This is a genomic window from Aliidiomarina taiwanensis, assembly GCF_003987015.1.
Classification (GTDB): domain Bacteria; phylum Pseudomonadota; class Gammaproteobacteria; order Enterobacterales; family Alteromonadaceae; genus Aliidiomarina; species Aliidiomarina taiwanensis.
Genome location: NZ_PIPQ01000002.1, coordinates 56,423 through 171,765, shown reverse-complemented (window position 1 = coordinate 171,765; position 115,343 = coordinate 56,423). Strand labels below are relative to the sequence as shown.

The window sequence follows — 115,343 nt, the reverse complement described above, 5'->3', positions numbered from 1 at the left end:
GTAACGCTTGTCGTAGTCTGCACGTGTGTCTTCGTATTGCTGTGCAAGTTGCTCAAGGGCCGCTTGGGCTTTCTCGTCCTTCACAGACTGAGAAATCCACTTAGTACGGTCAATGGCAGCAAGCTTCGACTCGTCAAAGCCATTTGCTAATAGCAAGGTACGAACACGGGCAAGAATACCGTCTTCTAAAATCTTAAACTCGTCGGTTAAGTCTTTACGTACTTGAGCAAGTTGCATGGCTTCAATATCTAGCGCACGCTTGTCTTTCTCCAACCCGTCGCGGGTAAATACTTGTACGTCAATAACAGTACCGGTAATACCGTTCGGTACACGCAGTGAGCTGTCTTTCACGTCCGACGCTTTTTCACCAAAAATAGCACGTAGTAGTTTTTCTTCTGGGGTTAACTGGGTTTCACCTTTTGGCGTTACCTTACCCACAAGAATGTCACCACCTTGTACTTCAGCACCAATATAAACAATACCTGACTCGTCAAGCTTGCTTAGTGCAGACTCACCCACGTTCGGGATATCTGCAGTAATTTCTTCAGCGCCTAGTTTGGTGTCACGAGCCGTGCTCGTTAACTCTTGAATGTGAATACTGGTTAAACGGTCTTCTTCAACCACCCGCTCGCTAATAAGAATCGAGTCTTCGAAGTTGTAACCATTCCATGGCATAAAGGCCACGCGCAGGTTCTGACCCAATGCTAGTTCACCTAAGTCCGTTGAAGGACCGTCCGCTAGCACGTCACCACGCATTACCGGTTCGCCAAGGTTTACGCATGGCTTCTGGTTAATACAGGTGTTTTGGTTCGAACGGGTGTACTTGGTTAAGTTATAAATGTCGATACCCGCTTCGCCAGGAAGCATTTCTTCTTCATTTACCTTAACAACAATACGACCAGCGTCTACGTAGTCAACCACACCACCACGGTTAGCAACAACTGTTACGCCCGAGTCAACCGCAACGGTGCGTTCAACACCTGTACCTACTAGAGGCTTGTCTGCGCGCAGGCTTGGAACCGCCTGACGTTGCATGTTCGACCCCATCAATGCACGGTTTGCGTCATCGTGCTCTAGGAATGGGATAAGGCTCGCTGCAATCGACACGATTTGCTGTGGCGCAACGTCCATAAACTGTACTTGGTCGCGCGTGGTTAGAATCGTTTCACCTTCGTGGCGCGACGGTACTAACTCTTCAACAATTTCGTTGTTTTCATTTAGTAAAATGTTCGCCTGGGCGATCATGTACTTGCCTTCTTCAATAGCAGACAAGTACTGCACGTCGTCTGTCACGACACCGTTTTCAACACGGCGGTATGGTGTTTCTAAGAAACCATACTCGTTGGTACGCGAGAACGTCGACAACGAGTTAATTAACCCGATGTTCGGACCTTCTGGCGTTTCAATCGGACATAAACGACCATAGTGCGTTGGGTGTACGTCACGTACTTCGAAACCAGCACGCTCACGGGTTAAACCACCCGGACCAAGCGCTGAAATACGACGCTTGTGCGTTACTTCTGAAAGCGGGTTGTTCTGGTCCATAAACTGAGACAACTGGCTCGAACCAAAGAACTCTTTCACCGCTGCAGAAATAGGCTTCGCGTTAATTAAGTCTTGCGGCATGATGGTGTCTAAGTCGCCTTGGCTTAAACGCTCACGTACAGCACGTTCTACACGGACAAGACCAACACGGAACTGGTTTTCAGCCATTTCACCCACTGAACGAATACGACGGTTACCTAAGTGGTCAATGTCATCCACCACATCAAGGCCGTTTCGAATGTCGATCAGCTTACGCATTGCATCAACAATGTCTTCACGCGTTAGCGTGCCTGGGCCGGTTTCGTCTTCACGACCTAAACGACGGTTAAACTTCATACGACCAACAGTGGACAAGTCGTAGCGCTCAGCCGAGAAGAATAGGTTCTCGAATAGGCCTTCCGCTGCATCTTTTGTTGGTGGCTCGCCTGGACGCATCATGCGGTAAATTTCTACCAGGGCTTCTAATTTATTTTTGCTAGGGTCAATGCGTAGTGTTTCACTAATGTACGCACCGTGGTCTAAGTCATTAATAAATAGTGTTTCAAACTTCTTAAAGCCTGCTGTCGAAAGCTCAGCAAGTACTTCTAAAGTTATAATAGTGTTCGCAGGTGCTATAATTTCACCTGTCTTTTTATTGACGTAGTCTTTCGCAAGCACTTTACCCACTAGGTAGTCGTGCGGCACTTCCATTTCGGTAATGCCTAGCTCACTAATTTGTCTGATATGGCGCGCTGTTACTCGGCGGCCTTTCTCTACAATTAAATCACCCTCTGGTGACTTAATATCAAACAACGCAGTTTCACCACGCAAACGCTCTGGAATTAACGTCATGAAAATTTTGTTACGACGAACTTCAAAGTTTGTTGTTTCAAAGAACAGGTCTAGAATTTCTTCGTCGCTGTATTCAAGGGCACGTAAAATAATGGTCGCAGGTAACTTACGGCGACGGTCAATACGTACGAACACATTGTCTTTCGGGTCTAGCTCAAAGTCGAGCCATGAACCACGGTAAGGAATAACGCGTGCGTTATAAAGTACTTTACCTGACGAATGCGTTTTACCACCATCATGGCTATAAAACACACCTGGAGAACGGTGTAGCTGAGAAACGATGACACGTTCAGTACCGTTAATTACAAAGGTTCCATTGTCAGTCATGAGCGGTACTTCGCCCATGTAAACTTCCTGTTCCTTAATGTCTTTTACTGTGCCGGCCGGAGCGTCTCTGTCGTACACCACTAAACGCAACTTAACGCGTAAAGGTGCAGAGTAAGTAACACCGCGAATTTGACACTCTTTCACGTCAAAAACGGGTTCTCCGAAACGGTAGCTGACGTATTGCAGCTCAGTATTACCGGAATAACTCGCGATCGGGAATACAGAAGCAAATGCAGCTTCTAAACCATATTCACGCTCAGGATCGGGTTCTAAGAACTTTTTAAACGAGTCGAGTTGAATTGAGAGCAAGTAAGGCACTTCTAAAACTTGGGGACGTTTCCCGAAGTCCTTACGGATACGTTTTTTTTCAGAGTAGGAGTACGCCATGGGGTTCCTCAGCTAGCTGATTTCTGACCCAAGCTGGCTATATTCTGCCAGCAGCCAACGGAGTTCGTCACAATCCGTCCGCCTGTGATTCGTTGAAAGGCTAGTAGGGGCACAGGAAACCTACTTTCCTTTTGAGCGCAAAAAGGCTGGTGACTAAAAATCACCAGCCTAAAGCCTTAAACGGCCTTATTGCAAGTCAAGTAACTTACTTAACTTCAACTTCCGCACCGATTTCTTCAAGTTGCTTCTTGATGTCTTCAGCTTCTTCTTTCGATACGCCTTCTTTAACTGCAACTGGTGCAGACTCAACTAGCGCTTTAGCTTCTTTCAAGCCAAGACCAGTGATTCCACGTACAGCTTTGATAGCAGCAACTTTGTTACCGCCAGCGCCAGTTAGCATTACGTCAAATTCAGTTTGCTCTTCTGCAGCAGCGTCGCCACCAGCAGCAGGGCCTGCAGCTACTGCAACAGCAGCAGATGCGTCAACACCAAATTTTTCTTCAGCAGCTTCGATCAGTTCAACCAGATCCATTACTGGCATTTCTGCGATTGCGTTTAAAATATCTTCTTTAGTCAGAGCCATTTCTCTAAACTCCCGGGTTTAAGTTAGTAAAATAAAATTGTTAAGTCGCTTATTTGGCGTCTTTGATTGCTGACAATACGCGAACAAACTTCGTAGGTACTTCGTTGATAGTACGAACAAACTTCGATACAGGCGCTTTGAATGTAGCAAGCAATTTGGCCAAGGCTTCGTCGCGTGTCGGAAGTGATGCAACTGCGTCCAGTTTTTCTGGACCCATTAAACCATTACCGATAGACAGGGCCTTAACTTGTAAGCTTTTGTTTTCCTTTGCAAAGTCCTTAAATAAACGGGCTGCTGCACCAGGGGCTTCAAGAGAGAAACCATAAACAAGAGGGCCTACAAGCGCAGGGTCCATGTCCTCAAACTTCGTGCCTTGTAGTGCGCGTTTTGCCAGTGAGTTCCGAATTACCTTCAGATACACACCTTGCTCACGTGCTTGGCGACGAAGTACGGTCATGTCCGCAACTTCCATACCACGATACTCAGCAACAGCGACGGATAGAGCTGTAGAAGCTACTTCGTTCGTTTCTTTAACGATAAGCTTTTTTGCATCTAAACCTAGTGCCACTAGTATCACCTCTTTTAACTGAGGAACTGGAACATCCAGCCCTCATCGTTACAATTTGGCAGGTTCCCTATAGCTCCCCTACCGCTTTGTCACGGTGAATCTCACCCAGAGAGTCTGAGTCGGATATCACCATCTGCGCAGGCTTTCACGATTAAGTTATTTACTCACGTAAATAACGCCTGCGGTCTTGGATGGGAGCCACCTCAACATAATGTGAGAAGGCGACTCCAACCCTAAAACCTTCCTCTAAAACCCTTAAACGCGGGCATCTAGAGTTGAATCATCAATGTGGACACCTGCACCTTGTGTGGTAGACAGGGTTACACGCTTGATGTAAGAACCTTTTGCTGAAGAAGGCTTGGCTTTCTTCAGAGCAACTAATAGAGCTTCTAAGTTCTCTTTTAGTTTGGCATCTTCAAAGTCTACACGGCCAATGGTGCAGTGGATGATACCATTTTTGTCGTTACGGTAGCGAACCTGACCCGCTTTCGCGTTTTGAACCGCAGTTTCAACGTCAGGAGTAACAGTACCGGTTTTCGGGTTAGGCATTAAACCACGTGGGCCTAATACTTGACCTAGTTGACCAACAACACGCATTGCGTCTGGAGAAGCAACAACAACGTCGAAGTCCATCATGCCGCCTTTTACTTGCTCGGCTAGGTCTTCCATACCAACAAATTCTGCACCAGCAGCTTTTGCTTTTTCAGCGTTGTCGCCAGAAGTAAATACTGCAACACGAACGTCACGGCCTGTGCCGTTAGGTAGTACAGTTGCACCACGAACGTTTTGGTCAGATTTACGAGCGTCGATACCTAGCTTAACAGCTACGTCAACACTTTCAGTGAATTTAGCAGTTGCTAGAGTTTTTAACAAAGCAATGGCTTCGTTAACTTCATAGTCGCGAGTCTTGTCTACTGCTTCGCGAATTGCTTTCATGCGCTTAGTTAAACGTGCCATCTGCTTATCCCTCTACCTTCAAGCCCATTGAACGTGCAGAACCAGCAATTGTGTTTACTGCTGCGTCTAAGTCTGCTGCCGTCAAATCAGGTTCTTTGATGTTTGCAATCTCTTCCAACTGAGCGCGAGTAACTGTACCCACTTTTTCAGTGTTCGGACGGCCAGAACCACTTTTAACGCCTGCGGCTTTCTTCAATAAGTAAGCTGCTGGAGGAGTTTTCGTGATAAAGGTGAAAGAACGGTCTTCAAACACGGTAATTTCAACAGGAATTGGTGAACCCTTTTCCATGCTGTCTGTTTGCGCGTTAAACGCCTTACAGAATTCCATGATGTTAACACCGTGCTGACCTAACGCAGGACCAACGGGTGGTGACGGGTTAGCTGCACCAGCTGCTACTTGCAGCTTAATAATGGCAGTAACTTTTTTAGCCATGATGTATACCTCTTTATTGGGTTAAGCGCCTCGTAGACCTTGAGGAGGACTACTCAAACGGCTACCCGATTATAAAACGGACGCGGATTATAATTCGATCCGCGATCAGAATCAACCTTTTTCGACTTGACTAAAGTCTAAATCGACTGGCGTTGAACGACCAAAAATAGACACGGACACTTTCAAACGGTTCTTTTCGTAGTCTACTTCTTCTACTGTACCGTTGAAGTCTGCGAATGGACCGTCGGTTACGCGGATCATTTCGCCTGGTTCGAACATTGTCTTCGGACGTGGTTTGTCCGCAGTTTCGTCTAAGCGGTTCAGAATGGCTTCTGCTTCTTTCTTCGAAATTGGCGCTGGGCGCTCTGCAGTACCACCAATAAAACCAAGTACTCGAGGTGTGCTTTTCACTAAGTGCCAGGTTTCATCGTCCATGGCCATTTCCACTAACACATAGCCAGGGAAAAATTTACGCTCGGTTTTACGTCGCTGAGTGCCACGCACTTCAATGACTTCTTCCGTAGGTACTAGAATTTCACCGAAGCGGTCTTCCATGTTATGGATTTTAATTTGCTCCGCTAAAATTTTAGCAACACGGCCTTCGTAACCTGAGAAAGCTTGTACTACATACCAACGTTTTTTTATTTCGGTTGTCATTATGCTCTCCCGGTTAATTAAATGTCCATGCCTGCAGCAAAACCTACTACACGCACTAAAATTCCATCAAGGCCCCATAATAGCAGTGCAACAACTAAGGTAACCACAAGCACTATCAGTGTTGTACTGGTTGCTTCTTTACGGGATGGCCACACCACTTTACGAATTTCGAGGCGGCTTTCTTTTGCAAAACCTAAAAACTGTGCGCCGCGAACTGTGGTGGCTAAAGTTCCTGCCGCAGCAAGAACGAGTACAATTACGCCAATAGCACGAAAGGCTACAGCTACATCGCTGAGCATGTTGTTACCGACAACTGCTGCAGCAAGCAAGCCAATTGCGATAATCCACTTTACTGTATCCATTGGATTTGATGTGGTCTCTGTATTTGCACTCATGATTTTTTTATCCTGAATCTTTGCTTTCGCACAGCGTGCCGTATGCACGCAAAAACTGGCAGGGGTGGAGGGACTCGAACCCCCAACCGTCGGTTTTGGAGACCGCCGTTCTACCAATTGGAACTACACCCCTAATATGTCTTCACCCATTTTGTTGCAACACCAACTAATGCAGAAATAGGCATTTAGGAGGAGTTTAAGAATACAACAAGAAGGGACGCGTTATTATACCTATGCCCTGTATAAAGGCAACAACCCACAACAAAAAAGGCGCCCTCAGGCGCCTTTTTAAATCGTTTAAAGATTATTATTGAACAATCTTAGAAACAACACCCGCACCTACTGTACGGCCACCTTCACGGATAGCGAAGCGTAAACCTTCGTCCATCGCGATTGGGGCAATTAGTTCAACAACGAACTTGATGTTGTCACCAGGCATAACCATTTCTACGCCTTCTGGTAATTCTACTGAACCAGTTACGTCCGTTGTACGGAAGTAGAACTGTGGACGGTAGCCTTTAAAGAATGGCGTGTGACGACCACCTTCTTCTTTGCTTAGTACGTATACTTCAGCTTCGAACTTCGAGTGTGGGTTGATTGAACCAGGCTTCGCTAGTACTTGACCACGCTGAATTTCTTCACGCTTGGTACCACGTAGTAGTGCACCGATGTTCTCACCCGCACGACCTTCGTCTAGCATCTTACGGAACATTTCAACACCCGTAACGGTTGTCTTGGTGGTTTCTTTCAAACCAACAATCTCAACTTCGTCACCTGAGTTTACAATACCGCGCTCTACACGACCTGTTACTACTGTACCACGGCCTGAAATAGAGAATACGTCTTCAATTGGTAGCAAGAACGGCTTGTCAATGTCACGCGTAGGCTCTGGAATGTAGCTGTCTAGTGCTTCAGCTAGCTCAATAATCTTCGCTTCCCACTGCTCTTCGCCTTCTAGCGCTTTAAGAGCTGAACCTTGGATAACTGGTAAGTCGTCACCTGGGAATTCGTACTCAGAAAGAAGTTCACGAACTTCCATTTCTACAAGCTCTAGTAGCTCTTCGTCGTCTACCATGTCGCACTTGTTCATGAATACTACGATGTAAGGTACACCTACCTGACGTGAAAGTAGGATGTGCTCACGAGTTTGTGGCATAGGACCATCGGTAGAAGCTACTACTAGAATAGCACCGTCCATTTGCGCAGCACCGGTGATCATGTTCTTAACGTAGTCAGCGTGTCCTGGGCAGTCAACGTGTGCGTAGTGACGCGTTGGTGTGTCGTATTCAACGTGTGACGTTGAAATAGTAATACCACGCTCACGCTCTTCAGGAGCATTGTCGATTGCTGCGTAGTCTTGAGCAGCACCACCGTAGGTTTTTGCCAATACGGTTGCGATTGCCGCAGTCAGGGTAGTTTTACCGTGGTCAACGTGGCCGATAGTACCAACGTTTACGTGCGGCTTAGAACGTTCAAACTTAGCTTTAGCCATGACAGCCTCTCTCTCGAATGCTCGGTGACAGGGTATGCACCAACACTTCTTGAAAATTAATAGGGTTTAATGTTTTAACTTTTACAGGGTAGGAGCTTGAATACTGAAAGGAGACATGGTGCTGATACCCAGAATTGAACTGGGGACCTCACCCTTACCAAGGGTGCGCTCTACCGCCTGAGCTATATCAGCAGTTCTATCTTTCCTTGGAGCGGGTGGCGGGAATCGAACCCGCATCATCAGCTTGGAAGGCTGAGGTAATAGCCATTATACGACACCCGCGTTCAGAATTGGGCTACCTCGGACCTGTAAAAAAAATGGTGGAGGGAGAAGGATTTGAACCTTCGAAGGCTGAGCCGTCAGATTTACAGTCTGATCCCTTTGACCACTCGGGAACCCCTCCACATATTTTTTTCTACTAACTGGTGCCGACACCAAGAGTCGAACTCGGGACCTACTGATTACAAGTCAGTTGCTCTACCAACTGAGCTATGTCGGCACCACCGGTTAGGTGGAGCGCATATTAGGGTATGATTTGCTTTCTTGCAACACCCAAATGCACTTTTTTTTAAGTTTTTTGACTGATCGGTCAAAAATTAGGTGGTTTGTTCAAAAAAGGCGCGAAAACGCGCCTTTTAATTCTTGTTACTATGCATTCTCTGCGAATGGGTGACGCAGTACAATTGTCTCAACACGGTCAGGACCTGTTGAAATAATGTCCATTGGCACACCAAGTAACTCTTCTAGGCGCTTAATATAGGCAATTGCATTGGCTGGCAATTGGTCATATTCAGTCACACCTTCGGTACGATCTGTCCAACCTGGCATGCTTTCATATACAGGCTCAACATTTTCGTAGTCTTCTGCTGCCATAGGCGGCAGGTCTTTTATTGTACCATCGGCTAATTTATAGCCCGTACAAATTTTAATTTCTTCAAGTCCGTCTAACACGTCAAGCTTGGTTAAGCACAAGCCGCTAATCGAGTTCACTTGAATAGCGCGGCGCAAAGCCACTACATCAAACCAACCCGTCCGGCGCTTGCGTCCTGTTGTCGCACCAAACTCATGACCTTTCACACCCAAGTACTGACCAATGTCACAGTCGAGTTCCGTTGGGAATGGGCCCGAGCCTACACGTGTAGTATAGGCTTTTACTATGCCCAGTACATAGTCGAGGTAGCGCGGTCCAAAACCAGCACCTGTGGCTACACCACCCGCTGTCGTGTTCGACGAAGTAACAAACGGGTAAGTACCATGGTCAATATCAAGCAGGGTACCTTGTGCGCCTTCAAACATAATAGCTTTAGCGGCTACACGTGCTTCTTCTAGCAAACCAGGCACGTCACGCACTAATGGACGGAATATTTCAGCCCACTTGTGGCATTCAGCCAGTACGGTTTCAACACATACTTCGTCTTGCTTGTAGTATTCGCGCAACATGAAGTTATGCTCTTTCATTACATCACGGAGCTTTTCTTCTAAACGCTCTGGGTAGAACAAGTCACCCACACGTAACGCACGGCGCGCTACTTTGTCTTCGTAAGCAGGACCAATACCCCGGCCTGTGGTACCAATGGCACGCTCACCTAATGCGGCTTCGCGAGCTTGGTCAATAGCAATGTGATAAGGCAGTATCAATGGGCACGCTTCACTAATATACAAGCGTTCACGTACTGGCACACCACGCGCTTCTAACATGGTTACTTCTTTCATGAGTGCTTCTGGGGAAAGCACAACACCATTACCAATCATGCAGGTTACGTTTTCACGCAAAATACCTGAGGGTACTAAATGCAGAACCGTTTCTTCGCCGTCTATAACAAGCGTGTGTCCAGCATTGTGCCCACCCTGGTAACGTACAACATAGGTTGCCTTGTCAGTTAACAAGTCAACAACCTTACCTTTACCTTCGTCACCCCATTGGGTGCCAAGAATCACTACATTTTTGCCCATGATACTCTTTCAACGTTGAGGAGGAATTTTAGTCCGCAATTCTAACAGAATTCAAAATGATTTTTGCAGACTTTTTGCTCAATCTATACGAATCTGTTGATAATCTTGTGCATTATGGTACAAAGCAAAGCCAAAACGCAGCCTGTCATAACGAAAATCCGTGGCCACGCCCTGCTTTTTAAGCTGCTCTGCTAAAGCCGCAACCTCCGCAGCAGCTTCATCACCCTGCCCCCATCGAAAGGTAAAAAAGTGCCCATGGCGTTCCAAGCCGTTCTCTAACAGAGTCGTTCTATTGAGACGCGCATCGTTCAAGCTGTCTATATGAGCCAGAAATGCGTGCTGCAACGACCGGATATACGCACAAATCCGTTCGGGTGTTAGTCCTTCTTGCTGCCACCAAGCTAACACCGCCGAAAACCGATACAAGGCACTGAGGTCAATAGTTGCACCGGCCATGCACATGCCATTTTGCGCGTAAGCCACTGGGCCTTCCTGGCTTTTTGCTAAGCTGGCAAAGTCAGCAAACCAGCCCGTGTATTCGGGGCGTACCGTGACATCCCTTGGGACAACGGCAAAGCAGCACCCTTCTCCAGCCTGGCCATATTTATAGGCACCAGCTAAATAAAACACCCTGTCAGCATATTCTGACCAGTCCGTGGGAATGGCCGCAAAGCCGTGGTACCCGTCTACCATAATAATGGTGTCGCTCCTTTGCACCCCAGCAAGCCATTCCTTTGGTAAAGGCGCGGCTACACCCGAGTTATAAAACACCTGACTAATAAAGATAAGGTCCCAAGGGCTAGACGCAACAGCTTCAGCCCAACGCACAGCAAAGGTGTCGAATGGCTCTGTTGGAATTCGAACCACTTCCACGTTGCCACGCTCTTCCAGTCGTCGGCTTTGGCGGTTAAAGCTATGGAATTCTGCGTCTGTCGTTAATATGCGTAAGGCTTTGCCGTATGGAAACGCCGAAATGGCACGGTACAAAAGTTCGTGCGTGTTGGGAGCAAACACCACTTGTCCAGGGTCAGGTACATTTAACAAACGGGCAATGCCCTGCTGCACGTAGGGCACTTTTTCCGAAAATAAATAGCCCCACTTTTCGTCAACGTACTGTGCCGAGTCGTCCCAGTACTCCAGTTGTGCTTCCCGCGTTACGTCTGGCCAATAATAATGACTATGCGGCGCACAGTGTAATAAGCCTGGCCGTGCATTTAAAAATCGTGAGTAGTGCTGTTTGTACATGGTTGCTCCTTTCTATGTAACAACGGGCACAAAAAAGGGGCTTAGCAGCCCCTTTTTTTATCGTTTCTGTAGCGTGCTTACTGTGTTCTAGCAGAAGCTTGCAACGAATTAAAGTATTTAAAGAATTCACTGTCTGGGCTAATCACCATCACATTGTCGCCTTGTCCAAAGCTGTTGGTATAGGCTTCAAGGCTACGAATGAACGCAAAGAACTCAGGGTCACGGTTGTAGGTCTGAGCGTAAATCTCAGCTGCTTCCGCGTCACCCTCACCTCGAATTTGGCGCGCTTCACGCTCGGCATCAGCTAGCATGACCGTTACCCGGGCATCAACGTCTGCACGAATAATTTCTGCTTGCTCACGACCTTGCGAACGGTGCTCACGAGCCACCGCTTGACGCTCAGCAATCATACGGTCGAAAATTGCTGTGCTCACTTCGTCTGGTAAGTTAATTTGCTTCACACGTACGTCAATGACCTGAATACCCAAGTCGTTCGAGCCCTCTGAAGCAGTTATTAAGGTTTGCTCCATCAACTCGTCACGGCGCCCCGACACAATGTCGCGAATGGTGCGAGCACCAAATTCAGCACGGAGGCCAGCGTTAATACGGCGAGAAAGTAAGTCTTCTGCTTGACGTTGGTTACCACCACCCGTAGACAGGTAGTAGCGCTCAAAGTCAACGATGCGCCATTTTACAAAGGCGTCAACAATTAAGTCTTTCTTTTCGCTGGTAATATAACGGTCTGCTTGGCCGTCTAAGGTTTTTATCCGTGCGTCTAGTTTTACAATGCGCTCAATGAACGGCAGCTTAAAGTGTAAGCCTGGCTCGTACACAATGGCTTTATTGTTTTCGTCCGTTGCTACCTTACCAAAGCGCACCACAATTCCGCGCTCAGCTTCGTCTACATAGAACAGGGATGAAAAACCCAGCAGTGCAAGTACGACAATAATGACATATACAAAGTTTTTCATGCTTAATTACCTCCTCTGTTGCTGGTTCGTGTAGAACCACGCGAACTCGTTGTTGTGTTCGACGGGCGCTGCGTTGGCGTGCTGTTTTGCCCTTGCTGCTGCGCAGGGGTTACTTGCCGCTGGCGACCTGCCTTTTCCATCAACTTGTCGAGAGGTAAATACATTAAATTATTGCTGCCGTCTGCATCCAAAAATATTTTCGTATTGTTGGCGTAAATACGCTCAAGCGTTTCTAAGAAAATACGTTGACGCGTTACTTCAGGCGCTGCTTTATACTGTGGTAATAGCAAGTCGAAACGAGCCACCTCACCCTGGGCACGTAAAACCACCTGCTCTTTGTACGCTTGTGCTTCTTGTTGCAAGCGACGCACACGTCCACGCGCGGTCGGCTCAATTTCACGAGCATAAGCTTCTGCTTCACGAATAAAGCGCTCTTCGTCTTCCTGAGCTCGAATTGCGTCATCAAATGCATGACGGACTTGCTCTGGCGGACGTGCACCTTGGAAGTTAATGTCGATAACATTTAAGCCCAAGCCGTAACGCTCAATTAAACGGTCGATAATTTCCCAGGTTTGCTGACGTACTTCTTCACGACCTACTGTAAGCACGTTGTCCATGGTGTTGTGACCTACCACGTAACGGAGCGCACTGTCGGTCACTTGCGCCAAGCTCGCTTCTGGGTTTTCCACATTAAACAGATAACCACGCGGCTCTACCACTCGGTACTGTACCGCCATTTCTATGCGCACAACGTTTTCGTCTTCGGTTAACATAAAGCCAGAAGCCTGCAACGAACGAACGTTGTTCACGTCTACATTGGTCACAGTATCAATAAACATAGGGCGCCAGTGTAACCCCGACGACACTTCCGCATGGTAAGCTCCGAAGCGCTGTACTACACCACGCTCCGCTTCTTTCACCGTATAGAAGCCCGAGATAAACCAAATGACCACAAGTAAGATAGCGACAAATCCTAAGCCTTTCGTAGGCATGCTGCCGCCGCCTTTTTTACCGCTGCCACTGCCGCTACCGCCGCCGAGGCCAAGCTTACCCATTAGGTTCTTTAATGCTTCATCTAAATCAGGTGGTCCCTGATCATTTCTCCCCTTGTTATTGCTACCCCAAGGGTCGCGGTCTTTGCCGCCCTTTCCCGGTTCATTCCAGGCCATTGACTACTCCAAGTTTCACTAAGGTCTTAATGGTTACTTGTATATTCAGCATCAAGCACGCTGAACTCGTTTAATTTTTTGCCGTACTGCTTTAAGAGCTTTTGCCATTCTATCATCGGCATACGAACAGATATTAACATATCTCCGCTTTCATGCACGGATTCTGCTTGCACACACTGTAAATTATACAGTTCACCCCGCAGCCTGCCTTCCGACTGGGGCATACGCAGCTGCTTTTCGACCATGCTTGGGGTTAATCGTTCATGCAGCACTTGTTCAAGTAACTCCATTCCCTCGCCCGTTGCTGCCGAAACCCACACCGCTTGCGCCACGCCCTCGTCGTCATAGTCTATGCGCGGCACCACGCCTTTCACTGCATCTACTTTATTCATAACCAGTAGCTGCGGTATTTGGTCTGCGCCAATGTCTGCTAACACACCATTCACTTCCTGCTTGTTTTCCGTATATCGTTCGTCGGCTGCATCTATCACATGCAGCAGCAGGTTCGCGTCTCGGGTTTCTGTCAAGGTTGCTTTAAAGGCAGCCACCAGGTCGTGGGGTAAGTGCCGAATAAAGCCCACCGTGTCGGCAAACACCACAGGCCCAATGTCACCTAGGTCAAACTTACGAATGGTGGGGTCGAGAGTGGCAAATAATTGGTCCGCAGCGTACACATCCGAGCCAGTTAACCGGTTAAATAAAGTGGACTTACCCGCGTTGGTATACCCCACTAAAGACACTGTGGGTATTTCCGCCCGTAAGCGCGAGCGACGGCCTTGCTCGCGTTGCTTCGCCACTCGGTTTAACCGTGTACTTAACTTTTTCATGCGCTCGCGAATTAAGCGGCGGTCCGTTTCCAGTTGCATTTCACCTGGGCCACGCATACCCACACCGCCCTTTTGGCTTTGCAGGTAAGTGCGGCCATGCACCAAGCGCGTCGACTTATGCCGCAGCTGCGCCAACTCCACTTGCAACTTACCTTCGTGGGTTCGGGCTCGCTGGGCAAAAATGTCCAGAATCAAGTCGGTTCTGTCAATGACACGACAGCCAAAAAGGTTTTCTAAATTGCGCTCTTGCGAGGGGGTTAACGCATGGTTAAAAATAACCACTTGCGCTTGGCTCGCTTCCACGGCCATGGCAATTTCTTCAGCCTTGCCAGCACCAACAAATAGGCGTGCGTCCGGTGCGGAGCGCGAACCCGTTATAACGGTAGCCGCTTCTACACCCGCTGATGAAACTAATAGTTTAAGCTCTTCTAAGTCTTCTCTGGCAGACTCTGCAACAAAAGTTACATGCACCAGTACGGCTTGCTCGCCTTCTTCATGCCTGTTTAACAAGCAAGCACTCTCCTTCACCCAATAGGGGGACTATCATGTGTGGTCGTCGGCACCTGTGTCAGACTGTGGTGGGTACTGCGTAGGTATACGCGACGGTACAACGGTTGAAATGGCGTGTTTATACACCATTTGGCTCACTGTGTTTTTCAATAACACAACGAATTGATCGAATGACTCAATTTGACCTTGCAGCTTAATGCCGTTTACTAGGTAAATTGAAACAGGTATGCGCTCCCGTCTAAGTGCATTCAAGAACGGGTCTTGTAATGTTTGTCCCTTCGCCATGTTATTTTTCCTATAGCTCATTATTAGTATTATTGGTACAGCTTATTAAGTATGGGTGCTATGTGCTATTTTTCAACCACTTTTGGTGAAACAAGGGCAAATTATTTTTACTTAGGCTGGCTGCCAAATGTCGGGGCGAGTAGGCGCTTGGCTTAATAAGGTGTGCGCCCGTTCAAGCAAATGGCCTTCCGTTGGGTCTAGCCACGTGAGCTCGGGCCACGAACGCAGCCAGGTAATTTGCCGCTTAGCTAGCTGACGGGTAGCAATAATCCCGCGCTCGCGCATTTCTGCAGCGCTTAGTTCCCCTTCCAGGTGTTGCCACATTTGCCGATAACCCACACAACGCATGGAAGGCATATTCAAATGCAAGTCGCCCCGTGCCCGCAAGGCTTCAACCTCCGCTTGAAAGTTTTGCGCCAACATTTGGTCGAAGCGCAACGCAATACGTTCATGCAACACTTTCCTGTCTGCCGGCGCTACAGCTATTTGCCAAGTGGGCAGGTGTAAGCCCGGTTGGTGTTGTTTAATATGCTCCGTTAAGGTTTGCCCTGACACCCGGTACACTTCCAACGCACGCATCAGGCGCTGTGGATCGTTCGGGTGAATACGTGCGGCACTGTCGGGGTCTATGGCCGCCAACTGTTGGTGCAGAACGTCCCAACCTTGCGTGTCGGCTTCCTCTTGAATGTCTGCACGAATTGCACTGTCGGCACTTGGTAACTTGGCCATGCCAGCCAATAAGGCTTTGTAATACAGCATGGTTCCACCCACCAGCAATGGGGTTTTCCCAGCTGCTATTGTCTCTTGTATTAAACGGGTGGCGTCGGCTGCAAACTGCGCCGCCGAATAACTTTCCGCAGGGTCGCAAATATCAATTAAACGGTGCGGGTACTGCGCTTGTTCTGCTGCCGTTGGCTTTGCGGTGCCAATGTCCATACCACGATAAATCAAGGCCGAATCTACGCTAATAATTTCGCAGGGCATGGTGTCGTATAAAGCCATGGCTAATGCGGTTTTGCCCGCTGCCGTTGGCCCGGAAATACAAATAACCCCGTCACCTGCTTGTATCATGTTAACGCCTGCTGCCAGTCGAGTGGAAAAATAGTGGGTCGTTGTGTCGGCGCCAGCTGCTGCCAATACTGCTGCACTCGCTCTGACTTCATGGGCTCAACGCCTTGTTGCGCCAACCAGTCTACCACATCTGGCCGTTCGTCTATGCTTAAGTTTTCAGGTTGCTGAGCCAAGCAGGCCAACAATGCCGGCACGGTTTCTGCTACCGCTGTGCGGCGTAAAATAGCAGGCACCTGCACAATGGCGCATTGGTCGTTGTTCACCCGCTTTAGTTGCACACCCAACCGACTTAAGTGGCTTTCGTATTTGGCCAACGTTGTGGCCACGTCCGGAATAGCTACTTGTGTTGGCAGCAACAGCGGTTGGCCGCTTAAACCTGTTTGTAGCGCCAGTGCTAATTTGTCTCGCACTACCGCCGCCTGCAACTCTGCTTGTTTCACTAGCCCTAGCTGTTCGCCTTTGGCCAGTAAAACCCAGTCTGTATTTAACACATACACTGGCTGCCAATCGGTGCTGTCGGCGGTAGTGGCCATAGCCCCCGCCCCTTCAGCCGCCGCTGGGGTAGCCAGCATTTTCTGCCAACTGTCTGCTGCAACACGCGACACAGGCCCGGCACCCGAGGAAGGTCGGCCCACAGGGCTCATAGCTCGCTGCCCCTGAGGTGCGACATACTGGCTTGGGTCTGGCGCTCGGTAATGGTGCTGAGGCGACTCATGCGCCATATCCGGCGCCTCGCCCGCATACTGGGCCAAGGCGTCTCGCAGTGTGGTAAAAACAAAGTCGTGCACTTGCCGCGACTGGTGGAAGCGCACTTCATGTTTCGCTGGGTGCACGTTTACGTCCACATCACGAGCGGGCAAGGTGAAATAAAGCACGAACGAAGGCTGCCTGTCTTCCGGTAATTGCTCACCATAAGCTTGACGTACCGCATGGTTTAACAGGCGGTCACGCATCATGCGGTCGTTCACGTAAAAATACTGCACATCGTTTTGGTGACGGCACACGTCCGGTGGAGAAAGCCAGCCATACAGTTTTAAGTCGCCATAACTTTGTTCTAAATAAATGGCTTCTTCAGCAAAGCGCTTGCCCACAATACGGCCAATCCGTGTCAAGGGGTCTGCTTGTTCGCGCAGAGCTGGGTAATGGCGCACCGACTGACCATTGTGGTTTAAACGAAAGCTTACGTTTGGGTAGGCCAAGGCAATGCGCCGCACCACCTCTTCAATATGCCCAAACTCTGTTTTGTCGGTGCGTAAAAACTTGCGCCGAGCCGGCGTATTAAAAAACAAGTCTTCCACATCCACAGAGGTACCAATTGGGTGGGCACTTGGCTCCACCACAACGGCCATGTCTCGACCTTCACAAAAAGCGCTAAAGGCCGATTCTTGTTCGGCAGTGCGAGACACCAAGCGTAACCGCGACACGGAACTAATACTGGCTAAAGCCTCGCCCCGGAAGCCCAAGCTCATAATAGCTTCCAAGTCATCGAGAGAGCTAATTTTACTGGTGGCATGTCGGCTTAATGCCAGTGTTAGTTCTTCCTGTGGAATGCCTTTACCGTTGTCACGAATTAACATACGGCGGCTTCCACCTTTTTCAATGTCGACAACAATGTCCGTGGCACCCGCGTCTAAGCTGTTCTCAACCAGCTCTTTAATAACCGAAGCGGGCCGCTCTACAACTTCACCTGCGGCAATTTGGTTCGCAAGTTGTGTCGGCAATAATTGAATGGGCATAGCAACTCTTAAAACACAGTTAAGTGGTGGGTATCTGCAACTCTTGGCCGATACGAATACGGGTATTATTTAAGTTATTTAAGCGCACAATGGCGTCGACTGTGGTGTTATAACGCTCTGCTAAACGGGAAAGAGACTCACCCCGCTGCACCACATGGCGCTGCTCTTTTAAATTCGCCAAGGCAGTGCCGTCTATAGGGTGGCGAATAAAGTGGGTACGCAAGCCAGAATACAGGGCATTGGCCAGCTTTTCTTGGTGCGCAGCGCTTTTTAAAAGCCGTTCTTTATGGGGGTTCGAAATAAAGCCCAGCTCCACCAGCACCGAGGGTGTACCTATATTGCTTAGCACCGCAAAACTTGCCCCCTGGGGCTTGGGTCGGTGCAACGTAGTCACCCGCCCCAATTCTGCTAGTAAAATCTCGGCAGCTAAGGAGCCATCTTGCATGGAGTCATCGCGCCGCATATCCAGCAGCGCTCGCACCAAATGTGGGTCGTTGCCATTTTGGTGTAGCGTTGGCTCTAGTTCGTAAAGCTCTTCACTTAAACGCTCTTTGTCTTCCAGTGCTCGACCATACTCGGTTTCTGAACGGCGTCGTGACAACACCCAAACCGAAGCACCCCGTGGTTGCGGCGAAGTAAATGCGTCCGCATGAATAGAAATAAAGAAGTCCCCCCGCGCTTTACGAATGGCAGAGGCTCGCTGCCCAAGAGACATACTGTAGTCGCTGCGGCGCGTCAAAACAGCTTCCATATTCGGGTCGGCGTTAATTTTGGCCGCTAGGCGTTTAGCCACAGCGAGGGTGACTATTTTTTCGTAGGTTCCCGCCGGCCCAATCGAGCCCGGATCCTGCCCTCCGTGCCCTGCATCTATCACCACCACCACAGGTCGGTTTTCACTTCGTTCAGCCGTACGTATTATTTGCGGTTCAGCCGCCACTTCGAGCGACTCACCAGGTAGGTCAACCACCACACGGTGGCCATAAGGTCCGTTTGGCGCAAGCGTATAGATCTCTGGCGAAACTCGCTTAGTCACTTCGAGTACAACCCGGTAGTCCCCTGCGGCCTTGGGGCTGCTTGGGCGAATTTTTGTCAGCAACAGTGTATTGGCTTCCACAGTGTTTAAATCCACCGTGTTGCGGGTGTTTTGGAAGTCAATTACAATCCGCTTCGGCCCGTTTTCATACAAGGTGAAGTAGGTAAACTTTGTTTCCGCACTTACGTCAAAAACCACCCGAGTATTGTCCGGCGAAGGCCATACCCGCACCTTATCTATGGTGGCTGCCGAGGCGGCCGTGGCCGTTGCAATACACGCAATGCAAATAAGGGCTACATACTTCAATGTGACAAGGCTTTTTATTTTTATCATGCGCTGCTTTTAAGTAATTGTTCCCCTGCCGGAGTTAAGGCTTCTAAACGCACTTCACGTGCGGGGTTACCTGTGTCCGAACGGGCCGGCGAAAAATGCACTGCTAAGTCAGGGCTTGGTAGTACCCCCATGCCTCGCTCGGGCCATTCAATTAAACACAAACTGTCATTAGCAAAGTAATCACGAATGCCCATAAATTCAAGCTCTTCTGGGTCGCTTAAACGGTAAAGGTCAAAGTGATACACCTGCCATTGCTGAAGCTGGTACGGCTCTACCAAGGTATAGGTTGGGCTTTTCACCGCCCCTTCATGGCCTAAAGCCTGAATAAAACCCCGGGAAAATGTGGTTTTACCCATGCCTAAGTCGCCATGCAATGTAATCACAACGGCTTGTTCACAAGCGTTTGCTAAGGCTGCGCCTAAGGCCAACGTGGCCGCTTCATCAGCTAAATGTATTGCCTTCATTCGGGTTCATCCATCGTACTATATGAGTCATCAAGTCGCTGGCGCATAAGCCACGTGTTACTTTTTCGTCTGTGTGAAAGCTACTCGCCACACATTCACCAGCCAGGCCGTGCACTAACACGCCGATGCAAGCCACTTGCCACTGGCTTAAGCCTAAAGCCTCAGCTTGTGCCCACACCCCTGCTGTTATGCCCGTTAATACGTCGCCTGTACCCGCCGAAGCCAAAGCTGCCGAGCCCGCGGTACATACCGCCACCCGTTCTTTGTCTTGCACCAAGGTGCCAGACCCTTTTAACACCACAGTGCCGCCATAGGTTTCTTGCAGTGACTTGGCACTTTCCCAGCGGTTTGCTTGAATGCTTTTATTGTCGCTATCCAGCAACGTTGCCGCTTCACCTGGGTGCGGCGTTAAAATCCAGTTGTTTCGTTTGAGCTGGGCTTGGGCTAAAAAGTTCAATGCGTCCGCGTCGACCACCATAGGTTTACTCGAAGCTAACACGCTTACCCATAAGCCCTGGGCCCAGTCGCTTTGCCCTAATCCTGGCCCCACAGCCACTACATCTACGCCGGTTAACAAGCGTTCTAGTTCGGCGGCATCTTCTTCGTTGCGCGTGTCCAAGCCCAGCACCATCAGCTCAGGCACACCCACCACCAGCTCTTCTTGGCCCGGTTCACACACCACAGTCACCTTGCCAGCACCACTACGCAGCGCCGCTTCACCTGCTAAACGTACCGCCCCCGCCATTCCTCGCTGGCCACCCACAACCAGCACGTGGCCATAAAGTCCTTTGTGGCTTTGCTCTTTCCGTTTTGGCAACCAAGCACGCAGCTGCTTCGACTCTAACCGCCACGCGGCCGGTACCACCTCTTCTTCAATGGCCGTGGCTAAGCCTAGGTCTGCATACCAAAGTTGGCCACAGTAGTCGCGAGCGTCTGCTGTATATAGCCCTCGCTTCATGCCAATAAAGCTAATGGTGTGCGTTGCCTGTACGGCCACCCCCATTGCTTGCCCTGTGTCACCGTGCAGCCCACTGGGTATGTCCACAGCCAATACGGGCAGCTTGCGCGCATTTATGCTTTCAATGGTGGTTGCATAAATGCCCCGCACACGGCTGTTTAAGCCAGTACCAAATAAGGCGTCGACCACCACGTCGGCTTCTGCTTCTGGCCAAGCACTTAAAGGCTCTATTTCACCGCCGTTCTCTAACCATAAGTTTAGCGCCAACGCCGCCTCCAGGCTTTGCTTTTCAAAAGCGCCTGTTTCAGCAAACAAGCGCACCTGGTAGCCCGCTTGTTGCGCAATCGTGGCCACAACCAAACCGTCGCCACCATTATTGCCTGGGCCACACAGCACCGCCACTGTGGTTGGAATTGAATAATGCTGCCTTAGACATCTGAATACGGCTTGCCCCGCACGCTCCATAAGCTGCCACATGGTCAGGCCTTCGCGCTCAGCTGCAGCACTTTCGTTGCGCTGAATCTGCTCTGGCGAAAAAAGCGGGTGTAAGCTAAATTCTTCAGTCATAGTTCATCCTTTTTTATTGCATTATCCATTTATAAGCTGTTTAAGGCTTAAAGTAACCTATTACTTGTTCGTTCGCAGCTGTTGGCTGAGCTTCATTCTTTTGCGTTGCGTCACGCTCGCTAATTTTATAATTACACGACACACACTCCACGTGCTCTTGCCCACCTTCTTCGTACAGCATTAAGCTGTCGTCGTCTTTACACTCTGGGCATACAGAGCCCGCTATAAAACGTTTACGTGTTCGGGCCATAACGTTCTGTTTCCTTCTCTTGTCTCTAACAATGCGTAGCTAAAACCAGTATCATGCGGACTTACGCTTCCACTTAATAACCATCAGAAATTCTATGATCAAAGCTGAAAACCTAAGTTTGATGCGCGGCAGTAAGCAACTCCTTACCGATGCACAGTTTACCATCTTTCCGGGCCAACGTGTCGGCTTAGTCGGTGCCAATGGCACAGGCAAGTCGTCGCTGTTTGCTTTGCTGCAAGGAAAGCTCAAGCAAGATCACGGTGAACTTGGGTTACCAAAAGCCTGGCGTATTGCCAGTGTGGCTCAGGAAACCCCGGCCCTAGACACGCCCGCGCAGGAGTACGTTATAGCGGGCGACACCGAATATACGCAGGTACAGGCAGCCCTTGCCCAAGCCGAAGCAGACAACGACGGCCATGCCATTGCAAATTTACATGGCCAGCTGGACACCATTGGTGGTTATCAAATTGAAGCGCGCGCAGCTTCTTTGCTTGCAGGCCTTGGCTTTACCACAGAACAACTGACCCACCCGGTTCGGTCTTTCTCGGGCGGGTGGCGAATGCGGCTCAACCTCGCCCAAGCGCTCATAGCCCGAGCCGACCTGCTGCTACTGGACGAACCCACCAACCACCTCGACTTAGACACCATTATTTGGTTGGAAGGTTGGCTCACCCGTTTCCCGGGCACCGTGATGATCATTTCCCACGACCGCGACTTTCTGGATGGTGTGATTACCCACACCATCCACATTGAACAGGGCACCACCCACAGCTACAACGGCAACTACTCCAGCTTTCAGCGCCAGCGTGTTGAACGCCGGGCTCAAGCTCAGCAGCAATTCGACAAGGAGCAGACTCAGCGTGCGCACCTGCAAAGCTTTGTCGACCGCTTCCGGGCAAAAGCCAGTAAAGCCAAGCAAGCTCAAAGCCGCTTAAAGGCTTTAGAAAAGCTTACGGCGACCGCACCTATTGACGAGTCCAACAGTTACGACCTTACGTTCCCCAAGCCCGACAAGCTACCAAACCCGCTCATTAAGCTCGACCAGGTGCAAGCGGGGTATGGCGACACTGTGATACTTTCGGCTATTCAATTAAACCTGGTGCCTGGCAGCCGGATTGGTTTGTTAGGCCGTAATGGCGCGGGGAAGTCCACCTTAACCAAACTGCTGGCGGGTGAATTACAGCCCCTGCAAGGCGAACGCGAGCCCAGTGCCGGCCTTGCCATTGGCTACTTTGCCCAGCATCAGTTAGACACCTTGCACCCAGAAGAAACCGCCATGGCCCATTTGCTGCGCATAGCGCCGAAAGCTTCAGAGCAAAGCCTGCGCGACTACCTTGGCCGATTTGGCTTTAAAGGCGACCGAGCCTTTGAGCCCGTGGCACCTTTCTCTGGGGGTGAAAAAGCCCGGCTGGTATTAGCCCTGCTTATATACCAGCGACCAAACTTATTACTGCTGGATGAGCCCACCAACCACCTCGACCTCGACATGCGTGAAGCCTTGGTTATGGCACTGCAAGAATTTACCGGTGCTATGGTGGTGGTGTCTCACGACCGCCACTTCCTGCGAGCCACTGTCGACGACTATTACTTAGTGGCTGACCGAGCCGTTGAGCCTTTTAAAGGCGACCTCGACGACTACAGCCGCTGGTTAAACGAACAAAACTCTTCAATTGAAGACTCGTGTGACGCGGCCTCTAAAAGCACCACCAACAGCGACAGCCGCGATCAAAAGCGCCAACAACGCCAAGCCGCAGCAGCACAACGCCAACTGTTACAACCTATACGCAATAAAATTAAAAAAACAGAACAAGCCATGGAACGTCTTAGCGAAGCCTTAGACGAAATTAACACCCAGTTAGCAGACCCTGAGATATACCAAAATACACCCGCAGACCAACTACAAGCCTTATTTCAGCAGCAAGGTAAGTTACAAAGTGAGTTGGAGCAGGTGGAAGCCGAATGGCTTGAATTGGAAGCAGAGTACGAGCAGCTCAGCTAGCTGCTCGCCCCTTTTTTACATGGTTTACTGACTCAGCAGGGTCCATCCTGCCGCGTCGGCAAACGCCTCTTCACGAAAGTCGCTGCCGCGGAACTCCACCCGCACACGCACTGCGTCGTCAGCTAGCATACGTGTATACAAGGCCTGTAAGTCTTCTTTTTGCATGGCATCAACCAGCGCCAGTTTTTGCTCTCTGCGGTCGAATTGCGGTTGCTCTTTGAGCCATTCTGCACGCATTCGGGCCGCTTCCTCATTGAGGTTTTGTGCCGGCTGCATCAGGCTGGTACGCACTGCCGCCTGCACCTCAGCAAAGCGCTCGTCGCTCAGTGTTGCTAAAAACTCAGCAAAGTCTGCTTTAAAGGTGTCGAACCGCTCCACTAATGCACCAGGGCCACGCACAGGGCTTTGAATATAAAAGCCTAATCCAGGTTTGTCTTGTAAACCAAGTGTGGTTACACCCACGGCATAGCCTAGTTGCTCTTCCGTACGCAACTGGTTAAAGAAACGCGTATGCATCAGGTCGCGTAACATTTCGGCGGCCAGCTCCAACGCCATACCCGTGTCGTCCAGAATGTAAGCGTCTAAAACCGCACTGTCGCTTAATGCCGTGTCGCTTTGAAAGCCCACCGGAAAGGTGTTTATGTTACGTACTGGCTCATGCTCTCGGAAACGACGCGCGGCGTTCACCTGGGCATAACCAGCAAGGGTTTGCGTTAGGGTTTTGGCGCCCGTTTCCGTGTAATTGCCATACACAAAAGCCCGCACCAACACGTCGCTAAGTAGCACGTCACGGCTGGCCAACACTTGTTCGGCAGTAATGGCCTGCAAGCCGGCTAAACGTGCTTCGTAGCTTTTGTACTCGGGCCGCGTCAGTGCTGAAAAAGTTGGGAACAAGCGACGTAATGGACGTTCACGCTGCATGTTTTCAATGTCTCTGCGGAAGCGATCACGCGACTGTTCTAACTGTTCAGCCGTCGGCTCAAACGCCATAAAGCGCTCCATCACTAAGTTCGCAAGCAAAGGCTGCTTGTCGTTAAAGCCTGACATACGTAACTCTAACCCTGTCCCCAGGTTTAAGCTGTACTGCACACCCGCAATGCCTGCTTCACGGGCTAAACCACGTTGGCTTAGGTTGAAGGCATTCAGCAACATACGCGCTGCGGTGCGCTCTTCCCAGGTTAGCTCGCTCAACTGCTTATAGTAGTTCACACTCACCACGGCCCGCGGCTCTTGAAAGCGTTCACTGCGCTGGTACAACAAAGACACACCCGCTTCATTTATTAGCTCACGCGGCGTTTCACGTACCTCGCCGGCAACCAGGCTTAAGTCTTCCGGTAACAAGCGGTTCACAGCAGGAAGCTTAATGGGTACGGCACTGGCCAGCTGTTTCCATTCAGCAATGGTACTGTCAGCTAACGGTTTGACACTGTACTCAGCATCAAAAAAATGCATGCTTTGGTTGGTTTCAACGTCTGGTGCAATCACAAATATACGCACATTGCTTGGTGTTAATTTGTCTAGCACCCCCTGCGTTTTTTCTTTATCGAAACTGTCTAACCGGTAGTTTGCGTCTACCGCATGCTCGGCAGGCACGGTTAGCATACTGGCTGCTAAGCTTGACACATACTGAAAGGCACCGGCCCGACGCAGGAACTGAAAGTCGTTATTTAAAACAGTGCGCACTTCTTCCACATAGTCTTCATTTACGCCTTGCTCACGCAGCTGCTGGAAGTAACGGAACATCAGCCCTAAAATAACGTCCTTCTGGGCGTATCCCTGTTCTGTCAGACTTATATGCACGCGTAAACGCCCAGCATTGCCGTAATTATTGGTTTCACCCCAGGCATTCACCGACTCAATCAAGCCCGCCTCACGCAGCAACGCCACCGGCGTACCTGGCATTTCAGAAGCAATAAGGTACGCCACAATGGTTGCAGGCTTACTGCGGAACGAACCACTCAAGTCAGGCAGGGTAAAGTCTAGCAACAGCTCACGGGTTTCAATTTGTGGCTTATAAAAAATAACCTGCTGCAATTCATTTGCTGTCGCAGGTGGCGCAGTAATAGGCTCTACTGTGGCGTTGAAGTTAGGAATGTCCGCAAATGCGTCACGCGCCAGCTGTTCAAGCTCGTCTAAACTGCGGTTTCCCGTTACTGCGGCGGTCATAAGGTTGGCCGAGTAATAGCGTTGGTAAAAGTCCACCATGGTGTCTAACAGCTTGCTATTTTCTTTGTCGCCAAGCGACTCGCTGTTACCAATGCGGAAGCGCGAAATAGGGTGCGCCGGGTTTAGTGTGGTATTATTCAATGCAAACAGCACAAAGCCGTCGTTCGCCCGCTGCATCGACCACTCCGAATTCACCGCATTTACTTCCTTCTCCACATATTCCGGCGTAAACAAAGGCGCTTTGAAAAAGTCTGCAAAGCGGTCGAGAGCTTCGGGCAAGGCACTGTTATTTATTTCAAACATATAATTGGTATGGTCGTCCGCTGTGTAGGCGTTATGCATACCATTATGACGCGACATAAATTCACTGTATTCGTCTGGGTCTGGGTATTTCTCTGTCCCTAAAAACAACATATGCTCTAGAAAGTGTGCCAGCCCTAATTGTTCGTCGGGGTTTTGCATACTCCCCACGTGCACTGCTAGCGCCGCTGCCGACTTCTCCGTTTCCGGGTCGCTGACCAACATGACCTGTAACCCGTTTTCTAGGGTCAGGGTGCGGTACTCGCGGGTGTCGTAAGGACTGGTATATACTTGTGTCGTGTCGCTAGGTTTAGGCTGTGTACAACCCACCAACGCGGCACCTAAAAGTGCTACAGTTAGGTACAAGTAGAATGAAATCTTCATAGGTCGTGTCCATTTAGTCGAGTGAAAGTATGATTATGCAAGCTCCACCAACGAGCCACAATGAAACAATTGTTTCGAACCATTTCAAACCACACCCGTGGTTTCGGAACAACCACCTACAAACCCTGTGGTCGCGACTTGCGAAATACCAGTGCATGGCCACGTTACACTGGCATGAATTTCCCTTGCCCGACGGCGACTTTGTCGACTTGGCTTGGTCGGACGACCCTGTCACCGTAGCCGCACGCCCTGCGCCCTTGGTGGTTATTTTTCATGGTTTAGAAGGCAGCGCGCGCTCGTCTTATGCAGACCAACTTATGCTGGCCGCTAGGCAACAAGGTTGGTATGCGGTGGTCATGCACTTTCGCAGCTGTTCCGGCCGGCCCAACCGCTTAGCCCGGGCGTACCATTCTGGCGACACGGGCGACGCCCGCTACTTTTTGCAGCATTTAGCCGAACACTTCCCCAACAACCCTTTGTTTACCGCTGGGTATAGCTTAGGCGGCAACATGCTGGTGAAGTTATTGGCCGAATCACCAGAACTGCCCATTGTCGCTGCCAGCGCTGTTTCACCTCCCTTAGCCTTAGCACCCAGCTCAGTTCGGGTTAACAAAGGCTGGTCGCGCATGTACCGAAACCACCTACTGAACCAGCTAAAGCAAAAAACATGGCTCAAACTTGAAAGGGGCATCATTCGTTCTCAACTCAGTATTTCCGAGCGTACTTTATTAGCCATTCGCGACTTCCCCACGTTCGACAATTTAGTGACAGCCCCTTTGCATGGGTTTGCCGACGCCGACGACTATTACCAACAGTGCAGTGGTTTGCAGTTTTTACCCCAAGTACAGCACCCTTTGTTGGTGGTCCACGCAAAAGACGACCCCTTTACCTGTGCGGCGTCTATCCCCCACCCAAACCAACTCAGCCCGCAAGTACACTACGAACTTCAACAGCGGGGCGGTCATGTGGGCTTTATCGAACAGCGGCAAGGGAAAGCGACCCCTTGGTTGCCGCCGCGGCTCATGCATTGGTTTTCTTTACATACACCACACAACAAATAAGGAGCTTTATGCGCATTCCATGGCAAGACTTAGAGCCGGAAACTCTGAACCGGTTAATTGAACAATTTGTATTAATGGAAGGAACCGAATACGGCGAACAGGACGTGCCCTTAGCAACGAAAGTCGCCCAGGTGCGCGAACAACTAAAAAGTGGCAAAGCGCTTATAGTGTACTCAGAACTGCATGAAAGCGTGAATATAGTGCCGGCGCACCAAGTCACGCCGGACTAAACTAAGGCGACTTCGGAAAAATATCCTGCCAAGGCACCGACGGGTCACCCAACACCAAAAAGTCGGGGTTGGTTAAGTCGTCGGTTTGGTTATAACGAATAGGCTCAAAGTCCACACTCACCAACTGCCCCCCGGCCTCTTCCACCAAAATTTGCGCTGCGGCTGTGTCCCATTCCCCGGTAATGCCTACCCGCAAGAAACAGTCAGCAGCGCCTTCGGCTACCAAGCACGACTTCAGCGCACAACTCCCCGTATGTAACGCATGGGTTTGCCGCTCGCCTACGGCCATTTGCGACAGCACGCGGTCGACGGGTTGGCGGCGGCTTAACGCAATGGTCAAGGGCCCTTGCTCAGGTTTCTGTAACTTATTCACCCGAATGGGCTCAGTCACGCCTGCCCTTTGCCGGGTCGCCCCAAGCCCTTTCCCAGCAGAGTACAAGGCCCCTTTGTCCGGCCAGTAAATAACTCCTAACACCGGCTGGTTATGCTCCATAAGCGCAATGCTTACGGCGAAGTCGCCACTGCCATAAATAAATTCCTGGGTCCCGTCCAGCGGGTCCACCAGCCAGTAGCGTTGCCACGTTTGCCGCTCAGCCCAAGGCTTCAACGCTTCTTCTGTCAGTACGGGAATGTCAGGGGTTAGCTGGCTAAGCCGCGTAACTATCAGTTGGCTGGCCGCAAAGTCGGCGGAAGTAACCGGCGAGTCGTCACCTTTGGCTTTTATTTCAAAAGTCCCTTCTTGCTGCTGTGCCAATAGCAGCTTCCCGGTGTCCATTGCAACAGCGCCCGCCTTTGGCAATAAAGCTGCTAAGTCATAGTTCATGTGGGCCATCCCTCGTGATCAAGCCAGCGGCGTAACAGCAGCACAGCCGCAATGCTGCGCGCTTCGGTAAAGTCGGGCTGCACCAACAGCTCGTCTAATTGCGACAATTTCCATGGCACCACCTCTAAGGGCTCTGGCTCGTCCCCTTCTAGCTTTTCTGGGTATAAATGGCGACCCACAAACAAATGCATATTCGAGTCCATAAACGACGAAGCCACCGTGACTTGCTTCAATTCTTTTAACTCGCCCACGCCGTAGCCAACCTCTTCTTTCAACTCGCGGTTGGCCGCTTGCTCTGGCGTTTCGCCTGGGTCCACCAAGCCTTTGGGGAAACCTAACTGATAATTATGTAAACCTGCCGCATATTCCCGAATTAATAACATGGTGTCGTCGTCCAGCATGGGCACCACTAAAACGGCACCCCGGCCACTGCCTGGCATGCGCTCGTACTGACGCCTCACCCCATTACTAAATTTTAACTCGAGGGCTTCAATGCGAAGCAGCCGACTTTTCGCTACAATCTGGCGTGAGAGAATAGTGGGAACTTGCTTTTCGGCCATAATGTTTTTGCTCTTCGCTCCAATCCGGTATTGAATTCATACCATAACCAAACCACGGGGAAACGTCATGTTAAATTGGTCCGACATAGACACAGTATTACTCGACATGGACGGCACGTTGCTGGACCTCCATTACGACAACCATTTTTGGAATCAGTACATCCTTGAGTGCTACGCCAAAGAGCATAATATTGCCACACCAGAAGCCCAAGCTTTTTTTAACCACGCGTTCAGCCAAGTGGCAGGTACCCTGCACTGGTATTGCATTGACTATTGGGAGCAAACACTCGAGCTGCCTATTCGGGCTCTGAAAAAGCACTACGCCAATAAAATAAAGTATCGGCCCGACGCTCCGGGTTTCTTGGACGCCCTAAAACAAGCAGGCAAAGACATGGCTATTATCACCAACGCGCACCCCGACGTGTTGGCACTCAAAAACCAGTACACGGACTTAAAAACACGCTGCCCAGAGCAATTTTCAACCCATAGCTTCGGTTACTGCAAAGAATTTCAAGAGCTTTGGCAAAACCTGCAAACCCATTACCACTTCGACCCAAAACGCACCCTTTTTGTCGACGACGGTGAACACATACTCGACAGCGCACGTACTTTTGGTATTCGTTACACCCTTGGTATTGAAACACCCGACAGCCAAAAGCCAGCAACACGCTTTAGCCGGCATATGTCGGTGGCATCTTTTGCAGAGTTACATACACTCAATTGATACCCATTCCATGCAGTTTTAAGTTACAATTCCATATATAGCACACAGTTAGCAGCATTTGAGGAGCCTATGCCCAAGCACCACAGCAAGAAAGTAACCGCATCGTACGACTTTGTCGTGATTGGCTCAGGCCCAGCGGGTGAAGGAGCCGCCATGATGCTGGCCAAACGTGGCCAAAAAGTGGCCATTGTTGAAGCCAATCCGCGGCTTGGAGGCAACTGCACTCACAGAGGCACCATCCCTTCGAAAGCTTTGCGCCATTCGGTGAACCGCCTTATCGAATACAACGCCAGCCCCTTGTTTAAGAAAGACCAGGTGCCGCGGCGCTTGTCCTTTAAAGAAATACTGCATCATTCGGAAACCGTCATTCGCAAACAAGTGAACCTGCGTAGTAGCTTTTATGTGCGCAACGACGTCAGTGTCATTCATGGCTCTGCCTCGTTCCTTGACAAAAACCACTTGCAAGTAAAGAAACACGACGGCTCTATTGAATGTATTCAAATGAAGAACGTGGTTATCGCCACCGGCTCGCGGCCTTATCGCCCCGCCGATGTAGACTTTGCCCACCCACGCATTTACGACTCCGACACAGTGCTCACCCTGCAGCACGACCCACGCTCTATTATTATTGTTGGAGCTGGGGTGATTGGTTGTGAGTACGCTAGTATTTTCCGTGGGCTTGGGGTGAAAGTGGACTTGGTGAATAACCGCGAACGCCTGCTGTCGTTCCTCGACTCGGAGTTCTCCGACGCGATTAGCTATCACCTGCGCAATAACGGGGTTATTATTCGTCACGGTGAAGAATACAAAACCATTGAAGGCCGCGACGACGGAGTTATTTTAACCACCACGTCGGGCAAGCGCATGTATGCTGACTGTTTGTTATTCGCCAACGGCCGTTCAGGTAATATTGAACGCTTAAATATAGAAGCCATTGGCCTAGAAGCTAACCACAGAGGCCAACTAGAAGTCGACCCGAACTACCGCACCAACGTAGACAACGTATACGCCGTGGGCGACATTATTGGCTACCCAAGCTTAGCCAGTGCCGCTTACGACCAAGGCCGCATTGCCGCCACAGCCATGCTCGAAGGCACCTGCGAAACCAAGCTTATCTCCGACATACCCACGGGTATTTACACCATTCCAGAAATTAGCTCGGTAGGCGCCACAGAAGAGCAGCTAACTGCCGACAATGTGCCTTACGAAGTGGGTCGCGCCCAATTTAAACACTTGGCTCGGGCACAAATTGCCGACAGCGACGTGGGCAGCTTAAAACTTATTTTCCACCGCGACACGCTGGAAATATTAGGCATTCACTGCTTCGGCGAGCGAGCCTCAGAAATTATTCATATCGGCCAAGCCATTATGGAACAGAAAAACGGTGGAAATAATATTAACTACTTTATTAATACCACCTTTAACTACCCCACCATGGCTGAAGCTTACCGTGTGGCGGCACTCAACGGCATGAACCGGCTAGCACCGAAGAACTAAGCAAGCATTTAATGGCGGCTCTTTAAGGGTAATTCCACCCGTACACAAAAGCCGCCCGGCTCTTGCTGCATACGTAACTGGCCACCGTGTGCGTCGACTATCCGACGCACTATGGCCAGCCCTAAGCCGGTTCCTTCCCCACTTCGCGCAGCATTACCTTGGCTAAAAGGCGCGCACATATGTTCAAAAGCTTCCTGAGCAATACCTTTGCCGCCATCCCGTACCTCAAACCACACTTGGTTGGCACGCTTGTCCACGCCCGAGGCAATAACAATAGGGGGCTCGCCATAGCGACGCGCATTCACCACCAGGTTAGCTAATACCCGCTTTATCGCCGTTTCATTAACCCAAACCGCCGGCAAGTCGTTGCTCAACATGAGCTGAATGGGCTCTAACTCCGTGTACTCATTAGTTAAGGCCACGTCGTGTATGAGCTCGTTTAATTGCACCAAGGCTTGTTCACCCATTTCGGGCGAACGCACAAAGTCCACAAACTGATCCACAATCGCATTCATGTCGTCTATGTCGTGCACAATCCCCGCAAACATAGGATCTTGCTCTGCTGCTTCGCCTGTCGGCGCCAGCATTTCAGCCGCCAACCGTATGCGCGTAAGCGGCGTGCGCAAGTCATGGGAAATACCCGCTAATAATAAAGACCGGTCCGCTTCTAACTTCTCCATACTATGTGCCATATGGTTAAAGGCACGCGTCACACTGCGCACTTCCGAAACTCCCGCTTCCGGCAGCTTTTGGTTGTACACCCCACGGCTCATGTCGAAGGCGGCTTGTTGTAAGCGCCTTAAGGGCCGTGTTAGCCAGCGCGCAAACCAAGCCCCACCGGCAATACTTAGCACCCCAATGAGTAACAGGTATAAAAGCAAGGGCGGCACTTCACCTTCGTTAAAGCCTTCTAATTCGACCCGATACCAGCTTTGTTGCCCGTCAATTTGTACCCACACTTGAATAACATCGGTTTGGCGAAAGCGTACTTCCACAGGCTGTTGCAGCACCTTACTTACTTCATTGGCAATAAAGGAATAAGCTGTAGCCCCTTGCAAGCCGCGCACAGCCGCTTGCTCCAAGGTAAATTCCTCCACCCCAGAAATTTCTTGGTAGCCTTGTTGTAAGTTAGGAAGCAAGCGCTGCTGAGCAATTAACTGGTGGGTTTGAATTTGCTTGGCAACCAAGTAGCTCATTTGCTGCACCCCCGGCTTCACCACATAGAGGGTGATCATCAGGTACGACACCACTTGGTTAATAAGCAATACGCTAACCAATAGTACCAAAGTACGGCTAAAGGCCGTGCGAGGAAGCAGCTTCATAAAAGGTTAGGCCACACCGTCGGGCACAAACACATACCCTAGCCCCCACACGGTTTGTAAGTACCGCGGGCTGGTTGGGTCGGCTTCAATAATGCGCCGTAAGCGCGACACCTGCACATCAATACTGCGCTCCATAGCGCTATAGTCGCGACCACGAGCCAGGTGCATCAGTTTGTCGCGGGACAAGGGCTCCCGCGGGTGGTTTACCAGCGCTTTCAGTACCGCAAACTCGCCACTGGTTAAATTTATTACCTTGTCGCCCGCCAACAGTTCCCGCGTGCCCAAGTTAAACTCAAAACCACCAAAGGCCACCACCTCACTTTCAGCACTAGGCGCTCCCGGTGCCTCACGGGTTTGCCGCCGCAACACAGCCCGCACCCTCGCCAACAGCTCGCGCGGGTTAAACGGCTTGGGCATATAGTCGTCTGCACCCACTTCCAAGCCTAAAATGCGGTCCGCTTCGTCGCCTTTTGCCGTTAGCATAATAATAGGCAAGTTATTTCCTTTCTCGCGCAGCCGTTTACAAATAGACAAGCCATTCTCACCAGGCAACATTAAGTCGAGCACAATTAAGTGAAAAGTTTCTCGCAGTAACAAACGGTCCATGTGCACAGCGTCCGCCACGGCACGCACCTGAAACCCCTGCTCAGTAAAGTAGCGCTCTAATAACGCACGCAGTCTCGCGTCGTCGTCAACAATTAACAGCCGCTCAGCCAGTTCACTCACGTTTTACCCCCAACAAATTAGAACCAATAGTGTAGGGGCTAAGCACGTCATATGCCAAGCAAAAATGCTCGTCCTTGTAACATAGTGTTAACGCAACTGGCGCCGAGACTAGCGGCCTTCTTCGGTTTTTTTAACTGGTGGGTTTACCCAAATAACCCGAGCAGGAGCAGCACCATTACGATTACTTTTTTCAACCATGGAAACATATTCCCAGTCCACTTCGTAATGTTCTGCATTTACAGCACTCATTTTTTCGTTCTTCGACATAGACGAGCAACCCGCCATAGCAACAGAAACCGCCGCTATGAGTAATATATGTTGTTTACGCATACTGCACCTCCAACATGAATGGTTGGCTAACCCGTACAAAAAACAAGCTAGCTTAATAAGTATAGTTGGGGTTGGGCGTTTTGTTTAGGTAAAAGTCGAAAAATTATACCTACCTTAGCTGCAGCGGATGGGTACACCTCATCTTAACTTTCTAAGCTGCCTGTGCGGCAGCGAACCTTCACAACCATCAATTCAAACAGGTGCCAACTTTCTAAGCTGCCTGTGCGGCAGCGAACTCGTGAAGAACTGCACCACATGCGAAATGATGTTTCTAAGCTGCCTGTGCGGCAGCGAACTGACTTTAGGTATTAGACCCCCCTATTAGTAATTTCTAAGCTGCCTGTGCGGCAGCGAACCCTCTTGTAGAGCGAACGGCATATGTTTTTAATTTCTAAGCTGCCTGTGCGGCAGCGAACTGTGGACGACGCGCCCCTGTTCGTTTGTTTCGTTTCTAAGCTGCCTGTGCGGCAGCGAACGGCATTACTTACGACCTCCAGATATAATCATATTTCTAAGCTGCCTGTGCGGCAGCGAACGCCTGCCCAGTTCTCAGCAAGCACAATCGTCTTTTCTAAGCTGCCTGTGCGGCAGCGAACTCAGGGAGACTCCTTCGCTCGCTTCCGTACATTTTCTAAGCTGCCTGTGCGGCAGCGAACGGTCTATTTCTAAAACTTGAGTTGAGTTGAAATTTCTAAGCTGCCTGTGCGGCAGCGAACTTCAGCGAGTTCTCAAAAACTTACGTGCAAGCTTTCTAAGCTGCCTGTGCGGCAGCGAACGCTGGCTGGCACTTGATGAGCATCCACGAATGTTTCTAAGCTGCCTGTGCGGCAGCGAACATTGAGCAAGAGATTTTAGAAGCCGTGGACGATTTCTAAGCTGCCTGTGCGGCAGCGAACTAAAGTGTGGAAACACTAGGAGTTTTTCAGATTTTCTAAGCTGCCTGTGCGGCAGCGAACTTATATGTATTATTTAAAATCTAAAAAAGGTTTTTCTAAGCTGCCTGTGCGGCAGCGAACTTGTGCGGCGTTATGAAGTCGTTGTTGAGTCATTTCTAAGCTGCCTGTGCGGCAGCGAACTAATATAATCATCGCTGTTCGGAACCCTGGCATTTCTAAGCTGCCTGTGCGGCAGCGAACCAGGCGTTGAATTAGATAGTAAAGAAGCGGCATTTCTAAGCTGCCTGTGCGGCAGCGAACATAGTTTTCATGTTGTAGGTATAGATTCGGGTTTTCTAAGCTGCCTGTGCGGCAGCGAACCTGGAAAGCGGTCGGCACGATTACTGCCACTTTTTCTAAGCTGCCTGTGCGGCAGCGAACCATCGGCGGCCATCGGCGTTATGTCAGATGCATTTCTAAGCTGCCTGTGCGGCAGCGAACCGCTATATCTAAGCGAGTGCAGCGGATTTTAATTTCTAAGCTGCCTGTGCGGCAGCGAACCGCTAGCAGCCACATCGCTATTACTTTTCACTGTTTCTAAGCTGCCTGTGCGGCAGCGAACCAGCTTAAACGCTTGTCACTAGCAAATCGATGTTTCTAAGCTGCCTGTGCGGCAGCGAACAATAGCCGCCTATTTTAACTAACTAAAAAGGTTTTCTAAGCTGCCTGTGCGGCAGCGAACCTGTAGCGTAACAGTAAATAGTTTCGCCGTCTTTTCTAAGCTGCCTGTGCGGCAGCGAACTAGGGATAGGCGGGGCAGTCGGATCGGCGTCTTTTCTAAGCTGCCTGTGCGGCAGCGAACATGTTATGAATACATACAAAATTCTTCTTTCTTTTCTAAGCTGCCTGTGCGGCAGCGAACACGCTTGTTACTATCTGCAATGGATTTTAGTGTTTCTAAGCTGCCTGTGCGGCAGCGAACTTATTGTCAAAGCTAACAAGACAGCATTGCAGTTTCTAAGCTGCCTGTGCGGCAGCGAACGAATCAACAGTCACCGTACCTGACTCTGCAATTTTCTAAGCTGCCTGTGCGGCAGCGAACAAGGTTAAATTTTTGGTTGGTTCTGCCGTGACTTTCTAAGCTGCCTGTGCGGCAGCGAACGGTGTGACTTTCCCAGTTACTGTCGAGGGTGTTTTCTAAGCTGCCTGTGCGGCAGCGAACTGATCATTGCCACAAAGCGTGCGATCTTTACTTTTCTAAGCTGCCTGTGCGGCAGCGAACTTACGAACCATAGCAAGGTTTATGTAGTGACTTTTCTAAGCTGCCTGTGCGGCAGCGAACGAATTTATTGTTCGCTCCATCACTATCGGTAATTTCTAAGCTGCCTGTGCGGCAGCGAACCGGAGAGAGAATGATGAGTAATAAAAACGATTTTTCTAAGCTGCCTGTGCGGCAGCGAACTTCTCCCTGCTCAACAAACCGACATCCTGCGATTTCTAAGCTGCCTGTGCGGCAGCGAACTCGTGCCAATAATGTCGATGCGGGTTTCGTCGTTTCTAAGCTGCCTGTGCGGCAGCGAACGTTACCGCTGATTTTCGAGGCTTGGCTGCATGTTTCTAAGCTGCCTGTGCGGCAGCGAACCAAAGCTAAAGCAAACACTGAATGAGCTTGATTTTCTAAGCTGCCTGTGCGGCAGCGAACCGTGCGCCCTGCCGTAGTTAGTGTTGCCCCGTTTTCTAAGCTGCCTGTGCGGCAGCGAACCACGGTTTGCCGATGCCTTTACCTTTTCCTTCTTTCTAAGCTGCCTGTGCGGCAGCGAACATCCAAATCGGTACAAATCAAATCGCCGAAGTTTTCTAAGCTGCCTGTGCGGCAGCGAACTTTACGGGCTTAATTGATGTGGCAGTGGTTGATTTCTAAGCTGCCTGTGCGGCAGCGAACTAGCTGCTCTCGCTGCCACTTTAAAAACAAATTTTCTAAGCTGCCTGTGCGGCAGCGAACCAGCCGATTGTGCTTTTTTGTATCCTTTTTTATTTCTAAGCTGCCTGTGCGGCAGCGAACCAAGTTTTCTTCCATCATGCGATCCGCTTTTATTTCTAAGCTGCCTGTGCGGCAGCGAACGATAATGGGTGGTTACCGCCGGTTGGTGAGGTTTTCTAAGCTGCCTGTGCGGCAGCGAACGTCTATGGTGGTGGTGGCTAGGATTTTAATCTTTTCTAAGCTGCCTGTGCGGCAGCGAACCAGAGGTGGGAGATGAGGTGGTCGATTCATACTTTCTAAGCTGCCTGTGCGGCAGCGAACCGTTCGATAAGATGCGCGAGTTTATCATCACTTTTCTAAGCTGCCTGTGCGGCAGCGAACAGAAAAAAGAGTACGTGTTTAAGCGTATCGAATTTCTAAGCTGCCTGTGCGGCAGCGAACCCGATACTAGCACCGCTCGGACTGGGCGCACATTTCTAAGCTGCCTGTGCGGCAGCGAACCGGTAGAGTGTTTCTTTTGTGAAAGCCCTATTGTTTCTAAGCTGCCTGTGCGGCAGCGAACTTCTTCTTGCGTGTCAGGGTCAACTTTAATCCTTTCTAAGCTGCCTGTGCGGCAGCGAACAACACGTACTCTTTTTTCTTGCCGCGAGTTTCTTTCTAAGCTGCCTGTGCGGCAGCGAACTTCAGATTCAGCAAGATATCAATGCGTTGACGTTTCTAAGCTGCCTGTGCGGCAGCGAACCGTCATATAACGCTATAACATCAACGCCGATTTTTCTAAGCTGCCTGTGCGGCAGCGAACCCATTCGAACCTTTTGCTTTACCACCGCCATTTTTCTAAGCTGCCTGTGCGGCAGCGAACAAACTTCACCGTTGAAGTAGATGGACCAAGAATTTCTAAGCTGCCTGTGCGGCAGCGAACCAGAAATCGCCGAGATGTTCGAGCGTGAGTTTTTTCTAAGCTGCCTGTGCGGCAGCGAACGTTCGTCGAACTTTCCGACAAATCTTTTTTGATTTCTAAGCTGCCTGTGCGGCAGCGAACATCATCATCGAAGAAGTGATTGAGCGCGCGAATTTCTAAGCTGCCTGTGCGGCAGCGAACCCATGACTTTCTGACCTTTTAGCAAGTAGTTATTTCTAAGCTGCCTGTGCGGCAGCGAACACAAGATGCAAAGCTGCTTGATGCTCATGTTATTTCTAAGCTGCCTGTGCGGCAGCGAACCCATGCCTACGCAGTATGTTCAGTTTGTGCGGTTTCTAAGCTGCCTGTGCGGCAGCGAACTTACGATGCGAAACGAAAGCAACAGCCTCTATTTTCTAAGCTGCCTGTGCGGCAGCGAACATAAAGCATTATCGGGAATAGGTTCAGGGTCTTTTCTAAGCTGCCTGTGCGGCAGCGAACGATGTTTGCAACTAAATCACGGATACGCAACTTTTCTAAGCTGCCTGTGCGGCAGCGAACGTCAGGTGGCGGTTTAAAGCTTTGGCTGTCATTTTCTAAGCTGCCTGTGCGGCAGCGAACTCTGCGCTGAAAGAAGATGAAAACTCGGTTGTTTTCTAAGCTGCCTGTGCGGCAGCGAACGCAAGGGAACGATTATTTACTTCATTCCGCAATTTCTAAGCTGCCTGTGCGGCAGCGAACGCAGTTATCAATTCTGTGCTGTAATTTATGAATTTCTAAGCTGCCTGTGCGGCAGCGAACAATAAAAATTGAACAAAAAAACATGCAGTAACAGTGTACTGCATGTTTTTACTCATTATACCCAATATTTAAGGCTGATTTGGAACTTGTTGTTTTGTCTGTCTATTTTTTAAAGAGCTAAAAAAGGGTGTTTACTTTATTTCTCTGCTACCAATATGGAACTGTTGCTCCATTGCTCAAGCCATAAGTATTAAAGTCACCTTTGCATTCTTTAGCCATTGCTCTTTGAACTATATGCAGTGAGTAGTTATTACCGCTGCTTAAACTACTTATTTTGATAAATGGGAACTCCTTAACTACAGGGTTATGGTAGTGCTCCTCTGCTTGTTTTAATGAGTAGCCATTTAGCTCTGCAAAACGTTGGTTCTGTTGTTTTAATGCCTCCTCAAAGCTAATCCCTTGACGTTTTGCAAGTCTACGGGTTGTTCTTTCTAAGTTTTTTACTGGTTGATAACGGCTAACAACTACATGGCTTTTTACTTCAGAAGGGACCGCCTGAACGCTCTTAATATGCAAGTAATCAGTTAGTCGCATTAACCACTTTTGCAAGTCAAGCTGGTCAAGCAACTGTTCTGTATGCGCGAACACCCTTAATTTACGTCCAAGCGTTTTAACAGCTTTTCCCTTGTCGTTAAAGCACTTATACTCTGGAAAGCTAACGCCAAATGGAACTCTATTATTTGGTGCTTTTTGCTCCACAAGTGCCAAATGGACCTGTGTAAAAAGCTTACCCCAGATGAAGTAAGGAGATATATCAGGTGTTTCTATAACTGTGACTTCCTGATAAAAGTTCATAGTTTACTCCTTTCCACTAGCACCAAAGACTCCACCTCGGATTAGTACAGCCATTACATAGTGTTGTTGTTCCGTCTCTGGCTTTTCACCTTTGAGGATCCAGTTATCGAACAAGCTATAAAAGTCTTGTTTTTGTTTAGGCTGTCTAAAAGCTTTACCCATTGTAGTTACAGCACCGTAGGGTTCAATGGCGATAGGAAACTCGGCATCGTTATACCAAGTATCTATCGTACGAATAGCATTTCCGACTTTTTGAGAGTGCATGCCTGCTTTGCCATTCACCTGGTACAGCACCTTACTTTTGGTTTTGCCAGTATCAAGAATAAGCTCTTGCGATGGGAACACTTCTTGTCCAAAGCCGACTACGGCTTTGGCTTCAATATATAAAATAACAAAAGCTTTACCTAGTAATCCCTGCTCAATTAAGTTGCTCAACTTTTGTAGTTCAACGTCATTGCTTTCAAAATTATTCAGTGCAAACTGTTTGGCATCATTAAAATAAATGACTTCATCATCACACTTAATGGTTACTTCTATACTTTCAGCACCAACGCGGTTACGCCAAAGCCAACGGGCATTAACAATGTTTGTTGCATAGCGCTTTGCTAGCTCTGCTAAACCATGCTCATGGATATAACCTTGCACAACAGCCTCTAATGCAAGTTGATAATCTTGGTCGTTACAAACATTAGGTTTCCCGTCAAAGGGCAACACTTTACAGCTCCAGCGTGCAATGAGTGTGTCGTTTTCAACGTCCAGTGCTGCTGCATCGACTTTTTGTAAGTTTGCTTTTTCTGTTTCAGCATCTAGTTTAGCCACATCGTTAGCGATAGCATTTTTTAGCCTATTACTAATAGTGCCACGTACTGATTTTTCAACAATCGTTACAGGCTTTACTGGTTGGTTTTCATCTTGACTGTTGGCCTGCCAGAAAAAAGCGTCTGATATATCCAGGTTACGTTCAAAAGCTAATACAGAAGCAGTTGTTAGTTTAGTCATAATTCATTCCTTTGTTTTTTACTGATTAGGTTGGATAGTTAAATAAAGTTGGCTTTCAGCATCATGGTGGTATTGCCAGAAAGCAGTTGCTAAATCGTTAATTCGGTGAGGGAACACCCATTTCCCTAAGCTATAAATAGATTCAACGTATTGACTTCGGTATTCAGAGTTCCGAGCATGTTGCATTTCACCCGCTTCAAACACATCAGAGATTCCTTGATAACCTACTGGTATAGGCACCAGCCAGCCGCGCCCTTCTTTGGCAGATTCAACCGACCAATGGGTATTACCTTGGCTGTCTGTTTGAGGAATATGATGTAGAACACATACATCAACCAACGCGTCCAGAGCTGTTTGTTCATGGTCTTTCTCTTGTAAGATTCCAGTCAGCTCTGTTAAGTCGTTGTGGGCATCCATCAAAACAAATGCGGGCATAATCAATGGCTTTATTTGATCTATGTCGTCAGGCTCAACAAATGTGACTGGATTAAATTTAGCTAGGCTTTTCACACTACCACCGGCTAAACGCTGTTGTTGTATCCACTGAGTTGTGTTAGCTATTAGTTGCTCTATTTCTGTGCTGTTTAAACTTTCGTCATCGTCTTCGTCTTCGTCAACCAACACCTCAATTGCAAGACTCACGGTTAAATGACATTTGCCTTCTTCAATAATAGAAGCGGTTTTACCATCTCTTTTGATAGGATTTCTGCTTTGATTAAACGTAAAGTCAGAATAACTACTCGCTTGATAAACTTGCGGTTGGCAATCATGGCAAGCAATCAGTACGCCACCTAAGCTCAACTCTGCTAGGTGTGAGTTTTGTAATCTTCGGCTCATTGCATGTGCTGCGCCTAAAAAACCTGTAATCGCTGGAAAACCATAAGTTATAGGACTGGAAATAGCATTCGCATTCTCAACCTGTATTCGATTAAAAACCAAATAACCCACTACGGTTTTATTGTCTGTATTCATTATAAAAATACCCCCTGACCTGAACGCTGGCTTTGGCTGATCATATCGTCCATTTCTCTTTGCCACTCGGTGTGCTCTGCATCGGCAAAATCATGTTTTATGTTTTTTAATTTTCTTCTTAAATGGCTATTCACCCAACTGGCAAAACGCTTACTAATATCGGCTTGCCAGTTGTTACTGTCACGGTCTTGTTTGAATGTCTCTTCACCCTCAATAGAACAGCGTTGCGGGTCTAACCACAGCTTCTCACTATAGTTCAATGCAAAGTTTTGGCTCCAGCCTGGTAAGTACTGTTGTTGTATTGAGCTGGCTATTGAAAAAACTTGAAAAAGCAAGTCATCTAGAATCGCTCGACGAGCTTTACGAATGTTCACGTTGTTATATTGTGTTTCTATTAAACGCACCAAGGCTTTGAAAGTATCTTTGCACCGATAATCTAGGGCTTTATCAAAAATACTATTGGCATAAGTAGGAATTTTGAATTGCTCTGTTTGTTGATACTTTGGCGGTAGCGAAGGTAGCAAGTAATTTCTCCCGCCTTGCTTACTCATTAATGAACTAATATTTTGTGGCTTAGTGCCTCCTAACTGGACAACTGCAGTATTAGATAAACTAACGTATGGTTTTTGCTCAGCGGTTTTCTTAAAGCGGTTATCTCTAGCACTTTTGTTTTCATCTGAATAACGCAAGTCATTAATTTTATTATAAAGATAGTAAGTAAAAACCGAAGGGTAGAGTGGGACAATGACATTATAATCATGCTCAGCTATCGGCCACAGTAATTGCTTATTTCTTTCATGGGTAGCTGGCTTTTTTATCGATCCTGTTAACGCACTATAGAAAGATTTTAAATAAGTGTCTGACAACTCGTTTTTTTCAGAAAAAACACCATTAGTAGCTGCATGTTTTTCAATAATTAAATCACCAATTTTTACACCTTTTTTTACTTGCTGGTTAAAAAAAGCAAACAGCGGTAAAGCTGCAGCATTACCATTAGCATCTAATACATCTATATCTATACTATGCGTGCCAACATACGGGCTTTGGCGCTCGTCAATAAAAGTAACATTATCACCTTTAGCATCAGGGTGAATTCCTTTAGAGATATGAGTACCAAAATGAAGCTGATTTGCCATTCTATTAGCCGCATCAGCCATCCAAGTTTCAAGTTGGTATTTTCGTTTAGCCGCACTTAACTTTTCATTCAGATCGGCTATCTTTTCATAATCACCTTGCTCTTTTGCTTTTAACAATTGCTTTTGTTGCGTTTCGGTTTTCTTGTCATATTGCTCGGTTAAAAAAGTATTTATCGCTTCTTTAACCTGCTGTGTGGTAATCGCTTCCAAAACTTTCTCCTTTATTATTTACGCGGCCAAAACCCGAGAGACTCGTTAAAGCGCCAGCCTCTACTGCTTTCTCTTAAGCTAACGGTGGCATATTTTATAGCCAAGTAATTTAGGCTTTTATCTGGTTGTTGATTTTGTAACTTTTCTAACTCTTCAAACAAACTATTTGTTAACCAAGGACTAACTTGAGAGCTCTTCTGATCTATTGAGCTTATTGTAAAATTTTTATTGTGTAAGCTGGCTTTTGACAAGCGCTCCTTCATAACTTGCTCATGACTATAAAAGTCAAATGCACTCTCACTTTCTGGTATAACGAGCCATGTCTCTTGGAGGCTACCTGCACGAAATGGACTTAACGTTTGTAAATAGGTGTGGCTTCGGTGTGAATTATTTGGCCGCTGCCAGTAAGCATTAACGAAATTAAGGTTTTCATTATTCATAGTGGTTTGCATTACTTGTTGTTCTAAATCAGCCAGCTGCTTCTCAGGTTGTAACGGGTTCGCTTTAATAATTCGTGCGCTGGCATTGATTTTTTCTCGCAACGCTTCTGGCATTAGCTCATGCATATCATGCGTGGCGAGCAAATGATGTTCTGTTTCAAATCCTGGGCGTGTAAAAACTGGCCTGCCTATTTGATGGTTACTTTTCATACTAGCAATGTTGTATTGCATCACGGATATATTCGCTTTATCAGCCACTTTATGTGGTCTATGACGCCAAACCCGACCAGCCAGTTGAATAATAGAGCGCATCGATGATGGCTCTACAATGGCCCAGTCGTAATCGTGATCTCGCCCAACTTCAGCTACTGGCGTAGCAAGCACTATAAAAATATGATGTTTTGCCGAGCTTCGTTTTAATGCCTGATTTATTTCAGCGTGCGCAAATAAAGCTTCAGGGGCTTCTTCATCTCGTTTTAAAACGGTGTCTAATTTTTGTTCTAAACTGTTTCTTAGTAACAAAACTTGGCTAGCGTGGTAACAACACAAGTGCACATGTACGCCTTGATTTATAGCAACCCCACTATAAACAGCTTGGGCAATCTCAATAATATTTTTAATGTTAGCGATGCGAATCAAGCCAATACTGACCGACTTGTCTTCATGTTGTAGGTGGTATTGCTGATGTAATGAAAAGGCTTCTTCAAGTAGGTTGGCACTGAGTTCAAGATAAAACGATTGCTCATCTTCATAGCTGTAAGTCAGCTTTAATGGCAGGATTTTTGCCTTTCGCTGTGCAGGTTGTTTATTTAAAAACTGAGCGCGTTTATCACTAAAGATTTGTTGCTGTTCGTTAAACTTTTCCGTTGCAAAGGTTTGAACCGCTTGGCTTTTATTTTCATCAAACCAAGCACACACCACCTGTGGAGCTGGCTTATTTTGACTTTGATTAAACAGCGTTCTACCCGTTTTATAAGCTTCAAATAAACCGCTAACCAAGTCTGGTGGTAGGGTTGCAGATGAAAGCAATACTTTTGCCCCAAACAAGCCTGCCAAGTGGACTAGGCGTGCCAATGCTGGCAAGTCTTCATGGTTGAAATCATCGGGTTCGTCTAAGATAAGATCCCCTGATAACAGCCTCAACATAGGGGCAATGTACTTCCCACCACGTTTGCTCTCACTGGCCTGTATGATGTGATCCACTGTGCAACTGACGATTGGTGTTGCTAACAAAGCTTGAGCACTTTTACTTTCTACGACTGTCCCTAAGCCTAGCTCATGTAAAATATCGATATTGGCATCGCTATCAACCCATTCGTGCAACAATGACTCTGCCGATTCGCTGCCAAAAAGTTTACTATCGTTTTGTCTGTCTTGTTCTTCTTGCAGGTGAAACAAATCTTTACTAGCACCACCAACCAATACCGCAAGCTGGTCCTCATCTAACTTCAAATCTTTGCGAAAGCTCTGTCCTGTTTGTAACGTTAGAATCCGCAAACCTAAAGCAATGGTGAACCGAGCGCCTTTATCAGGATTAGATAAGGCATACATAATACGTGCATTACCAATGGTTTTACCGCAACCAGTCGAGGCCATGTTCACACCAAAAAAACCGTTTTCATCGCTTGCTTGCTGATATTTCCTGGCAACATCAAACGCTTTATTTTGCCACTTAAACCGCTGAATGCTTGTGTGCTTTTCTAATGGTTGGTGCTTTTCAAGCCTTGGTAACACATTGGCTACAATAGGCAGTTTACGAGCAAATTCTGCTGTAAATTTGGCGACACCTATTAAGTGCTCATCTAATGGTTGCTTAATTACGCCGGTTTTTCTGTCGGTATTGGCAGCAAGGTCTTTAAAGCCTTCGGCTCCTTTCACTCGACGTTTTTCATGGTCTTTTTTTGCTGAATCTAAGCTAGAGTAATTGTGGTCGCCCAACATCAAGCTCAGGCGCGATAAATGCAGAAGTATTGGGTTAGCAATGGTATCTTGCTCATCTGCCAACGTCATTAAGGTGTTATCAGCCAAAGCTTTTTTCGACCAGCGCTTAACACCTGATCGCCATTTAGGGCTATCCATAATAGGACTAGCCAGCTTCCAGAACTTATTATTAGTGGCTTCGGTATTCTCTTCTATCGCTGCTTTATTTTTAACCCAGTACACATGAGCCTTTAATTTCTCATAAAACTTTTTCTGTGAGCGCTTAAGCTTTTTATCTCCCTGTTTAACCCTTAATTTTGCTTTATTCTCAATAAACACTGAATCTAAAGGCGGCAACCTATGGTGGCTGACAATTAACCATGCTAGCCATTGTGCAAGTGGTGGCAAGTGGGATATTTCGGCATGTTCTTTCTCTGCTTGTTCTAAAATATCATCACTAAATCTATTTTTATCAAGATAGTCATCAATTTCGGATAAGCGATCTAACCATTGTTGATCATTTTCACAACCTTTAACCAACCAAGTGAATATTTTCAATGAAATCCATTCATGGCGGTAAGGGTCGCCTACTTTGCTGCGGGAAAGTAATTTATTTTGAAAACCAACAGTGGCCTTACCCAAGTCGTGCATAAGTGCGCCTAGTGTTGCCATAATTTGAATGCTAGAAGCATACTGCCAACTGTTCTCCCAATGGTTCTTTAGAATGTTTCGCTTTGTAAAATTCACCGGCACAATACCTTGTTCATTGAACTTTCTTCTATTACCCACCATCCATAACAAATCACTGCGTGAGCGGGAACGTATCCAATGGCAACTAACCGCTGTGCTTTTGCTGGCTGTTTTTCTTAAAAGCTTTTTAACGGCATGCAAACCCTCATTCGTAATCACTGTTTGCCAGGTGTTATCTCCAATTCGGTTAGCAAACGCGTCGAGTACCCTTCTAGTTCTATTTAGTGCTTTTTTCTCACATTGAGAAACGAATGTGACCATCATAGTTCGTTGCTCTCGTTATTAATTTCAAATGCTAAGGCGGCAGCTTTCACCTCATTAAACATAAACTCCAATGCTTTATGCTTAGTGAAGCTTTGCAAACATTGCTGTCTAAATTCTTGCTCGGTAGCATTTTCCTGTGCGCTTATAAATGCCCAAGGCAATATAATCGTGTCTTTAATTAGATCAGCCACATCAAATACCAATGCACCCCTGCGAGTTTTTCCATGCATAACAGCAAACCCGTGCGGTATTCCAAGCACCCATAATGTAGTGGCTGCTAATCCATAGGCTAAATAGTTTCCATGGTTTAAAAATGCGTTGGTTTTGTCGATTGCTTCTCGTTGCCGGCTAAAACCTTCTTGGCCAGTTGCAGCTGCTGCAAACTTATAAAGTTTTTTTGTTAGTTCAGCCTCTAACTGAAATAACTTAGTCACTTTTTCTGTTTGGTTAATCTTTTTGTTAAACTCACTTAGAAAGGCTTTAACAGCTGTATTTTTACTGTTAAAGCCTTCATTCTGCAGGTCTTTATCGCTTGCCCATACCTTATTCAAAAATTTTAGGCGTGCTTGTTGGAACTGTTTAGCCACTTGCAGGCGCTTTTCTTCTTCAAACCAAAAACCTAACCACCCTTGTAAATATTCTGTCGGCCTGTACTCGCTTTGTGGAGTAAGCCACTCAACTTCATTGGCCATTAATAGAGGGGTTCCACCGCCGCCGCAAAATCCAACCAATACACCTGCTTGAGCTAGCATTCGCATGGCAGCTTGCGTCACGGATGTGCCTGTTCCAAGCAATAAGCAAGTGGTATTAGCAATTGGAATATTCCAATATTGGTTTTGCTTTTCTGCTTCGGTTAAGTAGAGCACGCGTCCATCTTTTTGCATGACGCGACACTTTTCGAGGTAGTAAATATTAGCCCTGTGCGAGTGCAAAATAGCTTTTAAGTCTGTTAACTGTTCCAATTTGTCCTCCCAAACCTTAGCTACATAAGCTAACAAAGAACCCCGTCAAAACCTGTTGTGGATGAAAAGAAAACACCAATAAACATAAAATCAACATTTAATATGTAACATGTCTGCCTACTAAAAGCGAACCATTCACCACCCCCCTTGCCTCTACGTATCCCGCCCGAAATGCTTTACACTAGTATTCACTTTGCATAAGGGGTGTGGCCTCTTTCCTTTCTTAATGCTTAATGAGGAGTTCAGCATGACAATTGGCGTGGGGAATACGCGTATTGAAGACGCTTTAAACAAACTAGAAGACATGACCGCGCATGCAACGCCTATTGGCTTGCCGGAATATGAAGCGCGGGTAGCAAAAGCGCAGCGGCTCATGCAAGAGCAAGGGGTAAGTGCTGTTTATTTGAATGCGGGCACCAACCTTGAGTACTTTACAGGGCTAAAATGGTACGCCAGTGAGCGCTTAGTGGGCGCTATTATTTTGCCTGAAGGCCCGGTGAAATTGATTGCGCCGGCGTTTGAAGAAGGTTCGCTTACCCAGGCCATGGTGTTGCCGTTAGAGCCTTTGCTGTGGGAAGAGCACGAGTCGCCTACCGAGCTAATGGTGGGCTATTTAAACGAACAGTTTGGTAGCGACTATATTCTGGCTATAGACGAAAGTACCTCGTATGCCATGGTGTCTAAAATTCAGCTTGTGAAGCCGGCTTCGCAGCTTATTGACGCGGTAAGCATTACAGCTCAGTGCCGTATGCATAAGTCGGACACCGAGTTACAGCTTATTCAAACCGCCATGAATATGACGTTAGAAGTGCATAAGGCCACAGCGTCTATTTTGCACGAAGGTATTAAGGCGTCGGAAGTAGAAGCTTTTATTAACGAAGCCCATAAGCGTGTTGGCTCGAGTGGTTCGTTCTTTTGCATTGTATTGTTTGGTGAAGCCACCGCTTACCCACACGGGGTAAGTTACGACCCTGTTTTAGAAAAGAACGACTGGGTACTTATCGACACGGGCTGTAAATTGCATGGTTATCTTTCAGACATTACCCGTACCTACGCATTTGGTGAAGCCACTAAGTCGCAACGTCAGTTTTGGGAGTACGAACAGCAACTGCAACAAGCGGCGTTTGACGCTGCCAAACTGGGCGCTACTTGTGCTTCGGTAGACGACGCGGTGCGCGCAAAGCTGAAAGAATTGAAGCTAGAAGCTGACTACCGCTTACCGGGCGTTCCACACCGGACCGGCCATGGTATTGGTATGGACATTCATGAATGGCCTTATTTAGTAGGTGGCGACGAAACCAAACTCGCACCAGGCATGTGCTTTAGTAACGAGCCCATGGTTATTAACCCTGGCCAGTTTGGGGTGCGCCTTGAAGACCACTTTTACATGACAGAAAGCGGGCCGAAGTGGTTTACCGAGCCTTCTGGCTCCCTCGACGACCCGTTTAATTTGACCTAACACACACTTCTCTCTACTGCCTCCAGGCCATGCCATGTGTGGTGTGGCCTGGGTTTAATAAACATTCGGAACGAAGCCAATGAAAACCAAACTTATTACCAGCCGCGGCTATGCCGAGCTGAATAATGAACTTGAACATTTATGGCGCGTGGAGCGACCTGAAACCACCCGGGTGGTTACTTGGGCAGCGAGTTTAGGCGACCGCTCGGAAAACGCGGACTATCAATACAATAAAAAGAAGTTAAGAGAAATTGACCGCCGGGTTCGCTACTTGCGCAAGCGCTTAGAAGAAGTGCAAGTGGTGGAGTATAACCCGCAACAGGAAGGCAAAGTGTTTTTTGGCGCCTATGTGGAGCTGTCCGATGAAGCCGGTGAAACCTTAAGCTTCCAAATTGTAGGGCCGGACGAAATTTATAATAAAAAAGGGGTTATTTCTATTGACTCGCCTATGGCCCGCGCCTGCTTAAAAAAAGAAGTAGACGACGAAGTGTTAGTGCGTACGCCCACGGGTAATAAAACCTGGTTTATCGACGCCATTAGGTACCAAAAATAACGTACAAAAAATAACAGCCAGCCACGAACAAACGAGTTTGAACTGTGGTTCGTCTCAATCTGCTGGATTTTCACCTGCATTAGAGGTTTTATGAAGGTGAAATTAACTCTGGAGTTGTATTACTTATGCTTACTCAATTCGTACGGGGAGTAGCCTTAGCTTTGCTATTGGTTGCTCCTTCCGCATTTATTCAACCAGCCCACGCAGGCCAGGTTGATTTAAACTACCAAGTGCCTAGCCAAGAGCTAGTGAACATTGCCGACGCAGCACCTGCACCGTCTGCCTACGTTGCACCCGGCGGTAAAGTTTTACTAGTTGCTGGCCGCCCTGCGCTGCCCTCAATTGCCGACTTAGCAGCACCTGAATACCGCTTGGCGGGTCGCCGTATTAACCCAGCCAACAACACCACCAGCCAGTCGCGTTATGTAAATGAATTTTCCTTTATAAACATTGCCGACGGTAGCAACATTGACGTACGTGGCTTACCGCGCGATTTGAAAGCCTTGTACCCAACTTGGTCGAGCGACGGCCGCTACCTTGCATTTGTGCAATTAGAAGAAAATGAAGCGCAAGTGTGGCGTGTCGACGTTGAACGTGGCCGCGCGAAACGTTTTGGCCGTAAAGTAAAAGCCAATACGGTGTGGGGCAACCCATTGCAGTGGGCCAACGACAACCAAACCTTGTATGTATTAGCGGTGCCAAAAAACCGGGGTGCAGAGCCGAAGCAGTCGGCGGTACCTGCAGGCCCTGTTATTACGGAAAGCCGTGGTCGGGTTGCACCAGCGCGCACCTACCAAGACTTATTAAGCAATGAGCACGACGAAGCTTTGTTTGACCACTACTTTAGTGGTGAAGTCACGCGCATTAATGCCCGTGGCCGTGCGAAAGCTATTGGAAAGCCTGCCGTGTACAGTGGTTTTTCTTTGTCACCAAACAGTGAATTGCTGCTTGTTACTACCATTCAGAAGCCTTATTCCTACGCTGTCCCGCGTTCGCGCTTTGCCCGCAAAACAGAAGTGTGGAACCTAGCAGGTGACGTGCAGTACTTAGTGGCCGACCAACCCCTTGCTGACAACTTACCCATTGCCTTTGATGCAGCCGTTACCTCGCCTCGCCTTATTTCTTGGCGGGCCGACGCCGACGCCACCTTAATTTGGGCGGTGGCTCAAGACGGTGGTAACCCACGCACACCCGCTGATATTCGCGACAGTGTGTATCAGTTAAGTGCACCCTTTACGGCTGAGCCGAAAAAATTGATTGACCTGGGTTCTCGCTACCGTGGTTTCCTTGCTCACAGCGGTGAACTCGCGTTAGTAACCGAACGTTTCTGGTCTGATCGCAGTGAAAAAGTATGGCGTATTAGCCCTGACACAGACGCCAAGCCAGAACTTGTTTGGGAGCGTTCTTACGAGAACACCTACACAGACCCAGGCACACCGCTGATGACCCGAAATGCTGACCGTCGCCGCGTATTGTTGGTTGATAATGGTCATATTATGCTAACGGGCAAAGGTGCTTCAGACGAAGGCGACCGCCCATTTATCGACCGTCGTAACCTAGCCACAGGTGAAACCGAACGTTTATGGCAGTCGCAAGCGCCTTACTACGAACAGCCTGTGTCGGCATTAAATGCCCTTGAAGGTTTGTTCATTACCCGACGTGAAGCCATTAATACGCCACCGGACCTATACGTACGCGACATTAACAACGCCGACAGCTTACGGGCGTTAACGGAAACAGCGCACCCAATGCCTGAAACCGTGAACATTACGCGCGAGCTGATTCATTACAAGCGGGAAGACGGCCTGCCCATGTCGGCTACCTTGTTCTTACCTGCAGGGTACGACAAAGAGCGCGACGGACCACTGCCAACAATTGTTTGGGCATACCCACGTGAATACCGCAGTAATGCCGCGGCAGCACAGGTTTCTGGCTCGCCGTATACCTTTAACCGCATTAGCTACTGGCGTCCGCAGTTTTTAGCTACTCAAGGGTACGCGGTGATGGACAACGCCACGATGCCCATTGTTGGGCTAGGTGATGAGCTTCCAAACGACACCTTTATTGAGCAGCTTGAAATGAACTCGCGCGCTGTCATTAAAGCGGGTGCTGACCTTGGCGTAACCGACCCAAATCGTGTTGCCATTGGTGGCCACTCCTATGGCGCCTTTATGACAGCCAACGTGCTAGCGCATACGGATTTGTTTAAAGCCGGTATTGCTCGCAGTGGTGCGTATAACCGTAGCCTCACCCCGTTTGGGTTCCAGCGTGAAGAGCGGACCGTATGGGACGACTCCTCTTTATACATTCGCATGTCTCCATTTTTTGCAGCAGACAAAATTAAAACGCCTCTGCTTCTGATACACGGCAGCGACGACAACAACTCGGGCACCTTCCCGATGCAAAGTGAGCGCTTATACCATGCGGTGAAAGGTCTAGGTGGCACCACGCGTTTGGTAATGCTGCCCCTTGAAAGCCATGGCTATCGTGCCCGCGAGTCGATTTTGCACATGATGTGGGAAACCGTAGAGTGGCTCGACGAGTTCGTTAAAAACATCGAATAATCAAAAGCTAATAACTTTTTAGTAGCACCCCGGCTTTGTCCGGGGTTTTTTTTGTTTTGTTTCTGCTAAAATTAACCGCAAGTTAACAATCAATACGATTGTATGCAGTAGCACTTTGATGGAATAATTTGAAAGAAAAGGGATAACTCGTATGAAGTTTTATGAAATGGCTGCGGCGCCGAACCCTCGGCGCGTACGTATGTTTTTAGCAGAAAAAGGGTTACTTGGTCACCTCAAGCGTATTGAAATCGACCTCAAAAAAGGCGAGCATTTGACCCCAGATTTTGCTGCCTTAAACCCAATGAAACGTGTACCTGTGCTTGAACTGCAAGACGGGAGCACCATTGCTGAAACCATGGCCATTTGCCGCTACTTTGAAGAGCAGTTTCCCAAAACACCAAAGCTGCTTGGTGAGACTTCTTTTGAAGTAGCGCATATCGAACAATGGTTGCGCTGGCTTGAATTCAACTTTTTCTTACCTGTCGGTATGGCGTTTCAGCACCTCACTGACTATTTTGCAGAAACCAAGGTGCAGCACACGGAATGGGGTGAAGAATGTAAGCAAAACGCTGAAGGGTTCATGGGTTTTTTAGACAAGCACTTGAAAGACAACACATGGATTTGCTACGACCGCTTTACTGCGGCCGACATTACTGCTTTTTGTACCCTTGAATTTGCCCGCGTGGTGGATATTCGTATTCAACCCGAGCACAAACATTTACAGGCATGGTACGACCGCATGCTAAAGCGCGATTCGGCAAACGTCTAATTCTAGGGTAGAATACAGGCCACTTTTTGCAGCAATAAAAGAGAGCCGTATGCTGGCAGTTACTTCACTAATAGCCGAAGAACTTCACATTCGTGAAGCGCAAGTTCAAGCCACAGTTCAACTACTCGACGAAGGTGCAACCGTACCTTTTATAGCCCGCTATCGGAAAGAAATGACCGGCGGGCTCGACGACACTCAATTGCGTCATTTAGCAGCTCGTTTAACCTACCTACGGGAGTTAAACGAGCGCCGTACGTTTATTTTGAAAAGCATTGCCGATCAAGACAAGTTAACGCCTGAGCTTGAACAAACCATTAACCAATGCACTCAAAAAACTGAGCTTGAAGACTTATACCTGCCGTATAAGCCTAAGCGTCGGACCAAAGGCCAAATAGCTATTGAAGCGGGAATTGAGCCCTTAGCCGACACCCTGCTAACAGACAATTCCTGCGACCCTGAAGCGCTCGCCCAAACGTATATAAATACAGAAGCTGGCTTTGCCGACGAGAAAGCGGTGCTTGAGGGCGCTCGGTTTATTGTTATGGAGCGTTTAGCCGAAGACGCCGCTTTACTAAAAACCGTGCGTGCCCAGTTATGGCAAGAAGCCTTGCTTGAGTCCACAGTAATGCAAGGAAAAGAACAAGAAGGCGCCAAATTCCGCGACTACTTTGAGTACAGCGAAGCGTTACGGAAAGTTCCTTCGCACCGCACCTTAGCTTTACTGCGTGGGCGCAACGAAGGAATTTTGCAACTCAAACTAAACACCGACCCGCACGCGGAAGAAGGCAACCGCACCAGCCAGTATGAAGGACGCATTGCGGCCCATGCCGGCATTGAGCTGAGCGACTCGCCTGTAGGGCTTTGGCGCCAGCAAACCGTGCAGTGGGCTTGGCGCATTAAAGTGCTGCCGCGTATGGAAACAGACTTACTAGGTCAACTGCGTGACACCGCAGAAACCGAAGCCATTAACGTGTTCGCAGCCAACCTGAAAGACTTATTAATGGCGGCCCCTGCTGGTGCGAAAACTACCATGGGCTTAGACCCAGGGTTACGCACCGGCGTTAAAGTTGTGGTGGTAGACGCCACAGGCAAGCTACTTGGTCACTCCACCATATTCCCCCATGTACCGCAAAACCAATGGGACAAAGCCTTACGCTCCCTTGCAGCTATGTGTAAGCAGTTCAAAGTTGAACTGATTGCCATTGGCAACGGTACCGGCTCGCGGGAAACCGACAAGCTGGTGGGCGAGTTAATGAAAGCCAACCCAGAGCTGGGATTACAGAAAATTACCGTCAGCGAGGCGGGAGCTTCTGTGTACTCGGCCTCTGAGCTGGCTGCTGCAGAATTCCCCGACTTAGACGTGTCCCTGCGGGGCGCTGTGTCCATTGGCCGCCGCCTGCAAGACCCGCTGGCAGAGCTGGTAAAAATTGAGCCCAAAGCCATAGGTGTAGGCCAATACCAGCACGATGTGAGCCAGTCGCAATTAGCGCAAAGCCTAGACGCTGTGGTAGAAGACTGTGTCAACGCGGTTGGCGTAGAATTAAACACAGCTTCTGCGCCTTTATTAGCGCGTGTTGCGGGACTCAACCGTAATTTGGCCCAAAACATTGTGCAGTACCGCAATACGGAAGGCTCTTTTAGCAGCCGAAAAGAATTGCTAAAAGTACCACGCCTAGGGCCAAAAGCCTTTGAACAGTCGGCTGGCTTCTTGCGCGTGATGGATGCCGAACACCCCTTAGACCGCTCGGCGGTGCACCCGGAAGCCTACCCTATAGTGGAGCGTATTGCTGAGAAAAATGGTAAAGCGATGGCCGACATGATTGGCGACGTGGCCTTTTTACGCAGCTTAAACCCGGCCGACTACACGGACGACACTTTCGGTGTCCCCACAGTGAGCGACATTATAAAAGAGCTGGAAAAGCCTGGCCGCGACCCGCGCCCAGAGTTTAAAACCGCGGCCTTCCAAGAGGGCGTTGAAACCTTAAACGACTTAAAGCCCGGCATGACCTTAGAAGGGGTGGTGACCAATGTAACCAACTTTGGTGCGTTTGTTGATGTGGGCGTACACCAAGACGGCTTAGTGCATATTTCAGCTTTAGCTGACCACTTTGTTAGTGACCCGCGCGACGTGGTGAAAGCAGGGCAAATTGTGAAAGTAAAGGTGGTGGAAGTAGACATTGAACGAAAACGTGTGGGCCTGACCATGCGCTTAAACGACGATGTCACTCAAGCTGCACCGACCGCAAAGCCAGGCCAAGCAAAAGCGAAAGCCAGCAAACCTCCGCGTGGACGCCAGCAAGGGGCACATAAAAAGCCCGCGAGTGCGCCCATTAACAGCGCGTTTGCAGATGCTTTTGCGAAGGCGAAAAAGCGTTAAGCCATGGAAAACCTTGCGCTTATCGTAGCTTATTTGGTGATCGGCTGGGTACTGCAACGTACCCGGTCGTTACCTGAGCAGTCCGGATATGTGCTAAACCAATACGTTATTTATGTGTCGGTGCCAGCCCTTATTCTGTTGTATTTACCCCAGTTAGAACTGAGCGCCGACGTATTAGCTCCACTTATCATCCCTTGGGCCATGTACTTACTGGCCATAGGCTTGGTGCTGCTTGCCAGTAAATTATTTCACTGGAGCCGTGAACTAACAGGTGCCTTATTGGTGGTGGTGCCCTTGGGTAACACCTCGTTTGTTGGTTTTCCTTTTGTGGAAGCTTTTTATGGCACGGAAGGCTTGCCCTATGCGGTTATTTACGACCAAACTGGTTCGTTTTTGGCCTTAGCACTTATCAGCAGTGCCATTGCCGCCCATTACAGCAGCGCTAAAGGCGATGACTCGCAGCGCCAAACCCCCTGGCAGCAGATCAAAAAGCTATTGGTTTTCCCGCCTGTGATTGCGCTCTTTGTAGCACTCCTGTTCGGGCAAAAAGAGTACCCTTCTATTCTACAGCCCCTGCTAGAAAACTTGGCTGCAACATTAATACCGGTTGTGATGGTGGCTGTTGGTTTGCAGCTACGTTTGCGCATTGCGCGCAACCATATTGGGCCTTTTGTCACTGCCCTCAGCATTAAGCTTATATTGTTACCTACCGCAGCCCTTGCGGGCTTCATGTTCTTGGGTATTCATTCCTTAGCGGCCCATGTGTCCATTTTAGAAGCGGCCATGCCGCCTATGATCACCGGCGGTGCTGTTGCCATTGGCGCTGGGCTCAAACCCCGCTTAGTCGCGGCGATTATTGGGTATGGGGTTCTCATCGGTATGCTTACCCTGCCTTTGGTGGCTTGGGTGCTTGAAAGGACCTTAGGCGCGGTTTAAACCGAAGCAAACAGACCTGTTTGGCGTGGTTGGCTAGCCCCAAGATAGGCTTGGGCAACAAAATGGGCGCGGCCGTCTTCCGCCGGGTCGCTGTCATTCATACCTTGCTTTTCTGCAGCCAGCTTCTGCCTGGCTTCTTGCTCTTGCTGGGCGGCTTTGGCGGCTATTTGTCGGTCTGCTGCGGAAGGCTCGTCTACGGCTAACGCCGCCCGCTGCACAATTTGCATTTTGCTAATGGTGGCTTCTGGGTCGTTGCTAATGGGGCTTACATCTATATCTACCGAGCCACCCACCGCATACGAGCGGCCGTCGGGGCCTTGCTCCATTTCATAATTGGGCGAGCCGGCATACTGGCCACCTATACTGGCGTGGGTTTCTTCATGGCGACGTACTTCGGCGTCGCGCTGCTTTAGCTCGGCCACTTTCTTTTCTTCGGCTTCCGTCAGTTCTGTGTCTGCCGCTTTCGGTGTTTCTTTTTCGCTGTTGTCCTTATTGGCCCGTCGCCGCAACAGCTCACCTTCGTTACGGGCTCCGGCGAGTTGGTGCGCAAAACTTGGCATGCCCGCTAAGGTGGTTACGTCTCGCCCTACCCCTTCTTCCCGTGGGTAGGCTTCACTTCTTGGCACAGGTGGCACCGCCACCCGCATTTGGTTGTCGCGCTGTAAAATGTCGGTGGGGCTTGCAGCTGTTGAAGCCACGTAAGGGACAGAAGCGTTTACAGACATAACCATACCATTACACCTTAATGTCAATTAAGGTGCCAAGCATACCGCTGGACACAGAAAGGGTTTTGGCATTGGCTTGGTAGGTCAGTTCACCTTCAAGCAATTCGGTAATAGCTGAGGTTTTAGGCGTGTCTTCACGGGCAATATACTGGCTTGCGCTGGCCACCTGTTGTGTGCTGCGCTGCATGCCTTGGGCGGCAGAAGTAAAGGCCGCTGGAAGTGAAGAGTCTATGTTCATGTGGCGCTCCCTGTAGAGTGCTTAATTATTGCGCATACTCAGGAATTTGGCAAACAAAAAGGCAGCGACTAAAAAGCCGCTGCCTCCTGCTTTGTTCTGCCTATGCGGCCGACATAAGCTGCCGTCTAAATTGGCGTTTTTCTTGGCGGAAATTCCGTTTCAAGCTTTTATATTGTGCTTTAAGCTCTTTCACTTGCGCCATATCGTTAATTGCGTCGCTTTTGGCAGCTATCCAAGCACGGCGACGACTGTTTAGTTCCCGCAAAGAGTCAATCAGTACTTTGTACTCATGCTCAAGCACGTCGCTAAAACTTGCCCGTTTTTCTTGCGCTCGCAGCCACATCATTTCTAAGCGCGCTTTTTCAATAAGGTACTTGTTGGTGCGCTTCAAGTTCCGCGCTAACCCAAACCACGCCAGCGAAGCGATTAACCATTTGGTCGGGTCAAACTGATACCAACGAATGCCGTTGCGGTAGTCGCCCGCAAAGATATGATGGAAATTATGGTAGCCTTCACCGAAGGTAAGAAAGGCAAGCACACCATTGTCCCGCGCTGTATTTCGTTCTGTGTACGGGCGTTTGCCCCAGGTATGCGCCAGCGAGTTAATAAAGAAAGTGGTGTGATGGCCTAAGAAAATGCGCACAAACCCTGCGAATAATAATGCTCCCCAAACCTGCCCGGTCAGCACACCAATCAATAAGGGCACGCCTATGTTCATTAGTAAGGTCAGTGCCAAATAGTGCTTATGTTGCCACATAACAATCGGGTCTTTTTGTAAATCTGCTACGTTCGAGTAGTCATTGTAGCGGTGCGCTTGATATTCACGCAGCATCCACCCCATGTGAGCAAACCAAAAGCCACGGCTAATGGAGTAGGGGTCTTTGTCGATGTGGTCCACATGCTTGTGGTGTTCGCGGTGGTCTGAAGCCCAATGCAAGGCGCTGTTTTGCAGCGACAAAGCGCCACCTAGCGCGTAAATAACGCGTACCACTGGGTGGGTGTCGTAGGTGCGGTGCGACCATAAACGGTGGTAACCACCGGTAATGGACATGCCGGACCAAACGAATAACGCCAACAGGGCTACAACCAAGCTGGTGCTAAGCCCATTCAATGCTAGGTAAAGCGGTGCGCCAATAACAGAGACTAAAAAAGTCATGCTAAATATAGAAATATTGAGCCAGAGTAATGCAGGTTTTTTCATAAATTGCCATTTCAGCTAACAAGTGTACGCTGAATTTATATTGTATTTAATGTGGGATCAAGCGGTATTTTGTAAATTGACCGTACAATTGTTCACTGATACTCTTTATTTCTACTTCGCAGAGGAACTAACTATGTCTGGTGTTCGCGCCCAACAGAAAGAAAGAACACGACACGCCTTAATTCAAGCCGCTTTGAACCAATTATGTGCGGAAAGCTCTTTTTCCAGTTTGAGCTTGCGGGAAGTCTCGCGCGAAGCAGGAATAGCACCTACCTCTTTTTACCGCCACTTTGAAAACATGAACGAGCTAGGCTTAACCTTGGTAGACGAAGGAGGTTTGGCCTTGCGCCAGCTTATGCGTCAGTCGCGCCAGCGAATTGCCAAAGGCGGTTCTATTATTGAAGTGTCGGTGCGCACCTTTATGGACTATGTCACCCATAACAAGAATATTTTTCGCCTTATGCTGCAGGAGCAAGCCGGTACCACGGTTGAACTTCGGTTAGCCATTGCGCGTGAAATTAGCCATTTCACCAATGAACTGCGTGACTTCCTGATTATTGAACGCAACACCCCCGACGTAATAGCCCAAGCCCAAAGCAACGCCATTGTGCGTGTGGTGTTTAGTGCCGGCGCTGACGCCCTTGACTTAAACGCGCAAGAATTAGAACAACTGACAGAGCAAACCATTTTACAAGTGCGCATGATCGCCCACGGCGCCCTTTCTTTACAAAAGCAAGAGGAGTCCACTCTGACTTCGCCACCGGCATTTGATAGCTAAGCTGTGTAAGCTTTCACGACAAACTGCTACACTCTGCCCCGACTTTTTAAACCAATATGAGGAGTTTTCCTATGGCCCGATTTACTGTCTGGCTAAGCGCTTTCATTTTTTCGATAAGCGCTGCGCATGCTGCAAATGTTACCCTAGAAGATGTGGTAACAACCCAGCGTGTAAACCAAGTAATCACCACCCGTGACGGGAATTTAACTGCCTATACCAAAATTCGCCCACGAAACCCGCTGCAAGAAAAAGATGGCAGCTCGTACATTGAGTTGTTTTTGATAAACAGCGAGGGTGAAACCATCCAATTTATTACCGGCGACGTACGTATTCGCCACCTTGCTTTTAGCCCCGACAGCAGCATGCTGTATTACCTAGCGAAACGCGAAGGTGACAAGCACACCAGCTTGTACCGCATTCCTGTTGACGGTGGTGAGTCCGAGCGTGTGCTTGAACATGAAACAGCCATTCTCAGCTATGCTTTTAATGACGCAGGCGACACCATTGCGTTTCGCGCGAAGGAAAAGCAAAAGAGCAACTCGAAAGAGCTTTCAGCCCACGGTTTCCGTGCCAACGTATACGAAGAGAACGTGGCCATGACCAAGGCGTTCTTGCTGAGCCTCGAAGACAACCAAGTCACCCCTGTCGCATTTGATGAACAAGTGCATTCATTAAGCTTCCGCCCTGGCACCAACCAGCTGCTGGTGCGTGCCGCACCAAGCGCTCGGGTTGACGACAACCTCATGAGCAGCCAGTATGTGCTGCTGAACCAAGACGGCAGCGAAGTTGTACGCATGCAAACCGAAGGCAAGCTTGGAAATGCAGCCTTTTCCAAAGACGGCTCTCGCTTGGCCATTGTGGGCGCAGAAGATAAGCACGACCCGGCCCGTGGTCGCTTGTTTTTAGCAAGCCTGCGTGACGGCTCGGTGCAGCAGTTACTGCCGAACTTCCTAGGCCATGTGCAAGACATTCTTTGGCAAGACAACGACACCCTGGTGTGGTTAGCCGCTGTCAACACGGAAACCACCATAGTGCAGCACAATGTGCGTACCAACCAACAAACCACCCTACTGCCAACGGGTAAAGTGAATGCGCTCAGCTTTGGCAACATGGCTTCCGACGGCACCATCACCTTGCTTGCCAACAGCCCGGCCCATCCGAACGAAGCCTTTACGCTGAGAGGCACTGAGTTAACTCGCTTAACCGACTCGAACGCTTGGGTTCGCAACGCACAGCAGCCACGCAGCGAAGTGATTACTTACCAAGCCCGCGACGGTTTAGAAATTGAAGGTATTTTGGTGTACCCACTGAATTACCGTGAAGGTCAGCAAGTTCCCGTTATTATGGCCATTCATGGCGGCCCAGAGTCGCACATTCGTCATGGCTGGAATGACCGTTACTCTACCCCTACTTGGTACATGGCGCAGGAAGGCTTTGCCACCTTCTTCCCGAACTACCGAGGCAGCACAGGTCGTGGTGTTGAGTTTTCTAAACTAAGCCAAAACGACTATGCAGGGAAAGAGTTCGACGACATAGTAGATGCGAAAAAGCATTTGGTTGCTATTGGTTTTGCTGACGAAGACCGTGTAGGTATTACCGGTGGCTCGTATGGCGGCTATGCCTCTGCATGGGGTGCAACGAAAGAAACCGAACACTTTGCTGCAAGCGTTATGTTTGTGGGTATTAGCAACAACCTGTCGAAGTTCGGTACCACCGATATACCAAACGAAATGAACCTAGTGCATGCCCGCAGCTACCCGTGGGATAAGTGGATGTGGTACTTAGAGCGCAGCCCCATTTACTGGGCCGAACAAGGTCGCACCCCGATTTTGATTATGCACGGAGAAGAAGACACCCGTGTGCACCCAAGCCAGTCCATGGAGCTGTACCGTTACTTGAAAGTCCACGGCAATGTGCCTGTGCGCCTGGTCACTTACCCAGGTGAAGGCCATGGCAACAAGCGTTCTGCGGCACAGCTTGACTATGCCTACCGCATGGAGCGCTGGATGAAATGGTATTTGCAAGATCAAAAAGAAGGCCAGCCTCCGCACGAGCTGGAGTTTGCAATTAGCAAATAACGCATAAAGCCCATAAAAAACTCGCTAACGGCACAACGCCTTAGCGAGTTTTTTCTTTTAATAGGAACAGTTACATAAACTTATTAACAGCGAACAGGTAAATAAGAGCAAATAAGCCAAGCGCAAGCGTAAAACTAATCCATCGGTATACGGGCTTTAAATTCTGCCGCATGGCAAACCACCCCATCACAATGTAAGCCACCACCAGCAGTACTTTTACGGTAATCCAAAAATGCACAAACAGGGTCCAGCCGGTAATTTTTAATAAGGCCAGTGCGCTTAGCAATAGCAGACTGTCGTTGATATGTGGCAGGTATTTCCAAGGAGGATTTCGCCATACGGTAAACCCTTGGGAGTCCATTAAAAAGCGCAGAACAAAAAACGTAATAGAAATATGAATTGTGAAACCATGAACGAACTTTATACCGCTATACCATTCCATGGGAGACCCTTCTTATTAACAAGAGTCGTTACACGCTAGCCCAGGTTGCTCCTTGTAGTCAAATGTCGGCTCGAGGCCTAAAACTTTATGCGTGTGTTCTAACGACCGATACATTTCTTCAAGTGTACAGCTTACGCCGTCGCGCTTCTTAATGCCTAAGTCAGAAAGTTGGATATGCCAAGTTGGCTCTACCCCTTGGCGCTTTAAACACTGCTTGACGCAATTGAGCGGGCAGCCGTCAAGGGCCAGAATAGGACGCCCCGACTGTGCCACTCGCACCAAGGGCTTTACGTCCCCCCCGACACCAGCAATACAAGACATTTCAGCCACGTCACGGTCTCGTAGCCAAAGTGCAATGTCGTTTGCCAGCTGCGCTACATTCGAACAGCCCGAGCATGAATAAACCAATGGCTTTTCTGTTTTCGCTTGACTCACGGTCGCTCCTTACACACTAACTTGAGAGTAAGGCTTCAGTGTAAGCCGTTAGCAGCGATTCACATTGATTCAAATCAAACCAACGGGCCCAGTACTCACACAGAGGTAGTTAGGGCCCACTTAAGCTGCATACCTTTACTGACAGCCACCACAGCAATTTCCTGCGCGTACCTCTTCAGGTACAAAGAGAATATTGTTTTCTAATTCAATGTGATCTTGCAGATCATCACATATTTCACGCACTAAACTGATTAAGTGCCTCCACGTGCCACAGGCGTCGTCCGGCATGCTGAAGTTATGGCTCAGCTTTGCAATTTTCTGTATGGCTACTTCGTGCTCTTCATGTTCCGACTCCATGACCATAATGGGCCCTTGCGGGTGGGTGTTATTTCGTAACATGGGGAACAGAATTTGCTCTTCTTTCAGCATATGTCCTTCTAGCTCTTGAAACATAAAGGCCAGGTGGTCAGCTAAACCCGTTGGGCACAGAGGTTCGTCCGCATGCACTTCTTCCACCTTGCGCGCTAACGCAATAGCTTCTGGGAATTGGGTACGGTGCACGGCATGAAACCGTTCAAGAACGTAGTCCACCACTTCGTTAGTGCTTATTTTTAACCACTGGTGTTGGCTACGGTTTAACCCTTGTTGTGTCGCTTCACTAAATTGCATAACGGCTTCCTTTTTAAGTACTGGTTGTGGTTTTGGCTTGTGCAGACTGTTCTGCTGTTGCCTTAGTGCAATGACTACAGCAAACGCTGTGCCAACCTGAAAAAAACCAGTTACCCCTGTTAGGGTATGGTGGCCTGCTGGCGAACATGGTACTTTTAACCCTAAGAATTCGGGTACATTTAACCTTGCGAGGTACTTTTTACCATGCTGCACACCACGTTGATTGCAGATCTCGTGACCGACTTGCCAGGCCCGGTGCGTTTACAAAAGTTAGTCACCAGCTTGCGCCATTATTTTTCCTGCGGTGCCGTGGTGCTCCTTCGAAAGGAAGAAGACAGCTTACGACCGATTGCTCAGCAAGGTTTGGTGAAAGACGCCCTTGGCCGGCACTTTCAATTGGCCCAACACCCACGTTTAGCCATGCTGTGTCGCAGCCGAGAAGCCATACGCTTTGAGCCCGACAGCCCCCTGCCCGACCCCTACGACGGATTAATTGAAGCCTTACCCAATCAACATTTAGCCGTACACGACTGCATGGGCATGGCCTTATTTGTTGAAGGTGCTTTATGGGGGGCTGTAACTTTAGACGCCCTCGAGCCCGGCACCTTTACCGAACAGCACCGCATACAACTGCAGAGCTGCGCCTTGGTCATGGAAGCCATGCTTCGTATGACGCGCCTTGAGCAAGACAACAAAGCTTTACGCCAGGGCCGTCAGGACGACTTACAAATGGAGTCGAAGCTGCAAGTCGGGGCCGACATTATTGGCCAAAGCGAAGCCATACAAAGCGTTTTGGAAGAGCTTCGTGTGGTGGCTCAGTCAGACTTGCCGGTGTTGCTGCTTGGCGACACAGGGACCGGCAAAGAGTTATTTGCTCGCCAACTGCATGCCAAGTCGCGTCGTGCGCACAAACCCATGGTGTATGTAAACTGCGCCGCCTTGCCGGAAAGCCTTGCGGAGAGCGAGCTGTTTGGGCACAGCAAAGGCGCTTTTTCGGGTGCTGCCAGTGAGCGTCAAGGACGTTTTGAAAGCGCCCACGGTGGTACTATTTTTTTAGATGAAGTGGGTGAGCTGCCCTTAAGTATTCAGGCGAAGTTGCTGCGGGTATTGCAAAACGGTGAAGTGCAACGGTTAGGAACCGACAAAGTGCGCCATGTGGATGTGCGCATAGTGGCCGCAACGAACCGTAAACTTCAAGAGCAAATAAAAACCAAAGAGTTTCGGGCCGACCTGTACCACCGTCTTTCTGTGTACCCCTTACATATTCCCCCCTTAAACCAACGGGGGAATGACATTTTATTATTAGCGGGCTTTTTCTTAGAACAAAACCGCACCCGCCTTGGTTTTCGTAGCCTACGGCTCAGTGCGTCGGCCGAGCAAATGTTGTTAAATTACCCGTGGCCCGGCAATGTGCGCGAGTTAGAGCACGTGATAAGCCGCGCTGCTATAAAAGCCTTAAGCCTGGGCGAAGTTCGCACTGACATTGTTACCTTAACGCCGGACTTTTTTGACGGCCTAAACACCCAGGTGCAAGGGCCTGAGGCTATGCCTTCACCGCTGCGCCAGCAAGCAGTAGTACCGGCCCTGCGGCCATTGCGAGATGCCGTAGAAACAACGCAGCGCCAACTTATTCAAGAAGCGTTACTGCAAACCAACCAGTCGTGGGCACAAGCAGCACGAATATTGCAAGTAGACCCGAGTAATTTGCACAAGCTTGCCCGAAGGCTTGGCATGAAAGACTCGCAATAAGGAGAGCGACCATGCACCTGCTACGCACTGTGCTCTGGCGACTGGCCACAATACTCGCAGTAATACTGGCACTTATTGGTGTGCCACTGCCCGGCTTGCCTACGGTGCCCTTTCTTATTCTGGCCGCTTGGTGTGCTGGGAAGGGGTGGCCTCGGCTTGAGCTGTGGCTGTTGGCTCACCCAACTTTTGGGCCCCCCATTCGCCATTGGCGAGCCCAAGGTGTCGTGCCCCGCAAGGCCAAGTACTTGGCCAGTGGCATGATAGCCTTAAGTTTGTGCTTACTATGGCTCAGCGCTGCGCCCAAACTGATTGCAACTGCTATTTCTGTATTTGTCGTAGCCGTATTAGTGTGGCTTTGGCGCCGCCCAGAACAACCCTCTTCGTTGAATGTAACTGCTAAAGGACACCCTCATGACAACACCACACATTGAACTGACCGACGAACAGTCGCTTCGTTATGCGCGGCATATTTTATTACCTAGCGTTGACTTTGCCGGTCAAGAAAAGCTGCTGGCTAGCCACGTATTGGTGGTGGGGGCAGGCGGACTAGGCTGTGCAGTCTTACCCTACCTGGTAGGCAGTGGTGTAGGCCGCATTACCTTGGTGGACGACGACGTGATTGAACGAAGTAATTTACAGCGGCAAATACTGTACCGCGAGCAAGACATAGGTGCCTACAAAGCCGAAACTGCCATACAGGCCGTGCGTCACCTAAATAGTGACTGCCAACTTCACAGTGTGACTGCGCGCTTAACGTCCGAGACTATCCACTCGCTCCTCAGTGTGCAGCACTTGCCTGCTTTTGATCTTGTCATTGACTGCACCGATAACGTGGCCATTCGCCAGTGTTTAAATCAGTATTGTTTCGACCAAAGCATTCCCTTGGTGTCTGGGGCGGCTATTCGTATGGAAGGGCAGGTTGCTGTCTACCCTATGCAGCCCGACACCCCTTGTTATCAATGCTTTAGCCATTACTTTGGCGAGCAACAATTAAGCTGTATGGAAGCTGGGGTTCTTTCCCCATTAGTGGGCGTAGTAGGCACTTTGCAAGCGGTGGAAGCTTTAAAGTTGCTCATGGGTGTGGGTGAACCCTTAGTGGGCAAGGTGCTTATTTACGACGCAGCCTATGCCCACTTTCACACCATGCAGTTGCCTAAACGCGACAACTGCACTGTTTGTGCCGCCTAGTTACCCTGGGCGGCCGTCGGCCCGTGGTGTGGTTAGAATTGGAAAGTAAATCACAATATAAAAACCATAGGCCAACACCCAAGCAGCAATTGCCCAGCTGTACCAGCCCAATGCCGACACTGGGAACCAACCACCTGTAATGACCCGCACGCTAGCCGCCACAATAATCAGCATAAAGGCGAGTGTCATCAGGCGTTTCGGCTGCAATGGCCGACCTGAATGACCAAGCGAAACCCGCGCCATCATGGACAATATCATTATACCCATGGCCCCGGCTGTTAACGCATGTATGGCGGTACTAGCACTGATATTCATTCCTGCATAGCGTAAAGCAAACAAAGCCAAGCCAATAGGAATAAAGGCCACAGCCACATGCAGGCTCCACACTAATGGCACTTTCAGTGTTACCCAAAAGCGTACTCGCACTAAGCGCACCAAGGTGGCAAGGGCTGCTACTGCAAAAAGCGCCGACATAACCGCGCTTGGTATGTACTGCACAAGTAAAAAGAAATGCAGCGCAAAAATAAGCCACAAGCTGCCAAGCGCCAGCTTATCCAGCCAAGCCACCGGCTGCACCCGGGGTGTTTGGGTGCCATTGGCTGTGAACATGGGCAATACACGCCCAGAAACCACCGCCATAATCAGCGTAATAAGCCACACAGCATTGGTGCTGCCATGGCTTATAAAGTGAAACTGGTTAAGCAATACACCTAAGTGCATAAGCAAGTTGCACACGGCAAGCAGTAGCAAAACAGGCACAAAAAACATATTTTTGAGTTTGCCCGCTTTCAGTAGAATAGCAGCAAAAAACAGTGCAGCCGTAGGTAGAAAGGCCAGGTCCACCACGGCAACCAAGACAGCAGGTACCGAGCCACCAAATAACATAAGCAAGCGCCCCGCTAACCAAATAAGCGTCAGCCAAAGCAATGGGTAGCCATGGGTCGCGCGAACGCCTGTCCAGTTTTGCACTGCGGTTAATAAGAAACCAACAATAATGGCGGCCACAAAACCAAACAGCATTTCATGTTGATGCCAGAACACCACGTTCGCATAGGGGTTGAGGCTCACGGCTCCCGACAGAACGAGCCCCCATAAGGCCATGGCCAACACACTAAAAAGTGCGCCAAATAAAAACATGGGGCGAAACGCTTGCCGCAATAAAGGGGCAAGGGCGTCTTCTTTTGCTTGTTGTGTTACTTGCACGTTCATATTCCTCTTAATCTGCAGGGAAAGCCAAAAGGCTATTCGGCATAAAATGTATTGGCGCGGGCTTGGGCAAGCTCTTTTTGATACCGCTCTTTGCGTATGGCAAAAAACATAGCTGTCATGCACATAGCGAGTACCGCATAGAGCACCATAAAGGCTCCGCTGTTAATACCTAGCAAGTCTTGTACCAACCCGAAAGCCACCGGCAAAGTAAAACCTCCAACAGCACCTAACGCTCCTACCACGCCCCCTACCGACCCCATGTGGTTAGGGTAATGGGTGTGGAGCACCTTCAGTACACTCGCCCGCCCTAACCCTTGAGCAATGCCTATCACAAAAATAAGCGCTGTGAACAGCCACACGTTCACCTCAATGGAAAGCACCACGTCACGCTCAAGGCCGTGAATGGTCATTGTGGTTGGCGGGTAACTTAAAAAGAACAAGCACACCAAGCACACCCAAAACACCGCCCAATTCACTAAGCGACCACCGTAGCGGTCGGCCATCCACCCGCCTAAGGCTCGCACCATGCTGGAGGTCGCAACGAAAAACAGAGTAAAGCCCATGGCTTGGGCAAAGGTCACTTCATAGGCCCGCATGTAATAGCTAGGCAGCCATAGAATAAGTGCTAAAAAACTGCCAAACACAAAGTAGTAATACAGGCTAAAGCGCCACACCCGAAGTTCTTTTAATGGCGCCAAATGAGTGCGCCACGGTGCGCTACTTAAGGTTATGTAATGTGGGGGCTTGGGAGCTAGAAACACAAAAATAAGCGTCATCACAAGCAAGCCAACGGCATACACGGGACCCGTCCACTGCCAACTTAAATGCTGCACCAGAAATGGAATGGCCACAAAGGAAATAGCGGCCCCGGCATTGCCTGCTCCAAAAATGCCCAGCGCCAGCCCCTGCTGGCGGCTGGCAAACCAGTCTGTGACGTAACGCACACCTAGGGTAAACGACACGCCACTCACACCTATCCACAGACCTATCCACAGGAAGCCCACATAACTTTTGATGAAGGGAAGAATGACTAACGAGGGAATAGTGATCAACATTTGCACAATCCACAAGCGGCGTGCGGACTGGTATTCGGCCAACAACCCAATAGGAATGCGGAGTACAGCGCCAGAGAGCATTGGAGCGGATAATAAGACGCCCAGCTCGACGCCGCTTAAATTTAGTTGTTGTTGAATATTTATTGCGAGTACGGCGTAAATAACCCACACGGAAAAGTTTGCACTAAACGCCAGGGTTGCCACTGTTAACGCTCGCCAAGCATGGGGTAGGTTTGTGTCCATTCTGCACCTCTTTTCTGGGTATGATAACGCTTTTTTTTGGTCACACACTACACAGCCACAGCGCTACCCACTATGAACCTATTGCGCTATGACGCCATTTCTCACTACCTACTTTGGGGTATAAGCTGTGCATTTTTCGCACCTTAGGCCGCCCCAACCCCCACCCCAAAAGGAATACCTTTGATTGCCAAGTAGAAGCAGCCTTGCGTTGCCTTTTGACGCAGATCAAGCAATCTAAAGCAGAAGCCGCAGAAAATGTAGGCTCTCTACCCTTGAGTACTAACCTAACTATCGAGGCTACTATGACACCTGTACCATCAGCGAGCCGTATTAATCTACTTCGCTTGAGTGACCCCAAAATAAAAACGCTTCATTTAACGTGGTTTGCGTTTTTTTTAACCTTCGCCGTGTGGTTTGCCCATGCTCCACTGCTAACGGCTATTCAAGCCTCTTTAAGCTTGACCGACACTCAAGTAAAAGCGCTGCTTATATTAAACGTCGCCATTACTATTCCTGCGCGTATTGTGGTGGGTATTTTGGTCGACAAGTTAGGGCCACGGCTCATCTACTCCGGATTGCTCCTTATTTCCGGCGTGCTTTGTTTAGGTTTTGCCTTTGCTAATACCTATACCAGCTTAGCTATTTTCCGCTTTTTACTTGGTTTTGTAGGTGCTGGCTTTGTCATTGGCATTCGTTTAGTGAGTGAATGGTTTCCTGCCCACCAAGTGGGTACTGCGGAAGGCATTTACGGTGGCTGGGGTAACTTTGGTTCGGCCGCAGCTTCTATGACCTTACCAGCAATCGCTTTGGCCTTTGGTGGTGACGACGGCTGGCGTTATGCCATTGCTCTTGTGGGTGTGCTGTGTGGGTTTTATGGCCTTATATTTTACCGCTATGCACGCAATACGCCCAAAGGCTCTATTTATTTCAAGCCCAAGAAAAGCGGCGCCATGACGGTCTCTTCCTGGGGTGCTTTATGGGCTTTGCTCATTATGAATATTCCTATGTATTTAGCACTGGCCTTGCTGGCTTGGCGATTGGCACCGAATGGTGTGAATTTAATTTCTGAAGCCAGCATGTATGTGTTTTTTGCTATTCTTGTTGTCTTGTTTATTTACCAAAGTTACCAAACGTGGGACATTAACGCAGAACACCTTCGCGAAGGTGTGCCAGAGCTTGAAAAATACTCTTTTAAACAAGTGGGCATTTTGAACATTGCCTATTTTGCTACTTTTGGCTCTGAGCTGGCTGTGGTGTCTATGCTGCCACTGTACTTCTTACAAACCTTCGACTCACTTACGCCAGTAACAGCGGGCTTATTGGCTTCTGGGTTCGCTTTTATGAACCTGATGTCGCGCCCAATGGGTGGTTGGTTTTCTGACAAATACGGACGCCGTCGCAGCTTAATGATTATGATTGCTGGCCTGTCTGTGGGTTACTTCCTCATGGGCTTAATTGACAGCCACTGGTGGATTCCTCTTGCTGTTATTGTCACCATGGCTTGTTCTTTCTTCGTACAAGCAGGTGAAGGGGCTGTATTTGCCATGATTCCTTTAATTAAACGCAGCATGACAGGGCAAATTGCCGGTATGGCAGGCGCTTACGGTAACGTGGGAGCTGTGGTGTACTTAACCATTCTCAGCTTTGTTACCTACAGTCAGTTCTTTTATGTCATTGCCGCTTCAGCTCTTATCGGCTTTATGGCTGTGTATTTTATGGACAACCCGAAAGGCCATATTACAGAAGTCATGCCCGACGGTACAGTTCACACCATTGAAGTAGGACACAGGTAACCTATGGAAACAATGCCCGCACACAACCAAGCGCTGCAGCTAGACTACCACTGCACATGCAGCGCTGCGGGCAAGGAAACAAATGAAGATGCTGCCGGGGCCCTGGTTCCCGACAGCACTTACTTACAAAACTATAAGGGCGCAGCCTTTGTGGTGGCCGACGGTGTCAGCAACGCCGAGGCGGGTCAGCAAGCCAGTGAAACGGCACTCAACAGCTTTCTGACGGACTACTTTAAAACACCCGACACTTGGTCGGTAAAGCAAAGCGCCGAGCAAGTGCTTTCTACTATCAACTTACGGCTATTTCGTCATAGCCATGCCTATAGCAGCGAAAATAAAGGTCACCTGTGCACCTTCAGTGCTGTGGTTATTAAGTCCCATACGGCCCACTTATTTCATGTGGGTGACAGTCGTATTTACCACTGGCGCAACCAGCAGCTGGAGCAACGCACCACAGATCACACCGCTTATTTAAGCAAAGGTCGGACATTTCTAGCCCGAGCTCTGGGTATGGACGGCAACCTCACGCTAGACTACCAAAGCATGCAGCTTGAAGTCGGAGACAAGCTCCTGATTAGCTCCGACGGCCTGCACGACTTTGTTGACCCAGCAAAAATTAATCAGGTATTGTCAGACGCTGGCTCTTGCCAAGTAGCGGTTGCAGAACTAAAACAACTTGCCTTGGCCAATGGGTGCGACGACAACATTTCGATTATTTTGCTGCAAATAAATCAGCTACCAAACCAAGACATCGACGACTTCCACCACCGCTTAACCAAACTGCCTTTCCCGCCTGCCTTTACGCCAGGCATGAAGGTGGACGGTTTAGAAGTAATAAAAGAGCTATTCGCCAGCAGTCGCAGCCAAATGTACCTGGTGAAAGACATAGCCACTGGGCAACTGGCGGCCATGAAAACCCCTTCTCCTAACTACGAAGACGACAGCAGCTACATAGAACGCTTTATTCGTGAAGAATGGATTGGCAGCCGCATCGACAACCCTTACGTCGTAAAAGTTATCCGCCAGTCACGCCCAAGAAGCTTTTTGTATTACTTAATGGAGTTTGTGGAAGGGCAGAACATGGAAGACTGGCTGAGCGAGCAATGGCAGCAAAACGGTCAGCCCATTAAACCGGCTCGAGCCTTAAATATTTTGAACCAAGTGGCCCAAGGCATTCAGGCGTTTCACGACAACGAAGCCATTCACCAAGACTTAAAGCCTGGCAATATTATTATTCAAAAAGACGCTGAAAGCGGTGAAGAGCGGGCTGTTATTGTGGACTTTGGCTCTGTGTTTGTGGCGGGTGTTGCGGAAATTTTCATTCCTATCGACCACGACTCTGTGCTGGGTACTGCGCTGTACTCGGACCCCTTGTATCTAACGGGCAAAAACTCCGCCATTCAGGGTGACCTTTATTCCTTAGCCACCATTGCCTACGAGCTGTTTACCGGGGCTTTACCCTATGGCGACAAAATAGAAGACTGCAAAGTACCCAGCGACTACGACAAGCTGCGCTATATTAGTGCCACGCGGGTCAACCCCGCCATACCCGTGTGGCTTGATAGAGCGTTAAAGAAAGGCACAAACTTCGACCTGCAACAGCGTTACACCACAGTGGCGGACTTTATGCGAGATATTCGCCAGCCCAACCCCGAGTTCCTCAAAGAAGAAGTAAAACAAAGCACTAAAAACAGTAGTTTACTGTTTTGGCAGTTGTTGTCGGGGTTTTGGTTTATCACCCTGCTGCTGGTTATTTATTTGTTTGTGCTCAATCGCGGCTGACCTATTTTTTCGGGCGGAAGGGTTTGATCACCGCTTCGTCGCATTCCAGGTAAGGGCCATCCATAAGGTCGATGCAGTACGGCACAGCCGGGAACACGGCGTCTAAGCACTGACGGATCGCTTTTGGTTTGCCGGGCAAGTTAATAATTAACGTTTGATGACGCAAACCGGCCGTTTGACGCGACAAAATAGCCGTAGGTACGTATTTTAACGACTCCATACGCATTAATTCGCCAAACCCTGGCATCATGCGGTCGCACACCGCTTCTGTGGCTTCAGGTTTCACATCACGCTTCGCTGGCCCTGTTCCGCCTGTGGTTACAATGAGGCGGCAGTCTTCTTGGTCGGCCAGCTCTATTAAAGTCGCCTCAATGAGAGCTTGCTCGTCGGCAATCACCCGATGCACCGGCTCCCACGGGGAGGTTAAGTAGTCTGACAGTGTGTCTTTAATGGCTGGCCCGGAAATGTCTTCATAGGCGCCTACACTGGCTCTGTCACTGACGGTTACAATCCCAATGCGTGCGACCTGCTGCGCATTACTTGCTTGTGTCATACTGTATTTATCTCCTGTTGCTGTCCACACCACCGCTTTTTAGGCTTCTACTTGCTGCACCATGCCAGCGAGCTTCAACCAATACCCATTGCAGTCGTTTTTCTCCAGTGGTTGCGGTGCTTCTCCGTGAATATTATTTCTAAATTTCTCAAGCCACTCAAAGGTACCTTCCGCTTGAGGACTTAGGCGAACCACATCCACTTTATCATGCATACTGGGCAACTGGTTAATCAGGTTATAACGGTCGCCCGACTGGGTTTGCACGCCATTCAGTACAAACACCCGCTGGCCGTCTTGACTGTCCACAATCCGTCCGTTGGGATATTTAATACAGCAGAGCTCACATTGGTCTTTGTGTCTGTGCTCCGAGCGGGCCGTAAAACAACGGGCCGACCACGCCAAGGGCATGTGGCCAAAAGCAAACAGCTCTGTTTCAAAGCAGCTGCGTACTTCCTGTACCAGGTTCTGTGCGAGTAACTGCCCCACCCATTCCCCAGACAGCTCCACAGGTAACACCCAGCGCTGCATGCCTAAGTTAATTAGGCGGCGTAGGGTGTGGTGGTTGTAAACGCTAATGGCAGAGCCCGCAATGAAGGGGAGTGAGTTTTCGTTGAGCATGCTCATTGCCCCCACGTCGTTGGCTTCTACTAGGAAGTCGCCATTGTCGCAGTAACGGCGTAATTCCCGCAGTTCAGAAGGAGCTTCCAGCAAGGTCATTGTGGACAAGCACACTTGCTTACCAGCTTCGCGCAGCATGTGCGCTATATTCATATAGTCGTCGAATTTAAGCTCTCGCCGCTTACTGCACACAGCTTCACCCAAGTACACAATATCCACGCTGCTTTCTGCTGCTTGCTGGTAAAACGCCTGCATTTTTTGCTTTGGCCAAAAATACAAAACAGGCCCTAAAGAGAATTTCATATGTGTGTCCTCTGCTTACTTCCAGGTTCTATGATATGCGCCAAGGGTGGTTTGGCTGCCTTCCGACAAGTTGGCTAACACCTGTTGCCACTCGCTTTGCACCGTAAAGCCTTTTGGGTTGGCCAAAACACTGTCGATAGCGGCCCGCCAGACACGAGTAATTTGTGCCACATAGGCTGGCGAACGCTGCCGCCCTTCTATTTTGAGCGATACAATGCCCTCTTTATGCAGTTGTGGAAGTAAGTCTAACGTGTTCAGGCTGGTGGGCTCTTCCAGCGGGTGATAGGTTTCATTGTCCACCTCAAAGCGGCCCTTGCATAAGGTGGGGTAACCTGCTTTTTCTTCCGGCTGAAAGCGGTCAATCAGCACGCCATTTAAGCGCGACTCTAACACGCCGTTGGTTTCTTCCCAGCGTACATGGGCTGCCGGTGAACACGCCCCCGCTGTATTGGGCGACTCTCCCGTCATGTATGAGCTTAGGTAGCAGCGCCCTTCTGCCATAATGCACAGGCTACCGAAGGCGAACACCTCTAGGTCGATATCCGTGGTTTGTGCTAACGCACGTACTTGGTTCATGGCCAGCACTCGCGGCAGTACAATACGCTTCACACCAAATTGGCGTTGATAAAAGTCGATGGCGGCGGCGTTTGTGGCCGACGCTTGCACCGACAAGTGCACTTCTTGGTTTGGGTAGCGGTCGGCGATATACCCCAGCAAGCCAATGTCCGCTACTATCAGTACATCAGCCTTGGCTTTGATCACCATGTCCACCGCTTGGGTCCAAGTAGAATAGCTTTCTGGTTGCGCGAAGGTGTTTATCGCCACGTGCAATTTACAGCCGTGCTGGTGGGCATATATCACAGCCTCCTGTAACCGCTTCTCGTCAAGGTTTAACCCGGCAAAGTGACGGGCGTTGGTTTCGTCTTTCAGACCCACGTAAACAGCGTCTGCACCGTTTTCAATGGCTGCTTTTAATGCCGGAATACTTCCAGCAGGACATAAGAGTTCCATAGTTGCTCTCTTGCTAGTAAATGCTTTTGTAAAAAAGGCTATGTGCTGACTTTTCGTGCCGTTCATGGCAGTATTATTCTACGCCCTTTCAGAACGGAAGTTATTGAATGTTAAGTAAAAGTAGAGTTATTCAGTTAGTAGTAGACAAGTTACCTAAGGTAGCTAATACCGTGGTACCACGTGTACCAAGACCTGTTTCAAAAGTGGTGATAGAGCAAACCCTTAACCGCTTTTTTAAGGCTGACTTGCTTGCTGGCGACTTGGACTTTATGCGCGCCAAAACCATGCAAGTAACCTTGACCGATCTTGCCTTCTGCTTTTATGTAACGGGCATTGATAAGTCGGGCACACTAGCATTGCAAGTGAGCCACCAAGCGGAGCAAGTCGATGTCGCTATGGCAGGCAATGTGGATGACCTTTTCTTGCTGACCACCCAGCAAGTAGACCCTGACACCCTGTTTTTCCGCCGCCGTTTAAGTTTGCGTGGCGACACGGAATTAGGTCTGGAGATTAAGAACTTTCTAGATACGGTAGAGTTAGAATCGCGGCTGCCGCCTTCGGCTTATCGAGCCTCGCTAGATATTGCCAATGTGCTTATTGAACGCCAGCCACATTCCTCTCATTAAACGTCAACAAACTTACAGTATTTGTAATAACTCGCCTTCACGATTGAAGGCGAGAAAGTTTGCCACGGTACCGCCTTTAATACTCTCAACCATCATATTCAAGGGTTGCTCTGCCTGCTCTGTGGTTGGCGCATGACCTAGCATACCGCTCATGCTGGCAGCAAACGCCACATCCCAGGTTAAACCTGTTTGCTCCGACTCTTCAATTAGCGCCTCTAAACAGTCCACTTCGTCTGGTAGTTTGTCTACACAAAGTACCGGATCTAAGTTCCCTCCCTCTCCTTCTTTAAAACGGGCTCGTTGCTCTTCCGTTGCTTCTTCCGGTAACTCAATGCGGGTGAAGACAAACAATAAGCGCTGTGGCTCGTCTTGGGTTTTTGCGGCTTTAATAAAATCGTCGTAACTGCTTAGCATGGTTTCGGCTCCTTAAGTTATAGGAAGCAGTGTATCAAACCACGCTACAAACGCCTTGTTCCAAAAGAGGGAGCGCCTCCCCCTTTTGGGTTATATTTCGTGCTTTATTTCACCGCTTCAATTTCCGGTTGCAGTACCTTATTGGTTTGCTGCTCTCGGTGGTAATGGCGTATGGCGTGCTCTTTACGACGCCCTTTACTAAAAGATGACACTCGCTTTAGGTAGCCTATAACACGTGTACCGTGGTCTACGTCTTCCGCACCACACTTCGAACAATGCATAAGGGTGCGCTTGTCTATGTGGTCGCATTCATTACAAATAGTAATTTTCACATTAATACAGAAGTAGTTGCAGCCGGTTTTTGCGGCAATATTAAAGAGTGAAAAATACCCCTCTGTGGATAGTTTTTCTTCTAGGTTCAAATGCAGCGCCGACCCACCGTCCAAGAAGTCAATCAGCTCTCGACCGTGCAAAATAAACTTGTCTAATGCGTTGGCTTCATTTCCTTCCACCGTGTAAAAATACGAGTTGTAACAGTCGCGCGGCACAAAGTACCCATCATCTCGGTCCCACTTGGCATTTTTCACACCCAGATTTTCTGCGGGTACAAACTCCGTATTAAACATATAGCCATATTCTTTTTTGGCTTGTTTATTGCCGTCGTAAATTACTTTTAAGTGCTCCTGCACAAAGTCCTTATAGGCCTGGTTATTTCCAACGGTTAACCCTTGCGACTCAGCAGCCTCAGCCATGCCATTAATACCAATGGTTAAGAACTGTTTATCTAGGGTAATAAAGCCCGCGTCGTAGACTGTCAGTAAGCCTGCCGCTAAGTATTCGTCCATTAAATGGCGGTAAGCCACTTGGTATTTATGTATTTTGCTTAGCTCTTCACCCAAGTCTCGACCGTCTTGCACTAGGCGGTTCATGTTAATAGTAATGACGTTTATCGAGCCCGTTGCCACACCACCAGCACCTAAGGTATACGAGAAGGTGTTGTCGGCAATTTCGCTGCGTAAACGACAGCAGGAAGCCAATGAGTCGGCGTTGTCTGAAAGGTACACAAAGAACGAGCTGCCTTTTGCCATGTGGTTTGCCATGGTGCGAGCAAACGCTGTGTCTTTACATAAACCGTCGTCGGTGAGCATGGCAACCGTAACGACCGGGAAAGTCAGGACAGTTTTGCTGCGCTCGTCGTTAAACCAGTCGAGGAAGAAGTTTTGCAAAGTTTCCACGGTCTCCCAGTTGGGTTTAGTAAAGTCTGGGAACACAAATTCACCAAACATGCTGTCGAAATAGAACTTGTCGTAAATAGAAATATTCCAAAACACACTTTGGTAACCACGGGCAGCCGCTGGTTGGTTTAAGGCATACACCACATGCTGTAAGTGGTTGGCAATTTCATGGCGATGGGTGTTTAAGTAGTCGTCGCCATAGTCTTTGCGGGCAAAGTAGTCGAAGTACGTGAGGAATTCTACGGTGGCCACAGCTCCAGCAAATTGCGAGCTTACGGCAAACACAAAGTTCACAAAGGTACCGCAGAACGATTCAATATGTTTTGGCCCTTGCGACTCACCACCTAACTTGGTCAGGCCGTCGCGTAAAAACGGATACATGGTCACCGACACACAGTAGGGCTTTAAGCTGGTTTCGTCGTGAACATAAATTTCATGGTCTTCAATTTGACGCACGTATTCGGTGGCTAATTCAGCACCAAATAACGTTTCAATTTTGTTACTTACCTGTGCGCGGTTTACCTGCACGAAGAAGTCTTTCATTAACTCGGCTTCAAGTGTGGCAACGTTTTTGTGCGTTACGTTGGCGTTGGCGTCCATTTTTGAGCCATCCGCCGGGTTATTTGCATGCAAGTAATCCTGCATAAACTCAAGTTTTTTGCTGATTTGTTCGTTGCTTAGTCGTAACATTGCAGTCCCCTTCGTTGTTATTTAATCCCAAAAGTGCACGTTTAATAGCTCACCGCTTTTTACGTCCATAAACCTTTGGTTAGTCGAGCGGCTTTCTAAGCCGCCCCGCCGTGCAACCCATGGCCCGGTCTTTAAGTAATCCAGTTGTTTTTCAATTTCTGTTGGTACGCGTTCTAAACCTGTGTATAAACAAGTTTTTAAACCATGAGTGCGGGCAATACTTAACAGCGTCAACAAGGCTTCGTGGTGCCATTCGCCGCCTAAAAACAGAACACAGGTAATCAGCCCTTGATAGTCGTACAAGCGCTGTGAAAAGCGCCCTGGCGACAACTCAACGCCACTACCCACTGGCCAGGTATCCACGCTATGACAGCCCTTGCAGCCCACTGGGCAGCCTGTAATGGTATAAGCTAAGGAGGTTTCGCCTGGCACCTCCTGCCACACAATTTCTTCACTGCTATACCGCATAACCGAACTCATAAACCACCATATCTTGTGTCTTTACCCTAACCTTCAGCACTATATATAGTGCATAGCCTATTCGAAGGCGAGCTTTCTTCGTTGATCTAAATCAACGAAAGTAAAGTATGGTTGTTTCTGTAGACGGGTAAGCCGCATTCATTCAAGGATTGTTACCCCGGCAGGGGTAGTCAGTGGTTTTAGGGGTAACACGGGGTGAGACGATCAAAAAAGCCTGCCTTGGTTTTATCCAAGCCAGGCTTTTTGCTTCATTCTATTTCCTATTGCACTCTTTACTGCATGAGCGGCGAGTTCGACACGGAGAAGTCATAACCTTCAATTTTCGCACCAGCAATAAGGGTGTGAATATATTGTGCAATGGCTTTATGGCGCACTTTTTCGTTTAAGTAGTCACGAATTTTTTCACGCACGTCTTCATATTCCAGGGGCAACCCGGGAACATTGCGCTCGACCCACACAATATGAAAACCGTAACGGCTTTCAATGGGTGAGTCGTGCAGACCCTGCTCTAAGGAAAAAACCACCCGCTCAAACTCAGGCACTGTTTGACCTTTGCTTATTTGCCCTAAGCTACCACCTGTTTCTTTCGACGGACACGCCGAATGTGCTTTCGCAAGGCCGTCGAAGTCACCACCGGCTTTGAGCTGACGAATCAGCTCTTCGGCAATGGTCAGCGCTTCCATACGAGGTTTGTCTTCTCCTGGAGGCGCCGCCAAAAGAATATGACGCACTTCGAGCAAAGGTGAAGTGGTAAACTTCTCTTTGTTTTGCTCAAAGTAAATGCGACAGTTTTCTTCCGTCGCTTCGGGTACATAAACTTCTGTTTCAATCAGCTTGTCCAAGTAGTCTTCGTCGGTGGCAGGCGCGTCTGAGCCTGTCACCTCGAAGCCAAGCTCCGTCGCGCGCTGTTTTAATAGTTCGCCAATAATTAACGCTTCAGCGGCTTTGAACATCGCTTCACGCTGCGACTCCGCCGGGTGGTACTGCATTTCTTCCAGTACCGTTTTATCATCAATTGTGGCGTCGTTTACATGAATCATATCAACCTCAATTAGGCGTTAGGAAAGCGACGACGTACAATTTGGTGTTTACGGCCAACATACTTCACTGGCACGCTCCAAATATGTACAAGACGGCTGAATGGGAAGAGCACAAACAAGGTGACACCCCAGAAGACATGGGCTTTATAAATCCAATGTACTTCGGAAATGAACTCTACCGCTTCACCTGGGCGGAAGGTTAACAAGTAACGCGACCAGCTCATTAAGTCTTTCATGACATGACCGTCCATGTGTCCGGTCGACACAAAAATAGTAATGATTCCCAGAATCAACTGCCAGTAAATAAGCAGCAGAATAAGTGTGTCCATGACAGAGCTACTCGCCCGCACGCGCGGGTTGAATAGACGACGCCAGACCAGCATAGTTAAACCAATGAAGCAAAGGGCACCGAAGAAACCACCCACACCCATAGCGATCATTTGCTTTTGAGCCAAGGTGATCCCAAGCAGGTTCCACACTTCATACGGAATAACCAAGCCGGCAAAGTGACCCGCAAATATCATAATAATACCCACGTGAAAGAGCACGCTGGCAATACGAAAGTTGCGGGTACTAAGCATTTGGCTTGACTGCGCTTTCCAGGTGAATTGCTCCCTGTCGTAGCGAAGCGCACTCCCGAAGAAGAACACAACAGAGGCGATGTAAGGGTAGATCCCGAACATTAACAGATCTAAATTCATGATTAGTTTCCTCTCTTCTCTGCTAACTCACTACTTTTCAGCAGCTCATCGGCCCATTGAATGGGGACATATTGGTCTTTACGCTGACTTTCCGAAGGCTTGCTCGTACCCGAGCTACAACCGTCATTGCTGGAGTCAGGACCAAAGGTCACCATTTCCTCTTCCCATACCTTGTCTAAGGCTTCGCTGGTGTCGTCACGCTCTTCATTGGCAATTTGGCTATGAATATCCGCCATATCGACCTGCACGCCCGACAAATTCAGTAAGCTATTCGTTAATGCGGCATAGTTGCTTTCACGCTGCTCTAAGCGTGCTGAAAGTGTTGCCAGTACATGCGCAACTTCTTGCAAACCGAGCACCAGGTTCTCATCGCCTTGGGTCGATAAAAACTCAAGATACAAAGGCAGGTAGTCAGGTAGCTCACGGACACCTATTTCTAGGCCTGCTTCTTTGTACTGTTTTAATAAGTTCACCATGGCTTGGCCGCGGTCGCGCGACTCACCATGAATATGCTCAAACAGCAGCAAAGAAAGGGAGCGGCCCCGCTCGAACAGGCCGTTATACTCGGCCTGCCAGTCCATAAGGTCGCCATTAAAGCGACTCTCAACAAACTCCAACATGGCTTCTTTCTGCTCTGGCGCCAGCTGCGATGCTGAAATAATTTCAACAATTGGCTGCTTCGCTTCCAGCAGGTCGTCTGTTGGATAGTCGAGTAATAAGGAAATGACTTGTGCAATTTTCATTTGATTAGTCCTTCATCACAACAGGTATGACTTTGCGAACGCCTTTCTTGTCGCCCCCGAAGAGGTTCAAGTCGCTGTCGCCACCACCACAGCCATTACCAAATGAGAAACCACACTCCCCTTTCAGGCCATACGCGTTTTCAGCGTAAGCACGGGCGCTGGTTGGTATAACAAATCGGTCTTCAAAGTCAGCCAGTGCCATGTAGCGGTACATTTCTTCCACTTGATTCGGTGTTAATCCCACCTGCTTTAACACCTCAAAGTCTTCCACACCGTCTACTTGCTGTGCACGTTTGTAGGCACGCATGGCTATCATACGTTCAAGCGCACGCTCTACTGGGGCCTCGTCACCCGCGGTGAGCAAGTTGGCTAAGTAGCGCATGGGAATACGCAGCGACTTCAAGTCAGGTATTTCACCGTTCATACCCACATGCCCTGCTTCGGCGGCACTTTGAATTGGTGACAATGGCGGTACATACCACACCATAGGTAAGGTTCTGTACTCTGGGTGAAGCGGTAGGGCTACTTTCCAGTCCATGGCCATCATATACACAGGTGACCGCTGGGCTGCCTTCAGCCAGTTGTCAGCAATACCTTCTTTCTTCGCTGCTTCAATCACTTTCGGGTCAAACGGGTCGAGGAAAATATCGAGCTGTGCTTGGTACAGGTCTTTTTCGTTTGGTGTGTTTGCAGCCGCTTCAATTTTGTCTGCGTCGTACAATAAAACACCTAGGTAACGAATACGGCCTACGCATGTTTCTGAACATACGGTGGGCATACCGGCTTCAATACGTGGATAACAGAAGGTACATTTTTCTGACTTACCTGTTTTCCAGTTGTAGTAAATTTTCTTGTAAGGGCAGCCCGACACACACATACGCCAACCACGACACTTGTCTTGGTCAATCAGAACAATGCCGTCTTCTTCACGCTTATAAATAGCGCCAGAAGGACACGCCGCCACACAGGCTGGGTTTAAGCAGTGTTCACATAAACGTGGCAAGTACATCATGAAGGTTTTTTCAAACTGTCCATAAATGTCTTTTTGCACAACTTCATTGAAGTTTACGTCTTTTTTCCGCTTTTCGAACTCGGTACCAAGAATTTCTTCCCAGTTCGGACCCCATTCGATTTTTTCCATACGCTGACCGCTGATCAAAGACCGCGGGCGTGCGACCGGCTGGTGTTTTTTGTCGCCGGCCGTGTGTAGGTGCTGGTAGTCAAAATCGAACGGCTCGTAGTAGTCGTCGATTTGCGGTAAATCTGGGTTTGCAAAAATGTTGGCTAAAATGCGTAGCTTGCCACCCATTTTTAAGCGCAACTTGCCTTTTTTCGTGCGTTCCCAACCACCGTTCCACTTCTCTTGGTTTTCCCATTCTTTCGGGAAACCTACACCTGGTTTGGTTTCAACGTTGTTGAACCATGCGTACTCAACCCCTTCTCGCGAGGTCCAGACGTTCTTACAGGTGATGGAGCAAGTATGGCAGCCGATACACTTGTCCAGATTTAACACCATGCCAATCTGAGCTCTAACTTTCATAATCGTCTTCCTAAAATTTGGTGAACCCGTAACTCGTTAAATGCAAGGTTGGGCACAAGCAGAAAGGCTTGTGCCCTCTGGCATTAATCCGTATCGAGCCAATCAACTTTGTCCATCTTGCGTACAATGACAAACTCGTCGCGGTTACAACCTACGGTTCCGTAGTAGTTGAAGCCGTAACTTTGTTGCGCATATCCGCCTATCATGTGGGTTGGTTTCATAACAGCGCGCGTTACTGAGTTGTGAATACCACCCCGGCCGCCTGTCATTTCAGAGCCTGGAATGTTCACAATCCGTTCCTGAGCGTGGTACATCATGCTCATACCTTCAGGTACACGCTGAGATACTACCGCTCGTGCTGCAATGGAACCGTTGACGTTAAATACTTCAATCCAGTCGTTGTCCTCGAGGCCTGCCGCTTTTGCGTCAATTTCCGAGAGCCACACAATGGGGCCACCACGGGAAAGTGTCAGCATGAGCAAGTTGTCCGAGTAGGTACTGTGAATACCCCACTTCTGGTGCGGTGTAATCCAGTTCAGCACAATTTCTTTATTGCCGTTTGGCTTCTTGTTCAGAACCGGCGCTACCGTTTTCAGGTTAATGGGCGGCTTGTACACACAGAGGTTTTCACCAAAGTCGCGCATCCACTCATGGTCTTGGTAGAACTGCTGACGCCCGGTTACGGTTCTCCACGGGATAAGCTCGTGTACGTTGGTATAACCCGCGTTGTACGACACGTGTTCGTCTTCTAAGCCCGACCAAGTAGGCGACGAAATAATTTTCCGTGGTTGTGCCACTATGTCGCGGAAGCGAATGGTTTCGTCTTCTTTCGGCTTAGCTAAGTGGGTATGGTCGCGACCGGTAAACTCACCCAGTGCAGCCCATGCTTTCACCGCTACGTGGCCGTTTGTTTCTGGCGCCAGTGATAATATGACCTCACACGCGTCAATGGCCGAGTCGATAATTGGGCGGCCTTTGTTCGCGCCTTCTTCCACGTGCTTACGGTTTAGTTCACCTAAGAAGTCAACTTCCGCTTGCGTGTTCCAACTAATGCCTTTACCACCGTTACCTAACTTGTCCATCAGTGGCCCGAGCGAGGTAAAGCGTTGGTACGTGTTCGGGTAGTCGCGCTCTACTTCCACGATATTTGGCATGGTTTCACCTGGAATGGCTTCACATTCGCCTTTCCACCAGGCTGCCACGCCGTACGGCTGGGCAATTTCTCCTGGGGTGTCATGCTGAATAGGTACCGTCACTACGTCTGTTTCAACACCTAAATGACCTTCACTGACCCGCGAGAATTCTTTGGCAATGCCTTTAAAGATTTCCCAGTCGCTACGCGCTTCCCATACTGGGTCGATAGCCGCTGTTAATGGGTGAATGAATGGGTGCATGTCCGAGGTGTTCATGTCGTCTTTTTCGTACCAGGTCGCCGTTGGCAGGACGATGTCTGAGTACAAGCAAGTGGTGGACATACGGAAGTCGAGTGTTACCCATAGGTCCACCTTGCCTTCCGCACCCTCGTCTTGCCACTCAGCTTCTTGTGGCTTCTGACCACCAAATTCGCCAAGGTCTTTCCCAAGCAGGCCATGCTTTGTACCTAATAAATGCTTCAGCATATACTCGTGGCCTTTACCCGAGGAACCGAGCAAGTTCGAACGCCATACAAACATATTGCGCGGGAAGTTTTGCGGGTTTTCAGGTTGTTCAGCAGCAAACTTTAATCCACCGTTTTTCAGCTGATCCACCACATAGTCTTTCGAGCTCATGCCGGCTTTTTTAGCCGCTTCTGCCACGTGCAGCGGGTTGGTGTTTAGCTGAGGTGCAGACGGTAACCAACCCATACGCTCGGCATTAATGTTGTAGTCCAGAATGCTCGACTTCCACTTATTCGGATTCGCTAATGGCGAAATAAGTTCGGTCATTTCGAGTTTTTCATAGCGCCATTGGCTCGAATGGTTGTAGAAGAAAGACGTACCATTCATGTGACGTGGCGGGCGCTGCCAGTCAAGGGCGAAGGCTAATGGCTGCCAACCCGTTTGAGGACGTAGTTTTTCTTGGCCCACATAGTGCGCCCAACCACCACCACTTTGACCAATACAACCACACATCATGAGCATGTTAATGAGCCCACGGTAGTTCATGTCCATGTGGTACCAGTGGTTCAGTGCTGCACCCACAATAACCATAGAACGACCTTTGGTTTTGTCGGCGTTACGACCAAACTCGGTGGCCACACGAATAACGTCGGCTGGGTTTACACCTGTAATAGCTTCTTGCCATGCAGGTGTGTACGGCACGCTGTCTTCATAGCTTTGGGCGCGGTTCGGGTCGTTTATCCCGTTGTCCACACCGTAGTTAGCAAGTAGTAAGTCGAACACGGTTGCAACTAAAGCCGTTTCACCATTCGCTAATTCCACACGCTTGGCTGGAATACGGCGCATCTGAATTTCGTCGTGGTCTGTATGTTGGAAGTACTCATACTCGTGTGGCTTACCGCCGAAGTATGGGAAGGCAACATCCACAACTTCATCGGCTGTGTCTTTCAATGACAAGTGCAGATTTACGTCGCCGTTTTTGTCTTTTTGCTCTAGGTTCCACTTCCCTTTTTCACCCCAACGGTAACCAATGGCACCATTTGGGCTAACTAAACGGTCACCGTCGCTGTCTATGGCAATGGTTTTCCAGTCTGGGTTGTTGTCTTCACCTAGGTTGTCCACTAAGTCGGCGGCACGTAAGAAACGTCCTTGCGTTAAGTGGTCGCCTTCTTTATCCAGCATGACCAACATGGGCATGTCAGTGTAACGACGTACATAGTCGTGGAAGTACGCACTTTGCTGGTTAACATAGAATTCTTTCAAGATAACGTGGCCAAACGCCATAGCCAACGCGGCGTCTGTACCTTGGCGCGGAGCTAACCAGGTATCACCGAATTTAGAGGCTTCAGAATAGTCCGAAGTAATCACACAGGTTTTAGTACCCTTGTAACGAACTTCCGTTAAGAAGTGCGCGTCTGGTGTACGGGTTTGTGGTACGTTCGAGCCCCACACAATAATGTAGTTGGAGTTATACCAGTCGGCTGACTCAGGTACGTCCGTTTGCTCACCCCACACTTGAGGCGAGGCTGGCGGTAAGTCACAGTACCAATCGTAGAAGCTCAGGCAGTTACCACCTATTAAGGAAAGGTAGCGGGCGCCAGCAGCGTAAGACACCATGGACATAGCAGGAATGGGCGAGAAGCCAGTTACACGGTCTGGGCCAAATTCTTTGGTGGTGTACACGTTAGAAGCGGCAATAAGCTCATTCACTTCGTCCCATGAAGCACGCACAAAGCCACCTAAACCGCGGCGCTCTTTGTAGCTTTTCGCTTTTGCTGGGTCGTTCACAATAGAAGCCCAGGCTTCAACAGGGTCGCTATGTTCGGCTTTTGCTTCACGCCAAAGCTTCATTAAATGCTTCCGCATTTGCGGGTACTTTAAGCGGTTGGCGCTATAAATATACCAAGAGTAGCTTGCGCCTCGCGGGCAGCCCCGTGGCTCGTGGTTTGGTAGGTCTGGTCGTGTACGTGGGTAGTCCGTTTGTTGGGTTTCCCAGGTAACTAACCCGTCTTTTACGTATATTTTCCAGCTACACGACCCTGTACAGTTCACCCCGTGGGTTGAACGGACAATTTTGTCATGTTGCCAGCGTTGGCGATAACCTTGTTCCCAGCTACGATCTTCATCAGTTAGAACCCCATGGCCTTCAGAGAAGGATTCTTTCTTTTGCTTGAAGAAGCGCAGTTTATCGAGTAAATGACTCATTTTTCAGACTCCAGTCCAGCTACTGCATTCATGTTTTCAAAGCACACACTATGGTAAAGTGGGTTTATTGTGCTTGATCTGTATCAAGGCGGCTAGAGCACTTCCAGTGGGAAAATAGGCCTATATACCCCTCATGAGGTATATGCGCGTTCTTGCTAAAGCGTTGATTTTAAAGAGCCATAATCCACTAAGTGGTATTTAACTTAACAAGCTTTTGCTTTTCAGAGTAAAAGGGGGTACACCTCGTGAAACAGCGCCATTCTTCTTTGGCTGGGAACATCAGTTTGGCCTTGTTTGCCATTATTGGTCTTTCCCTAGCTACCTTACTCACTAGCTACTGGATTTCAGACCAAGTGAACCGAGATCCAGAGGCATTGAATATTGCAGGCTCTCTTCGCTATCAGGTGTACCACGTGGCACTCGCCAAAGAACAAAATGACCCTGCCCTATTAGCAAGCGCAATACAGGCTATTGAGCAAGACTGGAACCACCATGCCTTTAACCATTACGAGCATAGCAACCCTGAGCTCTATACCCTTTACCTCAACACCAAGGCGCAATGGCACACGTTAAAGGAAGAGATAATTCAAGGCGGACTTAGCGCTGAGCAGTTATTTCCACTCATTAACCAGCAAGTCTCTGCTATTGACACCATGGTGAACCAAATGCAGCAGCACGCTGAAAAAACCGTGCAGTCACTACGCTTGTTGTTTATTGTGGCCTTGTTTCTAAGCGTAGGCTTTGCGGTTGTGGTGGTGTACTGGCTACGTGTACGCTTTCAAACTCCCTTGCAAAACTTGCAACATGTGGCCCAACAAATTAGCCAGGGCGACTTTACTGCTCGCTTTAAAACCCAGCCCCGCAATGACGAGCTAGACACCTTAGGGCTCACCATAAATAAAATGGCCAACACCATAGGTTATATGTATGGCAGCTTGGAAAGCCGAGTCGATGAACAGACCAAACAACTGCAGCGCAGTCATACTACCTTGCAGCTACTTTATGACATTTCCACCCGCATTAACGACCACAGCTTGGCTTACAATGACTTTCGCGATACCACTCTAAAGCTAAGGGATGTACTTAAACTTGGGGAGTTAGAGCTTTGCTTGGTAACCGAAACGGGGGACTCCCCTTATATGCAGTTTCATTCTAACCTGCCCGAGCAGCAACCTTGCGCCGCCATTAATTGTGCTGAGTGTATTCGCCGCGACGACGCTATTACTGTTGAGAATGGTGTGCGCTCTTACCATTACCCTCTCAAACGTGACGACAAACGGTTTGGCGTTCTGGTTGCTCGCTGCAAAGAGCACGAAGTAATGCACGACTGGCAAAAGCGTTTATTGAAGCTTGTTTCAGACCAACTTGCATTAGCACTTAGCCTGAAAACGGAAGAAGACCAAGTTCGCCGGCTGGCCATGGTGAACGAACGGACGGTCATCGCGCGGGAGCTGCACGACTCCTTAGCCCAAGCGCTTTCCTACTTGAAAATTCAAGTCACCCGGTTAAATAAGGCCCTAACTGTAAACAACCAAGACATTATTGACGACGTGTCGAAAGAGTTAAAAAACGGGCTCGACTCTGCGTATCGCCAGCTGCGCGAGCTGCTAACCACTTTCCGCCTGAAGCTTGACGGCGACGGCTTGCTAAACGCCCTAGAAACCACAGCCACGCAGCTTCGCGCACAAACCGATATGGAAGTGCAGCTGGATTACCGTATTTCAGATATCCCTTTAGCTCCCCATGAGGAAATTCATTTACTGCAAATGATTCGTGAAGCAGCACAAAACGCCATAAACCACAGTGAAGGAAGCCTGTTGGTTATTCGGCTTGAAACCACAGAAGAAGGTACTGTGGCTTTAACGGTGGAAGACGACGGCAAAGGTATTCCACAGCAACCTGAACGCCTAAACCACTATGGCCTTGCCATTATAAAAGAGCGAGCACGCCATTTAGGAGGTATTGCCGATATTAAGCCGCGCACTTCGGGGGGAACGCGTGTTCATTTCCACTTTGTGCCTGCGGCTGTGCAGCGTCAAAACCCCGAAATAAGCGAACACATTTCCACTGTCACCGTCGAATAAAAAAAAGCCCGCTAGCAGAATATGCAAGCGGGCTCATTCTTTGTTTTAAAGCTTACGGGTTATAAAACTCACCAGACTTACGCAAGTAATAGAACCAGTTAATACCAATACAGACGGCGTAGAATAAGGCGAAGCCCACCATAGCTTTACCCGGCTCACCAGCTGCAATTCGCTCACCGAACACCTGCGGAATATAAAAGGCACCGTAGGCCGCCACGGCTGATGTCCACCCTAGTACTGGCCCGGCTTGCTCCTTCGGGAATACCACTGCAATGGTACGGAATGTGGAGCCATTCCCAATACCACTGGCCGCAAACAAACCGAGGAACAGCAGGAAGAACGGCATGAAGTACTCTTCAGGCATAGGCGAGTGGTAAGCAGCTTTCATATAGTGACCTGCGCCTGCTGCAAAAATCACCATGAAAATAGCACATACATGGGTTACCGCAGCACCGCCAAACTTGTCCGCTAACCAACCACCCACAGGGCGAATGAGTGCCCCAATGAAAGGCGCAATCCAAGCGTATGTCAGTGCACTCGGTGCATTCGGGTTCAGGGTGTCGTGGGTCATAACACCGTCCACCAAGATATGGCTGTTGCCGAATATAATTTTAATCGACAGTGGGAACGCTGCCGCAAAGCCGATAAACGAGCCAAACGTCATGACATATAAAATACTCATGACCCAGGTGTGCTTGTTGTCGAATATTTTATATTGCTGGTTAAGGTTTTTACCCACAGCTCCTGGGATGACTTTTAATATAAAGACAGTCACCGCAAGCACAGCCACAATCACGAGCTCTTTGGGCACACCGAAACCAGACCCATTCGCTTCCTCCGGTAGCATCAACCATAAGCCACCTGCAGACGTAACGAAACCAACACCCAGCATGGCAATTATAATGGCGAAGGCCATAAAAGCATTGGGTAACTTTGGTGTTACTTCTGGGGTGTTAATGTTGTTCATGCCAAACCAGGTAGCAAACGCTAAAGGTACTAGCAGTAGTAACCAGACAAAACCGGCGTTTTGTATCCAAGTCTCACTTCCTACAGGGATAGTGCCTATCAAAGTACCACTGGCTTTTTGCAAGATCATGGAGTCGCCACCGCCAATCCACGTAAAGGCACCAAAGGTCATAAACAGCGGTACCAATATTTGCATGGTGGTCACACCGAAATTCCCTAACCCAGCATTTAAGCCTAACGCCAAGCCTTGCTGCTTACGGGGGAAGAAAAAGCTGATGTTCGACATGGAAGCCGCGAAGTTACCCCCACCAATACCGGAAAGCAGCGCCATTAGCTGGAACACCCATAAAGGCGTATCCACACTTTGCAGGGCTAAGCCGGTACCCAGCGCAGGTATAATGAGTAAGGTTGTGGTAAGGAATAAGGTGTACTTACCACCACATATACGTACAAAAAAGCTAGAGGGAATACGTAAAGTTGCTCCCGTTAAACCCGCGATACCCGTGAGCGTAAACAACTCCGCTGGCGTGTATGAGAACCCAAGGTTCAACATTTGCACTGTAATAATGCTCCAGTACATCCACACCGCAAAGCCACAAAGTAAACTTGGGATGGATATCCACAAGTTCCTATTGGCTATTTTTTTGCCTTCTTTTTCCCAGAACTCTTCATTTTCTGGGTTCCACTGCTTTAAGTCCCGCATATGTCTTCCCTTTTTCTCGCAACATGATTGTCGGTAAGCAAAGTGTGAAGTGCAGGGACTATTTGAACAACATATCGTAAGGGGGAGCGCTCAGCTCCTAGTGGGTACTCACTTTGGGATAGTTTGCGCCAAGCTATTTTCAATAATACTTTACTTTCAAAGTGTTAGAATACCAGCAGGTACCTGCTAGGCTGACATTTGGCTGCATTCATGTAATGCTAAACAAGCGAAAGCATGATGTAGGTCAAAGTTTTACTTTCGTCGGTGCGAGCTAATACACATACTGAATGCAGGTTTTGCTTTAAGTCGACACCAAGCGAGGACATGGAAATGGAAGATAAACACACGGTTATGTTAGTAGATGACCACCCGCTATTACTCAAAGGGTTGAAACAACTTATTGAATTTGAAGACGATATTGAAGTAATAGGGGAAGCAAACAACGGCGCAGACGCCGTGACCTTGGCCGAGGAATTAGACCCTGACCTCATTGTGCTCGACTTAAATATGCAAGGCATGGACGGCATTCAAACCTTGCGTTCAATGCGCAAGGAAGGGGTGACCTCGCGTATTGTGATGCTCACCGTGTCAGACGCCGACGAAGACGTGGTAGAAGCTATTAGTGCCGGCGCCGACGGCTACTTACTAAAGGATATGGACCCAGACGACTTATTAACACAGCTGCGCCGTGCCTTAGAAGGTAAAATGGCTTTAAACGAAGAGCTAACCCATATTTTAGCCTCTGCTATCCGCAAACCAAAGTCGCGCCAACAGGCAGACATTAATAACCTGACCAACCGTGAATATGAAATATTAACGTTAATAGCGAAAGGCATGAGTAATAAAGTGATTGCCCGTGAGCTAGACATTTCTGACGGCACGGTGAAGGTGCACGTAAAACACTTATTGAAAAAACTGGGTTTACGCTCTCGCGTTGAAGCCGCAGTTTGGATTGTTAATCAGCAAGGAGTGAAGTAATGCTTTCGGTACAAGACGCTGTTGAACACATGCTTGATAAAATTCAAGCTCCGACCAAAACCACCACTATTGCCATTGAACAAGCCGTGGACCGTGTGTTAGCTGCTCCGGTGCAGTCGACAGTGAATGTGCCAAGCTACAATAACTCTGCCATGGACGGGTTTGGTTACCGCGCGCAAGATATGGAAGAAAATACCTCATTACGTTGCGTTGGCGAGTCGCTGGCGGGTCACCCGTTTACGGGTGAACTATCTGCGGGAGAATGCATTCGCATTATGACAGGCGCACAAGTGCCTGCCAGTGTCGACACGGTTGTCCCTCAAGAAAACACCCAAACCCTTGAACCAAACCTGATTCAAATTAATTCTGTGCCTAAACCTGGCGCCAATATTCGTTTACTCGGCGAAGAGCTGCAAGAAGGCGACACTGTGTACCCTACCGGGCATCGCTTAACTCCGGTTGATATTGGCATGCTCGCTTCACTCGGTGTGGCTCAGGTGAAGGTATTCATGCCACTGAAGGTCGCTGTATTTTCCACAGGCGACGAGCTTGTGCTACCCGGGCAAGCCAAGCAAGACTTTCAAATTTATGACAGTAACCGATATGTCTTACACGCCATGCTCGAGCGCATGGGGTTTGAAGTACTCAACCTTGGCTTAGTGGCCGATGACCCGGCTTTAATTGAAGCAACCTTCCGCGACGCTGCCAAGCAAGCCGACGCTATTGTCTGTTCCGGCGGCGTGTCCGTGGGCGACGCGGACTACACCAAAGACGTGATCAACAAAATTGGAGAAGTTGGTTTTTGGAAAGTAGCCATGAAGCCAGGCAAGCCTTTTGCGTTTGGGCACATTGAAAACACCTGGTTTTTCGGCTTGCCGGGGAATCCTGTGTCAGCCACTGTCACCCTCATGCAATTAGCAGAGCCGGCCCTACGTAAGCTAAGCGGTGAGCAGTATACGCCAGCTTTAACTATGTCTGCTGTTGCTGGTGAAGCCTTGCGCAAGCGCCCAGGTCGCGCCGACTTTCAACGGGGTATTTTGCGTTACGAGAAGGGTGAGAACCGTGTGTACAGTGCCGGCCCGCAAGGCTCGGGCATGCTCAGTTCTCTGGTACAGGGTAACTGTCTGATTTGCCTTTCCGCCGAACAAGGCAGTGTCGAAGCGGGTGACACCGTTCGCGTGCAGCTGCTACAGGCTCCTGTAAAGTAGCCTGTTTTCCTTTTATGTGCTGAGCGCTACGGCTTTTATTTGCATATACACTGTAGCGCCCGCCTGCAGTTTTAAGCGCGCTTGCGAGGCCCGGGTAATAGTGGCAGACAGGCGCTGAGCTGGTATCTCGTGGCCGGCCTTCACCACTAACTGCACTCGCACTTCCGCCTGATGGCTACTGTCGCTAAATGCTACCACCTGCGCTGGCACACTATTGCTAATACTGCTTTCTATGGTCGGCCGTAGGGCCAAACTAATGTCTTTGGCCTGAACATGAATACGGCAGTGGCTGCCCTTCCTCAGTGACGTGTCAGGCTCGGGAAACCAAAGGGTTGTGTCTGCCACTTGCACTGCAAGCAAGCCCTCACTTGGCTGGTTTTCTTTAACACGGGCAAGAAGTATATTTTCGCCTTGGCATCGTCGATAGCCTTCCTCAGTTTGTAAAATAGCCGCAATAGGACCATGGTTTACTAGGCTACCTGCGTCCATAAGAATTAATCGATCCGACAGCTGTACCACCTCATCCAGTTGGTGGGATACGTAAATCATCGGGATGCCTGTTTCTTGCTGTAAACGTTTCAGCAGCTGAATAAAGTAAGCCTTGGCGGCCCCATCTAAGTTCGCTAGGGGTTCGTCTAACAGCATTAGCTGTGGACAGCTGGCTAAGGTGCGCGCCAAAGCCACTCGCTGCTGTTGGCCGCCACTTAGCTGACTGGGCAAGCGCTGGCCAAATTCGCTTAGCCCCACTCGTTGCAATAGGTTGTGCGGCGCTAGTTGCTCTATACGTTGGTCTTTCGGCACCCTCACCCAAGCATATTCTAGGTTTTTAAGCACAGTTAAATGAGGAAACAATGCTGGCCGCTGAAATACCAAGCCCACCTGACGCTGCCAGCTCGGTACGAACACTTCTGGGTTTTGCCAAGTGCTCCACTGACCATGTTGGTCCTGCACATATAGTTCGCAGGCTCCGCTGCTTTGCACACGCTCATTGAGCCCCGCAAGGGTTCGGAGTAGGGTTGTTTTGCCACAGCCAGAAGGCCCAAACAAAGCAGTTATACCTTGCAGCGGTAACTCTGTTTGCATATTGCAAACAAAGCCACCTTGCTGCTGATACAAATGCAAGCGTATCGACTGGTAACTCTGTTCGGTCACGAGCGTCCTCCTTGCGGCTTGGTTGTGTTGCTGCCGACGCTGCCACCTAACATGCGCCCGGCGCCCCGGTTCAAGCTATACACTAAAGCCAGCACCACCACGGAAAACAGCAACAAGCCAAGGGACAAGGTATTAGCACCTGCGTAATTCAGGCTTTCCACATGGTCATAAATCGCCGTAGACACAACCTGAGTTTCGCCAGGAATATTACCCCCTATCATCAGCACGACGCCAAATTCGCCAAGGGTGTGGGCAAACGACAACACACCCGCGGTAATAAAACCGTGCTTGGTAAGCGGCACAATGATGCTAAAGAACCTGTCCAAAGGCTTGGCTCGCATTGTGGCAGCCGCATCGAGGAGGTCTTGAGGAACTTGGCTGAATGCATTTTGCAATGGTTGCACTGCAAAGGGCAAAGAGTACACCACAGAGCCAATAACTAAGCCCGGAAAGCTAAATGCTAAATGCTGCATACCCAGGCTTTCTAATGTGCCGCCAACAACACCTTGTGGCCCTAAGGCTACCAACAAATAAAAGCCGAGCACTGTGGGCGGCAACACCAAAGGCAAAGCCACCATCGCCTCTAACACCGGCTTAAACCGGCTTTGCAACTGACTTAACCACCAGGCCAAGGGCATCGCGATGAGCATTAACAATGCCGTTGAAACCAAAGCAAGCTTAAGGGTAATGCGAATAGCGTCGAAGTCTGCTGGGTTCACAATTTATGTCCTTCGTTACGGGCTGCTAGACGCTGGGGCAAAGCCGCCTTGGGCAAGCACCTGCTGAACCTTCGCTGTTTGCATAAAGCGCATAAAGCCACTGGCATAAGGGTGCTGTGTCCCTGCTTTCGTTAGCACCATCCCCTTGCGCAAGGGCGCATACTCCTGAGCTGGCACGGGTGCGTACTGCCCCACTGTTGTCAGTTCGTCGGTCACTGCAAGAGCCAAGGCCAGTATACCTAGGTTGGCAGCGCCACTGCGCACAAAATGCGCCACTTGCGCCACACTTTCCGTATACACCAAGCGTGGCTCTATAGCCTCCCAAGCAGCTTGTTGCTGCAGCCATGCCAAGCTTTGCACACCATAAGGCGCATGTTGTGGGTTCGCAATGGCCATACGTGCGTTTGGCGTGGCAAGGAAGTTAGCAAGAATGGTTTCACTGTTTTCTCCAAACCCTTCCCCCTGCCACCAAAATACTAACCGCCCTTCCGCATAAGGCTGTACCTGCCCAATGGCTTGCTCATCGGCTATAGCCTGTTCTGCATAGGCCATGTTGGCCGACATAAACACATGAAAAGGGGCACCGTGACTAAGCTGGCCATACAAGCGCCCGGACGAGCCATACACGACACGCACCTGCACCTCCGGGTGCTGCTGTTGGTACTGCTCAATAATGGTGGGGAGTACAAAGCGCATACTAGACGCAGCGGCTATATTCAACGGCTGACCGAAGGCTGTAGCTAAGCTGAATAGCCAACCACAAGCAATAAAGAATAATTTTAGGCGCGTTCCCATATGCCGCATTGGTTATGGCTCCACTTCACGCTGTTGCCAACGGCTCGCGGCGGCCTCATCGCTTTTTTTAGCTTCCACCCAGCGCTCACCTGTCGTTGTATGCTCCTTCTTCCAGAAGGGAGCACGCGTTTTTAAGTAGTCCATAAGAAACTCGGCGGCTGCAAAGGCTTGCTTGCGGTGAGCGCTCGACACCCCCACAAAAACAATTTGCTCGTTCAAAGCCAAGGTACCAACCCTATGCACAATGATGATCTCGCCCACTGGCCAGCGGGCTTTGGCTTGCTCGGCAATATCTTGCAGCGCCTGCTCTGTCATTCCCGGGTAGTGCTCTAAGCTTAGGTGGGTTAGGTCACCCCCGGCCACTTCTCGCACCAAGCCAGTAAAGGTGACCACGGCTCCATGGGCCGCACGACGACTGAGCTTCTGGTACAAAGCAGCCATATCGAAGTCGTGGGTTTGCACGGCAATGTCTATCATGATTAACCGCCTGTCACCGGGGGAAAAAAGGCTAGCTCGTCGCCATGCTGCACGCTGGCGTCGAAGTCCACAAAGCGTTGGTTGATTGCTGCTAATAACTCTTGGTTTTCCAAGGTGGCCTGCCATTTTTCAGAACGCGCTTTTAGTCGCTCTAGCACCTCAGCGACTGTGGTTGGTTGAGTCTGCTCTAATTGTAGCTCTGCGCACTCTAGGCGCTCTCGCAACATGGCAAAAAATAACACTTTCATGATGCTGCTCCTATTTGTTTTCTTCCCGTAGCCAGTGGCCGCTTTTGCCGCCGGTCTTTTCCAATAACTTTATATCGCCCACAACCATGCTGGGGTCCACCGCTTTGCACATATCGTAAATGGTGAGAGCCGCCACGCTCGCCGCGGTTAAGGCTTCCATTTCCACTCCGGTTTTGCCTTCCACCACACAACGGGCTTGTATGTGAATTTGTGCATGCGTGTGGTCAAGCTCAAACTCCACCGCCACCTTGTTCAGCGCCAGCGGGTGACAAAGTGGAATTAACTCGCTGGTTTTCTTTGCTGCCATAATGCCTGCTATGCGGGCTGTTGCTAGTACGTCGCCTTTCTTGGCGCTGGCCTGTTCAAGCAAGGTCACCACTTCATGCTGCATGGTAACAGTCGCCCCCGCAACGGCTTCGCGTGTGGTCACCGACTTGTTGGTAATATCTACCATGTGGGCTGCACCTTTACTGTCTAGGTGCGTTAGTGTTTTGCTCATGCTTCATATCCTTGTAAAAACGACTGCCATTCGTCGGGCGTATTTGTATTGATAAAATAACGAGCCGACGAATGAGAAAAAGGGATAGCTTGTGCTTGCATATAGGCCAGCACACTACGAATTGAACGTCGTGCATTCTCTGTATGCAACGCTTGGTGTAAATAGTTTAGAAGGTGTTCCTTCACAGGGAGCACGCAGGGAAGCTCAAACGAGTCATAATACACAGCTTGGCTGACTTGTTGCAGTGCAGCGTGTACTAGGTTTGATAAAAAGTGAGGTGGCAACGCAGGCATGTCCACTGGAAGCACCAGAGCGTGGGTATGCTGGCATGCTTTCAAACAGCTATAGAGCCCGCCCAGTGGCCCTGCATGGGGCTGTTCGTCCGCTATCACCTGGTGATGGTGCAAGTGTCTTGGCGTTGTTGCCGGATCACGGCTAATAATCACTTCTGCAGCACCTGCCAGCTCGGCTTGGTACACCATATGGGTCAGCAAATCCACATGGGTCGGTGCCTGCAAGGTGGCTTTGTCTTGCCCCATGCGCGACGAGCGACCGCCCGCGAGCACAATACAACTAAAGGTCGGCACGGCGTTAGCCTCCAATCATGGCCAAATGGCGTGTCGAACCCGTAAACTCTTCATGCAAATAATGGCTGGCGGCCTTGCCCTGCAATACTTGCTGCATATGGTCGATTAGTGCTTCTGGGTTGTCCTCCTGCAAATAGTCGCGCAGGTTGTTGTGCTGCTCGGCGAATAAGCACATAAATAACTGACCACGGCTGGACACGCGCAAGCGGTTACAGTCGTCACAGAAGTCTTTACTGTAGGGCATAATTAAGCCCATATGACCTTGGTAGTCTGGGTGGCTAAATTCTTGGGCCGGCCCCGCAGTAATAGGTCTTTCAATTTGCTCCCAACCGTTTGCTAACAAGTGCTCTTTCACCGACTGGCCACTCACATGATTGCGTTTATAATAGGCTCGGTTGTCGCCGGTTTGCATCAACTCAATAAAGCGCAGCGACACATTCTTTTCTTTTATGTACTGCAAAAACTCTGGGAGCTCACTGGCGTTGTAGTCGCGTAATAACACCGCATTAATTTTGACTTTCAACCGCCCTTTTTCCAAAGCTTGGTTAATGCCCCGCATAATGGAAGGCAAGCGGCTGTCGCCGGTGATCATTTGAAACGTGCCAGGGTTCAAGCTGTCGGCACTCACGTTAATAGCATCTAGGCCTGCTTCCACCCAAGCGTCGTGATCACGCTCTAACCGATAGCCATTGGTCGTCATCGCTACCTGCTCTATACCCGGCGTTTGCTTACAGATGCGAATGATGTCGGTGAGATCTTTACGCAGGGCTGGCTCTCCTCCCGTAATGCGCACCTTCTTAGTGCCTGCCATAGCAAAGGCTGTTACCACCCGCTGAATTTCCGCTAAGGTTAATTCTTCCTTGCGGCTAGAGCAGTCAGGGCCATTAGGGAGGCAGTAATTACAACGAAAGTTACAACTTTCCGTAATAGAAAGTCGTAAATAATTGAAACGACGGGAGTACTTATCTGTAAGTAGCATATACACACCTTTCCAAATTCGGGAGGTATGCTCGTTTCCAAACATACCCTGGTGGCGGAATTGCCACGGCGTACTGTCCGTGCCTTGCCAACGTAATTTATGCGTAGCAGGTGTAGGCCCAGCCGCTCGGCGGATATTTGTATACTACGTGCATTTACAACACGTGTTTATTGCCATGAATGATGATCAACCATACCCCATTATGGGTATTTTGTCTCAGGCATAAAAAAACGCCGCGGTTTAAGGCGGCGTTTTCATTATAACTCGTAGGTCATGCACTGCATGACGTGCCAATGTGAACGTACGGCTGTGCCGTACCTACAGGGTTGGACCTGCTGACACCAGGCGCTTACCTTCTTCGTTGTCGGTAAACTTCTCGAAGTTATCAATAAACAACTTGGCGAGGTCTTTTGCTTTGCCGTCCCATTCTGCTACGTCTGCGTAGGTTTGACGTGGGTCAAGAATGCTGCTGTCTTCAACACCAGGTAAGGCCGTTGGCATAGCTAAGTTGAAGTATGGCAATTCAACAAACTCTGCGTCTTCAATGCTGCCGTCTAAAATCGCGTCGATAATAGCGCGGGTCGCTTGAATAGAAATACGCTTGCCAGTGCCATTCCAGCCTGTGTTCACTAGGTAAGCTTCAGCACCAGAGTCGGTCATACGCTTCGCGAGCACTTCTGCGTACTGAGTTGGGTGCAAGCTTAAGAAAGCTGCGCCAAAACAGGCCGAGAAAGTTGGCGTTGGCTCAGTAATGCCACGCTCTGTACCTGCAAGCTTGGCCGTAAAGCCCGAAAGGAAGTGGTATTCAGCTTGGTCTTTGGTCAGCTTCGACACAGGTGGTAATACACCAAAAGCGTCCGCTGTTAAGAAAATAACCTTCTTCGCATGACCTGCTTTCGACACCGGCTTCACAATGTTGTCGATGTGATAAATTGGGTATGAAACACGGGTATTTTCTGTCTTCGAGTTATCGTCGAAGTCCACCACACCGTCTTCACCAACGGTTACGTTTTCAAGTAACGCGTCGCGGCGAATTGCGCGGTAAATGTCTGGCTCAGCTTCTTCAGAAAGGTTAATTGTTTTCGCATAACAACCCCCTTCGAAGTTAAACACACCGTCGTCGTCCCAACCGTGCTCGTCGTCACCAATAAGCTGACGCTTCGGGTCGGTAGATAGGGTGGTTTTACCCGTACCAGATAAACCGAAGAAAATGGCCACGTCGCCCTTTTCACCTACGTTCGCCGAGCAGTGCATAGACGCAATGCCCTGTAGCGGTAGGTAGTAGTTCATCATAGAGAACAAGCCTTTCTTCATTTCACCGCCGTACCAAGTACCGCCGATCAGCTGAATACGCTCGGTTAAGTTAAAGGCAACAAAGTTCTCGGAGTTTAAACCTTGCTCTTTGTAGTTAGGGTTGGTGCATTTAGCTCCGTTCATGACCACAAAGTCAGGGTTGAAGTTTTCTAGTTCAGCGTCAGAAGGACGAATGAACATGTTCTTCACGAAATGGGCCTGCCATGCAACTTCCGTAATAAAACGAACGGCGAGGCGGGTGTTTTCGTTGGCGCCACAAAAAGCGTCGACAACATAAAGGGCTTTATTGGAAAGCTGATTAGTAACAAGGCCTTTTAAGTGCGACCAGGTTTCTGTGTCGATAGGCTTGTTGTCGTTTTTACCTTGATCAGACCACCAAACCGTATCGCGCGTTACATCGTCACGCACAATGTATTTATCTTTTGGTGAGCGACCAGTAAAAATACCAGTGTCAACAGCAACCGCACCACTACTCGTTACGCGACCTTTATCGTAGCCAGTAAGGTCAGAGCGGGTTTCTTGCTCAAAAAGGAACTCATAAGACGGGTTGTAATAAATTTCAGTGGCGTCTGTAATGCCATATTGGCTCAGATCCAGGTCAGCCATGCTAAAGACTCCTGCGGGTCGTATGTTTCGGCGAAGTTAAAAAGGCATCGTTTATTCGCCCAGAAACCGGGAAAACAAACAAGGCCCTATCAGAATTTGCACGGCATCATACCGTTTTTACATGAAAAAAGATAGAACGAAAATTGCTCACAGCCCTTTTTTAATAAAGACCTGCTGTAATGCCTCTGTCACCACAGGGGCTGTAAATTGCGACACATCCCCTTTATGCAAAGCCACCTCTTTTACCAGAGTGGAGGAAATAAAGGAATTTTCCTCTGAAGGCGTTAAAAACACACTTTCTAATTCTTTATTTAAGCGACGGTTCATATTGGCTAACTGAAACTCGTATTCAAAGTCGGCCACGGCCCGTAACCCCCGAATTAATATGCGGGCTTCATGGTCTCGTGCTAAGTCGGCCAACAGTCCCTGAAAGCCAATCACTTTTACATTGTCGAGATGCGACACCACCTGCTCCACTAACGCCACACGCTCTGCTAGCGAAAACAAAGGCTTTTTACTGGTGTTTTCGGCGACAGCAACTATCACTTCGTTAAAAAGCTTGGCGGCCCGTTCAATAAGGTCTTGATGGCCATTGGTGACGGGGTCAAACGTGCCCGGGTAAAGTGCTCGTGTATACATACCTGCCTCTGTTTTGCCCTCGTGTTCGGGGTGCGTTTCAATAAGTAGAATGGGTTATTCTAGCAGTAATTTTCTTCCATGGTACACGCCCTGCTTCGCGTAACCATTAGCATACTACGGGCTAGGTGTGCGAGAATGACACTATTCCATAAAGAAGCAGACCAGTTTTAGGGTGCTTCTTGGTGTTTCTCTGCGTAAAATGGGAGACATCTACTCGACTTATGTGCCAAGGAGTTTGCAATGAAAAGTGCTTTTTATCAGCAACTACGTGACCAAATTGAAGAAGTGAAAGCAGAAGGCTTGTATAAAAACGAGCGCTACATTACCTCGTCTCAAAGTTCTGAAATTGATGTAAGCGGCGAAAACGTACTGAACTTTTGCGCCAACAACTACCTTGGCCTGGCCAACCACCCCGACCTAATTGAAGCAGCGAAAGCTGGCCTGGACAGCCATGGCTTTGGTGTCGCTTCTGTGCGCTTTATTTGTGGTACGCAAGACATTCACAAAACCCTCGAAAGCAAGTTAACGGAGTTTTTAGGTACGGAAGACACCATTCTGTATTCTTCTTGCTTCGACGCAAACGTTGGCTTATTCGAAACTTTGCTTGGCCCTGAAGACGCTATTATTAGTGACGAGCTGAACCATGCCAGTATTATCGACGGTGTGCGCTTATGTAAAGCCATGCGTTACCGCTACAAAAACAACAATACGGAAGACCTAGAAAAACAACTAAAGCAGGCCGACGCAGACGGTGCGCGCCATAAGCTGATTGTGACCGACGGTGTGTTTTCGATGGACGGTATTATTGCCGACTTGCCAGGTATTTGTGACTTGGCCGACAAATACAATGCCTTGGTTATGATAGACGACTCCCACGCGGTTGGCTTTGTGGGTAAAAAAGGTCGCGGTACCCATGAGTTCCATAATGTTATGGACCGTGTAGACATTATTACCGGTACCTTAGGTAAAGCTTTAGGGGGTGCCTCGGGTGGTTTCACATCAGGCAAAAAAGAAGTGGTTGAGTGGCTACGCCAACGCTCGCGCCCTTACCTATTTTCTAACTCATTAGCGCCTACTATTGTAGCCACCAGTATTAGCGTGTTGGACAAACTAGCCAATGGCGACGACCTACGCGAAAAACTTGTTGCGAACAGTGAGTACTTCCGTGAGCGTATGACAGCCGCTGGCTTTACCCTAGCGGGTGCCGATCATGCCATTATTCCGGTCATGCTAGGCGACGCCAAGCTTGCTTCCGACATGTCGGACCGCCTGCTAGAAGAAGGTATTTACGTGGTCGGCTTCTCCTTCCCTGTGGTACCAAAAGGACAAGCGCGTATTCGTACACAAATGTCAGCGGCCCACACCCGTGAACAACTCGACCGCGCAATTGACGCCTTTATTCGCGTTGGCCGTGAGCTGGGCGTTATTTCTTAACACCCAAGTTCATTACAGCACCTAATTACACCCTTTGTACTGAGGTTAGTCATGAAAGTACTCGCAAAGTTAAAAGCCGAACCTGGCTTATGGATGTCAGAAGCTGAAAAGCCAGAATACGGTTACAACGACTTACTGATTAAAATCAAAAAAACTGCCATTTGCGGCACAGACGTACATATTTATAAATGGGACGACTGGTCGCAAAAAACCATTCCAATTGGCATGACCGTGGGCCACGAATATGTGGGCGTAGTAGAAGCCATGGGCGACGGTGTACGTGGTTTTAATATTAACGACCGTGTTTCGGGTGAAGGTCATATTACCTGTGGGCACTGCCGTAACTGTCGCGCAGGTCGCCAGCACTTATGCCGCAATACCATTGGCGTTGGGGTCAACCGCCCGGGTGCCTTTGCCGAGTACTTAGTGATTCCTGCAGAAAACGCCTTTAAACTTCCGGACGAAATTAGCGACGACCTCGCCTCTATTTTCGACCCCTTTGGTAATGCTGTCCATACCGCCTTAAGCTTCGACTTAGTCGGTGAAGACGTGCTGATAACTGGCGCTGGCCCTATAGGTATTATGGCAGCCGCTGTGGCGCGCCATTGTGGTGCTCGTCATGTGGTCATTACCGACATTAACGACTACCGCTTAGACCTGGCGAAAAAAATGGGAGCAACTCGTGCAGTCAACACCTTGCACACGCCCGACCTAAAAGAGGTGATGAGCGAACTGAACATGACCGAAGGCTTCGACGTGGGCTTGGAAATGTCTGGGGTTCCTGTAGCCTTTAACCAAATGCTAGACGCCATGAACCATGGTGGCAAAATTGCCATGCTAGGTATTCCGCCAGAAGACATGACCATCGACTGGAACCAGGTTATTTTCAAGGGCTTGTTTATTAAGGGCGTGTACGGCCGCGAAATGTTTGAAACCTGGTATAAAATGAGCGCGCTCATTCAAAGCGGCCTTGACCTTACCCCTATGATTACCCATCATTTCCCTGTTGACGAATTTGAACAAGGTTTCCAAACCATGTTGTCGGGGCAGTCTGGTAAAGTCATTTTAGACTGGGAGAGTTAACCGTATGAAAGAGTTCCAAAACATCACGCTTGCAGACGCCAAACTGCAGCTCGATGAAGGCAGTTTGGCCGTCGCCGACATTCGTGATCCGCAAAACTTCGCCAAGTCACACCTAAAGGGAGCTATCAACCTTAACAACGACAATATTGGCGAGTTTATTCAAGAGAATACGGGTAAACCTGTGCTTGTGGTTTGTTACCACGGCGTCAGCAGCCAAAAGGCCGCCCAATACATGCTTGAGCAAGGCATAGGTGAAGCCTATAGCCTAACGGGTGGCATGGCCGCGTGGCTCGAAGCCTACCCGAACGACCACTTGGAAAGCGCATAAGGTAGTCTGAGCATGAAAAAGCTTGCACAGTCGACGTCGGAAGCGGACATCAAACGGGTATACAGCATACTGCAAAGTTACGGTATACCTGTTTCAGTAACCTATGAGAAGAACAGCTATTTCTTGTGGCTACTGCAACCCGCTTTTGAAGCCCACGCGCGCGAGCTGATGCTGCGTATTGCCAAGCACCCGGAGGAGTTTGAAACGCCTGCTGAGCAGTCCCAGTCCATCCTCAAACCCCTGTGGCAGACCCTGTCTAAGCAAGCTGGCTTGGTCACCTTTCTCATTGCTTTAGCGGTTTTAGCTATTGCCATTGCACAGCTTGTGGATGTGCAAGGCACTTTACGCTACCTGCTGATAGCCCACCCAAATTTTCCGCAGCTCGACATGTCAGAGCCATGGCGCTTAGTCACGCCGGCTTTTTTACACTTTAGTGCTACGCACCTGGTGTTTAATTTGTTCTGGTGGTGGTACTTGGGCGGGCGTATCGAGCTCAGCCTTGGGCCAAAGGTGCTTGTGGGCCTGTTTTTGTTTACGGCTATTACTTCTAACCTGGTGCAATTTTACTGGCAAGGGCCCTTATTTGGAGGCTTGTCTGGGGTTGTCTACGGCTTGTTTGGTTTTGCTATCATTATGAGTGCAAAGCGTGGCGGCCCCTTGTGGCTCCCCCCCATGCTTATTGCCTTTATGTTGGGTTGGTTGCTTATCGGTTTTGCCGAAGCGCTGCCGCTTAACATGGCGAATGAAGCACACCTGGCTGGCCTTATTTCTGGCCTGGTGGCCGGTGCTTTCGTACGCTTTGGGCTTAAGCGCTAAGCCCTTTTCTACTGATACAGATACTTGGTAAACATTAAGTCTTTCACTATGGGCTGTCCCACCTCTTGCGTCAGCAGCTGCCGCGCCCGGTCTAAACACGCTTTACGAATGTTTTCACGCCCCTGCAAGGTACGGATAGTCCCGCGCTCTTGGCTACTCAAAATGCGAATAAAGGCGTCTCTTAGTAAGGCTTCGTGGTGCTCTATTGTTTTTAAGTCTTCCACGCTTGGTACCATCACCTCTATGGTGACACGTACATAGCCTAAATTACGCTGCTCGTCGGGTAATATATAGTTGGTCACTATGTCTGGTTCAAAACCAAAGTAAGCTTCATTTTGAGCGTGCACAGCTGCGCTTAAAAGCAAGCTGGCGGCGGCAAGAAAAGCAAAAATGTATGTGCGCATAATGGAGTTCCACACTGAAAGTAAAAAGCCATGTCGTTGAAGTGCTGTGTCTTTATCTATCGGCACCGTCACCTACTACTGAAGTAGAATAAGAACTACGGTAACATACCCGCAAAGAAACTTGAGACAAGAATTATTATGGTACCTAATTGGCAAGAGCCAGCTCAACGAATACATGGCAACCTCAGTAGCTGGTTGCTCGACCCAGGCTCTCTGACAGCAAAATTAAAAGGGTTAAGCCAGTCTTTCCACGTGGAGCTGCTATTTCAGCGCGAACAAGCATGCCAGCCCCATGAAATGGACTTTCTCGATATAAACCCCAACACACCCACTTTGGTGCGTGAAGTGCTACTGCATTGCGACCAAACACCCTGGGTGTACGCCCGCTCGGTCATTCCCCTTACGGCTTTAAGTGCTGCCGACCAAACCCTTGCCAAAATGGGTACCAACCCCTTGGGCGAACAACTGTTTACCCGCGCAGGTATTCAACCAGGCCGCATTCAAGTTGCTTCCTTTGGGCCACAAACTCGCCCAGGCCGGTTAAACACCCGTTACTTCCAAACAAAAGAAACCTTATGGGGCCGCCGCCGCTTGTTTCACCTGCAACAGGGCGCCATTTCCGTTGCTGAAGTGTTTCTTTCACCAAGCCCTTGCTATGCTAAGGGAAGCACCTAGTTCACTTTTGCCAGAAGGACACGCACATGACTCGATTTGCAGCTTACCGTGCGCTTATGCGCACAGACAAACCCATTGGCACCTGGTTATTGGCATGGCCCACCTTTTGGGCGCTGCTCATTGCGGGCAACGGTGACCCTTCGGTTCGTTTGGTGGTTATTTTTGCCGTAGGTGTTTTTTTAATGCGCTCTGCCGGGTGTGTTATCAATGACTTTGCCGACCGCAAGGTAGACGGCCATGTTAGTCGCACCAAAGAAAGGCCTCTTGCCACTGGCAAGGTAACGTCCACAGAAGCCCTTGTTCTTTTCTTTGCGCTGATCGCCCTGGCGTTTCTGTTGGTACTGATGCTTAACCAGCTCACCCTCGTATTGTCTTTCGTTGCTGTGGCCGTCGCCATTTTGTATCCCTTCACCAAACGATGGACCCACGGGCCCCAATTTGTGCTGGGTTTTGCTTTTAGTATGGCCATTCCAATGGCTTTTGCAGCAACCAGCCAAAGCTTACCCTTGGTTTGTTGGTTACTCTTTGCAGCCAACCTCGCTTGGACAGTCGCCTACGACACTGAGTACGCCATGGTCGACCGTGAAGACGACCTCGCCATTGGCATCAAGTCCACGGCTGTATTAACGGGCCGTTTTGACGTGTTGTTTATTGCGGGCTTTCAAGTGGTTGCTGTGGCGCTATTGGCCTGGGTTGGCCGTTTAATCGACGCGACGCCCTTTTACTGGGCGGGGTTAATTGTAATGGCAGGTATGTTTGTATGGCAGTGGCAACTCATTCGCAAGCGCGAGCCCAGTAAATGCTTCGTGGCATTTCAACAAAACCATTATGCAGGTATGGTGTTTGCCTTTGGACTCGCGTTGCACTATTGGCTCCCTATCCCGTTCGGAGCCTCGGTTTAGTCTTCGCTTCGGCTGGTCGGCTGCGTCTGTTCTGTTAACAGGCGCTTTGCCGACTCGCGAATGGTCATTTGTATCGAGCTACCCAGTAATTTGTCTAGCTCCTGGCTAAGGGCCACTGTCCGTTCGTCTGTGGTATAAGCACCCGTTGAGTCCATCGACACATACCCTTCACTTTTCAGCATGGCAATAAGCACACTAAACACTTTCTTGTCGTAAAACTCCGGCGCGTCAATGCCATGGCGTGCGCCTAACCGTATTGCCACCAGCTCACTAAAGCGTTCCAAATTGTTTCGCGACAAGCTATCGGACTGTTCCAATAGCTCCAGCACCACCGCATAGCGAGCCAAGCTTTCACCCGCTGCATTGGCCAGTAGCACTAGCTGTACATAAGCATGGGTTTCACGGCCTGGTATGGCAAAGCCCGTGTCGGTTTCAAATAACCAGCCCATATCCACAAAAGCGGCACATAAGGCCGCTACATACTCTGGCAGCTCGTCACGTTCACGGCCTAAATAAAGCTCCGCTTGTAGTACCGGGTAAAGGCTGTCCACAAACGCCGTCACCTGCTCTAAGTTAAAGTTTTGATGCCCTCGGGCATAGCGGGCTATCAGTGCTGGAATAATAAACGCATGCAAAATGTTGTTGCGGTAATAGGTCATGCTCAGGGCTTGCCCATGATCTAGACTAACCACAGCACCGGTGGAGTCTTCCTGTACATGAAACTTGTCCATCGACACCGCGTGCTGCCAGTAGGCTTCGGCGTCAAATGCTTCTTCAGGCAAGTGAATGTCTGCCGAATAAGGCACCGCTTTTTGCAACGCCATATAGGCTTCTACTTGGGCTACCAGCTCGTCTTTGGTCAAGGTTTCTCTGTCGGCACTAAGCAAACATAGGGCGGTTAAGTTAATGCTGTTTACCGCCGCACCATTGTTAATGCGGCGCATAATGGTGTCGGCTAGCTGGTTTACCGTAGGCGTTAACCAACGAGGGCGCGCTGGCTCCTCCGTACCCGAGGTAACAGAGTCACGCCAATTGGGTGCCGACTCGTCTAAGTACTCCGATAAGCGCACCGGCTCCCCAAACGTCACAAAGCCCGTACCAAAATTACGCAACTTGCGTAAAATGCCAAATACTTGGAAAAAAGACTCTTTTTCTTTGCTTTTGCCACGTAGTTCACTGTGGTACGTGTTCACTTCCATCACATGCTCGTAGCCCACATACACAGGCACTAAGCTTATTGGACGGTTAATGCCGCGAAGCTGTCCTTGCAAGGTCATGGCCAACATACCTGTTTTAGGTGGCAGTAAACGCCCCGTACGACTGCGCCCACCCTCCATGAAGTACTCGATAGCGTACCCCTTTTGGAACAGACGACCTAAGTATTCACGGAACACCACACTGTATAACTTGTTTCCACGGAAACTACGGCGAATAAAAAAGGCACCGCCACGGCGGAAAATAGGCCCCATTGGGAAGAAGTTTAGGTTCACGCCCGCTGCAATATGAGGCGGCACTAATCCTTCTTTATAAATAATGTAGCTAAGTAACAAGTAGTCCATGTGGCTACGGTGGCAGGGTACGTAAATAATCTCGTGCCCTTGCTGCGCTAAGCGGCGAATATTTTCACTGTTTTTCACCGAAATGCCTCGGTAAATTTTGGTCCATAACCAACTAAAAAAGCGGTCGCCAAAACGGATCAAACTGTCTCGGTAGTCCGCTGCAATTTCTTGTAAGTAACCGTGGGCAACTTTTTCAGCCTCTGCAAGGCTAATTTTCTTGGTCTTGGCTTCTTCCTCAATGACTTTTTTAATGGCTGGCAAACGCAGCAGTTCATTAATTATCTCTTCTCGCCCACTCAGTTTGGGCCCTGCCACCGCATAGCGCAAGCGAGCAAAGTGGGTGCGCGCCACGCGTAAAAGCTTATGCGCCACATCGGTTCCGCCACGCTCCATGTCGGCCATGGTACGCAAGCTCACAGGCTGCGACACGCGGACCAAAATATTCCGACCAGAAAAAAGCACCAACAAAAACTTCTTCCACTTTCCAGGCACTTCTACGTCGGCCACCATGGTGTGCCCGTCGCGGCTGTCTTTGCCCGGCTCGCGGCCCCAAAATAAAGCAACTGGGTGCATCAGCACGTTTAAGTTTGGGTTTTCTTGATGCAGTTCAAGCAGTTGAGTAAAGGGCTCTACAGGGTCGTACTCTAAGCGGTTTCGGTCGTCTGCCACATACAAAACACGGGGAAACTCTTTGCCATTAATAATAAAAGGCGACGTGGGATCGGGCAGATGTAATTCTTCCGCTGCGCGTTGCGCCACCAACAAGTCCGTTTCCGACGGGCTTCGCATCACATACACCACGTGGTCTGTGGCGGAAGGTGTTGTGTCATGTTCGTCTGCAATGGCTTTAAAGCGCGTTACCAGGCGAATGGGCCAGCGTAATAGCTGCTGCATCCAAGATGATTTTTTCATAATGTTCCATGCGGTTAGTGAAGCTTTACGAAGCTGGTTATAGGCTGCGCAAAGGCACATATATTGTGGACCATGATACCACTTAGTTCGTTCCATGTGGTACACGCAGCCAGATAAACTAAACGTCTTTTTTGTGTTTTTATTGAACAGTGACTTGCACAGGTTAAAATACTGTATATACTGACAGCACACTGTATAGATAAACAGGCAGAGACGATGCGACCATTAACACCTAGACAAAGTGAAATTTTAGAGCTTATTCGTACCCACATAGAAGCAACGGGTATGCCGCCTACACGAGCCGAAATTGCTAAAGAGCTTGGGTTTCGTTCGCCGAATGCAGCTGAAGAACACTTAAAAGCATTAGCAAAAAAAGGTGCCATAGAAATGGTACCTGGTACGTCCCGTGGCATTCGTATTTTGGCCGACGAAGAGCCGGAAGCGTTTGAAGGGCTTCCATTAATTGGTCGGGTCGCCGCCGGTGAACCTATTTTAGCGCAAGAACATATAGAAGCGCACTACAAAGTGGAGCAGGAAATGTTTAGCCCCCATGCAGACTTCTTACTGCGTGTGTCGGGCATGAGCATGAAAGACATTGGTATTTTCGATGGCGACTTGCTCGCCGTACATAAAACACAAGAAGTACGCAACGGCCAAGTGGTGGTCGCACGTATTGAAGATGACGTAACAGTGAAGCGGTTTGAGCGGAAAGGCAGTGTTGTTCTTCTTCACCCTGAAAACGACGAGTTTTCAATTATTCGGGTGGACCTAGAATATCAACCGCTCACCATTGAAGGCTTAGCTGTTGGCGTTATTCGTAATGGAGGGTTGCAATGAAGTTTTTTCTGTCTAATAAACAACGCTTACACCCAGGCATGTGGGGCCACGAGCCAACACCAGCCAAAGCCACAGCTTCCTATGAAGAGGCTAGCCAACAATTATGGGCTGCGGTCAGTAGCATGCGTCATCAGGACAACCAGTGGGTTACCTTAATTGGCCGCCCCTCGGCTGAGTTTCTCGAGCAATTAAAGCGTGCCGGTATTCATAAAGAGCGTATTCGCTGCATCGCGCCAAACTCATCAGAAACCGCCCTATGGGCCACAGAGCAAGCATTGCTGTTAAATAACAGCCAGTTGGTTATTGCTTGGCTTCCTCACTGCAGCGAGCGTGACGAAAAGCGCCTGCAATTGGTAGCAAAAAACAGCAAAAGCTTAAGCTTTGTGTTTACCAACTCTGAAGCAAATCCCCAACTCCACTAATCCCCATGGGGTGTTTGTTGGGGCTGTACTCTGCAGCCCCTTTTTTTTCAGCTTTAGCGGACTACCTTTCCCCCCTGCCTGCCTCTACACTCATGGCAACACACCCACATAAGCGTACAGCAAGCTATGAAAGGCATCATTCCCGGAGTCGCAATGGCCGTTATGCTCTTTGCCGTTGGCTATGCACTGCTCCCTCTTTATCCGCACAGGCCGCTCGGCGACGAATACTTCCTGTTAGACCACAGCTTGCCAACAATCGCTGACACTGCTAAACGCCTCCCCATGCGTTTTGTATTTAAGGAACAGAGCCACCATGTCGTTCGCCTAGGTCAACACCAACCGCTGCAATATTTGGCGGTTGGTCAGCCTGTGTATAGCTTTATCACCCTAACCAATACAAGCACCCAAACTGTCAGCTTTGAGCTAAATAGCCGTATTTGGCCTGGGGTGGCCAATTTATACCTGAATAAACTGACCTGCGCCTGTTTTCAGCGCCTACAGTTAGACCCGAAGGCCAGTATGCAGGTACCCATTTCCTTTGTGCTCAGCCAAGGTATGCCTGCGCGTGTTGAACAAGTGGAATTACAGTTTTCAGTGCAGCACCTCTCTTTTACCGAAGCTTCAGACACTTAGGCAAACTGGAGTAATTGACGTCGCTTCAACACCCAGGCCTGTGCCACACCCCGCGCCAGCATAAAGCAGGAAAGCGCTAGCCACAGACCATGGTTTCCTAACTCTTGGCTCAGCCACAACACAGGGAGGTACACGCAAAAAGCTGCCGTCGCCATGGTGTTACGCATGGCGGTACTGGCTGAAACCCCAATAAAAACTCCGTCAAACAAGTAACTCCAATGGGCCAGTAAAGGCAGAAGCACAACCCAAGGCAAGTACACTCGGGCGGTGGCAATTACTTCGGGGATGTCCGTGATCAGCTGGATAATAGCGCTACCAAACAACGCAAACACAAGCGCATAGGCTACGGCAAAAACGCCTGACCAAAATAAACAAACCCGCAACCAAACACGCCCAGCTTGACTGTCTTTCTTGCCTTTGGACTCGCCAATAAGCGCTTCCGCTGAATAAGCGACACCGTCTAAGCCTAACGAAATAAGCGTTAAGAACTGAAGCAGTACCGCGTTTGCGGCCACATACAGCTGGCCTTGGTAACTGGCCCAAATGGTCATCAAGGCCATGCAGGCGTGCAATAATATAGAGCGTATAAAAATGTCGCGGTTGAGTTGAAACATGGCGCGCAGCCTGCTCAGGCTTGCCTTAGGAAAGTCTTTCCGCCTCAAGCCTAAATGCTGAGCAACAAAGTACAAGCCCAGCCCAGCTGACACCCACTCCGCTAGAACTGTTGCCAATGCAGCACCGGTGACATTCATGTCCAAGCCAATAATCAGCACCACGTCGCCCACCACATTAATGGCGTTGGTGGCAATTACTAATATCATGGCATGACGGGCTTTTTGCAGGCCTAGCAATACGCCCAACATCACCAGGGTGAGCATGGCTGCCGGGGCGCCCCAAAACCGAATTTGAATGTAGCGTGCAGTTAATTCTTGCAATGGGCCTGAGGCTTCCACCACATGCCAAACCAAAGGCAACAAGAACGGGCTGAGCGCCAGCACACCTAGACCCAACACGAGGGCAAACAAAGCGCCGTCAAAGAACACCTGACGTTGTGCCTTTATGTCTTGCGCGCCAAAGGCTTGGGCAATAAGCCCCGTGGTGGACATACGTAAAAACACGGCCAATAAATAGATAAAACTGACCACCATAGCCCCAAGCGCCACTGCACTTAAGTAGATAGCGTCGGGCAAATGACCTATGATGGCCGTATCTACAAGCCCAAGGAGTGGTGCCGCGATATTCGAAACCACCATGGGCAAGGCAATTGCGAACATTGTTTTATGATGTTTTTTTGTAATTAAAGAGGCTTGCATGCTGAATCGAACACCCTTTCACCGGTTAGCACGTGCCATAAGTTTATTTGGACTTCTGCTTTTTAGCGCCAGTACTTATGCACAATCAGTCAGTATTTTATTGTACCACCATGTCAGCGAAACCACGCCCCGAGTAACCAGTGTGTCCCCCGACGAACTGCGCAGCCACTTAGGCTACCTGCGCGACAATAACTTTGCAGTGATTGACTTACACCACGCCCTAGCTGGTATGCGTGGTGAAAAGGAACTACCTGAAAAGTCTGTCGTTATTACCTTTGACGACGCTTACCAAAATATATTTAATGCCGCTCGGCCCATTTTGAAAGAATTTAATATGCCTTGGGCCTTGTTTGTTAGCACGGACTTTATTGGCGACACCCCTGGTCACTATATGAGCTGGACACAACTGCAAACGCTGCACCAAGAAGGAGTGGTCATTGCAAACCACAGCAGTGATCATGCGCACCTGCCCATGCGTAAAGCCAATGAGTCCAACGATGCCTGGCGCACCCGTGTCGTCGAGAACATAGAAAACGCACAAGCGCTGCTGGAACAGCATGTCGGCATTCAGCATAAGCTTTTTGCTTACCCATACGGTGAGTACGACAATGCATTAAAAGCTATAGTGAAAGAGTTAGGTTACACAGCTTTTGGCCAGCATTCAGGCGGTGCTGGCCCTCGTTCGGATATGCAGGCTATTCCACGTTTTGCAGCCGCAGGCATTTATTCGAACATCAATACGCTTGACACCAAAATGGCTGCTTTAAACTTTCCTGTGACCAACTTAAAGTACGAAGACACACTGCTGGCTTACCACGAAACCAAGCCCTATGTGGAAGTAGAAATGGATACCGCAGACATACATACACATCAGGTGCAGTGTTTTATTAGTGGGGAAATTTATAAGCCAGAATGGCTTTCAGAAACTCGTTTTCGCGTGCAAACCAACAAAGACCTACCGGTTGGACGCTCACGCTATAATTGTACGGCCCCAAGCAAGTCTTTGCGGGGCCGTTACTATTGGTTTTCCATGCAGTGGATTCGACAAGACCAGCAAGGGCAGTGGCCCGATTAAGCTCGGGCCTTTGCTAACGCTCGCACAACGGAAGGATTAGTAGTACGAGTGCTCACCCGGCGCGTGCTCAGTGGCGTCACGTACCCCTTTGAGCTCGCCTGGGAACTCAGCTAACAATTGCTTTTCAATACCGTTTTGTAAGGTGACGTCGACCATGGCACAGCCATTACAACCACCACCAAACTGCAATATGGCAATGCCGTCGTCGGTAATTTCAGTCACAACAACTTGACCACCATGGCTCGCTAGCTGCGGGTTTATTTGGCTTTGTATCATGTAGTCTACGCGCTCAATTAATGGAGCGTCGTCGGCAACTTTTTTTGCTTTCGCATTGGGTGCCTTCAGCGTAAGCTGTGAACCAAGCTCTTGTTCAACATAGTCAATTTCTGCGTCTTCTAAGAAGGGCGCACTTTGCTCGTCCACCACGGCGTCAAACCCTGAAAACGGAAGAATAATATCGTCACTTTCCATAGATGAGGGTGGGCAATAAGAAACGCCACACTCAGCATTTGCTTGCCCTGGATTCACCACGAAAACACGAATATTTGTGCCGTCTTCTTGCTCTTTAAGAAGCTCGCGGAAATGCTTTTGAGCACTGTCGGAAATACGAATCATCCTGCAATCACCTTCTTTTGGTTAACTTGCTATTTAAATACGTCGGAATACCCGACTAAATCAGTATGGTTTATTCTATCGCAAACTACGGGCATTGCATAGTGATTCGCTAGCCCAGCTACTACACTTTTGCTAGCGTGTTGGCACTTAAACAAGAGGAATCAACACATGCAAAAATGGTTTATGCGCGTCAGCGCCTTTCTCATGCTGTTTACGTTGGGAGTTTCGGCCCATGCCTACGACGGCGGCCGCGACATCGACAATGTGACGCTGGATTATTACTTACCGAAAAACGTTAGCTACGACCCAAGTGTACCCACTCCTGCCGAGGTGTTAGGGCACGAAGTAGGACAATGGCATGTACGCCACGACATGCTGGTGCGTTACATGGAAGTGCTTGCTGAGCACAGCGACCGCTTCACTATTGAAGAAATTGGCCGCACACACGAGCAACGTCCTTTGGTAATTGTGAAAGTCAGTGCAGCGAAAAACAAAGACCGCCTAGAAGAAATGCGTCAAGCGCACTTAGCGGTTTCAGACCCGAGCCAAAACGTAGACGCTGCGTCAGCCCCTCTTGTCATTTATGCAGGGTTTAGTGTGCACGGCGACGAGTCGTCTGGCTCCAACGCTTCTCTGTTAACAGCCTATTATTTAGCGGCGGCCCAAGGCGAAGAAATTGACGCCTGGTTAGACAATACCGTTATTTTACTTGACCCGTCACTAAACCCAGACGGCCTTGGTCGCTTTGCTCAGTGGGCAAACCAATTCCGCAGCATGACCCAGGGCACAGACACACAAGACGTCGAGCACAACCAGTCTTGGCTTCGTGGCCGTCAAAACCATTATTGGTTTGACTTAAACCGTGACTGGCTTTTACTGCAACACCCAGAGTCGCGTGCTCGTATTGCTGTATACCAAGCATGGCTGCCAAACGTGCTTACTGACCACCATGAAATGGGCAGTAGCTCTACGTACTTCTTCCAGCCTGGTATTCCTTCACGGAAAAACCCAGACACGCCGGATGAAAACGTGACCTTTACCGAGAAGCTTGCGGAATACCATGCGGAAGCACTCGACGAAATTAATAGCCTGTACTACACGGAAGAGTCCTTCGACGACTTTTATTACGGTAAAGGCTCCAGCTATCCAGACGCTCAAGGCACCATTGGTATTTTGTTTGAGCAGGCTTCCAGCCGTGGCCACGTCCAAGATACTGTGAATGGCGTCATTACTTTCCCATTCTCGGTGCGTAACCAGTTTGTTACTTCGCTTTCTACTATTCGTGGAGCCTATGAAGAGCGCGCTGGCCTGCTTGACTTCCAACAGCGCTTTTTCAAAGAAAACATTGAGCTTGCGAAAGCCGAGCGCCATGACGGCTTCTTGCTGCGTGCCGAACAAGGCGACGCGCGTATGACAGAGCTGCTGAATATTTTGCGCCAGCATCGCATAGACGCCTACCCAGTGACCGACACGTTCAAGCACAATGGTAAAACCTATAGTGCCGGCACTTCGTACTATGTGCCTGTGGTGCAGCGAAACTACCGCCTATTAAAAGGCGCGTTCAGCACCCGTCAAGACTTCCCCGACAACACCTTCTACGATGTTTCGGCATGGACCTTGCCAATGGCCTTTAACGTGGAATTTGAAGCTGTGCGCACCAGCCGCCGTTTCAAAGTGAGTGACCAGGTTTGGACTGGTCCGGAAGCATTTGCAGGTAACAACCTAGGTGAAACCCGTGTGGGCTATATGTTCGGCTGGGATCACTACTTCGCGCCACGCTTATTAACACAGCTTCAACAGAAAGGCATTCATGCTCGCCTTGCAGTCGACCCTGTCACAGTACGCACGCCAGAAGGCACCAAAGCTTTTGAGCGCGGCGCTGTTATTGTGACCCGTGCATACCAAAGCATGCCATGGGCACAGGTGCGCGAACATCTGCAAGCCTTTGCTGACAGCAACGAAATTGAAGTGGCCACGTTAACCTCTGGGCTAACCCCAACAACCGGCATGGACATTGGTAGCCGCAGCATCGACCCTGCGCGCACACCCAGCGTTCTCATGTTGGTTGGTCATGGGGTAAATACCCAAGAAGCGGGTGAAGTGTGGTACTACCTAGACCGCCACGTGAATCTGCCGGTTAGTAAGGTTGAACTGGATCGCCTCAGCCGCACCGACCTGTCTCGCTACACTCATATTATTATGGTGAATGGACGTTACAGCAGCCTCACAGAGAAGCACCGCAATCAGCTAACGAGCTGGATACGTAACGGTGGTACTATTATTGGCCAAAAAGGTGGAGCTGTTTGGTTAAGTGAAAACAACCTGCTAAAAGCAACGCCCGTTGCGCAAAGCGCCTTTGAAGAACAGTTCCCAACTGAAGGCTTAAGCTACGGCGACCGCAGCGACTTCTTTGCGCAGCAACGTGTGGCCGGTGCTATTTTCAATGCCAAGCTCGACTTAACACACCCTCTCACTGTTGGTTATCCGCGTAACGAACTACCTGTGTTCAAAAACAGCACGGTTGCTTTTGAAGTGAATGAAGCACCCTTCGTTGATGTGGCGCGCTACACAGAACAGCCAGTTCTGGCTGGCTTTACCTCGGAAGGAAACCGCGCTGTACTGGGCGGCAAGTCGGCTATTGTGGCGCACCGTTTAGGTGCAGGCCGTGTTATTGGCTTTGCCGACAACCTCAACTTCCGTGCCTTCTTCTGGGGTACTTCTAAGCTACTGAGTAATGCCATTTACTGGTCGCAGTATGTGTACGGCACAGCAGCCGACGAAGAGGAAGAAGAAGCCAACGAAGAAGCACACAGCCACTAAGGTTGGGTGCTCAGCTTGGGCGGGGGTGTATAGGCCACTGTCCAAGCGTCAATAATAACGCCCGCTTGGGGTATCGCTAAAGCGACAGCCTCAAGTGTGGCGCCTGTTGTTAACACATCATCTATTAACGCCAAGCGCGTCCCATAGGTAAAACTCCCTTTCCCTTGAAATCGAAAACTCTGCTGCAACCCTTCTGCTCGCTCTTGTGCATTCAGCCGATGGGCCTTTTTGTTTTGCCGCGTCCGTTGCACCAGGAAAAGCACAGGAATACCTAATTCTTTACTCACTGCCTGGGCTAAGAGTTCAGCTTGGTTATACCCCCGTGCAGCCCATGCTCGCCCTGTCATGGGTACAGGCACTAAAAATTGCGGCAACCGTAATTGCCGTCGCCGATAATAAGTAATAACTTGAGCAGCAAGCAGCGCCGCCATGGCGTTTGCCTCAATAGTACGACCTAGAAACTTAAACTCATGGAGCCACAAGCGCACTTCCGCCTGGTACCACAAGGCTGCCAGAAGTAAACGCACACCCTCTGGTGCACGGTGCATGTAGGCTCTTAAGTTACGTGGCGGACAGCGAGGCAAGTCGGCAAAACACGTTAGGCACAACCCATACCAACGGGCCACCGCCCCAGCACATAACGTACAGCTTGTTGTTAATTTAAAAATGTTTTTGCCCCCCTTGCTGAACCTAGCTACCATACCTTCATTCGTCGTTTTCAGTAGTAGTGCAGGCAGGGGTTTTACACCATGACAATCAGCGATAGCGTACACGGCACAGGTGCCTCTTGGGTGTTTCTTCATGGCTGGGGGATGCATCAAGGTGTATGGCAGCCAATTTTGAACGAACTAACAGACTCGCTGCGTATGCGTACGGTGGATTTGCC

Annotated in this window: 101 protein-coding genes, 5 tRNA genes, 1 CRISPR repeat array and 1 riboswitch (2 of these 108 running past the window's edge); of the genes, 34 read left to right on the top strand and 72 right to left on the bottom strand. The window is 49.3% G+C overall.

Going from position 1 to position 115,343, the window contains the following annotated elements; translation table 11 throughout:
* From rpoB to CWE15_RS05045, 25 genes are all read right to left on the bottom strand, one after another.
* A protein-coding gene (rpoB, locus tag CWE15_RS05165) for a DNA-directed RNA polymerase subunit beta (protein ID WP_126757014.1) crosses the window boundary here: on the bottom strand, nt 1-3,090 show its 5' portion. It extends 939 nt beyond the left edge of the window; only the first 3,090 of its 4,029 coding nucleotides appear in the window; the start codon lies at nt 3,088-3,090; its stop codon lies off the left edge, out of view.
* Nucleotides 3,091-3,295: 205 nt separating this feature from the next.
* Nucleotides 3,296-3,673 (bottom strand): 50S ribosomal protein L7/L12, encoded by a 378-nt coding sequence (rplL, locus tag CWE15_RS05160; RefSeq protein ID WP_126757013.1) that lies wholly within the window; start codon nt 3,671-3,673, stop codon nt 3,296-3,298.
* 49 nt (nt 3,674-3,722) lie between these two features.
* On the bottom strand, nt 3,723-4,241 hold the full coding sequence (rplJ, locus tag CWE15_RS05155; protein WP_126757012.1) for a 50S ribosomal protein L10: 519 nt from the start codon (nt 4,239-4,241) through the stop codon (nt 3,723-3,725).
* Between the two features lie 255 nt (nt 4,242-4,496).
* Nucleotides 4,497-5,198, bottom strand: coding sequence for a 50S ribosomal protein L1 (gene rplA / locus CWE15_RS05150; RefSeq protein WP_126757011.1), 702 nt, complete (start codon nt 5,196-5,198; stop codon nt 4,497-4,499).
* A 4-nt stretch (nt 5,199-5,202) separates the two neighbouring features.
* Nucleotides 5,203-5,631 carry a 50S ribosomal protein L11 gene (rplK, locus tag CWE15_RS05145; protein WP_126757010.1) on the bottom strand — a complete coding sequence of 143 codons (429 nt, stop codon included), beginning with the start codon at nt 5,629-5,631 and terminating at the stop codon, nt 5,203-5,205.
* A 111-nt stretch (nt 5,632-5,742) separates the two neighbouring features.
* Nucleotides 5,743-6,288, bottom strand: coding sequence for a transcription termination/antitermination protein NusG (nusG, locus tag CWE15_RS05140; RefSeq protein ID WP_126757009.1), 546 nt, complete (start codon nt 6,286-6,288; stop codon nt 5,743-5,745).
* Nucleotides 6,289-6,305: 17 nt separating this feature from the next.
* The gene (gene secE / locus CWE15_RS05135; protein ID WP_126757008.1) at nt 6,306-6,683 is read right to left on the bottom strand and encodes a preprotein translocase subunit SecE; all 378 of its coding nucleotides are present in this window, start codon (nt 6,681-6,683) and stop codon (nt 6,306-6,308) included.
* Between the two features lie 56 nt (nt 6,684-6,739).
* Nucleotides 6,740-6,816: transfer RNA gene (locus CWE15_RS05130), tRNA-Trp, on the bottom strand.
* Between the two features lie 174 nt (nt 6,817-6,990).
* A complete protein-coding gene (gene tuf, locus CWE15_RS05125; RefSeq protein ID WP_126757007.1) occupies nt 6,991-8,175 on the bottom strand; it encodes an elongation factor Tu in 1,185 nt (394 codons plus the stop codon).
* A 116-nt stretch (nt 8,176-8,291) separates the two neighbouring features.
* Nucleotides 8,292-8,367, bottom strand: a tRNA-Thr gene (locus tag CWE15_RS05120).
* A gap of 15 nt (nt 8,368-8,382) precedes the next feature.
* A tRNA-Gly gene (locus tag CWE15_RS05115) sits at nt 8,383-8,457 on the bottom strand.
* 36 nt (nt 8,458-8,493) lie between these two features.
* Nucleotides 8,494-8,578: transfer RNA gene (locus CWE15_RS05110), tRNA-Tyr, on the bottom strand.
* 20 nt (nt 8,579-8,598) lie between these two features.
* Nucleotides 8,599-8,674: transfer RNA gene (locus CWE15_RS05105), tRNA-Thr, on the bottom strand.
* A 149-nt stretch (nt 8,675-8,823) separates the two neighbouring features.
* Nucleotides 8,824-10,128, bottom strand: coding sequence for an adenylosuccinate synthase (locus CWE15_RS05100; RefSeq protein ID WP_126757006.1), 1,305 nt, complete (start codon nt 10,126-10,128; stop codon nt 8,824-8,826).
* Between the two features lie 78 nt (nt 10,129-10,206).
* A complete protein-coding gene (locus CWE15_RS05095; protein WP_126757005.1) occupies nt 10,207-11,373 on the bottom strand; it encodes an aminotransferase class V-fold PLP-dependent enzyme in 1,167 nt (388 codons plus the stop codon).
* Between the two features lie 77 nt (nt 11,374-11,450).
* Complete coding sequence (hflC, locus tag CWE15_RS05090; RefSeq protein ID WP_126757004.1) at nt 11,451-12,344, bottom strand: protease modulator HflC; 894 nt, start codon at nt 12,342-12,344, stop codon at nt 11,451-11,453.
* Between the two features lie 2 nt (nt 12,345-12,346).
* Nucleotides 12,347-13,513, bottom strand: coding sequence for an FtsH protease activity modulator HflK (gene hflK, locus CWE15_RS05085; protein ID WP_126757003.1), 1,167 nt, complete (start codon nt 13,511-13,513; stop codon nt 12,347-12,349).
* A gap of 26 nt (nt 13,514-13,539) precedes the next feature.
* A complete protein-coding gene (gene hflX, locus CWE15_RS05080) occupies nt 13,540-14,850 on the bottom strand; it encodes a ribosome rescue GTPase HflX (protein WP_126757002.1) in 1,311 nt (436 codons plus the stop codon).
* A gap of 33 nt (nt 14,851-14,883) precedes the next feature.
* Nucleotides 14,884-15,135 carry an RNA chaperone Hfq gene (gene hfq / locus CWE15_RS05075; RefSeq protein WP_126757001.1) on the bottom strand — a complete coding sequence of 84 codons (252 nt, stop codon included), beginning with the start codon at nt 15,133-15,135 and terminating at the stop codon, nt 14,884-14,886.
* 111 nt (nt 15,136-15,246) lie between these two features.
* Nucleotides 15,247-16,206, bottom strand: a complete 960-nt coding sequence (miaA, locus tag CWE15_RS05070) for a tRNA (adenosine(37)-N6)-dimethylallyltransferase MiaA (RefSeq protein ID WP_126757000.1) — start codon at nt 16,204-16,206, stop codon at nt 15,247-15,249.
* Nucleotides 16,203-17,942: a DNA mismatch repair endonuclease MutL gene (mutL, locus tag CWE15_RS05065; protein WP_126756999.1), complete on the bottom strand. Its 1,740-nt coding sequence runs from the start codon at nt 17,940-17,942 to the stop codon at nt 16,203-16,205. Before mutL ends, miaA begins: the two co-directional genes overlap by 4 nt.
* A 19-nt stretch (nt 17,943-17,961) precedes the next feature.
* Complete coding sequence (locus tag CWE15_RS05060; protein ID WP_126756998.1) at nt 17,962-19,308, bottom strand: N-acetylmuramoyl-L-alanine amidase; 1,347 nt, start codon at nt 19,306-19,308, stop codon at nt 17,962-17,964.
* Complete coding sequence (gene tsaE, locus CWE15_RS05055; protein WP_126756997.1) at nt 19,305-19,772, bottom strand: tRNA (adenosine(37)-N6)-threonylcarbamoyltransferase complex ATPase subunit type 1 TsaE; 468 nt, start codon at nt 19,770-19,772, stop codon at nt 19,305-19,307. The genes CWE15_RS05060 and tsaE overlap by 4 nt, the downstream gene beginning before the upstream one ends.
* A complete protein-coding gene (locus CWE15_RS05050) occupies nt 19,750-21,297 on the bottom strand; it encodes an NAD(P)H-hydrate dehydratase (RefSeq protein WP_126756996.1) in 1,548 nt (515 codons plus the stop codon). The genes tsaE and CWE15_RS05050 overlap by 23 nt, the downstream gene beginning before the upstream one ends.
* Nucleotides 21,298-21,337: 40 nt before the next feature.
* Nucleotides 21,338-21,547: a YheV family putative zinc ribbon protein gene (locus CWE15_RS05045; protein ID WP_126756995.1), complete on the bottom strand. Its 210-nt coding sequence runs from the start codon at nt 21,545-21,547 to the stop codon at nt 21,338-21,340.
* A 94-nt stretch (nt 21,548-21,641) separates the two neighbouring features.
* Between CWE15_RS05045 and CWE15_RS05040 the strand changes: the two genes are divergently transcribed.
* The gene (locus CWE15_RS05040; protein WP_126756994.1) at nt 21,642-23,546 is read left to right on the top strand and encodes an ATP-binding cassette domain-containing protein; all 1,905 of its coding nucleotides are present in this window, start codon (nt 21,642-21,644) and stop codon (nt 23,544-23,546) included.
* A 24-nt stretch (nt 23,547-23,570) separates the two neighbouring features.
* On the opposite strand, the gene CWE15_RS05035 is transcribed toward CWE15_RS05040, so the two are convergent.
* A complete protein-coding gene (locus CWE15_RS05035; RefSeq protein WP_126756993.1) occupies nt 23,571-26,396 on the bottom strand; it encodes an insulinase family protein in 2,826 nt (941 codons plus the stop codon).
* A gap of 35 nt (nt 26,397-26,431) precedes the next feature.
* On the opposite strand from CWE15_RS05035, the gene CWE15_RS05030 reads away from it, so the two are divergent.
* Both CWE15_RS05030 and CWE15_RS05025 read left to right on the top strand, forming a co-directional pair.
* Nucleotides 26,432-27,457: a hydrolase gene (locus tag CWE15_RS05030; protein WP_126756992.1), complete on the top strand. Its 1,026-nt coding sequence runs from the start codon at nt 26,432-26,434 to the stop codon at nt 27,455-27,457.
* Nucleotides 27,458-27,465: 8 nt separating this feature from the next.
* Nucleotides 27,466-27,687: a YheU family protein gene (locus tag CWE15_RS05025; RefSeq protein WP_126756991.1), complete on the top strand. Its 222-nt coding sequence runs from the start codon at nt 27,466-27,468 to the stop codon at nt 27,685-27,687.
* 1 nt (nt 27,688) lies between these two features.
* Here the strand turns inward: CWE15_RS05025 and cysQ are convergent, their stop codons facing one another.
* Nucleotides 27,689-28,510: a 3'(2'),5'-bisphosphate nucleotidase CysQ gene (gene cysQ, locus CWE15_RS05020; RefSeq protein WP_126756990.1), complete on the bottom strand. Its 822-nt coding sequence runs from the start codon at nt 28,508-28,510 to the stop codon at nt 27,689-27,691.
* Nucleotides 28,507-29,070 carry an ADP compounds hydrolase NudE gene (gene nudE, locus CWE15_RS05015; RefSeq protein ID WP_126756989.1) on the bottom strand — a complete coding sequence of 188 codons (564 nt, stop codon included), beginning with the start codon at nt 29,068-29,070 and terminating at the stop codon, nt 28,507-28,509. Before nudE ends, cysQ begins: the two co-directional genes overlap by 4 nt.
* Before the next feature lie 67 nt (nt 29,071-29,137).
* Here nudE and yrfG point away from each other — a divergent pair, with 67 nt between their 5' ends.
* Both yrfG and sthA read left to right on the top strand, forming a co-directional pair.
* Entirely contained in the window at nt 29,138-29,794 is a 657-nt protein-coding gene (yrfG, locus tag CWE15_RS05010; RefSeq protein ID WP_126756988.1) for a GMP/IMP nucleotidase, read from the top strand.
* Between the two features lie 69 nt (nt 29,795-29,863).
* Nucleotides 29,864-31,291 carry a Si-specific NAD(P)(+) transhydrogenase gene (gene sthA, locus CWE15_RS05005; RefSeq protein ID WP_126756987.1) on the top strand — a complete coding sequence of 476 codons (1,428 nt, stop codon included), beginning with the start codon at nt 29,864-29,866 and terminating at the stop codon, nt 31,289-31,291.
* A gap of 8 nt (nt 31,292-31,299) precedes the next feature.
* On the opposite strand, the gene envZ is transcribed toward sthA, so the two are convergent.
* The 9 genes from envZ to cas1f form a co-directional block, all read right to left on the bottom strand.
* On the bottom strand, nt 31,300-32,613 hold the full coding sequence (gene envZ / locus CWE15_RS05000) for a two-component system sensor histidine kinase EnvZ (protein ID WP_126756986.1): 1,314 nt from the start codon (nt 32,611-32,613) through the stop codon (nt 31,300-31,302).
* Nucleotides 32,614-32,619: 6 nt separating this feature from the next.
* Entirely contained in the window at nt 32,620-33,339 is a 720-nt protein-coding gene (gene ompR, locus CWE15_RS04995; RefSeq protein WP_157980714.1) for an osmolarity response regulator transcription factor OmpR, read from the bottom strand.
* Between the two features lie 108 nt (nt 33,340-33,447).
* Entirely contained in the window at nt 33,448-33,669 is a 222-nt protein-coding gene (locus CWE15_RS04990; RefSeq protein ID WP_126756985.1) for a hypothetical protein, read from the bottom strand.
* A gap of 148 nt (nt 33,670-33,817) precedes the next feature.
* Nucleotides 33,818-38,227: a CRISPR direct-repeat array (repeat unit 28 nt; unit sequence TTTCTAAGCTGCCTGTGCGGCAGCGAAC).
* A gap of 147 nt (nt 38,228-38,374) precedes the next feature.
* Nucleotides 38,375-39,022, bottom strand: coding sequence for a type I-F CRISPR-associated endoribonuclease Cas6/Csy4 (gene cas6f / locus CWE15_RS04985; protein WP_126756984.1), 648 nt, complete (start codon nt 39,020-39,022; stop codon nt 38,375-38,377).
* 3 nt (nt 39,023-39,025) lie between these two features.
* Nucleotides 39,026-40,021 carry a type I-F CRISPR-associated protein Csy3 gene (gene csy3 / locus CWE15_RS04980; RefSeq protein ID WP_126756983.1) on the bottom strand — a complete coding sequence of 332 codons (996 nt, stop codon included), beginning with the start codon at nt 40,019-40,021 and terminating at the stop codon, nt 39,026-39,028.
* A gap of 18 nt (nt 40,022-40,039) precedes the next feature.
* Complete coding sequence (gene csy2, locus CWE15_RS04975) at nt 40,040-40,993, bottom strand: type I-F CRISPR-associated protein Csy2 (RefSeq protein WP_126756982.1); 954 nt, start codon at nt 40,991-40,993, stop codon at nt 40,040-40,042.
* Nucleotides 40,993-42,339: a type I-F CRISPR-associated protein Csy1 gene (csy1, locus tag CWE15_RS04970; RefSeq protein WP_126756981.1), complete on the bottom strand. Its 1,347-nt coding sequence runs from the start codon at nt 42,337-42,339 to the stop codon at nt 40,993-40,995. Before csy1 ends, csy2 begins: the two co-directional genes overlap by 1 nt.
* A gap of 14 nt (nt 42,340-42,353) precedes the next feature.
* Nucleotides 42,354-45,713, bottom strand: coding sequence for a type I-F CRISPR-associated helicase Cas3f (cas3f, locus tag CWE15_RS04965; protein ID WP_126756980.1), 3,360 nt, complete (start codon nt 45,711-45,713; stop codon nt 42,354-42,356).
* The gene (gene cas1f, locus CWE15_RS04960; protein WP_126756979.1) at nt 45,710-46,675 is read right to left on the bottom strand and encodes a type I-F CRISPR-associated endonuclease Cas1f; all 966 of its coding nucleotides are present in this window, start codon (nt 46,673-46,675) and stop codon (nt 45,710-45,712) included. Before cas1f ends, cas3f begins: the two co-directional genes overlap by 4 nt.
* A gap of 247 nt (nt 46,676-46,922) precedes the next feature.
* Here cas1f and CWE15_RS04955 point away from each other — a divergent pair, with 247 nt between their 5' ends.
* From CWE15_RS04955 to CWE15_RS04930, 6 genes are all read left to right on the top strand, one after another.
* On the top strand, nt 46,923-48,134 hold the full coding sequence (locus tag CWE15_RS04955; protein WP_126756978.1) for a M24 family metallopeptidase: 1,212 nt from the start codon (nt 46,923-46,925) through the stop codon (nt 48,132-48,134).
* A 79-nt stretch (nt 48,135-48,213) separates the two neighbouring features.
* Entirely contained in the window at nt 48,214-48,687 is a 474-nt protein-coding gene (gene greB, locus CWE15_RS04950) for a transcription elongation factor GreB (RefSeq protein WP_126756977.1), read from the top strand.
* 125 nt (nt 48,688-48,812) lie between these two features.
* On the top strand, nt 48,813-51,251 hold the full coding sequence (locus CWE15_RS04945) for a S9 family peptidase (RefSeq protein WP_126756976.1): 2,439 nt from the start codon (nt 48,813-48,815) through the stop codon (nt 51,249-51,251).
* A gap of 151 nt (nt 51,252-51,402) precedes the next feature.
* On the top strand, nt 51,403-52,020 hold the full coding sequence (locus CWE15_RS04940) for a glutathione S-transferase family protein (protein ID WP_126756975.1): 618 nt from the start codon (nt 51,403-51,405) through the stop codon (nt 52,018-52,020).
* 49 nt (nt 52,021-52,069) lie between these two features.
* A complete protein-coding gene (locus CWE15_RS04935) occupies nt 52,070-54,397 on the top strand; it encodes a Tex family protein (protein WP_126756974.1) in 2,328 nt (775 codons plus the stop codon).
* Nucleotides 54,398-54,400: 3 nt separating this feature from the next.
* On the top strand, nt 54,401-55,333 hold the full coding sequence (locus CWE15_RS04930; RefSeq protein ID WP_126756973.1) for an AEC family transporter: 933 nt from the start codon (nt 54,401-54,403) through the stop codon (nt 55,331-55,333).
* Here the strand turns inward: CWE15_RS04930 and CWE15_RS04925 are convergent.
* The 3 genes from CWE15_RS04925 to CWE15_RS04915 all read right to left on the bottom strand — a co-directional run bounded on the left by CWE15_RS04925 (nt 55,330) and on the right by CWE15_RS04915 (nt 57,497).
* Nucleotides 55,330-56,064, bottom strand: coding sequence for a putative metalloprotease CJM1_0395 family protein (locus tag CWE15_RS04925; RefSeq protein ID WP_241971852.1), 735 nt, complete (start codon nt 56,062-56,064; stop codon nt 55,330-55,332). The two genes, CWE15_RS04930 and CWE15_RS04925, sit on opposite strands and share 4 nt — an antisense overlap.
* Nucleotides 56,065-56,068: 4 nt before the next feature.
* A complete protein-coding gene (locus CWE15_RS04920; RefSeq protein WP_126756972.1) occupies nt 56,069-56,296 on the bottom strand; it encodes a hypothetical protein in 228 nt (75 codons plus the stop codon).
* 100 nt (nt 56,297-56,396) lie between these two features.
* Nucleotides 56,397-57,497 carry an acyl-CoA desaturase gene (locus CWE15_RS04915; RefSeq protein WP_126756971.1) on the bottom strand — a complete coding sequence of 367 codons (1,101 nt, stop codon included), beginning with the start codon at nt 57,495-57,497 and terminating at the stop codon, nt 56,397-56,399.
* A 133-nt stretch (nt 57,498-57,630) separates the two neighbouring features.
* Here CWE15_RS04915 and fabR point away from each other — a divergent pair, with 133 nt between their 5' ends.
* Both fabR and CWE15_RS04905 read left to right on the top strand, forming a co-directional pair.
* Nucleotides 57,631-58,275: an HTH-type transcriptional repressor FabR gene (gene fabR, locus CWE15_RS04910; RefSeq protein WP_126756970.1), complete on the top strand. Its 645-nt coding sequence runs from the start codon at nt 57,631-57,633 to the stop codon at nt 58,273-58,275.
* A 71-nt stretch (nt 58,276-58,346) separates the two neighbouring features.
* Nucleotides 58,347-60,353 (top strand): alpha/beta hydrolase family protein, encoded by a 2,007-nt coding sequence (locus CWE15_RS04905; RefSeq protein WP_126756969.1) that lies wholly within the window; start codon nt 58,347-58,349, stop codon nt 60,351-60,353.
* Between the two features lie 70 nt (nt 60,354-60,423).
* Here CWE15_RS04905 and CWE15_RS04900 read toward each other — a convergent pair whose 3' ends face one another.
* From CWE15_RS04900 to CWE15_RS04890, 3 genes are all read right to left on the bottom strand, one after another.
* Nucleotides 60,424-60,795, bottom strand: a complete 372-nt coding sequence (locus CWE15_RS04900; protein WP_126756968.1) for a SirB2 family protein — start codon at nt 60,793-60,795, stop codon at nt 60,424-60,426.
* Between the two features lie 15 nt (nt 60,796-60,810).
* Entirely contained in the window at nt 60,811-61,230 is a 420-nt protein-coding gene (locus CWE15_RS04895) for a putative zinc-binding protein (protein WP_126756967.1), read from the bottom strand.
* A 135-nt stretch (nt 61,231-61,365) separates the two neighbouring features.
* Entirely contained in the window at nt 61,366-61,899 is a 534-nt protein-coding gene (locus tag CWE15_RS04890; RefSeq protein ID WP_126756966.1) for a hemerythrin domain-containing protein, read from the bottom strand.
* A 204-nt stretch (nt 61,900-62,103) separates the two neighbouring features.
* Here CWE15_RS04890 and norR point away from each other — a divergent pair, with 204 nt between their 5' ends.
* From norR to moeB, 3 genes are read left to right on the top strand one after another with little or no spacing between them, the layout of a single operon-like run.
* Entirely contained in the window at nt 62,104-63,648 is a 1,545-nt protein-coding gene (gene norR / locus CWE15_RS04885) for a nitric oxide reductase transcriptional regulator NorR (RefSeq protein ID WP_126756965.1), read from the top strand.
* 11 nt (nt 63,649-63,659) lie between these two features.
* Nucleotides 63,660-64,079: a YbaN family protein gene (locus CWE15_RS04880; protein WP_126756964.1), complete on the top strand. Its 420-nt coding sequence runs from the start codon at nt 63,660-63,662 to the stop codon at nt 64,077-64,079.
* A complete protein-coding gene (gene moeB, locus CWE15_RS04875; protein ID WP_126756963.1) occupies nt 64,060-64,836 on the top strand; it encodes a molybdopterin-synthase adenylyltransferase MoeB in 777 nt (258 codons plus the stop codon). The genes CWE15_RS04880 and moeB overlap by 20 nt, the downstream gene beginning before the upstream one ends.
* Here moeB and CWE15_RS04870 read toward each other — a convergent pair whose 3' ends face one another.
* Nucleotides 64,837-66,045 carry an NnrS family protein gene (locus CWE15_RS04870; RefSeq protein WP_338022899.1) on the bottom strand — a complete coding sequence of 403 codons (1,209 nt, stop codon included), beginning with the start codon at nt 66,043-66,045 and terminating at the stop codon, nt 64,837-64,839.
* A 32-nt stretch (nt 66,046-66,077) separates the two neighbouring features.
* Nucleotides 66,078-67,343, bottom strand: coding sequence for an MFS transporter (locus CWE15_RS04865; protein WP_126756961.1), 1,266 nt, complete (start codon nt 67,341-67,343; stop codon nt 66,078-66,080).
* A gap of 302 nt (nt 67,344-67,645) precedes the next feature.
* Between CWE15_RS04865 and CWE15_RS04860 the strand changes: the two genes are divergently transcribed.
* A complete protein-coding gene (locus tag CWE15_RS04860) occupies nt 67,646-69,136 on the top strand; it encodes a NarK family nitrate/nitrite MFS transporter (RefSeq protein ID WP_126756960.1) in 1,491 nt (496 codons plus the stop codon).
* 3 nt (nt 69,137-69,139) lie between these two features.
* Nucleotides 69,140-70,918, top strand: a complete 1,779-nt coding sequence (locus CWE15_RS04855; protein ID WP_241971851.1) for a bifunctional protein-serine/threonine kinase/phosphatase — start codon at nt 69,140-69,142, stop codon at nt 70,916-70,918.
* Nucleotide 70,919: 1 nt separating this feature from the next.
* Here CWE15_RS04855 and mog read toward each other — a convergent pair whose 3' ends face one another.
* From mog to ubiU, 3 genes are read right to left on the bottom strand one after another with little or no spacing between them, the layout of a single operon-like run.
* Nucleotides 70,920-71,471 carry a molybdopterin adenylyltransferase gene (gene mog / locus CWE15_RS04850; RefSeq protein WP_126756959.1) on the bottom strand — a complete coding sequence of 184 codons (552 nt, stop codon included), beginning with the start codon at nt 71,469-71,471 and terminating at the stop codon, nt 70,920-70,922.
* A 39-nt stretch (nt 71,472-71,510) separates the two neighbouring features.
* Nucleotides 71,511-72,392 carry a U32 family peptidase gene (locus CWE15_RS04845; protein ID WP_126756958.1) on the bottom strand — a complete coding sequence of 294 codons (882 nt, stop codon included), beginning with the start codon at nt 72,390-72,392 and terminating at the stop codon, nt 71,511-71,513.
* A gap of 15 nt (nt 72,393-72,407) precedes the next feature.
* Nucleotides 72,408-73,403, bottom strand: coding sequence for a ubiquinone anaerobic biosynthesis protein UbiU (gene ubiU, locus CWE15_RS04840; protein ID WP_126756957.1), 996 nt, complete (start codon nt 73,401-73,403; stop codon nt 72,408-72,410).
* Between the two features lie 107 nt (nt 73,404-73,510).
* Here ubiU and ubiT point away from each other — a divergent pair, with 107 nt between their 5' ends.
* Entirely contained in the window at nt 73,511-74,029 is a 519-nt protein-coding gene (gene ubiT, locus CWE15_RS04835; protein WP_126756956.1) for a ubiquinone anaerobic biosynthesis accessory factor UbiT, read from the top strand.
* A gap of 12 nt (nt 74,030-74,041) precedes the next feature.
* On the opposite strand, the gene CWE15_RS04830 is transcribed toward ubiT, so the two are convergent.
* From CWE15_RS04830 to CWE15_RS04795, 8 genes are all read right to left on the bottom strand, one after another.
* Nucleotides 74,042-74,443: a ribonucleotide reductase subunit alpha gene (locus tag CWE15_RS04830; RefSeq protein WP_126756955.1), complete on the bottom strand. Its 402-nt coding sequence runs from the start codon at nt 74,441-74,443 to the stop codon at nt 74,042-74,044.
* Nucleotides 74,444-74,547: 104 nt separating this feature from the next.
* Nucleotides 74,548-76,368, bottom strand: coding sequence for an anaerobic ribonucleoside-triphosphate reductase (gene nrdD, locus CWE15_RS04825; RefSeq protein WP_126756954.1), 1,821 nt, complete (start codon nt 76,366-76,368; stop codon nt 74,548-74,550).
* Between the two features lie 21 nt (nt 76,369-76,389).
* Nucleotides 76,390-76,848 (bottom strand): anaerobic ribonucleoside-triphosphate reductase activating protein, encoded by a 459-nt coding sequence (gene nrdG / locus CWE15_RS04820; protein ID WP_126756953.1) that lies wholly within the window; start codon nt 76,846-76,848, stop codon nt 76,390-76,392.
* Nucleotides 76,849-77,120: 272 nt separating this feature from the next.
* Complete coding sequence (locus tag CWE15_RS04815; RefSeq protein ID WP_126756952.1) at nt 77,121-77,888, bottom strand: peptidylprolyl isomerase; 768 nt, start codon at nt 77,886-77,888, stop codon at nt 77,121-77,123.
* 11 nt (nt 77,889-77,899) lie between these two features.
* Complete coding sequence (narI, locus tag CWE15_RS04810; RefSeq protein WP_241971850.1) at nt 77,900-78,589, bottom strand: respiratory nitrate reductase subunit gamma; 690 nt, start codon at nt 78,587-78,589, stop codon at nt 77,900-77,902.
* Nucleotides 78,590-78,591: 2 nt separating this feature from the next.
* Nucleotides 78,592-79,332 (bottom strand): nitrate reductase molybdenum cofactor assembly chaperone, encoded by a 741-nt coding sequence (gene narJ, locus CWE15_RS04805; protein ID WP_126756950.1) that lies wholly within the window; start codon nt 79,330-79,332, stop codon nt 78,592-78,594.
* Between the two features lie 4 nt (nt 79,333-79,336).
* On the bottom strand, nt 79,337-80,872 hold the full coding sequence (narH, locus tag CWE15_RS04800) for a nitrate reductase subunit beta (RefSeq protein ID WP_126756949.1): 1,536 nt from the start codon (nt 80,870-80,872) through the stop codon (nt 79,337-79,339).
* A gap of 83 nt (nt 80,873-80,955) precedes the next feature.
* The gene (locus CWE15_RS04795; protein ID WP_126756948.1) at nt 80,956-84,675 is read right to left on the bottom strand and encodes a nitrate reductase subunit alpha; all 3,720 of its coding nucleotides are present in this window, start codon (nt 84,673-84,675) and stop codon (nt 80,956-80,958) included.
* 245 nt (nt 84,676-84,920) lie between these two features.
* Here CWE15_RS04795 and CWE15_RS04790 point away from each other — a divergent pair, with 245 nt between their 5' ends.
* Nucleotides 84,921-86,759, top strand: a complete 1,839-nt coding sequence (locus CWE15_RS04790) for an ATP-binding protein (RefSeq protein WP_198674978.1) — start codon at nt 84,921-84,923, stop codon at nt 86,757-86,759.
* Nucleotides 86,760-86,811: 52 nt separating this feature from the next.
* Here CWE15_RS04790 and CWE15_RS04785 read toward each other — a convergent pair whose 3' ends face one another.
* Nucleotides 86,812-88,428, bottom strand: a complete 1,617-nt coding sequence (locus CWE15_RS04785; protein ID WP_126756947.1) for an MFS transporter — start codon at nt 88,426-88,428, stop codon at nt 86,812-86,814.
* 330 nt (nt 88,429-88,758) lie between these two features.
* Here CWE15_RS04785 and narL point away from each other — a divergent pair, with 330 nt between their 5' ends.
* Both narL and moeA read left to right on the top strand, forming a co-directional pair.
* Nucleotides 88,759-89,406 carry a two-component system response regulator NarL gene (gene narL, locus CWE15_RS04780; RefSeq protein ID WP_126756946.1) on the top strand — a complete coding sequence of 216 codons (648 nt, stop codon included), beginning with the start codon at nt 88,759-88,761 and terminating at the stop codon, nt 89,404-89,406.
* Nucleotides 89,406-90,614 carry a molybdopterin molybdotransferase MoeA gene (moeA, locus tag CWE15_RS04775; RefSeq protein ID WP_126756945.1) on the top strand — a complete coding sequence of 403 codons (1,209 nt, stop codon included), beginning with the start codon at nt 89,406-89,408 and terminating at the stop codon, nt 90,612-90,614. Before narL ends, moeA begins: the two co-directional genes overlap by 1 nt.
* Nucleotides 90,615-90,626: 12 nt before the next feature.
* Here the strand turns inward: moeA and modC are convergent, their stop codons facing one another.
* From modC to coaD, 10 genes are all read right to left on the bottom strand, one after another.
* Nucleotides 90,627-91,766 (bottom strand): molybdenum ABC transporter ATP-binding protein, encoded by a 1,140-nt coding sequence (gene modC, locus CWE15_RS04770; RefSeq protein WP_126756944.1) that lies wholly within the window; start codon nt 91,764-91,766, stop codon nt 90,627-90,629.
* Entirely contained in the window at nt 91,763-92,485 is a 723-nt protein-coding gene (gene modB / locus CWE15_RS04765) for a molybdate ABC transporter permease subunit (protein WP_476692294.1), read from the bottom strand. The genes modC and modB overlap by 4 nt, the downstream gene beginning before the upstream one ends.
* A gap of 15 nt (nt 92,486-92,500) precedes the next feature.
* Nucleotides 92,501-93,289: a molybdate ABC transporter substrate-binding protein gene (gene modA, locus CWE15_RS04760; RefSeq protein ID WP_126756942.1), complete on the bottom strand. Its 789-nt coding sequence runs from the start codon at nt 93,287-93,289 to the stop codon at nt 92,501-92,503.
* 3 nt (nt 93,290-93,292) lie between these two features.
* A complete protein-coding gene (moaE, locus tag CWE15_RS04755; protein ID WP_126756941.1) occupies nt 93,293-93,757 on the bottom strand; it encodes a molybdopterin synthase catalytic subunit MoaE in 465 nt (154 codons plus the stop codon).
* A gap of 2 nt (nt 93,758-93,759) precedes the next feature.
* Nucleotides 93,760-94,005, bottom strand: coding sequence for a molybdopterin converting factor subunit 1 (gene moaD, locus CWE15_RS04750; protein WP_198674976.1), 246 nt, complete (start codon nt 94,003-94,005; stop codon nt 93,760-93,762).
* Between the two features lie 10 nt (nt 94,006-94,015).
* Nucleotides 94,016-94,504 carry a cyclic pyranopterin monophosphate synthase MoaC gene (gene moaC, locus CWE15_RS04745; protein WP_126756939.1) on the bottom strand — a complete coding sequence of 163 codons (489 nt, stop codon included), beginning with the start codon at nt 94,502-94,504 and terminating at the stop codon, nt 94,016-94,018.
* Nucleotides 94,501-95,091, bottom strand: a complete 591-nt coding sequence (gene mobA, locus CWE15_RS04740) for a molybdenum cofactor guanylyltransferase (RefSeq protein WP_126756938.1) — start codon at nt 95,089-95,091, stop codon at nt 94,501-94,503. The genes moaC and mobA overlap by 4 nt, the downstream gene beginning before the upstream one ends.
* 4 nt (nt 95,092-95,095) lie before the next feature.
* The gene (gene moaA, locus CWE15_RS04735) at nt 95,096-96,070 is read right to left on the bottom strand and encodes a GTP 3',8-cyclase MoaA (RefSeq protein WP_126756937.1); all 975 of its coding nucleotides are present in this window, start codon (nt 96,068-96,070) and stop codon (nt 95,096-95,098) included.
* Nucleotides 96,060-96,214, bottom strand: a riboswitch (molybdenum cofactor riboswitch). (Overlaps the previous gene by 11 nt.)
* Nucleotides 96,215-96,388: 174 nt before the next feature.
* The gene (gene pckA, locus CWE15_RS04730; protein ID WP_126756936.1) at nt 96,389-97,990 is read right to left on the bottom strand and encodes a phosphoenolpyruvate carboxykinase (ATP); all 1,602 of its coding nucleotides are present in this window, start codon (nt 97,988-97,990) and stop codon (nt 96,389-96,391) included.
* Nucleotides 97,991-98,137: 147 nt separating this feature from the next.
* Complete coding sequence (coaD, locus tag CWE15_RS04725) at nt 98,138-98,629, bottom strand: pantetheine-phosphate adenylyltransferase (RefSeq protein ID WP_126756935.1); 492 nt, start codon at nt 98,627-98,629, stop codon at nt 98,138-98,140.
* 240 nt (nt 98,630-98,869) lie between these two features.
* Here coaD and CWE15_RS04720 point away from each other — a divergent pair, with 240 nt between their 5' ends.
* Genes CWE15_RS04720 through CWE15_RS04705 form a run of 4 tightly spaced genes read left to right on the top strand, consistent with a single transcriptional unit; the run spans nt 98,870 to nt 102,290 of the window.
* Complete coding sequence (locus CWE15_RS04720) at nt 98,870-100,063, top strand: glycine C-acetyltransferase (RefSeq protein ID WP_126756934.1); 1,194 nt, start codon at nt 98,870-98,872, stop codon at nt 100,061-100,063.
* Nucleotides 100,064-100,114: 51 nt separating this feature from the next.
* Entirely contained in the window at nt 100,115-101,146 is a 1,032-nt protein-coding gene (gene tdh, locus CWE15_RS04715) for an L-threonine 3-dehydrogenase (protein ID WP_126756933.1), read from the top strand.
* Between the two features lie 4 nt (nt 101,147-101,150).
* Nucleotides 101,151-101,474 (top strand): thiosulfate sulfurtransferase GlpE, encoded by a 324-nt coding sequence (glpE, locus tag CWE15_RS04710; RefSeq protein ID WP_126756932.1) that lies wholly within the window; start codon nt 101,151-101,153, stop codon nt 101,472-101,474.
* Between the two features lie 12 nt (nt 101,475-101,486).
* Nucleotides 101,487-102,290 carry a rhomboid family intramembrane serine protease gene (locus CWE15_RS04705; protein WP_126756931.1) on the top strand — a complete coding sequence of 268 codons (804 nt, stop codon included), beginning with the start codon at nt 101,487-101,489 and terminating at the stop codon, nt 102,288-102,290.
* A gap of 8 nt (nt 102,291-102,298) precedes the next feature.
* On the opposite strand, the gene CWE15_RS04700 is transcribed toward CWE15_RS04705, so the two are convergent.
* Nucleotides 102,299-102,694 (bottom strand): flagellar basal body-associated FliL family protein, encoded by a 396-nt coding sequence (locus CWE15_RS04700; RefSeq protein ID WP_126756930.1) that lies wholly within the window; start codon nt 102,692-102,694, stop codon nt 102,299-102,301.
* 138 nt (nt 102,695-102,832) lie between these two features.
* On the opposite strand from CWE15_RS04700, the gene CWE15_RS04695 reads away from it, so the two are divergent.
* Both CWE15_RS04695 and ubiA read left to right on the top strand, forming a co-directional pair.
* Complete coding sequence (locus tag CWE15_RS04695) at nt 102,833-103,369, top strand: chorismate--pyruvate lyase family protein (protein WP_126756929.1); 537 nt, start codon at nt 102,833-102,835, stop codon at nt 103,367-103,369.
* A 26-nt stretch (nt 103,370-103,395) separates the two neighbouring features.
* Nucleotides 103,396-104,271 carry a 4-hydroxybenzoate octaprenyltransferase gene (gene ubiA / locus CWE15_RS04690; RefSeq protein ID WP_126756928.1) on the top strand — a complete coding sequence of 292 codons (876 nt, stop codon included), beginning with the start codon at nt 103,396-103,398 and terminating at the stop codon, nt 104,269-104,271.
* Here the strand turns inward: ubiA and plsB are convergent.
* Nucleotides 104,268-106,742: a glycerol-3-phosphate 1-O-acyltransferase PlsB gene (gene plsB / locus CWE15_RS04685; protein ID WP_126756927.1), complete on the bottom strand. Its 2,475-nt coding sequence runs from the start codon at nt 106,740-106,742 to the stop codon at nt 104,268-104,270. The two genes, ubiA and plsB, sit on opposite strands and share 4 nt — an antisense overlap.
* A gap of 216 nt (nt 106,743-106,958) precedes the next feature.
* Between plsB and lexA the strand changes: the two genes are divergently transcribed.
* From lexA to CWE15_RS04670, 3 genes are all read left to right on the top strand, one after another.
* Nucleotides 106,959-107,579: a transcriptional repressor LexA gene (gene lexA / locus CWE15_RS04680; protein ID WP_126756926.1), complete on the top strand. Its 621-nt coding sequence runs from the start codon at nt 106,959-106,961 to the stop codon at nt 107,577-107,579.
* Nucleotides 107,576-108,001: a hypothetical protein gene (locus tag CWE15_RS04675; RefSeq protein WP_126756925.1), complete on the top strand. Its 426-nt coding sequence runs from the start codon at nt 107,576-107,578 to the stop codon at nt 107,999-108,001. The genes lexA and CWE15_RS04675 overlap by 4 nt, the downstream gene beginning before the upstream one ends.
* Before the next feature lie 126 nt (nt 108,002-108,127).
* Nucleotides 108,128-108,634 carry a cytochrome c oxidase assembly protein gene (locus CWE15_RS04670; RefSeq protein WP_126756924.1) on the top strand — a complete coding sequence of 169 codons (507 nt, stop codon included), beginning with the start codon at nt 108,128-108,130 and terminating at the stop codon, nt 108,632-108,634.
* Here CWE15_RS04670 and CWE15_RS04665 read toward each other — a convergent pair.
* Complete coding sequence (locus tag CWE15_RS04665) at nt 108,631-109,908, bottom strand: MATE family efflux transporter (protein WP_241971849.1); 1,278 nt, start codon at nt 109,906-109,908, stop codon at nt 108,631-108,633. The two genes, CWE15_RS04670 and CWE15_RS04665, sit on opposite strands and share 4 nt — an antisense overlap.
* A gap of 37 nt (nt 109,909-109,945) precedes the next feature.
* Here CWE15_RS04665 and CWE15_RS04660 point away from each other — a divergent pair, with 37 nt between their 5' ends.
* Nucleotides 109,946-111,022, top strand: coding sequence for a polysaccharide deacetylase family protein (locus CWE15_RS04660; protein WP_126756922.1), 1,077 nt, complete (start codon nt 109,946-109,948; stop codon nt 111,020-111,022).
* Between the two features lie 36 nt (nt 111,023-111,058).
* Here CWE15_RS04660 and nfuA read toward each other — a convergent pair whose 3' ends face one another.
* Nucleotides 111,059-111,637, bottom strand: coding sequence for a Fe-S biogenesis protein NfuA (gene nfuA / locus CWE15_RS04655; protein ID WP_126756921.1), 579 nt, complete (start codon nt 111,635-111,637; stop codon nt 111,059-111,061).
* Between the two features lie 168 nt (nt 111,638-111,805).
* Here nfuA and CWE15_RS04650 point away from each other — a divergent pair, with 168 nt between their 5' ends.
* The gene (locus CWE15_RS04650; RefSeq protein ID WP_241971848.1) at nt 111,806-114,457 is read left to right on the top strand and encodes a M14 family zinc carboxypeptidase; all 2,652 of its coding nucleotides are present in this window, start codon (nt 111,806-111,808) and stop codon (nt 114,455-114,457) included.
* On the opposite strand, the gene CWE15_RS04645 is transcribed toward CWE15_RS04650, so the two are convergent.
* Nucleotides 114,454-115,005 carry a ComF family protein gene (locus CWE15_RS04645; protein ID WP_126756920.1) on the bottom strand — a complete coding sequence of 184 codons (552 nt, stop codon included), beginning with the start codon at nt 115,003-115,005 and terminating at the stop codon, nt 114,454-114,456. The genes CWE15_RS04650 and CWE15_RS04645 overlap by 4 nt on opposite strands.
* 201 nt (nt 115,006-115,206) lie before the next feature.
* Here CWE15_RS04645 and bioH point away from each other — a divergent pair, with 201 nt between their 5' ends.
* Nucleotides 115,207-115,343 carry the 5' portion of a pimeloyl-ACP methyl ester esterase BioH gene (bioH, locus tag CWE15_RS04640; protein WP_126756919.1) on the top strand. The gene runs 640 nt beyond the window's last position, so the window shows 137 of its 777 coding nt (coding positions 1-137); its start codon is at nt 115,207-115,209; its stop codon lies off the right edge, out of view.

Excerpts from the sequence above, each read along its gene's own strand:
- rplK (WP_126757010.1), bottom strand. The coding sequence starts at position 5,631 with ATGGCTAAAAAAGTTACTGCCATTATTAAGCTGCAAGTAGCAGCTGGT.
- CWE15_RS04830 (WP_126756955.1), bottom strand. The coding sequence starts at position 74,443 with ATGCTAAGCAGTTACGACGATTTTATTAAAGCCGCAAAAACCCAAGAC.
- moeA (WP_126756945.1), top strand. The coding sequence starts at position 89,406 with ATGCTTTCGGTACAAGACGCTGTTGAACACATGCTTGATAAAATTCAA.
- coaD (WP_126756935.1), bottom strand. The coding sequence starts at position 98,629 with ATGTATACACGAGCACTTTACCCGGGCACGTTTGACCCCGTCACCAAT.
- narI (WP_241971850.1), bottom strand. The coding sequence starts at position 78,589 with ATGAATTTAGATCTGTTAATGTTCGGGATCTACCCTTACATCGCCTCT.
- CWE15_RS04855 (WP_241971851.1), top strand. The coding sequence starts at position 69,140 with ATGGAAACAATGCCCGCACACAACCAAGCGCTGCAGCTAGACTACCAC.
- moaD (WP_198674976.1), bottom strand. The coding sequence starts at position 94,005 with ATGAAAGTGTTATTTTTTGCCATGTTGCGAGAGCGCCTAGAGTGCGCA.
- CWE15_RS04925 (WP_241971852.1), bottom strand. The coding sequence starts at position 56,064 with ATGGTTATGTCTGTAAACGCTTCTGTCCCTTACGTGGCTTCAACAGCT.
- CWE15_RS04920 (WP_126756972.1), bottom strand. The coding sequence starts at position 56,296 with ATGAACATAGACTCTTCACTTCCAGCGGCCTTTACTTCTGCCGCCCAA.
- ubiU (WP_126756957.1), bottom strand. The coding sequence starts at position 73,403 with ATGGAACTCTTATGTCCTGCTGGAAGTATTCCGGCATTAAAAGCAGCC.
- CWE15_RS04865 (WP_126756961.1), bottom strand. The coding sequence starts at position 67,343 with ATGGACACAAACCTACCCCATGCTTGGCGAGCGTTAACAGTGGCAACC.
- moaC (WP_126756939.1), bottom strand. The coding sequence starts at position 94,504 with ATGAGCAAAACACTAACGCACCTAGACAGTAAAGGTGCAGCCCACATG.
- CWE15_RS04720 (WP_126756934.1), top strand. The coding sequence starts at position 98,870 with ATGAAAAGTGCTTTTTATCAGCAACTACGTGACCAAATTGAAGAAGTG.
- CWE15_RS04785 (WP_126756947.1), bottom strand. The coding sequence starts at position 88,428 with ATGCGGGACTTAAAGCAGTGGAACCCAGAAAATGAAGAGTTCTGGGAA.
- nusG (WP_126757009.1), bottom strand. The coding sequence starts at position 6,288 with ATGACAACCGAAATAAAAAAACGTTGGTATGTAGTACAAGCTTTCTCA.
- yrfG (WP_126756988.1), top strand. The coding sequence starts at position 29,138 with ATGTTAAATTGGTCCGACATAGACACAGTATTACTCGACATGGACGGC.
- CWE15_RS04795 (WP_126756948.1), bottom strand. The coding sequence starts at position 84,675 with ATGAGTCATTTACTCGATAAACTGCGCTTCTTCAAGCAAAAGAAAGAA.
- CWE15_RS05060 (WP_126756998.1), bottom strand. The coding sequence starts at position 19,308 with ATGATAAAAATAAAAAGCCTTGTCACATTGAAGTATGTAGCCCTTATT.
- CWE15_RS04945 (WP_126756976.1), top strand. The coding sequence starts at position 48,813 with ATGCTTACTCAATTCGTACGGGGAGTAGCCTTAGCTTTGCTATTGGTT.
- CWE15_RS04860 (WP_126756960.1), top strand. The coding sequence starts at position 67,646 with ATGACACCTGTACCATCAGCGAGCCGTATTAATCTACTTCGCTTGAGT.
- CWE15_RS04915 (WP_126756971.1), bottom strand. The coding sequence starts at position 57,497 with ATGAAAAAACCTGCATTACTCTGGCTCAATATTTCTATATTTAGCATG.
- moeB (WP_126756963.1), top strand. The coding sequence starts at position 64,060 with ATGACAACACCACACATTGAACTGACCGACGAACAGTCGCTTCGTTAT.
- mutL (WP_126756999.1), bottom strand. The coding sequence starts at position 17,942 with ATGCCCATTCAATTATTGCCGACACAACTTGCGAACCAAATTGCCGCA.
- pckA (WP_126756936.1), bottom strand. The coding sequence starts at position 97,990 with ATGGCTGACCTGGATCTGAGCCAATATGGCATTACAGACGCCACTGAA.
- CWE15_RS04935 (WP_126756974.1), top strand. The coding sequence starts at position 52,070 with ATGCTGGCAGTTACTTCACTAATAGCCGAAGAACTTCACATTCGTGAA.
- hflC (WP_126757004.1), bottom strand. The coding sequence starts at position 12,344 with ATGAAAAACTTTGTATATGTCATTATTGTCGTACTTGCACTGCTGGGT.
- rplA (WP_126757011.1), bottom strand. The coding sequence starts at position 5,198 with ATGGCACGTTTAACTAAGCGCATGAAAGCAATTCGCGAAGCAGTAGAC.
- moaE (WP_126756941.1), bottom strand. The coding sequence starts at position 93,757 with ATGATAGACATTGCCGTGCAAACCCACGACTTCGATATGGCTGCTTTG.
- CWE15_RS04905 (WP_126756969.1), top strand. The coding sequence starts at position 58,347 with ATGGCCCGATTTACTGTCTGGCTAAGCGCTTTCATTTTTTCGATAAGC.
- rplL (WP_126757013.1), bottom strand. The coding sequence starts at position 3,673 with ATGGCTCTGACTAAAGAAGATATTTTAAACGCAATCGCAGAAATGCCA.
- envZ (WP_126756986.1), bottom strand. The coding sequence starts at position 32,613 with ATGAAGCTGCTTCCTCGCACGGCCTTTAGCCGTACTTTGGTACTATTG.
- glpE (WP_126756932.1), top strand. The coding sequence starts at position 101,151 with ATGAAAGAGTTCCAAAACATCACGCTTGCAGACGCCAAACTGCAGCTC.
- CWE15_RS04815 (WP_126756952.1), bottom strand. The coding sequence starts at position 77,888 with ATGATTCATGTAAACGACGCCACAATTGATGATAAAACGGTACTGGAA.
- CWE15_RS05095 (WP_126757005.1), bottom strand. The coding sequence starts at position 11,373 with ATGTACAAACAGCACTACTCACGATTTTTAAATGCACGGCCAGGCTTA.
- CWE15_RS05045 (WP_126756995.1), bottom strand. The coding sequence starts at position 21,547 with ATGGCCCGAACACGTAAACGTTTTATAGCGGGCTCTGTATGCCCAGAG.
- plsB (WP_126756927.1), bottom strand. The coding sequence starts at position 106,742 with ATGAAAAAATCATCTTGGATGCAGCAGCTATTACGCTGGCCCATTCGC.
- CWE15_RS04695 (WP_126756929.1), top strand. The coding sequence starts at position 102,833 with ATGGTACCTAATTGGCAAGAGCCAGCTCAACGAATACATGGCAACCTC.
- CWE15_RS05100 (WP_126757006.1), bottom strand. The coding sequence starts at position 10,128 with ATGGGCAAAAATGTAGTGATTCTTGGCACCCAATGGGGTGACGAAGGT.
- cas3f (WP_126756980.1), bottom strand. The coding sequence starts at position 45,713 with ATGATGGTCACATTCGTTTCTCAATGTGAGAAAAAAGCACTAAATAGA.
- mog (WP_126756959.1), bottom strand. The coding sequence starts at position 71,471 with ATGACACAAGCAAGTAATGCGCAGCAGGTCGCACGCATTGGGATTGTA.
- cysQ (WP_126756990.1), bottom strand. The coding sequence starts at position 28,510 with ATGAACTATGACTTAGCAGCTTTATTGCCAAAGGCGGGCGCTGTTGCA.
- nrdD (WP_126756954.1), bottom strand. The coding sequence starts at position 76,368 with ATGTTACGACTAAGCAACGAACAAATCAGCAAAAAACTTGAGTTTATG.
- tsaE (WP_126756997.1), bottom strand. The coding sequence starts at position 19,772 with ATGAAGGCAATACATTTAGCTGATGAAGCGGCCACGTTGGCCTTAGGC.
- CWE15_RS04670 (WP_126756924.1), top strand. The coding sequence starts at position 108,128 with ATGAAAGGCATCATTCCCGGAGTCGCAATGGCCGTTATGCTCTTTGCC.
- CWE15_RS04880 (WP_126756964.1), top strand. The coding sequence starts at position 63,660 with ATGCACCTGCTACGCACTGTGCTCTGGCGACTGGCCACAATACTCGCA.
- nudE (WP_126756989.1), bottom strand. The coding sequence starts at position 29,070 with ATGGCCGAAAAGCAAGTTCCCACTATTCTCTCACGCCAGATTGTAGCG.
- csy3 (WP_126756983.1), bottom strand. The coding sequence starts at position 40,021 with ATGACTAAACTAACAACTGCTTCTGTATTAGCTTTTGAACGTAACCTG.
- miaA (WP_126757000.1), bottom strand. The coding sequence starts at position 16,206 with ATGATACAAGCAGGTGACGGGGTTATTTGTATTTCCGGGCCAACGGCA.
- CWE15_RS04940 (WP_126756975.1), top strand. The coding sequence starts at position 51,403 with ATGAAGTTTTATGAAATGGCTGCGGCGCCGAACCCTCGGCGCGTACGT.
- norR (WP_126756965.1), top strand. The coding sequence starts at position 62,104 with ATGCTGCACACCACGTTGATTGCAGATCTCGTGACCGACTTGCCAGGC.
- CWE15_RS05025 (WP_126756991.1), top strand. The coding sequence starts at position 27,466 with ATGCGCATTCCATGGCAAGACTTAGAGCCGGAAACTCTGAACCGGTTA.
- csy2 (WP_126756982.1), bottom strand. The coding sequence starts at position 40,993 with ATGAATACAGACAATAAAACCGTAGTGGGTTATTTGGTTTTTAATCGA.
- narL (WP_126756946.1), top strand. The coding sequence starts at position 88,759 with ATGGAAGATAAACACACGGTTATGTTAGTAGATGACCACCCGCTATTA.
- fabR (WP_126756970.1), top strand. The coding sequence starts at position 57,631 with ATGTCTGGTGTTCGCGCCCAACAGAAAGAAAGAACACGACACGCCTTA.
- CWE15_RS05030 (WP_126756992.1), top strand. The coding sequence starts at position 26,432 with ATGCAAGCTCCACCAACGAGCCACAATGAAACAATTGTTTCGAACCAT.
- lexA (WP_126756926.1), top strand. The coding sequence starts at position 106,959 with ATGCGACCATTAACACCTAGACAAAGTGAAATTTTAGAGCTTATTCGT.
- tuf (WP_126757007.1), bottom strand. The coding sequence starts at position 8,175 with ATGGCTAAAGCTAAGTTTGAACGTTCTAAGCCGCACGTAAACGTTGGT.
- CWE15_RS04845 (WP_126756958.1), bottom strand. The coding sequence starts at position 72,392 with ATGAAATTCTCTTTAGGGCCTGTTTTGTATTTTTGGCCAAAGCAAAAA.
- CWE15_RS04900 (WP_126756968.1), bottom strand. The coding sequence starts at position 60,795 with ATGGAATGGTATAGCGGTATAAAGTTCGTTCATGGTTTCACAATTCAT.
- ubiA (WP_126756928.1), top strand. The coding sequence starts at position 103,396 with ATGACTCGATTTGCAGCTTACCGTGCGCTTATGCGCACAGACAAACCC.
- CWE15_RS04955 (WP_126756978.1), top strand. The coding sequence starts at position 46,923 with ATGACAATTGGCGTGGGGAATACGCGTATTGAAGACGCTTTAAACAAA.
- narH (WP_126756949.1), bottom strand. The coding sequence starts at position 80,872 with ATGAAAGTTAGAGCTCAGATTGGCATGGTGTTAAATCTGGACAAGTGT.
- modA (WP_126756942.1), bottom strand. The coding sequence starts at position 93,289 with ATGCGGCATATGGGAACGCGCCTAAAATTATTCTTTATTGCTTGTGGT.
- CWE15_RS04930 (WP_126756973.1), top strand. The coding sequence starts at position 54,401 with ATGGAAAACCTTGCGCTTATCGTAGCTTATTTGGTGATCGGCTGGGTA.
- CWE15_RS04870 (WP_338022899.1), bottom strand. The coding sequence starts at position 66,045 with ATGAACGTGCAAGTAACACAACAAGCAAAAGAAGACGCCCTTGCCCCT.
- nrdG (WP_126756953.1), bottom strand. The coding sequence starts at position 76,848 with ATGAGTTCGGTTATGCGGTATAGCAGTGAAGAAATTGTGTGGCAGGAG.
- tdh (WP_126756933.1), top strand. The coding sequence starts at position 100,115 with ATGAAAGTACTCGCAAAGTTAAAAGCCGAACCTGGCTTATGGATGTCA.
- CWE15_RS04990 (WP_126756985.1), bottom strand. The coding sequence starts at position 33,669 with ATGCGTAAACAACATATATTACTCATAGCGGCGGTTTCTGTTGCTATG.
- ubiT (WP_126756956.1), top strand. The coding sequence starts at position 73,511 with ATGTTAAGTAAAAGTAGAGTTATTCAGTTAGTAGTAGACAAGTTACCT.
- CWE15_RS05040 (WP_126756994.1), top strand. The coding sequence starts at position 21,642 with ATGATCAAAGCTGAAAACCTAAGTTTGATGCGCGGCAGTAAGCAACTC.
- CWE15_RS04650 (WP_241971848.1), top strand. The coding sequence starts at position 111,806 with ATGCAAAAATGGTTTATGCGCGTCAGCGCCTTTCTCATGCTGTTTACG.
- greB (WP_126756977.1), top strand. The coding sequence starts at position 48,214 with ATGAAAACCAAACTTATTACCAGCCGCGGCTATGCCGAGCTGAATAAT.
- hflK (WP_126757003.1), bottom strand. The coding sequence starts at position 13,513 with ATGGCCTGGAATGAACCGGGAAAGGGCGGCAAAGACCGCGACCCTTGG.
- CWE15_RS04665 (WP_241971849.1), bottom strand. The coding sequence starts at position 109,908 with ATGTTCGCAATTGCCTTGCCCATGGTGGTTTCGAATATCGCGGCACCA.
- hfq (WP_126757001.1), bottom strand. The coding sequence starts at position 15,135 with ATGGCGAAGGGACAAACATTACAAGACCCGTTCTTGAATGCACTTAGA.
- sthA (WP_126756987.1), top strand. The coding sequence starts at position 29,864 with ATGCCCAAGCACCACAGCAAGAAAGTAACCGCATCGTACGACTTTGTC.
- CWE15_RS04675 (WP_126756925.1), top strand. The coding sequence starts at position 107,576 with ATGAAGTTTTTTCTGTCTAATAAACAACGCTTACACCCAGGCATGTGG.
- CWE15_RS05035 (WP_126756993.1), bottom strand. The coding sequence starts at position 26,396 with ATGAAGATTTCATTCTACTTGTACCTAACTGTAGCACTTTTAGGTGCC.
- CWE15_RS04890 (WP_126756966.1), bottom strand. The coding sequence starts at position 61,899 with ATGCAATTTAGTGAAGCGACACAACAAGGGTTAAACCGTAGCCAACAC.
- narJ (WP_126756950.1), bottom strand. The coding sequence starts at position 79,332 with ATGAAAATTGCACAAGTCATTTCCTTATTACTCGACTATCCAACAGAC.
- secE (WP_126757008.1), bottom strand. The coding sequence starts at position 6,683 with ATGAGTGCAAATACAGAGACCACATCAAATCCAATGGATACAGTAAAG.
- moaA (WP_126756937.1), bottom strand. The coding sequence starts at position 96,070 with ATGCTACTTACAGATAAGTACTCCCGTCGTTTCAATTATTTACGACTT.
- nfuA (WP_126756921.1), bottom strand. The coding sequence starts at position 111,637 with ATGATTCGTATTTCCGACAGTGCTCAAAAGCATTTCCGCGAGCTTCTT.
- CWE15_RS04700 (WP_126756930.1), bottom strand. The coding sequence starts at position 102,694 with ATGCGCACATACATTTTTGCTTTTCTTGCCGCCGCCAGCTTGCTTTTA.
- CWE15_RS04660 (WP_126756922.1), top strand. The coding sequence starts at position 109,946 with ATGCTGAATCGAACACCCTTTCACCGGTTAGCACGTGCCATAAGTTTA.
- CWE15_RS04645 (WP_126756920.1), bottom strand. The coding sequence starts at position 115,005 with ATGCACCGTGCACCAGAGGGTGTGCGTTTACTTCTGGCAGCCTTGTGG.
- CWE15_RS05050 (WP_126756996.1), bottom strand. The coding sequence starts at position 21,297 with ATGACTGAAGAATTTAGCTTACACCCGCTTTTTTCGCCAGAGCAGATT.
- cas6f (WP_126756984.1), bottom strand. The coding sequence starts at position 39,022 with ATGAACTTTTATCAGGAAGTCACAGTTATAGAAACACCTGATATATCT.
- CWE15_RS04705 (WP_126756931.1), top strand. The coding sequence starts at position 101,487 with ATGAAAAAGCTTGCACAGTCGACGTCGGAAGCGGACATCAAACGGGTA.